This window comes from Methylicorpusculum sp. (assembly GCF_030651835.1).
In the GTDB taxonomy this organism is placed as follows: domain Bacteria; phylum Pseudomonadota; class Gammaproteobacteria; order Methylococcales; family Methylomonadaceae; genus Methylicorpusculum.
The window spans coordinates 1-115,343 of sequence record NZ_JAUSBX010000137.1; the positions used below are offsets into that span (position 1 = coordinate 1).

99 protein-coding genes, 1 tRNA gene and 4 pseudogenes (1 of these 104 running past the window's edge) are annotated in these 115,343 nt (G+C 45.6%); 29 read left to right on the forward strand and 75 right to left on the reverse strand.

Features of this window, described 5'->3' with window-relative positions:
* A pseudogene (locus Q7V32_RS17400) lies at positions 1-191 on the forward strand (IS256 family transposase); the annotation flags it as partial.
* Positions 192-457: 266 nt separating this feature from the next.
* Positions 458-1,186 carry a hypothetical protein gene (locus tag Q7V32_RS17405; RefSeq protein WP_304898254.1) on the forward strand — a complete coding sequence of 243 codons (729 nt, stop codon included), beginning with the start codon at positions 458-460 and terminating at the stop codon, positions 1,184-1,186.
* A gap of 401 nt (positions 1,187-1,587) precedes the next feature.
* Here Q7V32_RS17405 and Q7V32_RS17410 read toward each other — a convergent pair whose 3' ends face one another.
* Positions 1,588-1,800 carry a hypothetical protein gene (locus Q7V32_RS17410; protein WP_304898255.1) on the reverse strand — a complete coding sequence of 71 codons (213 nt, stop codon included), beginning with the start codon at positions 1,798-1,800 and terminating at the stop codon, positions 1,588-1,590.
* Between the two features lie 532 nt (positions 1,801-2,332).
* Between Q7V32_RS17410 and Q7V32_RS17415 the strand changes: the two genes are divergently transcribed.
* The 3 genes from Q7V32_RS17415 (at position 2,333) to Q7V32_RS17425 (ending at position 6,938) form a co-directional block, all read left to right on the forward strand.
* Positions 2,333-5,395 carry a transglycosylase domain-containing protein gene (locus Q7V32_RS17415; RefSeq protein WP_304898256.1) on the forward strand — a complete coding sequence of 1,021 codons (3,063 nt, stop codon included), beginning with the start codon at positions 2,333-2,335 and terminating at the stop codon, positions 5,393-5,395.
* Between the two features lie 11 nt (positions 5,396-5,406).
* Positions 5,407-6,237 carry a class I SAM-dependent methyltransferase gene (locus tag Q7V32_RS17420; protein WP_304898257.1) on the forward strand — a complete coding sequence of 277 codons (831 nt, stop codon included), beginning with the start codon at positions 5,407-5,409 and terminating at the stop codon, positions 6,235-6,237.
* A 236-nt stretch (positions 6,238-6,473) separates the two neighbouring features.
* Complete coding sequence (locus tag Q7V32_RS17425) at positions 6,474-6,938, forward strand: peroxiredoxin (RefSeq protein ID WP_304898258.1); 465 nt, start codon at positions 6,474-6,476, stop codon at positions 6,936-6,938.
* A 63-nt stretch (positions 6,939-7,001) separates the two neighbouring features.
* Here the strand turns inward: Q7V32_RS17425 and Q7V32_RS17430 are convergent, their stop codons facing one another.
* The 5 genes from Q7V32_RS17430 to Q7V32_RS17450 form a co-directional block, all read right to left on the reverse strand.
* Complete coding sequence (locus tag Q7V32_RS17430) at positions 7,002-7,604, reverse strand: TetR/AcrR family transcriptional regulator (protein ID WP_304898259.1); 603 nt, start codon at positions 7,602-7,604, stop codon at positions 7,002-7,004.
* 153 nt (positions 7,605-7,757) lie between these two features.
* Positions 7,758-8,327: a CDP-diacylglycerol--glycerol-3-phosphate 3-phosphatidyltransferase gene (gene pgsA / locus Q7V32_RS17435; protein ID WP_206444716.1), complete on the reverse strand. Its 570-nt coding sequence runs from the start codon at positions 8,325-8,327 to the stop codon at positions 7,758-7,760.
* Positions 8,317-10,158 carry an excinuclease ABC subunit UvrC gene (uvrC, locus tag Q7V32_RS17440; protein ID WP_370691478.1) on the reverse strand — a complete coding sequence of 614 codons (1,842 nt, stop codon included), beginning with the start codon at positions 10,156-10,158 and terminating at the stop codon, positions 8,317-8,319. The genes pgsA and uvrC overlap by 11 nt, the downstream gene beginning before the upstream one ends.
* A gap of 2 nt (positions 10,159-10,160) precedes the next feature.
* The gene (locus Q7V32_RS17445; RefSeq protein ID WP_304898260.1) at positions 10,161-10,799 is read right to left on the reverse strand and encodes a uracil-DNA glycosylase; all 639 of its coding nucleotides are present in this window, start codon (positions 10,797-10,799) and stop codon (positions 10,161-10,163) included.
* A gap of 22 nt (positions 10,800-10,821) precedes the next feature.
* Positions 10,822-12,402 (reverse strand): peptide chain release factor 3, encoded by a 1,581-nt coding sequence (locus tag Q7V32_RS17450; RefSeq protein WP_304898261.1) that lies wholly within the window; start codon positions 12,400-12,402, stop codon positions 10,822-10,824.
* A 101-nt stretch (positions 12,403-12,503) separates the two neighbouring features.
* On the opposite strand from Q7V32_RS17450, the gene Q7V32_RS17455 reads away from it, so the two are divergent.
* The gene (locus Q7V32_RS17455; protein ID WP_304898262.1) at positions 12,504-13,145 is read left to right on the forward strand and encodes a DUF2959 domain-containing protein; all 642 of its coding nucleotides are present in this window, start codon (positions 12,504-12,506) and stop codon (positions 13,143-13,145) included.
* 39 nt (positions 13,146-13,184) lie between these two features.
* On the opposite strand, the gene Q7V32_RS17460 is transcribed toward Q7V32_RS17455, so the two are convergent.
* From Q7V32_RS17460 to Q7V32_RS17540, 17 genes are all read right to left on the reverse strand, one after another.
* Positions 13,185-14,852, reverse strand: a complete 1,668-nt coding sequence (locus Q7V32_RS17460) for an ATP-binding protein (RefSeq protein WP_304898263.1) — start codon at positions 14,850-14,852, stop codon at positions 13,185-13,187.
* Between the two features lie 363 nt (positions 14,853-15,215).
* Positions 15,216-15,443, reverse strand: a complete 228-nt coding sequence (locus tag Q7V32_RS17465; RefSeq protein ID WP_304898264.1) for a FeoC-like transcriptional regulator — start codon at positions 15,441-15,443, stop codon at positions 15,216-15,218.
* Entirely contained in the window at positions 15,424-17,769 is a 2,346-nt protein-coding gene (feoB, locus tag Q7V32_RS17470) for a Fe(2+) transporter permease subunit FeoB (protein ID WP_304898265.1), read from the reverse strand. The genes Q7V32_RS17465 and feoB overlap by 20 nt, the downstream gene beginning before the upstream one ends.
* The gene (locus tag Q7V32_RS17475; protein ID WP_159657916.1) at positions 17,769-18,002 is read right to left on the reverse strand and encodes a FeoA family protein; all 234 of its coding nucleotides are present in this window, start codon (positions 18,000-18,002) and stop codon (positions 17,769-17,771) included. The genes feoB and Q7V32_RS17475 overlap by 1 nt, the downstream gene beginning before the upstream one ends.
* A gap of 176 nt (positions 18,003-18,178) precedes the next feature.
* Positions 18,179-18,418, reverse strand: a complete 240-nt coding sequence (locus Q7V32_RS17480) for a LapA family protein (protein ID WP_304898266.1) — start codon at positions 18,416-18,418, stop codon at positions 18,179-18,181.
* Between the two features lie 33 nt (positions 18,419-18,451).
* Positions 18,452-18,757, reverse strand: coding sequence for an integration host factor subunit beta (locus Q7V32_RS17485; RefSeq protein WP_304898267.1), 306 nt, complete (start codon positions 18,755-18,757; stop codon positions 18,452-18,454).
* Positions 18,758-18,826: 69 nt separating this feature from the next.
* Entirely contained in the window at positions 18,827-20,488 is a 1,662-nt protein-coding gene (gene rpsA, locus Q7V32_RS17490; protein WP_304898268.1) for a 30S ribosomal protein S1, read from the reverse strand.
* 96 nt (positions 20,489-20,584) lie between these two features.
* Complete coding sequence (gene cmk, locus Q7V32_RS17495) at positions 20,585-21,241, reverse strand: (d)CMP kinase (protein WP_304898269.1); 657 nt, start codon at positions 21,239-21,241, stop codon at positions 20,585-20,587.
* Positions 21,238-22,560, reverse strand: a complete 1,323-nt coding sequence (gene aroA, locus Q7V32_RS17500; protein WP_304898270.1) for a 3-phosphoshikimate 1-carboxyvinyltransferase — start codon at positions 22,558-22,560, stop codon at positions 21,238-21,240. Before aroA ends, cmk begins: the two co-directional genes overlap by 4 nt.
* A 1-nt stretch (position 22,561) precedes the next feature.
* Positions 22,562-23,440, reverse strand: a complete 879-nt coding sequence (locus Q7V32_RS17505) for a prephenate dehydrogenase/arogenate dehydrogenase family protein (protein WP_304898271.1) — start codon at positions 23,438-23,440, stop codon at positions 22,562-22,564.
* Positions 23,433-24,542, reverse strand: a complete 1,110-nt coding sequence (hisC, locus tag Q7V32_RS17510) for a histidinol-phosphate transaminase (RefSeq protein WP_304898272.1) — start codon at positions 24,540-24,542, stop codon at positions 23,433-23,435. The genes Q7V32_RS17505 and hisC overlap by 8 nt, the downstream gene beginning before the upstream one ends.
* Before the next feature lie 53 nt (positions 24,543-24,595).
* A complete protein-coding gene (gene pheA / locus Q7V32_RS17515) occupies positions 24,596-25,681 on the reverse strand; it encodes a prephenate dehydratase (protein ID WP_304898273.1) in 1,086 nt (361 codons plus the stop codon).
* Between the two features lie 8 nt (positions 25,682-25,689).
* Complete coding sequence (serC, locus tag Q7V32_RS17520) at positions 25,690-26,772, reverse strand: 3-phosphoserine/phosphohydroxythreonine transaminase (protein WP_304898274.1); 1,083 nt, start codon at positions 26,770-26,772, stop codon at positions 25,690-25,692.
* The gene (gene gyrA, locus Q7V32_RS17525) at positions 26,756-29,350 is read right to left on the reverse strand and encodes a DNA gyrase subunit A (RefSeq protein ID WP_304898275.1); all 2,595 of its coding nucleotides are present in this window, start codon (positions 29,348-29,350) and stop codon (positions 26,756-26,758) included. The genes serC and gyrA overlap by 17 nt, the downstream gene beginning before the upstream one ends.
* A gap of 221 nt (positions 29,351-29,571) precedes the next feature.
* Positions 29,572-30,288, reverse strand: a complete 717-nt coding sequence (locus tag Q7V32_RS17530) for a dienelactone hydrolase family protein (RefSeq protein ID WP_304898276.1) — start codon at positions 30,286-30,288, stop codon at positions 29,572-29,574.
* Positions 30,289-30,297: 9 nt separating this feature from the next.
* On the reverse strand, positions 30,298-30,678 hold the full coding sequence (locus tag Q7V32_RS17535) for a Dabb family protein (protein WP_304898277.1): 381 nt from the start codon (positions 30,676-30,678) through the stop codon (positions 30,298-30,300).
* On the reverse strand, positions 30,675-31,160 hold the full coding sequence (locus Q7V32_RS17540; protein ID WP_304898278.1) for a low molecular weight protein-tyrosine-phosphatase: 486 nt from the start codon (positions 31,158-31,160) through the stop codon (positions 30,675-30,677). Before Q7V32_RS17540 ends, Q7V32_RS17535 begins: the two co-directional genes overlap by 4 nt.
* 296 nt (positions 31,161-31,456) lie before the next feature.
* Here Q7V32_RS17540 and Q7V32_RS17545 point away from each other — a divergent pair, with 296 nt between their 5' ends.
* Together Q7V32_RS17545 and Q7V32_RS17550 are read left to right on the forward strand one after the other, a co-directional pair.
* On the forward strand, positions 31,457-33,199 hold the full coding sequence (locus Q7V32_RS17545; protein ID WP_304898279.1) for a methyl-accepting chemotaxis protein: 1,743 nt from the start codon (positions 31,457-31,459) through the stop codon (positions 33,197-33,199).
* A gap of 1,333 nt (positions 33,200-34,532) precedes the next feature.
* Entirely contained in the window at positions 34,533-36,920 is a 2,388-nt protein-coding gene (locus Q7V32_RS17550) for a tetratricopeptide repeat protein (protein WP_304898280.1), read from the forward strand.
* A 179-nt stretch (positions 36,921-37,099) separates the two neighbouring features.
* On the opposite strand, the gene Q7V32_RS17555 is transcribed toward Q7V32_RS17550, so the two are convergent.
* The 11 genes from Q7V32_RS17555 to Q7V32_RS17605 form a co-directional block, all read right to left on the reverse strand.
* Positions 37,100-39,712 (reverse strand): TonB-dependent receptor domain-containing protein, encoded by a 2,613-nt coding sequence (locus tag Q7V32_RS17555; RefSeq protein ID WP_304898281.1) that lies wholly within the window; start codon positions 39,710-39,712, stop codon positions 37,100-37,102.
* Positions 39,713-39,885: 173 nt separating this feature from the next.
* Positions 39,886-41,715, reverse strand: a complete 1,830-nt coding sequence (locus tag Q7V32_RS17560; RefSeq protein ID WP_304898282.1) for a V-type ATP synthase subunit A — start codon at positions 41,713-41,715, stop codon at positions 39,886-39,888.
* 20 nt (positions 41,716-41,735) lie between these two features.
* Positions 41,736-42,404, reverse strand: a complete 669-nt coding sequence (locus tag Q7V32_RS17565; RefSeq protein WP_304898283.1) for a DUF2764 family protein — start codon at positions 42,402-42,404, stop codon at positions 41,736-41,738.
* Entirely contained in the window at positions 42,404-43,093 is a 690-nt protein-coding gene (locus Q7V32_RS17570) for a hypothetical protein (RefSeq protein WP_304898284.1), read from the reverse strand. The genes Q7V32_RS17565 and Q7V32_RS17570 overlap by 1 nt, the downstream gene beginning before the upstream one ends.
* A gap of 12 nt (positions 43,094-43,105) precedes the next feature.
* Entirely contained in the window at positions 43,106-43,555 is a 450-nt protein-coding gene (locus Q7V32_RS17575; RefSeq protein ID WP_304898285.1) for an ATP synthase subunit C, read from the reverse strand.
* The gene (locus Q7V32_RS17580) at positions 43,555-45,348 is read right to left on the reverse strand and encodes a V-type ATP synthase subunit I (protein WP_304898286.1); all 1,794 of its coding nucleotides are present in this window, start codon (positions 45,346-45,348) and stop codon (positions 43,555-43,557) included. Before Q7V32_RS17580 ends, Q7V32_RS17575 begins: the two co-directional genes overlap by 1 nt.
* Positions 45,348-45,950, reverse strand: coding sequence for a V-type ATP synthase subunit D (locus Q7V32_RS17585; protein ID WP_304898287.1), 603 nt, complete (start codon positions 45,948-45,950; stop codon positions 45,348-45,350). The genes Q7V32_RS17580 and Q7V32_RS17585 overlap by 1 nt, the downstream gene beginning before the upstream one ends.
* Positions 45,928-47,292: a V-type ATP synthase subunit B gene (locus Q7V32_RS17590; protein WP_304898288.1), complete on the reverse strand. Its 1,365-nt coding sequence runs from the start codon at positions 47,290-47,292 to the stop codon at positions 45,928-45,930. The genes Q7V32_RS17585 and Q7V32_RS17590 overlap by 23 nt, the downstream gene beginning before the upstream one ends.
* 97 nt (positions 47,293-47,389) lie before the next feature.
* A complete protein-coding gene (locus Q7V32_RS17595) occupies positions 47,390-48,523 on the reverse strand; it encodes a sensor domain-containing diguanylate cyclase (protein ID WP_304898289.1) in 1,134 nt (377 codons plus the stop codon).
* 1,204 nt (positions 48,524-49,727) lie between these two features.
* Positions 49,728-49,970, reverse strand: a complete 243-nt coding sequence (locus Q7V32_RS17600; RefSeq protein WP_304898290.1) for a phage tail protein — start codon at positions 49,968-49,970, stop codon at positions 49,728-49,730.
* 682 nt (positions 49,971-50,652) lie between these two features.
* A complete protein-coding gene (locus Q7V32_RS17605) occupies positions 50,653-52,707 on the reverse strand; it encodes a triacylglycerol lipase (protein WP_304898291.1) in 2,055 nt (684 codons plus the stop codon).
* 393 nt (positions 52,708-53,100) lie between these two features.
* Between Q7V32_RS17605 and Q7V32_RS17610 the strand changes: the two genes are divergently transcribed.
* From Q7V32_RS17610 to Q7V32_RS17655, 10 genes and pseudogenes are all read left to right on the forward strand, one after another.
* Positions 53,101-55,437, forward strand: a complete 2,337-nt coding sequence (locus Q7V32_RS17610; protein ID WP_304898292.1) for a mechanosensitive ion channel domain-containing protein — start codon at positions 53,101-53,103, stop codon at positions 55,435-55,437.
* A gap of 162 nt (positions 55,438-55,599) precedes the next feature.
* On the forward strand, positions 55,600-57,555 hold the full coding sequence (locus Q7V32_RS17615) for a sigma 54-interacting transcriptional regulator (RefSeq protein ID WP_304898293.1): 1,956 nt from the start codon (positions 55,600-55,602) through the stop codon (positions 57,553-57,555).
* A gap of 176 nt (positions 57,556-57,731) precedes the next feature.
* Positions 57,732-58,100 carry a putative quinol monooxygenase gene (locus Q7V32_RS17620; RefSeq protein WP_304898294.1) on the forward strand — a complete coding sequence of 123 codons (369 nt, stop codon included), beginning with the start codon at positions 57,732-57,734 and terminating at the stop codon, positions 58,098-58,100.
* 67 nt (positions 58,101-58,167) lie between these two features.
* Positions 58,168-58,881: a DUF3313 domain-containing protein gene (locus Q7V32_RS17625; protein ID WP_304898295.1), complete on the forward strand. Its 714-nt coding sequence runs from the start codon at positions 58,168-58,170 to the stop codon at positions 58,879-58,881.
* Positions 58,882-58,899: 18 nt separating this feature from the next.
* Entirely contained in the window at positions 58,900-59,946 is a 1,047-nt protein-coding gene (locus Q7V32_RS17630) for a transporter (protein WP_304898296.1), read from the forward strand.
* Positions 59,947-59,986: 40 nt separating this feature from the next.
* Positions 59,987-60,457: a glycine zipper family protein gene (locus Q7V32_RS17635; protein ID WP_304898297.1), complete on the forward strand. Its 471-nt coding sequence runs from the start codon at positions 59,987-59,989 to the stop codon at positions 60,455-60,457.
* Between the two features lie 29 nt (positions 60,458-60,486).
* Entirely contained in the window at positions 60,487-62,889 is a 2,403-nt protein-coding gene (locus tag Q7V32_RS17640; protein WP_304898298.1) for an arylsulfatase, read from the forward strand.
* Positions 62,890-62,985: 96 nt separating this feature from the next.
* Positions 62,986-63,342 (forward strand): chalcone isomerase family protein, encoded by a 357-nt coding sequence (locus Q7V32_RS17645; protein ID WP_304898299.1) that lies wholly within the window; start codon positions 62,986-62,988, stop codon positions 63,340-63,342.
* A gap of 16 nt (positions 63,343-63,358) precedes the next feature.
* Positions 63,359-63,568: pseudogene (locus tag Q7V32_RS17650) on the forward strand (chalcone isomerase family protein); the annotation flags it as partial.
* Between the two features lie 37 nt (positions 63,569-63,605).
* Entirely contained in the window at positions 63,606-64,406 is an 801-nt protein-coding gene (locus tag Q7V32_RS17655) for a DUF3313 family protein (protein ID WP_304898300.1), read from the forward strand.
* A 670-nt stretch (positions 64,407-65,076) separates the two neighbouring features.
* Here Q7V32_RS17655 and Q7V32_RS17660 read toward each other — a convergent pair.
* From Q7V32_RS17660 to soxC, 3 genes are all read right to left on the reverse strand, one after another.
* Positions 65,077-65,883 (reverse strand): response regulator, encoded by an 807-nt coding sequence (locus tag Q7V32_RS17660; RefSeq protein ID WP_304898301.1) that lies wholly within the window; start codon positions 65,881-65,883, stop codon positions 65,077-65,079.
* 122 nt (positions 65,884-66,005) lie between these two features.
* Positions 66,006-66,536, reverse strand: a complete 531-nt coding sequence (locus tag Q7V32_RS17665) for a c-type cytochrome (RefSeq protein WP_304898302.1) — start codon at positions 66,534-66,536, stop codon at positions 66,006-66,008.
* The gene (gene soxC / locus Q7V32_RS17670; RefSeq protein WP_304898303.1) at positions 66,523-67,776 is read right to left on the reverse strand and encodes a sulfite dehydrogenase; all 1,254 of its coding nucleotides are present in this window, start codon (positions 67,774-67,776) and stop codon (positions 66,523-66,525) included. The genes Q7V32_RS17665 and soxC overlap by 14 nt, the downstream gene beginning before the upstream one ends.
* Before the next feature lie 283 nt (positions 67,777-68,059).
* Here soxC and Q7V32_RS17675 point away from each other — a divergent pair, with 283 nt between their 5' ends.
* From Q7V32_RS17675 to Q7V32_RS17695, 5 genes are all read left to right on the forward strand, one after another.
* Positions 68,060-68,545, forward strand: coding sequence for a hypothetical protein (locus Q7V32_RS17675; protein ID WP_304898304.1), 486 nt, complete (start codon positions 68,060-68,062; stop codon positions 68,543-68,545).
* A 25-nt stretch (positions 68,546-68,570) separates the two neighbouring features.
* Positions 68,571-70,307, forward strand: a complete 1,737-nt coding sequence (locus Q7V32_RS17680; protein WP_304898305.1) for an autotransporter assembly complex family protein — start codon at positions 68,571-68,573, stop codon at positions 70,305-70,307.
* A complete protein-coding gene (locus Q7V32_RS17685; RefSeq protein ID WP_304898306.1) occupies positions 70,304-74,029 on the forward strand; it encodes a translocation/assembly module TamB domain-containing protein in 3,726 nt (1,241 codons plus the stop codon). Before Q7V32_RS17680 ends, Q7V32_RS17685 begins: the two co-directional genes overlap by 4 nt.
* Before the next feature lie 196 nt (positions 74,030-74,225).
* The gene (locus Q7V32_RS17690) at positions 74,226-74,495 is read left to right on the forward strand and encodes a hypothetical protein (RefSeq protein WP_304898307.1); all 270 of its coding nucleotides are present in this window, start codon (positions 74,226-74,228) and stop codon (positions 74,493-74,495) included.
* Between the two features lie 17 nt (positions 74,496-74,512).
* On the forward strand, positions 74,513-75,916 hold the full coding sequence (locus Q7V32_RS17695; RefSeq protein ID WP_304898308.1) for an MBL fold metallo-hydrolase RNA specificity domain-containing protein: 1,404 nt from the start codon (positions 74,513-74,515) through the stop codon (positions 75,914-75,916).
* A 34-nt stretch (positions 75,917-75,950) separates the two neighbouring features.
* On the opposite strand, the gene rimK is transcribed toward Q7V32_RS17695, so the two are convergent.
* The 18 genes and pseudogenes from rimK to nrdR form a co-directional block, all read right to left on the reverse strand.
* A complete protein-coding gene (rimK, locus tag Q7V32_RS17700) occupies positions 75,951-76,856 on the reverse strand; it encodes a 30S ribosomal protein S6--L-glutamate ligase (protein WP_304898309.1) in 906 nt (301 codons plus the stop codon).
* Positions 76,857-77,264: 408 nt separating this feature from the next.
* On the reverse strand, positions 77,265-79,349 hold the full coding sequence (gene pnp, locus Q7V32_RS17705) for a polyribonucleotide nucleotidyltransferase (RefSeq protein ID WP_304898310.1): 2,085 nt from the start codon (positions 79,347-79,349) through the stop codon (positions 77,265-77,267).
* 89 nt (positions 79,350-79,438) lie between these two features.
* Entirely contained in the window at positions 79,439-79,708 is a 270-nt protein-coding gene (gene rpsO, locus Q7V32_RS17710; protein WP_304898311.1) for a 30S ribosomal protein S15, read from the reverse strand.
* 142 nt (positions 79,709-79,850) lie between these two features.
* Entirely contained in the window at positions 79,851-80,750 is a 900-nt protein-coding gene (gene truB / locus Q7V32_RS17715) for a tRNA pseudouridine(55) synthase TruB (RefSeq protein WP_304898312.1), read from the reverse strand.
* Between the two features lie 6 nt (positions 80,751-80,756).
* On the reverse strand, positions 80,757-81,119 hold the full coding sequence (gene rbfA / locus Q7V32_RS17720) for a 30S ribosome-binding factor RbfA (RefSeq protein ID WP_304898313.1): 363 nt from the start codon (positions 81,117-81,119) through the stop codon (positions 80,757-80,759).
* Positions 81,120-81,124: 5 nt separating this feature from the next.
* Positions 81,125-82,912, reverse strand: a pseudogene (gene infB / locus Q7V32_RS17725) (translation initiation factor IF-2); the annotation flags it as partial.
* Between the two features lie 518 nt (positions 82,913-83,430).
* A pseudogene (locus Q7V32_RS20870) lies at positions 83,431-83,743 on the reverse strand (translation initiation factor IF-2 associated domain-containing protein); the annotation flags it as partial.
* Between the two features lie 14 nt (positions 83,744-83,757).
* Positions 83,758-85,248: a transcription termination factor NusA gene (gene nusA, locus Q7V32_RS17730; protein ID WP_304898357.1), complete on the reverse strand. Its 1,491-nt coding sequence runs from the start codon at positions 85,246-85,248 to the stop codon at positions 83,758-83,760.
* A 13-nt stretch (positions 85,249-85,261) separates the two neighbouring features.
* A complete protein-coding gene (gene rimP / locus Q7V32_RS17735) occupies positions 85,262-85,747 on the reverse strand; it encodes a ribosome maturation factor RimP (protein ID WP_304898315.1) in 486 nt (161 codons plus the stop codon).
* Positions 85,748-85,868: 121 nt separating this feature from the next.
* Positions 85,869-85,945: transfer RNA gene (locus Q7V32_RS17740), tRNA-Met, on the reverse strand.
* A 231-nt stretch (positions 85,946-86,176) separates the two neighbouring features.
* Positions 86,177-86,635, reverse strand: a complete 459-nt coding sequence (locus tag Q7V32_RS17745; protein WP_304898316.1) for a phosphatidylglycerophosphatase A — start codon at positions 86,633-86,635, stop codon at positions 86,177-86,179.
* 34 nt (positions 86,636-86,669) lie between these two features.
* Positions 86,670-87,608, reverse strand: a complete 939-nt coding sequence (gene thiL, locus Q7V32_RS17750) for a thiamine-phosphate kinase (RefSeq protein WP_304898317.1) — start codon at positions 87,606-87,608, stop codon at positions 86,670-86,672.
* Positions 87,595-88,053, reverse strand: coding sequence for a transcription antitermination factor NusB (nusB, locus tag Q7V32_RS17755; protein ID WP_304898318.1), 459 nt, complete (start codon positions 88,051-88,053; stop codon positions 87,595-87,597). The genes thiL and nusB overlap by 14 nt, the downstream gene beginning before the upstream one ends.
* A complete protein-coding gene (gene ribE / locus Q7V32_RS17760) occupies positions 88,053-88,532 on the reverse strand; it encodes a 6,7-dimethyl-8-ribityllumazine synthase (RefSeq protein ID WP_304898319.1) in 480 nt (159 codons plus the stop codon). The genes nusB and ribE overlap by 1 nt, the downstream gene beginning before the upstream one ends.
* 210 nt (positions 88,533-88,742) lie before the next feature.
* The gene (ribBA, locus tag Q7V32_RS17765) at positions 88,743-89,855 is read right to left on the reverse strand and encodes a bifunctional 3,4-dihydroxy-2-butanone-4-phosphate synthase/GTP cyclohydrolase II (protein ID WP_304898320.1); all 1,113 of its coding nucleotides are present in this window, start codon (positions 89,853-89,855) and stop codon (positions 88,743-88,745) included.
* Positions 89,856-90,521 carry a riboflavin synthase gene (locus tag Q7V32_RS17770; RefSeq protein ID WP_304898321.1) on the reverse strand — a complete coding sequence of 222 codons (666 nt, stop codon included), beginning with the start codon at positions 90,519-90,521 and terminating at the stop codon, positions 89,856-89,858. It abuts the gene before it with no gap.
* Positions 90,522-90,538: 17 nt separating this feature from the next.
* Entirely contained in the window at positions 90,539-91,600 is a 1,062-nt protein-coding gene (ribD, locus tag Q7V32_RS17775; protein ID WP_304898322.1) for a bifunctional diaminohydroxyphosphoribosylaminopyrimidine deaminase/5-amino-6-(5-phosphoribosylamino)uracil reductase RibD, read from the reverse strand.
* A 33-nt stretch (positions 91,601-91,633) separates the two neighbouring features.
* Positions 91,634-92,086 (reverse strand): transcriptional regulator NrdR, encoded by a 453-nt coding sequence (gene nrdR, locus Q7V32_RS17780; protein WP_304898323.1) that lies wholly within the window; start codon positions 92,084-92,086, stop codon positions 91,634-91,636.
* Between the two features lie 154 nt (positions 92,087-92,240).
* Here nrdR and Q7V32_RS17785 point away from each other — a divergent pair, with 154 nt between their 5' ends.
* Together Q7V32_RS17785 and grxC are read left to right on the forward strand one after the other, a co-directional pair.
* Positions 92,241-92,873 carry a class II aldolase/adducin family protein gene (locus Q7V32_RS17785; protein WP_304898324.1) on the forward strand — a complete coding sequence of 211 codons (633 nt, stop codon included), beginning with the start codon at positions 92,241-92,243 and terminating at the stop codon, positions 92,871-92,873.
* A gap of 53 nt (positions 92,874-92,926) precedes the next feature.
* Positions 92,927-93,184 carry a glutaredoxin 3 gene (gene grxC / locus Q7V32_RS17790; protein ID WP_304898325.1) on the forward strand — a complete coding sequence of 86 codons (258 nt, stop codon included), beginning with the start codon at positions 92,927-92,929 and terminating at the stop codon, positions 93,182-93,184.
* Between the two features lie 4 nt (positions 93,185-93,188).
* On the opposite strand, the gene Q7V32_RS17795 is transcribed toward grxC, so the two are convergent.
* Positions 93,189-93,773: a PilZ domain-containing protein gene (locus tag Q7V32_RS17795; protein ID WP_304898326.1), complete on the reverse strand. Its 585-nt coding sequence runs from the start codon at positions 93,771-93,773 to the stop codon at positions 93,189-93,191.
* Between the two features lie 248 nt (positions 93,774-94,021).
* Between Q7V32_RS17795 and Q7V32_RS17800 the strand changes: the two genes are divergently transcribed.
* Positions 94,022-95,050: a GGDEF domain-containing protein gene (locus tag Q7V32_RS17800; RefSeq protein WP_304898327.1), complete on the forward strand. Its 1,029-nt coding sequence runs from the start codon at positions 94,022-94,024 to the stop codon at positions 95,048-95,050.
* Between the two features lie 26 nt (positions 95,051-95,076).
* Here Q7V32_RS17800 and Q7V32_RS17805 read toward each other — a convergent pair whose 3' ends face one another.
* From Q7V32_RS17805 to Q7V32_RS17850, 10 genes are all read right to left on the reverse strand, one after another.
* Positions 95,077-96,267 (reverse strand): O-succinylhomoserine sulfhydrylase, encoded by a 1,191-nt coding sequence (locus tag Q7V32_RS17805; protein ID WP_304898328.1) that lies wholly within the window; start codon positions 96,265-96,267, stop codon positions 95,077-95,079.
* Between the two features lie 5 nt (positions 96,268-96,272).
* Entirely contained in the window at positions 96,273-97,781 is a 1,509-nt protein-coding gene (purF, locus tag Q7V32_RS17810) for an amidophosphoribosyltransferase (RefSeq protein WP_304898329.1), read from the reverse strand.
* A gap of 25 nt (positions 97,782-97,806) precedes the next feature.
* Positions 97,807-98,301 carry a CvpA family protein gene (locus Q7V32_RS17815; RefSeq protein WP_304898330.1) on the reverse strand — a complete coding sequence of 165 codons (495 nt, stop codon included), beginning with the start codon at positions 98,299-98,301 and terminating at the stop codon, positions 97,807-97,809.
* A 226-nt stretch (positions 98,302-98,527) separates the two neighbouring features.
* Complete coding sequence (locus Q7V32_RS17820; RefSeq protein ID WP_304898331.1) at positions 98,528-99,562, reverse strand: SPOR domain-containing protein; 1,035 nt, start codon at positions 99,560-99,562, stop codon at positions 98,528-98,530.
* 12 nt (positions 99,563-99,574) lie between these two features.
* Complete coding sequence (folC, locus tag Q7V32_RS17825; RefSeq protein WP_304898332.1) at positions 99,575-100,840, reverse strand: bifunctional tetrahydrofolate synthase/dihydrofolate synthase; 1,266 nt, start codon at positions 100,838-100,840, stop codon at positions 99,575-99,577.
* 29 nt (positions 100,841-100,869) lie between these two features.
* The gene (gene accD / locus Q7V32_RS17830; RefSeq protein ID WP_304898333.1) at positions 100,870-101,799 is read right to left on the reverse strand and encodes an acetyl-CoA carboxylase, carboxyltransferase subunit beta; all 930 of its coding nucleotides are present in this window, start codon (positions 101,797-101,799) and stop codon (positions 100,870-100,872) included.
* 35 nt (positions 101,800-101,834) lie between these two features.
* Positions 101,835-102,638, reverse strand: a complete 804-nt coding sequence (trpA, locus tag Q7V32_RS17835) for a tryptophan synthase subunit alpha (protein ID WP_304898334.1) — start codon at positions 102,636-102,638, stop codon at positions 101,835-101,837.
* Positions 102,635-103,837 carry a tryptophan synthase subunit beta gene (gene trpB, locus Q7V32_RS17840; protein WP_304898335.1) on the reverse strand — a complete coding sequence of 401 codons (1,203 nt, stop codon included), beginning with the start codon at positions 103,835-103,837 and terminating at the stop codon, positions 102,635-102,637. The genes trpA and trpB overlap by 4 nt, the downstream gene beginning before the upstream one ends.
* A complete protein-coding gene (locus Q7V32_RS17845; RefSeq protein ID WP_304898336.1) occupies positions 103,834-104,466 on the reverse strand; it encodes a phosphoribosylanthranilate isomerase in 633 nt (210 codons plus the stop codon). The genes trpB and Q7V32_RS17845 overlap by 4 nt, the downstream gene beginning before the upstream one ends.
* A gap of 232 nt (positions 104,467-104,698) precedes the next feature.
* Positions 104,699-105,394, reverse strand: a complete 696-nt coding sequence (locus Q7V32_RS17850; protein ID WP_304898337.1) for a DUF2231 domain-containing protein — start codon at positions 105,392-105,394, stop codon at positions 104,699-104,701.
* A 454-nt stretch (positions 105,395-105,848) separates the two neighbouring features.
* Here Q7V32_RS17850 and Q7V32_RS17855 point away from each other — a divergent pair, with 454 nt between their 5' ends.
* Positions 105,849-107,111 carry a LuxR C-terminal-related transcriptional regulator gene (locus Q7V32_RS17855; protein WP_304898338.1) on the forward strand — a complete coding sequence of 421 codons (1,263 nt, stop codon included), beginning with the start codon at positions 105,849-105,851 and terminating at the stop codon, positions 107,109-107,111.
* Positions 107,112-107,230: 119 nt separating this feature from the next.
* Here Q7V32_RS17855 and bfr read toward each other — a convergent pair whose 3' ends face one another.
* From bfr to rsxA, 9 genes are read right to left on the reverse strand one after another with little or no spacing between them, the layout of a single operon-like run.
* A complete protein-coding gene (gene bfr, locus Q7V32_RS17860) occupies positions 107,231-107,695 on the reverse strand; it encodes a bacterioferritin (protein ID WP_304898339.1) in 465 nt (154 codons plus the stop codon).
* An 11-nt stretch (positions 107,696-107,706) separates the two neighbouring features.
* Entirely contained in the window at positions 107,707-107,940 is a 234-nt protein-coding gene (locus Q7V32_RS17865; protein ID WP_322273116.1) for a (2Fe-2S)-binding protein, read from the reverse strand.
* A complete protein-coding gene (locus Q7V32_RS17870) occupies positions 107,940-108,200 on the reverse strand; it encodes an RnfH family protein (RefSeq protein WP_304898341.1) in 261 nt (86 codons plus the stop codon). The genes Q7V32_RS17865 and Q7V32_RS17870 overlap by 1 nt, the downstream gene beginning before the upstream one ends.
* A gap of 9 nt (positions 108,201-108,209) precedes the next feature.
* The gene (locus Q7V32_RS17875; protein WP_304898342.1) at positions 108,210-108,899 is read right to left on the reverse strand and encodes an electron transport complex subunit E; all 690 of its coding nucleotides are present in this window, start codon (positions 108,897-108,899) and stop codon (positions 108,210-108,212) included.
* Between the two features lie 54 nt (positions 108,900-108,953).
* Entirely contained in the window at positions 108,954-109,574 is a 621-nt protein-coding gene (gene rsxG / locus Q7V32_RS17880; protein ID WP_304898343.1) for an electron transport complex subunit RsxG, read from the reverse strand.
* A gap of 33 nt (positions 109,575-109,607) precedes the next feature.
* The gene (locus tag Q7V32_RS17885) at positions 109,608-110,672 is read right to left on the reverse strand and encodes an RnfABCDGE type electron transport complex subunit D (protein ID WP_304898344.1); all 1,065 of its coding nucleotides are present in this window, start codon (positions 110,670-110,672) and stop codon (positions 109,608-109,610) included.
* 34 nt (positions 110,673-110,706) lie between these two features.
* Positions 110,707-112,191, reverse strand: a complete 1,485-nt coding sequence (gene rsxC / locus Q7V32_RS17890; RefSeq protein ID WP_304898345.1) for an electron transport complex subunit RsxC — start codon at positions 112,189-112,191, stop codon at positions 110,707-110,709.
* A complete protein-coding gene (gene rsxB / locus Q7V32_RS17895) occupies positions 112,188-112,739 on the reverse strand; it encodes an electron transport complex subunit RsxB (RefSeq protein WP_304898346.1) in 552 nt (183 codons plus the stop codon). The genes rsxC and rsxB overlap by 4 nt, the downstream gene beginning before the upstream one ends.
* A gap of 10 nt (positions 112,740-112,749) precedes the next feature.
* Complete coding sequence (rsxA, locus tag Q7V32_RS17900; RefSeq protein ID WP_159654652.1) at positions 112,750-113,331, reverse strand: electron transport complex subunit RsxA; 582 nt, start codon at positions 113,329-113,331, stop codon at positions 112,750-112,752.
* A gap of 320 nt (positions 113,332-113,651) precedes the next feature.
* On the opposite strand from rsxA, the gene nifL reads away from it, so the two are divergent.
* Together nifL and nifA are read left to right on the forward strand one after the other, a co-directional pair.
* Positions 113,652-115,295, forward strand: coding sequence for a nitrogen fixation negative regulator NifL (nifL, locus tag Q7V32_RS17905; RefSeq protein WP_304898347.1), 1,644 nt, complete (start codon positions 113,652-113,654; stop codon positions 115,293-115,295).
* A gap of 3 nt (positions 115,296-115,298) precedes the next feature.
* A protein-coding gene (gene nifA / locus Q7V32_RS17910; protein WP_304898348.1) for a nif-specific transcriptional activator NifA crosses the window boundary here: on the forward strand, positions 115,299-115,343 show its start. Its footprint extends 1,482 nt past the window's final position; 45 of the gene's 1,527 nt are visible here — the first part of the coding sequence; its start codon is at positions 115,299-115,301; its stop codon lies off the right edge, out of view.

Below are 115,343 nucleotides of genomic sequence, written 5' to 3' on the forward strand. Positions count from 1 at the left end.
AAAACTGCGTCTCGCGCAGTACCTTGATGGGATTGGTATTTCAATTAGCGCTGACGGCCGAGAAGAGTTGGCGCAAGATACAAGGTTTTAAACGAATACCGGAAGTGATTGAGGGCATCCGTTTCCATGACGGCATTGCCATTATCACAGAGGCAGAGAAAATGGAAGAAACGCAGCAGATGGCCGCCTAATTCAAATGGGTTATACACCAGATTTGACTATAGCTCATCTGGAATGCGTTTACGCGGTCTAACGGCTCCAGCAATCCATGGCGTTGATGTACTCAACTACTAAAGTATACATAGCCTAATCTAAGCGTATTGACTCAAAAATGTCACCAAATCTTCATCAAACATTAAACGTTTTGTCATAAATAACTTTTAGACTCAATCCGTCTTGATGTTTTTTGACGCAGATTAATTCCCGGTTTATTTCCATCTACTTAGGAGCAAATTCAATGAATACCCGTGCTAAAAAAGTTTTTTCAGCCGCACTAATCAGTGGCGGTCTTATGTTTTCAGGTTTATCAGAAGCGGTTTTGATGGATCGCGGTAACGGCATGATTTATGACACGGTTCTTGATGTCACCTGGTTGCAAGATGCAAATTATGCAAAAACCTCAGGTCAGCATGAAACTGGATTAATGAATTGGGAACAAGCAAACGCTTGGGCCGCTAGTCTGGTTTATGGCGGTGTCAGCGATTGGCGTTTGCCGACTTTGTCAGCAGCTAACAGCTCGGCTTTTGAGTATGAATTTGCTTATGACGGCAGCACTGATTACGGTTATAACATTACCAGTCCGAATTCTGAATTGGCTTATATGTATCACGTCAATCTTTTAAACAGAGGCTTTTATTCAATGTTTGGAGATGAAGCGCAATTGGGCTGGAATGAAACGCCGAATGCCTTTTTTAGAGACGGTGTAACGAACCAGGCTAAGTCAATCGCAAATCTGGAAGCCAACGTATTCTGGACAAACCTGGAATATGCTCCTGACAATGCTTCATTTGCATGGGCTTTTGCAACTGATTTTGGTGTTCAAAGCGATCTTAATAAAAATGGCGAGTATCTGGCGTGGGCAGTACGTTCCGGTGATATAGCGGCAGTTCCTCTGCCTGCTCCGGTCTGGTTTTTGGGCAGCAGTCTTTTGGGTTTGATGGGCTTACGCAGAAAAGGCGCAATCTGATTGTTTGAGGTCTTGGTCAACAAGGCCTTCACGGATTCATCGGGGTAGGGCAGGGACGATTTCAATTGCTCTGGATAAATAGAGGCTCTACGAGGAAATTCAATAGTCAGAACTTTTCGTGGCGATATTCCAAGTCATTGTCCGTCTTTTGTATTTCCGTCAGAAAGTTTTCGCATCGCTGTATTCTCAATAAATCAATGCTATGTCATTGAATCCTAATCACCAACAGCAAACCGCGTTTGCTGTTGGTGAACTTCACGTAAAAATAATAGCAGTTGATTCTCGAAGCGCATTGATTGTCATAAAACTGCAATATTTTAGCTTCATTATTCCTTGAGAAATAGCTGGCGGTCTTGCTGGCTTAACCAAACCAATAAACCCAATATGAGCAGTTGATTGGCTCAACATTTGGTGCTATTGGTGTTTCGTGACCAATGAACATCGTCCGCACCGAAGGTTTCAACGTGCATTATATTTTCGATGCGACGTCTGCTTTTGCTGCCTAATAGCGGTTTGTTAATCCGGAAATAATGCGAATCGCCATGTGCCAACACAACCGGTTTGCCATAGCTGACTGCTTCTGCTTCGGCTTTAGCAAAAGTAAGAAGCACCATGATGCTTGTTATAACGCATTACAACTGAATCATTGTTTCCATCTCCGTGCATGATTTATTTTTTAAAACAAAAGGGAAAGTCGCTAGTCCGGCACTATTTTGTTGTCGTAATTGTTATCGGAACGATATAGAGAGATCGGATAAAGACTAAATTGACAGAGTCCTTAAGCGCATTCCGGACCGACACGATCTTGTTATTGAAGTTATAGTCCTAGTTAAGCCATATTCCTTGACGCTTACAATGAACGGATGGGTGGGGAAAAGAATGTAGATTTATATACAGCACTATTTAACATAATATACATTATAGGCATTTTAGTGAATGCTAAATTGAACTAAAAGGAGGCAGATTAATCTCAAAAAATAAATAAAATCGTGGTCTTTGATCGTGCGTCTTTAAGTTTCTTTATGCCCTAAGCATAATAGCCTATAATTTTCGACTGTTAATTTTCTTACTTTAAGCCGCTCACTCTGTAGACTATGAATTCTAATTCTTTTCAAACATACTTTGTCAGAATCAAAGTTACAAAACATGTTGCGATATAAACGTGTAATAAAAAGATTTTTAGCGTTGAGCTTGTTGACAGTCATGATATTTTTTATCGTTTCTGCGGCTAAATTCGTCAAGGAAGAAACCAAATCCTCAAAGTATCAATCGGAATATCTCTCCAGCATCGCTCAAAAGCTTGATTTTAAGGTGGAGCCTGGGCCTAATTCTAAAATCCGTTATCCTAAATACGGCCCATACGATCAAAGGCTGGGATATACCTTATTACCTGATGCCATATCAAAACTGGAAAAGTCAGGTTACAGCGTTGTTGCTCAAGCAAAATCCTCCGAAATGATGGATCAGCTATTTGATTATGGCCTCTATCCGATTTATCAGGAGAAAACCCAGACCGGCTTGCGTATCACCGATCAAAACGAAAATATCTTATTCAGTGCCAATTATCCTACCTACGGCTATCCGACTTTTGAATCCATACCGTCACTTGTTCTGCAAACTCTGTTATTCATCGAGAATCGTGAATTACTTGACGATACTCACACCAACAAAAATCCTGCGGTTGAATGGGATCGGCTAGGTTTTGCCGGTGTTCAATTAATTGCTAAAAAACTGGGATCGAATATTAACGTTCCAGGAGGTAGTACTTTGGCTACACAACTGGAAAAATACAGGCATTCCCCAGAAGGAATAACTAGGACCTTGTCCGACAAATTTATACAAATGGGTAGCGCATCGCTTAGAGCTTATCTGTTAGGTCCTGACACTCGTGAGATGCGGAAAATAATTGCTCATACCTATTTAAACTCGATGCCTTTGGCGGCAACGCCAAAGCTGGGTGAAATTCATGGTTTAGGTGATGGTTTGTCAGCGTGGTTTGGTGCGGATTTTAATGAAGTCAATACGCTGTTATCAGACCCATCTATAAATCAATCTACCGAAATTACGCCGGCTCAGGCGCAAGCTTTCCGTCAAGTTTTAAGTTTATTATTATCACAAAGAAGACCCTCTTACCTGCTTGGATCGGGATTTGAAGCATTACAAACATTGACTGATAGTTACTTGCGCATAATGGCGACACAAGGTGTTATTTCAGAGGCGTTGCGCGATGCGGCACTACAAGCTCAAGTTGTTATTCCTCCTCGTGAAAACTCCGTTCCGGCCAGATTCATGGTGGAAAAGAAAACACAGTCCGTGCTGCGCTCCCGATTAGCCAGAGCGATTGGTGTGAAATCAATTTATGAACTCGACCGGCTTGATTTAAGCGTTAAGACAACGATTGATTTCGAAACGCAAAAATCAGTTGCCAAAGCCTTGAGACGACTGAGTGAACCCGATGGCGCAAAAGCTGCTGGAGCAGTCGGTTTCAGACTTTTATCCGAAACAAACGATCCCTCCCCTATCATTTATAGTTTGATGTTATTTGAACGTGGGGATAAAGGAAATCTTTTGCGGATTCAGACTGATAACTATGACCAGCCTTTGGATATTAACGAAGGAATCAAATTGGACTTAGGTTCAACCTCAAAATTAAGGACGATGGTCAATTATTTAGAGATCATCAGCTTGATTTATGGCCAATTTAAAGACTTTTCAGCCGAAGAACTCACCAAAGTACCGCTTCATCCGCGTGACTATTTGTCGGCTTGGGTTATCGGTCATCTCAAGACAACTCCGGATATAAGTCTGGAAGCATTATTGAATCAGGCATTAGACAGGCGTTATTCGGCAAGTCCGGGAGAAAGTTTTTTTACCGGCGGAGGTTTGCATCGGTTTAATAATTTCACGCGTGACGAGAATAACAAGATCATGTCGGTCCGTAATGCGCTTAAGGACTCTGTCAATTTAGTCTTTATCCGACTAATGCGGGATATTGTTTATCATCACCTCTATAAACCCGGCGGAATAGCCCGGTGGATGGAAGATCCAAATGACGCCAGAAGACAAGAATATTTAGAACATTTTGCCGATCAGGAAGGTCAGGTTTATTTGCGGCGTTTTTACTCCCGTTATAAAGGTAAAAGCGCGCAAGAGGTGCTTGAAATGCTGGCCAGAAGAGTTAAGCCCAAAGCCTCCAGATTGACCATGCTTTACCAAGCCATTTATCCGGACAGCGACATAGACGCGTTGACCGCTTTTCTGAAAAGCCATTTGCCGGCATCTGCATTGGCAAATGAAAAAATTGATAAGTTGAAGGATAAATATTCACCCGCAACATTCAACCTGCAAGATCAAGGCTATATCACCAAAATACATCCACTGGAACTTTGGCTGGCCAATTATATGGCTAATCATCCGGAAGCTGACCGAGACGATATCATCGAAGCCAGTGCAGAACAAAGGATCGATGTTTATCGCTGGTTGTTTAAGAGTACCCGGAAAAATGCACAAAACCGCCGAATTATGACTCTTCTTGAAGCAAAAGCTTTTGAGGAAATCCACAGGGATTGGCAGCGTGTAGGCTATCCGTTTGGGCGTTTAACTCCCTCTTATGCAACTTCAATAGGCGCCTCGGGTGATCGCCCTGTTGCTTTGGCCGAGTTGATGGGAGTATTGCAAAATAATGGTGTTAAACAACCGTTAATACGCTTTGAAAAGCTTCATTTTGCAGAAGGCACTCCTTATGAGACAACGATGAACCGATTATCTGATCAAGGTATTCGTGTTTTTGCTCCTGAAGTTGCCAAAGTCGCTAAAGAGGCACTGCTGGGTGTAGTCCAAGGCGGAACTGCGACTCGACTAAGAGGTGTTTACACGGATGCCCAAGGAACTCAGCTTGCTGTTGGTGGTAAAACAGGAACCGGCGATCATAGGCGGCAAGTAAGAGGCGAGCGAGGAGTATTGCTGCAATCACAATTCATTAGCCGTGCTGCGACATTTGCATTTTTTATGGGCGATCGTTTCTTCGGCGTTATAACGGCCTATGTGGAAGGTCCTGAAGCTGAAAAATACCGATTTACCAGTTCCTTGCCGGTACAAATTATCAAATCATTGGAGCCAACCCTGGCCCCGCTTATCAGAAAGCCATTCGGCATAGACAAAACAAAGCAAGAAGTAAACCTTGTGGCAACAGATAAAAACCATTCTTGATACCGTCACCCATGGTTAACTTGCCTTATTTTGATGAATTGCTTAAATTGCTGGAACAAGACGGTCTTGTTGAAAAGTCGTTTGGTAAGCACGTGCATTGGGGTTGCTGGGATCAGCCTGATCAGGCAACATTGTCAGTAGATGATTTTATTAAAGCCACAGAAAATTTGACGCATAAGCTATGTGCATCGGCTGAAATAAAAGAAGGCATGACAGTTTTGGATGTGGGTTGTGGTTTTGGCGGCACGCTTGCTCATTTGCAAGAAACAGGCAGTAATCTGAAATTATACGGTCTAAATTTAGATATAAGACAATTGTATCGGGCCAGTAATAATTTGCTGAATACGGCTTCCAGTCCCTATCTTCTTGTCAACGGCAATGCGTGTTCCCTGCCCTTTTCCGATCAATCCATAAATTGTGTTCTGGCGGTTGAATGCATATTCCATTTTCCTGACAGGGCATCATTTTTTCGGGAGGTTTTCAGGGTTTTAAAACCGGGTGGAACGCTGGTAATTTCAGATTTTGTACCTCAAACGTGGCTGGCGCCTTTGACGCAAATAAAATTACCCAGCCCCTTTGGTTTTCATTTTTATGGTCATTGCCAGTTTGATTTCACTATTGATAAATATCGCAATCTGGCGAAAGAAACTGGATTTTCTGCAAAAGATGAGCTCGATATTACCTCAAATACATTGCCGACTTACCGCTTTCTGCGGCGTTTTGCTAAAGATGTAGGTTTTTATAATGTTTCCGCAATAATGGAGACAGCAACCGCTGAAATGGTCAGTCGTATGGGCTGGTTGGATTATTTGATTTTATCCTATCGAAAAGAATCGCAATAGAAGTTGCTTTTTCAGCAATTTCATCTGCTGTTTAATCATTCAGGTCCATTCTGTTTTAACAACTTTACAACGAACGCATTGATAAAGAGTACTTAGTTTTCCAAACTTGACATCAAACTTTTTTTCTTTAACGATCTGCCATTTATGAAAGCCGTTTTTGCACATGATGTTTTTTTTATCATGCGGCTTTTTTTTGAATTCAATAATTTCGGCCATACTCAAGGTACATCATACAAATGGAAGCATTGACACCCGGGCAAATCAGCCCTGATTTTTCACTCAAAGACGCTAAAGGCATCAGCCATCAACTGGCTCAATATAGAGGTAAATGGGTTATCCTTTATTTTTACCCCAAAGACAATACGCCTGGATGTACTGTCGAAGCGTGTCAATTTAGAGATCATGATCTAACGCTAAAAGCTTTGAACGCTGTTGTACTGGGCGTTAGCACCGATACAATCAGCAGCCATGAAAAATTTATAAACAACCAATCACTGCCTTTTACGCTGTTATCCGATTCAGATGGCAAAGTCAGCCAATCTTACGGTGCGTTGTTTAAACTGGGTCCGATTAAATTCAGCAAGCGGCACACCTTTATTATCAATCCGGAAGGCTTGATTACCAGGATATACAGGCAGGTCAAACCCGCCAAACACAGCGAAGAAGTCATTGAGGCAATAAAAACTGCTGGTCGTGATTAATTTCCGTTCGTGGAAATAAACATAGGGGCAGGTGCCATAGCAACTCTAAGTCACCTGCCATACTCATTTTTTATGAATCGCGTGCCAGGCAGCAAGCCAGGCCGGGGATTGATAACTATCCACTGATTTGGTCAAATTTCCTGATACGGCCATGACTAATGTGTGATTTATTATTCCAAAAAATAAGGTATAAACCATCATAGGGTCCATATTTTTGATCTCTTCTGCTTTGATGCCAGCTTGAATTATTTTTATTATTTTTATAAATGGCGCTGTTTCTATAAGAGGCTTTTCGTCAGGTAAAAACTCAGAAAGTTTGATCACGAATAAAAATTCAATGATATCCGGCGCATCTTGAGCCAATCTAAATAATAATCCTACAACTTCCCTCAATTGTTCCGAAGGTTTTTTGTTACATCGACGAATATCGTCGATAGAAATACTTAAACTGTCGATAATGTTGGCGTAAAGAGCGGCCGCTATCGTTTGTTTATTTTTAAAATGCTGGTAAACGCCACTGGTTGTTTTGATACCCGCTTCTTTAGCGATATCAGTCAATGACGTATTAAAAAAACCTTTTTTGGCGAATAATCTTAAAGCAGCCAGGAGTATTTCATCCGGAGTGTCCAGCTTTTTATTGTTATTATTTTCTATTTCTTGTTCCATTTTCGCTTTTTGGCAGCAAAATCAATGTGCTACTTATAAATAAATTGTTAGAAAAAACAATGCTCAGTGTTTAAATCCACTTCACTGTCGAATGGGATTTTGTAACCTAAGCATGTCACCAGATCAGTTAACCTATCTGTCTTTGTAATCAGCTTAAAGCGTATCATTTTGAATGACATTCCAAGCGGCTTTTAAGTAATTGATCATTGACCATAATGTCAGAAAAGCCGCTAAATACAGTAAAAAATATCCGGATGTTTTAACCGGAAAACCAGCTATATCATGGCTGTAGAGAAGAAATGATATGGCGAGCATCTGCGCACTGGTTTTCCATTTACCCAATTCAGAGACTTTCACTTTAGCTCTTTGTCCCAATTCGGCCATCCATTCTCTTAACGAAGCAATGGTAATTTCGCGGCCGATAATAATGGCCGCGGGAATAGCCAGATAAGGCGAGCCATCCTGCTGAACAATCAAAACCAAAACAAATGCGACCATTAATTTATCAGCAACCGGATCTAAAAAAGCACCAAAGCGTGTTTCCAATCCCATTTTTCTGGCCAAATAACCATCCAGCCAATCGGTAAAGCCGGCAACCACAAAAATAAGTGTACTCGCCAGATTAGCGTGTTCCCAGGGTAAATAAAAAAACACCGCCAATAAAGGAATCAAAAAGATTCTTAGCAAGGTTAAATGAGTTGGTAAGTTTAATTTAATTGCCATCTTGTTGATGTAATTGATCGTAAATTTTTTGCGCCAAGTGTTTGCTGATGCCGTCAATACTGCTTAATGCATCGACACTGGCCCTTGTTATACCCTGCAATCCGCCAAATTGTTTTAGTAAGAGTTGACGCCTTTTGGGCCCTAGTCCTGAAATCTCCTCTAACAACGATTCTCTTTTGGCTTTACCGCGTCTTTGCCGATGTCCTGTAATTGCAAAACGATGCGCCTCGTCCCTGATATGCTGAATCAGTAATAAAGCTGACGAACCGGAAGAAAAGTCTATGGGTTGTTCCTGGTCAGTCAGAATTAATTTTTCCATCCCCGCTTTTCTATCGGGTCCCTTGGAAACGCCGACTATCATAACATTGTTTATCGCTAATTCAGCCAAAGCCTTTTTTGCTTCGTTGACCTGTCCTCTGCCCCCATCAATGAATAAAATATCCGGCGCCTCGTATTCGCCTTTTTTGATTCGCGCAAAGCGTCGCGATACCGCTTGATGAATGGCTGCATAATCATCCCCTCCGGTGATACCTTCAATATTGAACCGGCGATAAGCTGATTTAACAGGCCCTTCCTGATCAAAGACAACACAGGAGGCGACTGTCTGGTCGCCTTGCGTATGGCTGATGTCAAAACATTCCAGGCGTTTGGGTATTTCGCTACAACCTAGTTCTTCTTGCAGGCTCGCATATCTTCCGTACAAACCTTGACGATTGGATAATTTGGCGTTGAGTGCGCTTTGGGCATTGGTCATCGCCATCTGCAACCATTTTAACCGTTCCCCTCGAACACTGGAACAGAGGCTGACCGGGCGTTTTGCATGTTGTGTTAAAACGTCCTGTAATAGCTCAATTTCGTCAATCTCATGACTCAGAATCAATTCAGAGGGAATGGGTTTGTCCAGGTAATACTGCGCTATAAAAGCTTGCAGGATTTTTTCAGACGCGGTGTCTTCGAATAGCTTGGGATAAAATAATTTATTACCCAGATGTTGGCCGTTACGTATAAAAAAAACCTGAACAGCCGCCATGCCGGCGCGCGTTGCACAAGCAACAATATCGACATCGCCTCGTTCACCATGAACAAAATGCTTTTCAAGGATGCCTCGAATCCGGGATATTTGATCTCGATACGCCGCAGCCTGCTCAAAATCTAAAGATCTGGCCGCTTTTTCCATTTTTTCAATCAAGCGGTTGATTAATGTTTCACTTTTACCCTCAAGAAATAAAACGGTACCTTCTACATCCAGCCCATAATCTTCCTGATTGATTAACCCCACACAAGGGGCGGTACAGCGCTGAATTTGATGTTGCAGACAAGGCCTGGACCGGTTTTGATAATAAGAGTCTTCACATTGGCGTACCGGAAAGATTTTCTGGATTAATTTTAAGGTTTCCTTAACCGCTCCGGCGCTGGGATAAGGACCGAAGTAAAGCCCCCGCAGCTTTTTTGCGCCTCGATGAAAAGTAACGCGAGGAAATTCATGAAGACTGGAAATATAGATATAAGGGTACGATTTGTCGTCTCTAAGACAAATGTTGTACTTGGGCATATAACGCTTGATGAGTTGGCTTTCCAGCAAAAGCGCTTCACCTTCACTGTGGGTTACGGTGACTTCAATATCCGCAACATGGCTGACCATAGCCTGTTGCTTGGGGGATGCTGTTTGGCATCTAAAATAGCTGGAAACCCGATTTTTCAGGTTTTTAGCCTTGCCAATGTAAAGCACCTCGCCTTTTTGATTGAGCATTTTGTAAATGCCCGGGCGTGGGGTCAGGGTTTTAAGGATTCCCTTAACGTCAAAATCATTAACGGATGCGTCGCCAATCACCGTTACTTGGATAGTTGTGCAATAGTTTGGAAAACATCGGAAAACATAGCTTTTGTTAACCGTTTGGTCTGGACATTATAACGACTGCAATGATAAGAATTAACCAATTGGCGGCCTGTCGGCAAGTTATGCACTTGATTATGCCCAAAACGGGCCGCACTTGCTTTCAATCCGTAAGCTTTAAGCACCGCCTGATGAGCGATCTGTCCCAATGCCAGAATAATAGAGTGATGGGGTAATTCCTTTAATTCGGCCGCAAGGAATTTATTACAGCGGTTAATTTCTTCGCCGGACGGCTTATTTTGCGGGGGTAAACACTTGACTGCATTGGTGATTCTGCAGTTTTTGAGTATTAACCCATCATCAAGATGAGATGATTCAGGCTGATTGCTGTAACCAAATTCATACAATGCTTCGTAGAGCAAAATACCCGCATAATCTCCGGTAAATGGCCGCCCGGTGGCATTGGCTCCATGCATGCCGGGCGCCAAACCAACAATCAATAATCCGGGATTGCTATCCCCGAAAGGCGCCACAGGTCTCGCGTGATAAGCCGGAAACTTGCATTTGACATTGATCAGGAATTGATCCAGCCGTTGACAGTTTTTACAGTCAGGGTCAAACCGGAGAATGGCATTCATGCAAGGTTCGCCGGAAGTGCTATCAGAGTTCACGCGTAGCGCTGAATTTAATATCAGGCCATCGCTCTTCTGTCAGTTGCAAATTAACCCGACTGCTGGCGAGATAGACCAGATAACCTCCGCCATCTTCGGCCAAATTTTCGAAAACTTTTTTCTTAAAATCTTCCAGTTTTGCCGGCTTATCTGAACTGATCCAGCGGACGGTGCTGATGGGTGATGCATCATAAACACATTCGACATTGTATTCGGCTTTAAGACGATAGGCCGTTACATCAAACTGTAAAATTCCGACCGCGCCTAAAATCAAATCATTATTCTTGAGCGGTTTGAATAGCTGGGTAGCGCCCTCTTCAGTGAGTTGTATCAAACCTTTTTGTAAGGCTTTGGCTCTTAGCGGGTCTTTAAGTACGACGCGCCTAAACAACTCGGGAGCAAAATAAGGGATGCCCCCGAATTTGAGTGTTTCACCTTGCGAGAACGTGTCGCCCACTTGAATGGTGCCGTGATTATGCAATCCGATAATATCGCCCGGATAAGCTTCTTCGACGTTTTTTCTCGTATCGGCCTGGAAAGTGATCGCATTGGCAACCTGAACTTGTTTGCCGGTTCGAACATGATAAATTTTCATGCCTTTATCAAACTTGCCCGAACAAATGCGCAGAAATGCAACACGATCTCGATGAGCGGGATCCATGTTAGCTTGCACTTTAAAAACAAAACCGCTGAATTTGTTTTCTTCAGGTTTTACGATGCGCTGTTCAGCCTGACGCGGCCTCGGAGCCGGGGCAAATTCGGCAAAAGCGTCCAATAATTCCAGGATACCGAAATTGTTAATCGCCGAACCAAAAAATACCGGCGTGAGTCTTCCATCCAGATATTGTTCAAGATCAAATTCATGACTGGCGCCTTTGACCAGCTCGATCTCATCACGAAGCTCTTCGGCTTGATCGTCCAGTAACGCATCCAATCGAGGATCATTGAGTCCTTTAATCACTTCAGCCTGGGCAATTTTGCCGCCATGCTGAGCGCTGAATAAATGAATTTCATCTTTATAAAGATGATAGACGCCTTTAAATCGTTTACCCATGCCGATGGGCCATGTCATGGGGGCGCATTTAATGTTAAGGACGCTTTCCACTTCATCCATCAACTCTATCGGTTCTCGCCCTTCTCTATCGAGTTTATTGATAAACGTCAAAATAGGGGTGGTTCTAAGACGGCAAACTTCCATCAATTTGATGGTCCGGTCTTCAACGCCTTTGGCAACATCGATCACCATTAACGCAGAATCGACTGCTGTGAGTGTCCGGTAGGTGTCTTCAGAAAAATCCTCGTGTCCGGGGGTGTCCAGAAGATTCAGAATACAGTTTTTGTGCTCGAACTGCATGACCGAGGTGGTAACGGAAATACCCCGTTCCTTTTCCATTTCCATCCAGTCGGAGGTCGCGTGACGAGCCGCTTTTCGGCCTTTGACAGATCCCGCCAACTGAATAGCGCCACCAAACAGCAACAGTTTTTCCGTAATCGTTGTTTTACCCGCATCGGGGTGAGATATAATTGCAAACGCTCGCCGCCGCTCAAGTTCTGAAAGTGTTTCTGACATGTTTCAATAAAAAAGACTACAAAAAAGCTGGCAATTATAACTTATTATCAATTAGCGTATAGAATCAATGTTATGCGTTATTTACTGAGAAGAGACTCATCATGCGATTGAACATTTTGATTACCCTGGCTTTTTTTGTCCTTGCGGGATGTTCCTCTCTTTATTACAGCGGACTTGAACAAATTGGCATTCCTAAGCGTGATGTCATGGTTCACAGGGTAGAAAAAGCGCGCGACACTCAGCAGGAAACCAAAGAACAATTCAAATCGGCTTTAGCTCAATTTACCGCTATAACTCAGTTTAAAGGCGGAAATTTGCAAGACACTTATGAAAAACTGAATGCCGAATACCAAGCCAGTGCCAACAAAGCTAATGAAGTAAATAAAAGAATCCGTGATATTGAAGACGTCTCCGGCGCTTTGTTTAGGGAATGGGAAGAAGAAATCACTCAATACAGCAGCCCATCGCTTAAAGCCGGCAGTCAGAAAAAATTGACTGCAACAAAAGCGCATTACCATCAATTGATTTCAGCCATGAAAAATGCTGAATCAAAGATTCAACCGGTATTGAATGTATTTAAAGATCAGGTCCTGTTTTTAAAACATAACCTAAATGCTCAGGCCATAGGTTCATTGAAAGGCGAATTAGGCAACATTAAATCGGATGTTTCTTCGTTGATCCTGTCTATGGAAAAATCAATTAATGAAGCCAACGCTTTCATCAAAACCATGGAAGCAAAATGATTGGCTTTTCAGTCCTGCTCGCCTTTTCATTGGGCCGGTTTACTTTCGGGTTTGTGTCCGCCAAAAGTTAACAATTTGATCAACATCCAAATCATCAGGACCTTCTCGCCATCCGGTGTAGTAGTCAACATCATTACTTTTAGGTTCGGGGTTGGGCCGATAGATCTGGACGCGCGTGGGAATAGGCGCGGCTTCACCTAAAACCAGCGCCTCGCCTCTTCCTAACGAAGTCAGAATGTCTGTCAAATCACCTTCAGCCTCAGGAACCAAGCCGCGAATATATGCTTGGTCATCCGGATTTGTCGTTCTTAAACAAATAAAGGTACTGCATTGAGAAAGCATGGTCTCTGAAAGCTCGGTTGGCCGCTGGCTGATGACACCGATTGAAACACCGTATTTACGGCCCTCTTTGGCAATCCTTTCCATCATTTTTTTGGTGCCTTCAAACTGGCCGCCTTTTTCTCGGGGAATATAGGCATGCGCTTCCTCGCATATCAATGTAATAGGAAACTCGCGGCGCTTAGGATTCCAGTAGTTAAACTCATAGGCTAATCGCCCCACTTGAGCTGAAACGGCGGGTCTGACATCGGTAGGGACTGAGCTTAAATCAACGACGGTAATGTTTGCTTTATTTTTTCCTAAACCGATGAACTGCCGGAGTAGTTCTGGCATGGCACCGGAATGGTTGCATTTTTTTGGCTTAAGCAGGAAATCATAGCGCACATCGTTAAAACGGCTTTGCATACGCACCAGAAACTCATCAAACTGACCGAACAAGGCGCCTTTGGTTTTACCGAAATCTTTTCGTTCTTCATTGGCGTTTTTAAACTGCATATACAGCTCGGCCAGTGAAAAATAGATAGGGGTGTCAATTGAAGCGGCGTTAAGTCCGATTTCTTTAGCTTCTTTTCGCTTGAGCTGCTGCAGAATTTCACGCATAAAAGCCATTTGCAGGGAGGCGCCTTTATCATCCCGGTCAATAAATAAATCGATCAGTTCGGCATAGGTCATCATCCAATAAGGCATTTCCATTTCCATGGCATCAACGTAATTAACCATTTCTTTTGGAAAAGCGGACTGAACTTGCCCCGCCTCATCTTTCCAGCAATATTCTCCGTGAAGATCCAGCATGATCAGATGCGCCTTAGGCATGGCTCTGATGGTATGTTGAATCAAACTCGTCACGGTCCAGGATTTACCGGAACCGGATTGGCCAATAATCGCAAAATGACGACCGAATAAGGCTCTTGGATCCAGGCTTAAATGGTAATCCTTGTGATTAGCTAATTGGCCGATATAGAATTCATAAGACCTGAACTTGGAAAAGATGGCATTGATCTCTTTAAGGCCTACGGCATAGACTTTAGCGCCAGGTGTCGGATAATGCCGTACCCCGCGAAGAAATGTACTGTCGCCCTGGATTTCCCCGACCGGAATCAGTGAAATATACCGGTCGGTGTGCCTTACCCCCCCGCTGCTGTCAAAGCGATCCTCTTCCCACATTTTATAAACAAGAGCAAGAACGTTTATATCTAACTGCCGAATGACGACATAAGAGCCTATATTTCCTGCCAATATGCTTTCACCATCAATAGTGATCAGCGGAATATCGGTTGCATGATGCTCGGCAAGTCTGGCTTCCATACCATCGCCACGCACTTCGGATAAATAACCTATCAGAACACTGCTTGAGTCATGTTCAGACATTTGAGTACCTTTAAAAAAACGAAATTTTTCAGCTGAGGTTGGGTTGCACGATTTTCACAATCCAATCATTAACGCCATGGCCTTGACATGTTGGGCTGGCTATCGCTAACCGCAACCTGCAGGGTGCATTTTCTTTGTTTTGTTGCGCCACTGAACAGGTACAAAAAAACATAGCTCAAGCTTAGTCGAGTTTGCTAAATTGCAAAGTTAGCAATCGGAAGGAAGGTGACATTGGATAGCTGTTATGCAAATCAGCTTTGTTGAATTGTGATTGTTTTCTCAGGAAAAGCTAGGCTCAAGTTCCACATCTTTTATTTCCTGGCTTTAGTGGATATTGATAGTGCGCAAAATCAGTTCATTCAATCAGGCGTTATCTACCCACTCGTAAATTTCCGTCAATGCAGGGTCACATTTGCAGCAACTGGTACCGCACGATGTTTCTAAAGGTATTTTTTTAATTTTACCTTTATTGATCCATTTGCCTAGCATCCCGCGGATTGCATCAGCATCCATATGGAAATGATTAATCAAATCAATAAGAGCGACCTTGCGCTGGACTTTAATGTAGTCTCTAAGATCTGACAGTATCACGGTTAACCTCCAGAACAGTTCTTTGATCGCTTTTTCTCCCATAAAGCCATAGGCCAAACAGGATACTGCAAAAAAATAGGATTAAACCCAGTATCCAACTGAGTGAATAAGTCGGATTGCGGCTAAATATTGCAATTTGATAAAAAACAGTGGCGCTCATATAGGCAAGCCCGGTAGTCCAAAAGACTACGAACAAAGTCCAGCCCAGATCGGTTTCCCTGTATATGGCGGCCGTTGCAGCAACACAGGGCGCATAAAGCAATATGAATAATAAATAAGCAAAAGCGCCCGCTTTCCCGTCGAAACTCGTTCTCATCGCTGTAAATGTTCTGGTATCGACTTCCTGCTCTGCAGATGCTCTCTCAAGATCGCTGACATCGCCGATATTCAAACCTAAAGGATCCAATACGTTATCTGCCACGTCTTTTAAATTATTAGGAATTGTCAGTAAAGCGTCCATCAGTGCTTCACTCAGATCAAAACCTACCTCATTATCGGCGTCTGAATTTTCGGCACCCATTTGGCTGTATAAAGCATTAAGTGTGCCGACAACTGCTTCTTTAGCCAAAATTCCAGTAAAAATTCCGACGGTAGCGGGCCAGTTTTCGTTGCTTATGCCCATAGGATGAAAAGCCGGCGTGAGCGCTTTACCGATCTCGCTTAATACCGATTTGTCCGTATTCTCTTTGCCAAAACTGCCGTCAACCCCCAACGCATTGAGGAAGTTAAGTACCAGCACCATAGGCACAATCACTTTACCTGCGTTAATAATGAACGATTTCAATCTATCCCAGGTTCTTAAAAGAACACCGCGCCAAGTGGGCATGTGGTAAGCAGGAAGCTCCATAATAAAAGGCGTTGAAGATCCTTTAAAGAGGGTGTGACGCATAATTAAACCGGTCAGCACAGCGACTATGATGCCGAATAAATACAGACTAAAAACCAGATTCTGGCCTCCTACCGGAAAAAAGGCCGCGGCAAAAAGCGCATAAACAGGCAGTCGTGCACCGCATGACATGAATGGATTCATTAAGTTAGTCAATATACGGTCGCGCTGGCTATCCAGGGTACGTGTGGCCATGATAGCCGGAACATTGCAACCAAATCCCACAATCATCGGCACGAACGACTTTCCTGGTAAACCTATAAACCGCATAAACCGGTCAACAACAAAGGCTGCTCTCGACATATAGCCGGAATCTTCCAGCGCTGATAAAAATAGGAATAAAAAGCCGACAATCGGGATAAAAGTCGTTACAACCTGAACTCCGCCCCCTACGCCATTGGCAAGTAAAACGATAAGCCATTCAGGCCAGTTCAGGCTGTTTAATAAGGCCGTCAGCCCATCAACCAGAAAAGCGCCGGATAATTGGTCAAAAAAATCAACAAATGCGCTGCCTATGTTAATGGTGAACATAAACATAGCGTACATAACCAACAGAAAGATGGGGATGCCCAAAAAGCGATTAAGCACTACCCTATCTATTACATCAGTTGTATGCCGGTTAATTTGGTTTTTTCGGGTAACGCAAAGTTGCGTGACTGTATTGACGAAACCATAGCGAGCATCTGCTGCTAGAATGTCAATTTCATCATCAGTCTCGGTTTCAACCTGTCTTTGTAATTCGACAACGTGTTGTGTCAGATTATTTCCAGCAATCGTTTTGGCTAAAGTGTCATCTTCCAAAAGCCTTATTGCCAGCCATCGCAAATCACAGCCTGCCTGAGAAGCGGCATCACTCAATAGAATGGAAATGTTAGTAATGGCTTGTTCGAGTGCTGGCGCGTACTCAATTTGGACGAAAGGTATCGGTTGGGCAGCAGATGAACGGATAATTTCTTCTTTGAGCTGCACAAGCCCTTTCCCTTGGGCTGCACTGATAGGCACCACAGGACAGCCGATTTGCTCAGATAGTGCATCGATATCTATCGTTAGACCACGCTCTTTAAGAGCGTCCATCATATTTAGTACCAAAATCATCGGTACTTTCATCTCAATCAATTGAGACGTTAAATAAAGATTTCTTTCTATGTTTGAAGCATCAACAATGTTGATAATTAAATCAGCTGAATGAGAGGCTACAAAGTCTCTAGCTACTTTTTCATCCAGCGCGACCTGATCGTCTGCGGCTTCCAATGAATAAGTGCCAGGCAAATCGACTAATTCAATTTGTTTGTTGTCAAAAAAGAACTCACCGGTTTTTTTCTCAACAGTCACGCCGGGCCAATTACCTACATGCTGTCTAGCGCCTGTTAGAGCATTAAATAGTGTTGTCTTTCCGCAATTAGGATTTCCGACAACGCCAACTACAAAATCAGCTTTCATTAGAGTTTCTCAATCAATAAAACCGAAGCTTCGTCTTTACGCAAGGTAAGAGAGAATCCCCGTAATTTAATTTCAATAGGATCACCCATTGGAGCAAACCGCGTTACGCTAAATTCTGTTCCGGGTGTAAGCCCCATTGCCAACAGTTTTTTCCGGTAGGCTTTTGAGGTTTTATCAAATCCAACGACACGGCCTGAATCACCCGTTGTTAGGTTCTTCAAACTTAAAGTCATATTGATATACTCCGGTTAAATACTTGAAAGCTACAAAAGAAAATTATTAATAATAATTCTCATTTGATGGCAATATAACATACATGCGAATGCTGTCAAATTTAACCTTTTTGACGTTACTTTTTTTTGCAGGATTAGGATAAACGTGGGATAAATTGAGAAGAGGAACGATACGCTTACTTATCGGAAAACTTATTCAGTTTGGAGTTTTGAGATTTTAATTTGAAGATTTCATTTGCAGCAACCAAGTATCCGATAATAATGCCGGCAAACAATTCTATGGTGAGAGCTACCACTAAAGGAAGAGAGATACTAAAGAAAAATAAATTGATCTCTATCCATTGGAAGTTAAGTATTGAAAAAATCAACGCAACAGAAAAAATTAATATAAAAACGATGGCAACTATAATTTTCATTTAATTTATTACTGTACCGCGCTGATTTAATGATTAATCGACAATAATGCATTTTTCCCGCGACTCATCAACACGGTCGCGAAGTTCTTTCCCTGGTTTAAAATGGGGTACATATTTCTTTGGCAAAGCAACTGAATCACCCGTTTTTGGGTTTCTTCCCATTCTTGCGTCGCGCTCATGCAAGGAAAAGCTGCCAAATCCCCGTATTTCAATTCTTTCGTTTGAGGCTAGTGAAAGACTCATTTGTTCAATTATGCACTTGACTGCCAATTCAACATCTTTGAGAGCCAAATGAGGTTGTTGCTTGGCAAGCGCTTCAATTAGTTCCGATTTTGTCACATTCTGTCCTGCGAAGATGAATAAAATCAAAGGGTGTGCAATAACTGCACACCCGTATCCTTATTGCGATTATTTTTCCATTTGTTTAAAAATATCACCCAGTGTCGGCGTGCCTGCCGCTTGTTGGGTGTAATCTTTAATGGCCTCGGATTCTTCATCCTGATCTTTGGCTTTAATGGACAGTGAAATAGTTTTGCTTTTCTTATCGATACCGATAAATTTAGCTTCTATTTTTTCACCTTCTTTCAGAAATGTACGCGCATCTTCGACTCTGTCGCGTTGAATTTCTGAGGCTCTCAAGTAACCTTCAACATTGTCGGCCAGCATGATTACCGCGCCTTTAGCATCAACTTCCTTGATAGTACCCAACACCAGGCTACCTTTCTCGTTAGAGGCCAGGAAGTTTTGGAAAGGGTCTTGTTCTAATTGCTTAATGCCCAAAGAAATACGCTCGCGTTCTGCATCGACTGCCAAAATAACAGTCTCTACATCATCGCCTTTTTTGTAATCGCGTGCCGCAGCTTCGGTATCATCTGTCCACGAAATGTCAGACATATGAACTAATCCATCGATACCGCCATCCAGTCCAATAAAAATACCGAAGTCAGTAATTGACTTGATTTTTCCAGTGATCTTGTCGCCTTTGTTATGGGTTGCAGCAAATTCATCCCATGGATTGGTTTTGCATTGCTTCATACCCAGAGAAATACGACGACGCTCTTCATCGATCTCAAGCACCATCACTTCGACTTCATCGCCTAACTGCACAACCTTGGAAGGATTAACGTTCTTGTTGGTCCAATCCATTTCTGAAACGTGAACCAGACCTTCTACGCCTTCTTCAATTTCGATAAAGCAACCGTAATCAGTCAAGTTATTAACTTTTCCGAATACACGGGTGCCGGCAGGATATCTGCGGGCAATGTTTTGCCATGGATCTTCACCCATTTGCTTCATGCCTAAAGAAACCCGGTTTTTCTCTTTATCAAACTTCAGGACTCTAACTTGAATTTCTTGACCAATTTCTACACATTCAGACGGATGGCGAACACGACGCCAAGCCATATCGGTAATGTGTAACAAACCATCAATGCCGCCCAAATCTATAAATGCACCGTAGTCAGTCAGGTTTTTAACAACGCCGGTAACAATTGCGCCTTCGCTAAGCGTTTTCAGCAATTCTTCTCTTTCTGCGCTGTACTCTTTTTCAACCACTGCACGGCGAGACAATACGACGTTATTGCGTTTTTGATCAATCTTTATGACTTTGAATTCCAAGTCACGATTTTCAAGGAATGTAGTGTCACGAATAGGTCGAACGTCAACCAAAGAACCAGGAAGAAACGCCCGCAATGCGCCGACTGAAACTGTAAAGCCGCCACGCACTTTTCCGGTGATACGACCTGTAATGGTCTTATCTTCTGAAAATGCAGATTCCAACTCACCCCAGGCTTTGTTTTTCTTAGCTTTGTCACGAGAAAGAAGAGTAGAACCTAAACCGTCTTCAAACAAATCGAGGGCGACTTCAATTACGTCACCTACTTCAACTTCCAAATCACCATCGGCATTCAAGAACTGCCATTTTGGAATGATACCCTCAGATTTTGCTTGAGTGCTGACAATAACGAATTCATTTTCGATATCGACTACGGTACCCATTAACATCGCACCAGGACGCATTTCGGTCTTGGCTAAACTTTCTTCAAATAAATCAGCAAAGCTTTCGCTCATTATCTTCTTTCCCAAGCTTGTTTTATCAATACAAGCTTATTTTTTTATCAAAGTTAAGAAAAACCGCCTATATTTAGCGGCAACCATTTGTATTACTCAAGGGAACAGTGCAAGCACTTCAGCGATAACTGATTCAATGCTCATACTTGAAGAGTCGATCAATACAGCATCCTCTGCTATTTTCAACGGCGCTGATGCACGTTCGCTATCTCTGCGGTCACGCTCTTCTATCTCACAAGTAATCTGTGCAAGGTTAGCATCAATTCCTTTCTCTTTCAACTGTTTATAGCGTCTTAATGCTCTTTCTTCGGCACTTGCCGTTAAAAAAACCTTAATTGTTGCTTCCGGAAAAACAACCGTTCCCATATCTCTGCCATCTGCAACCAGTCCAGGTAATACCTTAAAATCTCTTTGTTTTTGAAGTAAAACCCGCCTGACTTCGGGCCATGCTGCAACGATGGAGGCTACTTTAGCGGTCGACTCAAGGGGCAATTGCGATGTAATGTTTTCGCCGTTCAAAAAAACAGTTAATTCATCGCCACAATCAAAAGCCAGTTTCATTTCCTCGGCAACAGCTGTCACCGAGGGTTCATCGTTGATATCGACCCCTGCAACTAAAGCTGCTACCGCCAAAGACCGGTATATAGAGCCGCTGTCAAGATAATTCCAATCCAGTTTTCTGGCCACAGCCCGGCTTACAGTGCCTTTGCCCGCCCCACTCGGACCGTCTATCGTTAACACCGGAACTGTCATGACGCTTGCTCACTGATCAGTTTAAGGCCAAGATTTGTTGCTAGGCTGACAAATTCAGGAAAGGAGGTGTTTACGTTCTCACAATCCTCAATGACGATAGGGCCGCTCGCTTTAAGTCCTGCAATAGAAAATGCCATTGCAATTCTATGATCGCCATGAGAAATCACCCTGCCCGCCCCTAGGGTTCCTCCCTGGATGATCATACCGTCAGCGGTTGGTTGAGCATCGATACCGAGAATTTGTAAACCATCCGCCATGACCTGAATACGATCGGATTCTTTGACTCTCAATTCTTCTGCGCCGGATAACCGTGTTTGACCTTGTGCGCAAGCGGCGGCGACAAATAAAACAGGAAACTCATCTATTGCAAGTGGGACCAAGGCCTCGGGTATGTCAATGCCGGTTAAAGGGCTTGAAACCACATGCAGATCAGCCACGGGCTCGCCACCCACAATGCGTTCATTGAGAACTTCAATCTTGGCGCCCATCAATCTGAGTATGTCAATGACACCCGTTCGGGTTGGATTGATGCCGACATGACGCAGGATAATGTCCGAATCCGGCGCGATTGATGCGCCTACCAAGAAAAAAGCCGCAGAAGAAATATCACTGGGCACGTCGATATCATTGGCTGTCAATGATCCTTTTGCACTGATTGAAACTTTAGAGCCTTGTTTTTCGACCGGATATGAAAAACCGGTTAGCATGCGCTCGGTATGATCCCTTGTTGGCGCAGGCTCGGTAACTGAAGTTATACCCTCTGCATACATGCCGGCCAATAGCAGGCATGACTTAACTTGAGCGCTTGCCATGGGCATTTCGTAATCAATGCCTCTGAGTTTTCCAGCCTGACCTTTGATCTTGAGCGGCGCGGTCCCTTTTTCCGTTGTTTCAATCTCAGCGCCCATTTTGGCCAAAGGCTCCGTAACCCGTCTCATGGGCCGCCCTGAAAGCGATTTATCGCCGGTTAATTCGGAATCGAATGCCTGCCCAGCCAGCAACCCGGACAGCAAGCGCATTGAAGTCCCCGAGTTACCCAGATACAAAGGCTTTTGTGGTGCGTTTAAGCCATGCTTACCTACGCCATAGATAGTCAGTTCGCCGTCTTTCGGGCCTTCAATTCTAACGCCCATATCACGGAATGCCTGCAAAGTAGCTAAAGCATCTTCAGCCTGAAGAAATCCTTTGACATGAGTTATGCCTTCAGCCAGTGACCCCAGCATGATGGATCGATGAGATATTGATTTGTCTCCGGGAACTCTTGCACTACCATTAAGACTTCCACCGGGCTGAACTATAAAAGTAACTGTTTTAGACATATTAATTATTATTAAACTGATCAAGAAAGCGTTGCCGGGCGTGCCTGGCATACGTGAAGGTTTCAAGAAGCTGCTGACTGTTATTGGTATCTAACGCCAGCTCCAAAGAATTAAGCTCGTGTTTCAATTGCTCAATTAGGGGCAACAACTGGTTTTTATTGGCCAGACTGATATCCAGCCACATAGTGGGGTCACTTGAAGCGATACGCGTAAAATCTTTAAATCCACCCGCAGCAAATTTAAAAATTTCGACTTGCTCATCCTTACGTCCCAGCATGTGAACCAGAGCGAAAGCAAGCAGATGAGGGAGATGACTGGTAGCCGCCAGCACCGCATCATGATGCTCAACATCCATGATGGATATGACGGCCCCGAGTCTCTCCCAGAATAATCGTACTTTAGCCAGCGAGTCAGGATGAGTATTTGCTGACGGCGTGATGATTAGGCGCTTATTTTTAAACAAATCGGGCAAAGCCGCTTTTACACCGCTTTGCTCGGCGCCCGCGATAGGATGAGCCGGAACAAAATTGGCCGGTACATGACCAAATAGTTCGGCAGCCGCAGCAACGACATTGGTTTTTGTACTACCCACGTCGGTATAGATGGTAGCTTCAGACCAGACCGGCTTCAGCATTGAAAGTACCGATTTGATACTGCCGACCGGCGTTGCAATGACGACGAGATCCGCACGTTCAACGGCTGATTGAATATCAAAAGAATAACGATCAATTACCTTCAGCTGCAATGCCTGTTCAAGGTTTTCCTTGTCATCAATACGGCCAAAACCGATGATTTCCGAACATAAACCTTGTTCTCTGGCTGCTCGTGCGATCGACCCCCCAATGAGTCCGACGCCGATAATGCAAATCCGATTAAACATGCGCCAAAATAGCTTCTAAGGCATCGAGAAAAATCTGATTCTCAGCCTGAGTGCCAATGCTGATTCTCAAATGATGGGGCATTTCGTAATTGGCTACCGGTCTTACGATCACCCCTTTCAATAATAAAGCCTGATAGATCGCTTCACCCGATTGCCGTAAATCAACCGATACAAAATTACCTGCCGAGGGGATCCAGTCCAGCTTCAGCTTCCGAAAACCATCAAGCAATTGCCCCATTCCCTGCTGGTTATTCAATACGGTTTTCTGCAGATGCACGTGATCATTAAGCGCTGCTTCGGCGGCAGCAAGAGCCAGCATGTTATTGTTGAAAGGTTGGCGCACTCGATTTAATAAATCCGCTATCAGGACACTGGAACATCCAAATCCTATCCGCAATCCCGCCAATCCATAAGCCTTGGAAAAAGTCCGGGTAATGATCAGATTAGGATAACGATCAAGCCATTCAAGTGAATTTGCCTGGTGTTCAGGTGCTATGAATTCAAAGTAAGCTTCATCCAATACGCAGATAACCGTTTTAGGCAAGTCGCTGATAAACGACTCCAACTCATTGCCGGCTAAAAGAGTGCCCGTTGGATTGTTGGGATTGGCGATAAAGACGACCCGGGTTTTGTCCGAGATCGCAAGACGTATTGCATCCAGGTCATAGCCGTATTGTTTGGCGGGAACTATTACAGCTTTAGCGCCCACCGCTTGGGTTACGATGGGATAGACCGCAAAGGCATGCCGGGAAAATACGACTTCATGCTCGGGAGAGACAAAAGTTCGAGCAATCAATTCCAGCAATTCATTTGAGCCATTACCTAAAGTGATTTGCCTGGCGTCGATATTAAACTTTGATGACAAGGCCTGTTTAAGATTAAATCCATTGCCATCCGGATAAAGCGCCAAATCTTTCAGTGTTCCTTGAATCGCAGCGATTGCAAGAGGGCTGGGACCTAGCGGGTTTTCGTTGGAGGCAAGTTTAATGATGTTGGTTAGACCCAGTTCACGCTCAAGCTCTTCAATAGGTTTACCGGCCTTGTAGGGGATCAGTTGCTGAACACCGGGTAACGCTAATTCATAAATAGGATCGCAATTCATTTTAGATGGGGTTAATTTCGGGGATTTTAATTAAAAAAGAAAGAAGGCTATTTTTAAATTACCGCTTTAGGGTAAGAGCCTAACAACTTAATCATACTGACACGGCGTTTTAAAGTATCGAGGGCCTTGCTCACGTCATCATCGTCTACGTGCCCATCAATATCAATGAAGAAAACGTAGTCCCACAGGCCCTGACGAGAAGGGCGAGATTCGATATGCAGCATGCCTATGCCGTATTCAGCAAACGGTTCTAGCACCCGGTAAAGCGCCCCTGGCTGATTGCCTGTTGAAATGAGTAATGAAGTTTTATCATTGCCGGTTGATTGCGAGGTTTGATGACCAATGATAATAAACCGGGTCGTATTGTTTGACTCGTCCTCAATGTTTTGTTTGATCACATTCAAACTGTAGCGTTCGGCAGCGGCTATGCTGGCTATGGCGGCTTTGGACTTGTCATTGGAAACCAACTGAGCCGCCTCGCCATTGCTGTTCACCGCGGTAAGTTTGACGCCCGGGATATTGTCATCCAGCCACTGACGGCATTGAGCCAATGATTGTTGATGAGCCAACACCTCTGTGATGCCATTGACGTTTTCACTCAGGCCAAGCAAATTTTGATGAACTCTGAGCTCCACTTCGCCGCAAATATGGACAGCAGTATTAATGAAGCGATCTAACGTATGGTTGACAATCCCTTCTGTTGAGTTTTCAACAGGTACCACACCAAATTGGCAGTGTTCATTCTCAACCAGATTGAAAATTTCACCGATGGTTGATGTGGCAAGCGTATTGACGGCATGACCGAAATGCTTGATCGCGGCCTGCTGGGTAAATGTGCCTTCAGGCCCCAGATAGGCAACATCAAGCGGCTTTTCCAGCGCTAAACACGAGGACATGATTTCGCGAAAAAAACGAACCATGGTCATATCGCTTAACGGCCCTGCATTTAATTCTTTTACGCGTCGTAAAACCAGGGCTTCCCGATCAGGTCTATAAAAACAGCCGTCCTCCCCTTGGGCAATTTTGGTTTTAGCCACTTCAATTGCACACTGAGCCCGTTGATTGATCAAGCTTAAAATTTGCTCGTCAAGCGCATCAATTTGGGCTCTTAATTCTGAAAGAGGAGTAACGGCATTCATAGATTTAATCAGCCATGCGTCTTTTCAAAGGTTTTCATAAAGTCGATCAGCGCATCAACACCTTCATCCGGCATGGCATTGTAAATGCTGGCTCGCATGCCGCCAACAGAACGGTGACCTTTCAATTCGGCCAAACCTTTAGCTTCAGCTTCAGCCAGAAATGTCTTGTCAAGATCCGGATTGCTCAAAATAAAAGGTACGTTCATTCGTGAACGATATGCCGGATCGATAGGATTGCTAAATAAACTTGACTGATCAATTGCCTGATAAAGCCTTGCCGATTTGGCCCTGTTTTTCGATTCAACAGCGGCTATTCCACCTAAGGACTTTAACCATTTCAAGACCAAACCAACCAAGTACCAGTTGTAGCTTGCCGGGGTATTCAACATGGATTTGTCTTTATCCTGCACCGCATAATTAAAAACGTCGGGCAATTTTTTATCGACAGTGCCGATTAAGTCGTCTCTTACAATAACGACAGTCACACCCGCGGGACCCATATTTTTTTGAGTCCCGGCATAGATCAAGCCAAATTGACTGACATCAACAGGACGCGAAAGAATGTTGGATGACATATCCGAAACCAGGGGTAATCCCTTGCTGTCGGGTATAAAAGGGAACTCCACGCCATGAATGGTTTCATTCGAGGTGTAGTGCAGATAAGCCGCATCCGTATCGATAGTCCAGTTGGAAGGATCCGGAATGGTTTTGAAGCCGCCATGTTCCGACGTGGCCGACACAATAACTTCGCAAAAACGGCCTGCATCTTTTATAGCTTTAGTCGACCAGGCTCCGGTATTGACGTAACAGGCTTTGGTGTTGCCTCGCAAAATATTCATCGGTATAAATGAAAACTGCCCGGTAGCACCACCCTGCATGAACAATACTTTATAATTGTCAGGGATCCCCATCAATTCTCTTAAATCAGCTTCCAATTCCGCTGCAATCGCTGAAAAATGTTTGCCACGATGACTCATTTCCATGACTGACATGCCGGTTCCCTGCCAATCGAGCATATCTTCCTGTGCTTGTTTTAAGACAGCTTCAGGAAGAATTGAGGGGCCTGCGCTAAAGTTATAAATTCTCTTCATTTTCTTCTTCTCCTTCTCCGGTATTAAATTCGTCATCTTGGGTTTCATCCTCGGCCAGTCCTTCTATACGATCCACTCCCACTACTTTTTCATTTTTATCAAGACGAATAACCGTAACTCCTTGTGTATTTCTTCCGACAACTGAAATTTCATCAACACGGGTTCGCACCAGTGTTCCTGCGTCCGTAATCAGCATGATTTCATCCTGGTCCGAAACCAAAACAGCACCCACTACATCGCCATTGCGCTCAGACGTCTGGATAGCAATCAGCCCCTGCCCGCCTCGTTTATGACAGGTAAATTCCTCAATTCGAGTTCGTTTGCCGTAGCCGTTCTCACAGATATTAAGCACTGTTCCTTCAGCGGCAACAATCAAAGAGATGACTTTTTGCCCCTCTTGCAAACGAATGCCACGAACACCCGACGCGGTTCGGCCCATTGAGCGCACATCCGTCTCATTGAAACAAACCGCCTTGCCGGTGCTGCTGAACAGCAATACGTTTTGCTTGCCATCGGTTACGGCCACACCAACTAATCGATCGCCTTCATGTAAGTCAATGGCTATTTTACCGTTGGCGCGTTGACGCTCAAACTCATTTAACGGCGTCTTCTTGACGGTTCCTGCCGATGTGGCCATAAAAATAAATTTATCAGCACTGAATTCACGGATCGGCAAAATGGCATTGATAGTTTCGCCCGTTTCCAAAGGTAATAAATTGACAAACGGCTTGCCTCGAGATGCGCGACTGGCCACGGGAAGATTGTAGACTTTGAGCCAATAGACCTTGCCTAAAGATGAGAAGCACAAAATGGTGTCATGCGTATTGGCTACGATGAGCTTGTCAATGAAATCCTTTTCCTTGGTTGCAGTCGCCGACTTGCCTCGGCCACCGCGTCTCTGCGCTTTGTAGTCGGTCAATGGCTGAGACTTGACGTAACCCTCATGAGACATCGTTACGACTACATCTTCTTCGGTAATCAGATCTTCATCGCTCAAATCGAGATGATCCTGCAGAATTTCCGTTCTACGCGCATCGGCATATTCATCCTTGATTGCAACCAGTTCTTCCCTGATGACTTCCATCAGTCTGATGTCGCTGTTCAAAATGGCCAGATACTCATCAATCAACTTTAATAATTCTTTATATTCATTGACTATTTTCTCCTGCTCCAGTCCGGTAAGACGATGCAGGCGCAAATCGAGAATGGCTTGTGCCTGGGCTTCGGATAGCCGGTAAAACCCTTCGGACAAACCAAATTCAGCAGGCAAATCTTCAGGCCTTGAACGATCGGCATCCGCCCTATCCAGCAAGGCAATAACGAGACCGGCTTGCCAGGTTCTGGCTAATAATCCGGCTTTTGCCTCCGCAGGATTATTAGAGTTCTTGATCAGCTCGATCATTTCATCGATATTGGCAAGGGCAATTGCAAGCCCTTCCAACGTATGGGCTCTTTCCCTGGCTTTACGAAGATTAAAAATCGTCCTGCGTGTAACAATTTCGCGGCGATGATCGATGAATGCAACCAGAATCTCTCTGAGACTCATACAGTGGGGCCGGCCATCAAACAACGCGACCATATTGATGCCAAACACCGTTTGCATTTGTGTTTGTTTGTAAAGATTGTTTAACACGACTTCAGCAACTTCACCGCGCCTAAGTTCTACAACCATGCGCATGCCGTCTTTATCGGACTCATCCCTTAATGCAGAGATGCCTTCCAGTTTGCCTTCCTTGACCATTTCAGCAATTTTTTCCAGCAACTTCGCTTTGTTGACCTGATAAGGCAACTCTGAAGTGATGATGGCCTGGCGTCCGCCGTCGCCGATATCTTCAAAATGGCAGCGTGCGCGCAAATAAACTTTGCCACGTCCTGTCATATAGGCACTTCTTATTCCGGCTGCGCCATTAATAAATGCGGCAGTCGGAAAATCAGGGCCTGGAATATACTGCATTAATTCGGTAATCGTAATATCAGGCTGGTCGATTAACGCCAAACAAGCACTGACAACCTCGCCGAGGTTATGAGGAGGAATGTTGGTGGCCATGCCCACCGCGATACCGGCAGAACCATTAATTAATAAGGTTGGAACCCGTGTGGGTAAAACCTGAGGTTCGGATTCGGATTCGTCATAATTGGGGATAAAGTTGACTGTTTCTTTATCCAGATCAGCCAATAATTCATGAGCAATTTTAGACATGCGCACTTCCGTGTAACGCATAGCCGCCGGCGAGTCACCGTCTACCGAGCCGAAGTTACCCTGACCATCAACCAACATGTAACGCATTGAAAAAGGTTGAGCCATTCGAACTATCGTGTCGTAAACAGCCGTATCGCCATGAGGATGGTATTTACCGATAACGTCACCGACCACACGAGCCGATTTTTTATAGGGCTTGTTCCACTCATTGCCCAGTACGCTCATAGCATATAGCACACGGCGATGAACGGGCTTAAGCCCATCTCTGACGTCCGGCAATGCTCGACCTACGATTACACTCATCGCGTAGTCGAGGTAGGACTGCTTCATCTCGTCTTCAAGATTGACAGGAATTATTTCTTTGGCAAAGTCTGACATGATTCCGTTTTATTTATAATAAATGCCTAACCAACCGAGGCTGGCAAGCATAGTTTCCATATTGTTAATAATACAAAAGCATACTGCTGCAATTTTGCTTATTACTAAACGCTTAAAAAGGCGCGCATTGTATCAAATTGTCTTTGCTGAGTCGAAGCATACCTATTCAATTCAGCAGCAGGCGTATCGATGATAAAGCTTGACTGCCATAAACAGGCGGATTAACAAAAAACCTCGTCTAGAAATGACAGCAAACTTTGCCAGGAACGTTTATCCGCATGCTTGTTATATACCGTGCCAAAGTCAGGATTATTGGCAACCGGATTTGTAAAAGCATGCATCGTATGTCCGTAGGTATGAATTTGCCAATCCTCACAAGAATCTGTTAATTCCGACGCCAGAGCAAGCACGTGATCAACCGGCACCATAGGGTCGTCATTACCGTGTAAAACCAATACCTTGGCCATGATTTTTTTTGTTGGCAAGGATGGCGGAATCAGCAAGCCATGAAAACTCACCACGCCTGCGATATTCGCACCACTTCGCACTAAATCCAGCGCACATAATCCACCAAAACAAAAGCCGATCGCGGCAATGCGTTTTTCATCGACCCAGGGCAATAACTTTACGGCACTTAAAGCCGCTAAAATTCGCTTTTGCAATAAAGCCCGATCTTCCATAAACGGCTGCATCAATTTTGCATTTTCTTTCGGTCCAGAACCTGTGACGCCCTTACCGTACATGTCGACAGCAAATCCCACATAACCCAATTCCGCCAGCTTTCTAGCTTTTTCGGCGACAAACTCATCGCGACCGCCCCATGCATGACAGATCAGCACAACCGGTCGCTGCCCTTCTAATGCGTCATCAAATGCAAAATAAGCCTCTAAATGAATGTCACCATCCAAATAACCTACAGTATTCGAAACGATAGTCATATCAATTCCTCAGGGCGTAATAAAATCGTAAGTAACTACTTTTTCTACCAAAGGCTGCAACTTTTCGTGCAGAATTTGCTTGTGTTTAGGATGCGCCAAATAGGCATCCAATGCCTTCTTGTCTTTCAAGGTAACCGTTACCGCGACATCGAAACTTTCATCGGCAATGGGCCGTCCGCTTGGAGCAATGACGCCGGTATGCCGGGCGATGATGCCGGGTAAATCGTTCAAGCGTTTGCTTTCCTCGATATAGCGTGTTTTGGTTTCTTCATTGCCGGGTTCTTTTAACCAGACAATGACGACATGCGTTATGGGCTTGGAAATTTCGGCTAGCGTAATTGCAGAATGAATTAGCAACACCGCTAAAAAAAAACACTTAATTAAAATCATTTATCCTCCAATTGACTTCTAATTGTTTGCAGAAAACCAAGCGAGGCTTCTTCAACCAAATCGAGTACTTTTTCAAAACCAAATCGGCCTCCGTAGTAAGGATCAGGCACTTCCTTGACATTTAAATGAGGCGCAAAATCCAAAAAATAATGAATTTTATTTTTGTGATGTTCAGGACAAGCCCCTTTTAAAAGTGAGTAATTATCGCTGTCCATAGCCAATATGTAGTCAAACCTTTCAAAATCAGAGAGCACGACTTTTCTGGCTCTAAGGTGATTTAATTCAATGCCTCGCTCTTTTGCAGATTTTTGTGATCTCAGATCAGGTTCTTCGCCCTCATGGTATGCATGTGTTCCAGCCGAATCGATGTCAAAAACATGACTCAAATTCTGATCGTTAACCAGTTTTGTAAAAACCCCTTCAGCTGTAGGTGACCGGCAAATATTGCCCATGCAAACAAATAACACTTTTACTCGGCTCATGATAAAAATAATTTTGAAGTTGAAAAACTCAGGAAACTTAACTCACTGTATGACTATTATGCCCATTAATGCGGGTTATATCTATCGTAGTCATTGATCGATTCAGAGAAATAAGGTTGATATTTTCTTATTTCCTTCAAAAAAAATGACGACCTTAAATTATCAGCTATCCTTTTATTAAAATTTGAGGCGTCCCAATAAACAAAGGGACTCTGAACTAATCTTATAACCAAAATTGCCAATCCTTAAAACCAATTTAGATTGAATTAAAGGATGAACCGGAGAAACATATGATCATGAATTGGCATTCAGTTGGCGTTAAAGTGGTGGCCATTACCACAACAGCGTTGGCGATAATCGCAACAGTTTTGTTGTTTATTTATGGCATATCAGAAAAAGAAAAACTCATTAATAATGAAATTCAAAACGCTAGAAATTTGCTTTTAATGTCGGAGTCCGTTCGAGAAAATACCAACATTAAGTGGGAAAAGGGGATTTTTTCAACCGAACTGGTTAAACAGATCGCTCAAAACAGTACCGGAAAAGATAAAAAGGACAAAGTGTTGGCAACAGTTCCGGTGATGAATGCTTGGGACGTCGTTCAATCCAAAGCCAAAGAAGGAAAATTTCGATTTAAGGCTCCCCGTGTTGGGGCCAGAAATTCAACTAATGAAGCTGACAGCATTGAACAGGACGCCTTAATCTTTTTTCAAAATAATCCGGATAGTAAAGAATTCGTTCATATCGATGAAGATAACGAAGAATTACGTTTTTTTAGACCGGTAAAACTCAGCAAGCAATGTGAAGTCTGTCATGGCGACCCTGCAACTTCTGAAGCGGTTTGGGGAAATGTTCAAGGGGTTGATATCCTTGATTACCCTATGGAAAATAAACGGGCAGGCGATTTGCACGGAGCATTCGAAATTATAAGTCCTTTAAGCCAAATCAATGCGCAATTAAAACGTGAACTTATGATTGCTGTGGGATTCAGCTTGGCTGCGCTGATTGTTGTGGGACTTCTAGGCGCTTTGACAATTAATTTTGTTATTATTACCCCTCTGACCGATTTGGCATTAAAACTTCAAGATATCGCTGGTGGCGAGGGCAACCTAAGAGCTAGACTGAACGCTACGGGTAAATCCGAATTTGCCTGGGTAGCTGGCAGTTTCAACAGTTTCGTCAAAAAAATAGCCAAAACGGTTGAGCGTATCAGCACTACAAGCGATCAACTGGCCCAGGCTTCCGTTCGTTTATCCAGCATTACGGAAGAAACAGAAAGAGGCGTAGACAAACAGCAGTCTGAAACGACCCAAGTGGCCACGGCTATGGAAGAAATGACTGCTACTGTTCAGGAAGTGGCAAGGAATGCGGTAAGAGCTTCCGAGGCAGCTTCAAAGGCTGATGCTGAAGCATTGTCCGGAAAAAATGTAGTCACAGCTTCAGTTGACGGCATAAACCGACTGGCTTCTGAAGTTGAAAATGCGGCTCAAGTTATTCATGAGTTGCAGTCTGACAGCAACAGTATCGGTGAAGTCTTGGGCGTTATTCAAGGTATTGCTGAACAAACCAATCTTCTAGCCTTAAACGCTGCCATTGAAGCGGCAAGAGCCGGTGAACAAGGCAGAGGGTTTGCTGTTGTGGCGGATGAAGTCAGGACACTGGCCAGCAGAACACAAAATTCGACCTTAGAAATTCAAAAGACTATAGAACGCTTACAAGCCCGAGCTGAACAAGCGGTCAAAGTGATGGAAAACGGCAAAAAACAAGCCACAAACAGCGTCGAACAGGCCGCGTCTGCCGGAGAAGCCATCTCAAGCATTAGTCAGAAGATCGATACCATCAACGATATGAATAACCTGATTGCAAATGCTGCCGCACAGCAAAGTCTGGTTGCAGAAGAAATTAATCGTAATATCAGCAATATCAGCGCCGTGTCGCACGACACTTCTATTGGTGCCAGAAATACGACAACGGCTTGCAGAGAATTACAAGCCCTTGCCAACCAGCTTAGAGAGGCAGTTAGACAGTTTAAAATTTAAAAAGGTAAAATTCGGTATTACTCTCCATCTCTTAAATCAAAAAAGGCTTTGAATGATTCAAAGCCTTTTTTGTTTCGCCCTATGACAAAAGTTATTTGACATAGATTTAATGAGGTTATGGTAATAATTCGTGTAAAAATGAACAAAAGCAACCAAACTGATTCCTTTAGACCCCCGCTTCTTCCTAAAACTGAGCCAGCTCACCAAAAACCAATAGCCTGTGCAAGTAGTCAAAATTGAACTGTTCAAAGAGGGTTTCAGATGATTAGGATTGCAAAAAATAGCAAAGTTATGCCAAAGATAATGACATTTAACATTTAAGTGGCGGCGGAAATTTAAAGGGCTGATTATTAGCTGTTTTTCTTCGGTACAAGCCGCTGATAACAAAAAACCGAATATTCTGGTTATTTGTGGTGACGATATCGGCCTGTTCAATGTCAGCGCCCATAACCAATGCATGATGGGCTACAAAGCACCTAATATCGACAGCATTTTCGCGCCGGTTTGACCAAAGGCCGCAGCCGTGGCCTTTACCAACCGAAAGCGCTGGGCGCTGAGCAAGACAGAGCTTACCCTAATAAGTGGTTTATCGAGGTTAAAGGACAAACCATTCGGTCCGACCAAAAGCTCGCACACTGGTTTGACGTGAATCAATGGGTCTATCTTACGTGAGGAGCCGTTTACGGTCCCGTACGCACGGTTCTGTGGGCAGACGGAGGCTTGCCTCCTCTGAACCGATGAACAAAGTATCAATCGACATTTCTTCGAACGCTTCGGGCCGGACTCAAGCTCATCCTCGACGGCCTCAGCAAACGCGCACAGAGAAACGTCTCGATAAACTCAACGAGCGCATCGGCCGACTCAAGGAAAAAAGCAAGGGTACGGGAGTTGTACAAAAGACTTACGTTTGACTTAAACTCATCGGCTTTACAAGCGTGTAGTGCCTTAAGACTTTTTTGATTTCTAATTAATTGAAATTTAAGAGTTTTTAAATTAGGTTGTTAAAGATGGGTTAAGGCTCGCTGTTCGATCGGCTCTCGTAGGACTGCTCACATCACTGAATAGCCATTACTCTTGTTCAAAAGCAACAGGGGCCCAGCCCAGCCATGTCTTCCCATAAATTACTTGCGATAAGCGAATGCAATTGTTAATGAGACGATTTATTTTCGGATTCGGGGCTTACAACGTTAGGTTGGCTTTGTTTATACTGTTTCCGACGCCATGCCGGGGATTCGTGCTCACGCCTTTTACGTCAGATCAACTGCCGGCATGATTTCAGTTTTCTTTGTGACCTCATGCCGATGGCGCTTCACCTATAAATTTCTCACTCGATATGCCTAAATTATCATCTGCGGTTGCCGGCCATAGCAAATTTCGCCTCGGTTTAGCGCTCATCTTTATCCTGCTTGGATTATCGGTGGCAGGTTTTTATTATTGGGCTGCTAATATCCCGTTAATGGAGAAGCCTGCTACCTTTCCGACTAAAAAGTCTGAATCCCTTCAACCTGCTACACCTGCAAACCATGTCGGTGCGACTGAATGTCAGCAATGTCATCAAGCTGAATTCGATGCATGGCAAGGTTCGCATCACGCAATGGCCATGCAGGAAGCCAACGAACGAACTGTACTTGGCGACTTTAATAATTCGACATTCAACTACTACGGTATTGAATCGACTTTCTTCAAGCGGGATGGCGAATTTATGGTGCGCACCGATGGTCCTGACGGTAAATTGACCGATTATCCGATCAAATACACGTTTGGCGTTATGCCGCTGCAGCAATACCTGATTGCATTTCCAGGAGGCCGTTATCAGGCGCTTGGTGTTGTCTGGGATAGCAGGCCTAAAGCCGAAGGTGGCCAACGTTGGTTTCATCTTTATCCTGATGAAAATATTGACTATAAAGATCAGTTACACTGGACCGGTCGTTATCAGAACTGGAACATGCAATGTGCGGAATGCCACTCGACTAATCTCAAGAAAGGTTACGATGCGGCAACGGATAGCTACCTAACTACTTTCAACGAAATCAACGTAGCCTGTGAGGCTTGCCATGGACCGGCCTCGCAGCATGTGGTTTGGGCGAAACAGGATCAACCTCCTTATAGCACTGATACCGATAAAGGCTTGTCAGTAAAACTAGAAAGCCACTGGCAGAACGACTGGATCTTTGCCGGTAGCGATGCAAAATTTGCGCATCGCGTGAAACCCGTTAATGAGTCTGCGATGAATACCTGCTGGGCCTGTCATGCCCGTCGGTTAACTTTGGTTGAGAGCAGTACGCCCGGTTTGCCGCTGGAAGACAGTCATCGTCCGGCGTTGTTGACGCAACCCACTTATTACGCTGATGGACAGCAGCGGGACGAAGACTACACTTGGGGGTCCTTCCGCCAAAGCAAGATGTTTCAAAACGGCGTGACCTGTATGGATTGCCACGAACCACATGCGCTTAAACTCCGAGCAGAAGGTAACGCCTTGTGTATTCGTTGCCACAATGCTGAAACCTTTGATACAGAAAAGCATCATTTTCATCGGCCTAATTCCAAAGGTGAGCAATGTATGGAGTGCCACGCACCGGAACAAAATTACATGGTTATCGATGGCCGGCACGATCACAGTTTCCGTTTACCGCGTCCTGATTTGTCACAATCATTAGGCAGCCCCAATGCTTGTAACCAATGTCATCGCGACCGCAAGCCAGAATGGGCTGCAGCTACCTTGGATAGCTGGTACGGCAAGACATGGCGCGAACGTCCCCATTACGGTCACGTACTGCACAATGGCGTGACGCAAGGGTTCAAAGCTTTGCCGGCATTGATCCAGTTAGCTCAAGATATAGGCAAACCGGCCATTGTTCGGGCAACAGCCATCAATCTGAGCGAGCCAATGATGAATCAGGATTTGTTAATCACAGTCCGGCAGTGGTTAAAAGATAGCGATCCGTCTGTTCGCATAGCGGCTTTGGGTTTAATTGAAGCCGTCGATCCGGTCAATCGGATTCTGGCAGCCGCGCCGTTACTAAACAATCCGATACGTGGTGTGCGTATCGAAGCATTCCGTATCTTGGCAGATGTGCCGAACGATCAGTTTCCTGCAGATAACCTCAAATACCGAGCTCTCGCTGAACAGGAATATCGCGCTTATTTGGCGTTGAATGCCGATTGGCCATCGGAAAATGTCAATCTCGGTAATCTTGAGTGGCGACAAGGCCGGCTCGATGCAGCTATTGCCGCATACCAACGAGCACTGAGGCTCGATCCGCAGTTTGCCGGTGCTTATGTCAATCTTGCCGATGTCTACCGGCAATTAGGACGAGACAGTGAAGGAGAAAAATACTTGCGACAAGGTTTGTCCGTGTTACCGAAGGCAGCGGATTTACATCACGCATTAGGTTTAACTTTAATCCGCAAGGCCAATCAAACTGACGCTTTAAATGAACTGGCTGAAGCTTATAAACTTGCTCCGGACAATGGTCGATACGCTTACGTCTATGCCATTGGACTGAATTCAGTAGGTAAGTCCAAACAGGCTATTGCCGTACTCAAAGACGCTGAAACCCATCATCCGTTTAACATGGAAATCCTGAATGCCCTGATTTCGATGCATCTGGAAATGAACGATGGAAAAATGGCGCTGGTATACGCTAAAAAAGCTGCGGAGGCGATGCCTGCCAATATGCCAATAAAACGGTTAGTAGATGAATTGTCGGCTCCCAGATAAACCATTCGAAGCTATAAAACCAAGACAAAGTTTTTCCTGCTTAATATCTCGACATCGAACTTGAAGACTAGAACTTATGAGTAAATTCAAGGACCGAAAATGTTCATGGCGACCCTGTTTGGAAATTTGATGCGTACATTCTGATTCCGATTATTCGCTTTAAAACACGTCTTTCCTCTTCAGAATGCAGCTTTCAAACTGATTCGGAAGCTTATCGGTTCAACCGGATGAAAGTGAACATCATCGATGCCGGCAGCGTCTTCGCCGGGTAGCCGGGATGGGTAGTAGTAGTCAATGGCGCTGTCTTTTCTATCCAGAAGATTAAACATCTCCGCCTGTACAGTCCAGTTCTTGTTGAATGCGTAGCCAAGCATTGCAGACAAGAGAATAGTTGAATCTGAACGGACGCTGTTATCTTCGATCAATGACCGCGGACCAAAGTAGCGCAGACGCGGACCTCCAAAAAAGCCGCCATAGAGGTCATGAAACGTAGCGCCGGAGGCAATGACCGTTTCCACTGACCCAGGAATATGATTACCTTCCGGCGCATCATCGCGAAACCTTGACTTGGAAAAACTGAAATCCGCATCGAACGTCAACCAATCTGTCGGTGAGTAGTAATTAGCCCACTCCACGCCGTAGCGTCGACTGGGACGACTGGCTTCGGTAGTGCCGGCATCGCCCACGAACAAAAGTTCGGAATCAATATCCAGCCACCACACCGCCAGAGTGCTTTGCAAGCCCTTGACCCAGGTAGTGCGGAGACCGGTTTCTGCGCCATACGTGCGGGCCAGAGGGGCTGCCGGTTTGATAGGATTTCCTTCGGCATCGACCGATTTACCGCTAGCGGGGTCAACACGTGTGTTCACGCCGCGGGCATCGTTACTATGAAACCCGAGGCCGCCATTGAGGTAAAGCTCTGTTTGAGCCCAAGGTCCGAAGACGATGCCGAGCTTGGGGCTGACCAAACCGTCGGTAGTGTTGCCGTTGTTTTCCGGGATAGTGCTATTGTCCACATTAAAGCGAAAGCCATCGAAGCGTACGCCAAGAGTGGTGCGCAGCCAGTCATTCCAGCGCGTTTTGTTTTCCGCGTAGGGACTGACACTCGTTACCCAGACATCATCTTCGCGCACGGTTTCATAGCGAACTTTGGCTTGAGTTAACAGCAGGCCATTTTGGATAGTGTCGTTACGGATTTGCAACCCTAGGATAGTTTCGGAATCAGCCATGCCGAGGTGATGAAAAAAACTATGACTTGCTTTGAGACCCGAGGTCCAACGTTGATCAGGTTGCGCAAATTGGTCTCCCTTAACCGGATCATTCAGGAAGTAGGTGAAGTTCGAATACAAAGCCATTTCGCTATAAAGACCATATGCCATCAACTGGGTCGCGCCGGCGTCATCCTGGCGGTGCCATTCGGCCGTCAGACTGAAACGCTGACTGCTACCGCCATCGGTCGGGTCAATGGTCCCGTACCGGCCAATCACACCGGAATCGACGGCACGCTGAGGAATCTGATCGGTTGAATTCCAATCGGCCTTATAAGCCATTGCTGTGACGCTCCAACCGCAATCTTCAAGTTCTTTACTGTAACGGAGCACGCCATTAAATTTAAGATAATCATTGCTCACCGTCCACGGGCCGCCGTTATTGACGACTTCGCCGGCGTAAAGCAGGCGGCTGTTCTCATCCAGTTTAGTCGATCCTGCCGCCAAACCCCGATAGTAATCGAAACTGCCGCCGGTAAATTTAACGAAGTTGTTGGGCAGATCGTTGAAGTATTTGATATTGGCCGCGCCGACACTGGAAAAGTCGCCGTTTTCGGCAGAGTAATTACCTTTTTGATAGGTAAGAGTCTTGATCAATTCGGGAATGAGAAAGTTGGTATCCGTCCAGCCTTGTCCGTGCGCATTGGACACCTGATTGATCGGCACGCCATCGATCTGGGTCAGAAAATCGGTACCGTGATCGAGATTAAAGCCTCGCAAATAATACTGGTTCGCTTTGCCTTCGCCACTGTGTTGAGAAGCAATGAGGCCAGACACCGTTTCGAGTATTTCACCGGGACGGCTGATGGGCCGATATTCCAACTGCGCCTGCCCCACATTGCCTTGCGAGGCGCTATCGGCATAACCAACCATTGAATCGGCGCGTTCAGTTACGATCATTTCTGATAGTGCCACCGGTTCCCCATCGGTAACTTGGGCGGTGGATTTGGCGATTTCAGCGTTCCCGGACGATTCAGCATAAGCGCTGTTGCCCACAGAATAGGCGAAAGCCAGAAAAACCAGACGCGCGGCCAGGATGCCCGCACTGTGAAGTAATAAGGTCGCCAACATGAAGCCAAGCGCGAATGACAGCAGACTGGCCGATGTAGGCATTTCCTGGCCGTGCGCATAGCCATGAAAAAAGGCGAAAAAAACCACGATGAGTATGCTGATTACTGCTTGAGAGCGGATGCGGCGGACGACCAGAAAACCGAAAACCGCCACGGACAGCAGAATCATTGATTCCACACCCGGCACGGACACTCCCATCATGCCGACCAACCCACCGGCACTCATCACCCCGACGAAGGCAAGGGGAAGCTGCCATACCGCCCGTCCGCCCAATTGCGCAGCCCAAACGCCGACGGCGAGCATAGTTAAAAGATGATCCCAGCCGTGCAAAGGATGATTAAAGCCGTTAGTCCAGCCACTCAGTGTCAGATTGCCGGTATGAGCGTAGACGAATGAGGGAGCTAGAGACAACAGCCCTAATAAGAACAGCGGAGTCTTTTGATTGATGCGCATAATTCCTAGATCATCACAATGTTGCATCCAGTGCTAGACTGGCGAGCCAAGCCGTAACCTATCCATGGGGGCTTGACAGCAGCATCCCTGCTGCCGACATCCTCAAAAAGCTTCCCCCAGCCCATTTTTCCCTTCAAATTGAGAATTGCTGGCAACATTGGGTTTAGTTGCTTTTATTTATTCACGTATTCATTGGCGAGCAGCTCAATTTTTGCCATCAGCTGATCATATTCTTTTGATTGCCAGGGAGCATAGTTGAGATTTTTAAATAACCCGGTCAAGCGCGTAAAATAGCTTCTCACTTGTTCCTGATCAGAAAAATGATAGGGATATGAAATCAGCGTATAAATCAAGTTGAACACGGCTTTTTGCCGGTCTAAAGGCACAGACACATCAACTTTGTCAAACGCGTCCTGCTGCAAATACACCATATCGAAAAACAAGGACTGTTGGTAAAGAATGAAGTCTTCGAGAGTAATGCCTTCCTCTCCAGCTACCTGAATCATCTGGTAAATGGCATCCCCTCGTCTAAGCAAAGCCAACACTTCAGTGACACGCTCAGTCCAGCCGGTATCAAGATGTTCGTCATACCAGACTTTAAGTTGTTCCGAATAACGGGACCAGGACAGTAAGGGATCAACCGCAGGATAAAACCGCTTGTAAGCGCGGTCGGCACTCAATCCTAAAAAGGTCTTAACGGTACTCAGTGTAGACTGGGTCACCGGTTCCTCAAAATTACCCCCGGCAGGTGAAACGGTTCCTATTAAGGTCATGCTGCCTGTGGTTCCATCATGTAATCTAATCACCCCGGCACGCTCATAGACACTTTTTATTGCCGAATCCAGATATGCAGGAAAGGCTTCCTCGCCGGGAATTTCTTCTAAACGACTGGATGTTTCGCGCATCGCTTGAGCCCAACGAGAGGTTGAATCGGCCAGCAATAAAACTTTCAGCCCCATTTGCCGGTAATACTCACCGAGCGTGATCCCCGTATAGATGGAGGCTTCTCGCGCGGCAACAGGCATGGATGAGGTATTACAGATGATGATGGTTCTATCCATTAACGATCCGCCCGTTTTAGGATCGGTCATCATTGGAAATTCGGTGATGGTTTCTACGACTTCGCCCGCTCTTTCACCACAGGCGACCACGATCACGATATCCACTTCGGAATTTCTTGAAATCAGTGATTGCAGTACTGTTTTTCCAGCGCCGAAAGGTCCCGGAATACAGCCGGTTCCGCCTAAGGCAATGGGGAAGAACGTGTCAATCAGTCTCAGGTGAGTAATCAGAGGCTCTACTGGATAGATACGGGTAGCAAGATTTGTCTTCAACATGTGTTGAGGCAAGGGTCTTCGTACCGGCCATCGCTGTATTAATGTCACTAATCGCTCTTTGCCGTTCGCTGATTTTATTTTAGCTACCGGCTCATCAACAGTCACATTACCTTCTTGAATCCAGGTTACTGTAACTTCACCGACACAATCAAAGGGAACCATGATCTTGTGGCAAAAACGCCGTTCCTGAACACTGCCTAGAACTGAGCCTGCTTTAAGCTGTGTGCCGACTTTTACAGTAGGCGTAAACGCCCATTTGGCATTATGATCCAAAGCAGAATATTCAACACCTCTAGGCAAAAAATAGCCAAATTCAGCAGCGAGAAGATCCAGTCTGTTTTGCAAACCATCGTAGACTTGTCCCAACAATCCCGGCCCCAATTCCACCGATAGCAATTCACCACTTTGTATTACCGGATCACCGACACCGACACCGATGGTACTTTCATACACCTGGGCATCGGCTCTATTTCCGTTGATTCTAAGCACTTCTGCTTTTAAATGTTCTTGATGTGTCTTTGCTGTTCGAGAGGGCAGGATATAAATGACTTCATTTTTGGTTAGCGGCTTATTGCTGTCAGGCAGTATTTCAATTGAAACAATATCATCCTGAACAGCAATAACTCGCGCTGTAATCGATGCTTTATCCGAGGTTGGATTTTCCATTGAAAGTTAATTGTTGTGTGTTAAAAATCGATAAGTCCGGCGTCAACCAACTCATCAAACCGAAGTTTGGCTTCGTCTCTGTCATAACTTGACCACCGACTGATCAAATCCCAACGCAAAACATAGATGGCAACAGCAACGAAATCAAAGTAATGATCATTTCCGAGTCTGGCATAGTATTGCCAGACCAAATTCAACATGAACTTTTCCAATTCCATTGAATCACCGGCTTCAAATAACTTATTGGCTTCAGGTAACCAGGGAATCAAATGGCTCATTCCAAAGTCTTTTTCATGCCAATTTTTTTTAATCAACTCCGGCCATTTGCCAAATCCGTAAAACACGTCTGCAGTTGTTGGATTTATCCCGGCCTGACGTTTTCGCAGTGCGGATAAAATGGTGCGCAATTCCAATCGCCAGCCGACAATGTGCTGAAGCAGAGGATGTTTGATTAAGGCAAGCAGTTGAGTATTGGCTTTAACTGAGGATTGATCCGTTTCATCGGCTGATTTTCCCCAACGCAATATGGATTCAATTCTGCCTAACTCAGTCGCATCGTCCTCTGATAACAAAGCCAAACGCTTATCCAGCTGAATTCTTGATACCGGCGTTTGTTTGGCGGTTATGAAGCTTTTAGGATGCAACGGCAAGCTGCTGAGCAACAGTATGTATTTGAACCGGTCATGCATTATTTAACGATCCCTTGCAATAATGCCCTGAACCTCGGCTGTAAATGCTCGAGTAATAAAGCGGAAACGGCCTCATCAGTTAAATCAATAACAATGTCCTGATCGTCAAGTTTGACCTGAATTCCCGCACTGAACTGATCGGAAATCTTAAAATTGACACCTTCTCGCAAAAGATCAGCGGCTATCGCAGCGGTTAATCTGGATAAAATACCTTGATTCAATTCTTCCGGATTCTTTTTTAATGCGTCAACGCCTACGACATCTTCAGGTAATTGAAACGTAATGCGGCTGTTTGAATCCATTCCGGTTTTTTCTCTAACTCTGACAGCCAAAGCCATTATCAACTGTTCGATGAAGGCTTCTTTCCCCATCTGTTCACCCACAACACCTTTTAATTCCTTACTGAAACTGCCCAGCAACGTGTCTCTTAGTTTTATTAACGCATCGCGCCCCGCCAGTCTTAATGCGTCATTTCCGGCCGATTTGATGGTTTCGGCTTCAGCATGCGCTTTTGACAGTATTGCTTGTGCTTCAGATTTGGCCTCTTCAAGCATCCAGTCGACCCTTTTTTGAGCATCGACAATAATTGTTTCGGCTTTTTCCTGGCCGGCATTTACGGCTTCATCCTTTAAACGTTTAATCAGCTCTTCAACTCCGGAAGAGGCAACATGGGTTTTTTCTGCTTTCATGAAAACAATCCCTTACGATTGAGCAATACCGCCGCTGATAACCAACGCAAATATAAATGCAAAAACAGCAAACCCTTCAACAATAGCCGCCGGCGCAATGGATAAACCAAAAATTTCCGGTTTGGCTTTTGACGCATGGATAGCCGAAGCGCAACACTGACCTTGATAAATGGCACTGTACATAAGTGCCAGTCCGGCTAAAACGCCGATCGCAAAAATACCGGGAGCAACATCGGCGCTAATAGGTCTGTTAAGGGTAAACATCACTACGATTCCGTAAATGACCTGTGAAGAAGGCATTGCAGACACGCCAATATAGCGGCCATAACCACTTTCAGTGTCCAGCATTGCTCCGATAGCCGCTTGCCCTGCTACCGCGCAACCAATTATGCTGCCAATTGCTCCCAAAGCCATGGGTGCATATAGACCAATCCAACCGAGAATTATCAATAGCTCAGCCATTAGTGGCCTCCCTTTTTGGCAAACGCTTTGAAAGGATAACCTTCATCAGACACACTCCAATTATAAAATTCAATAAAATTCAGACGTAAACCATGAACCACGCCACTCATAAGACATAACACCAAATTCAATCCATGCCCAAATAAAAGGATAATGATGCTGAATAACAAGCCCAATCCAGGCATGGCATGATAGACCTGAACAGCTAACTGGTTAAATGTTAACGCGAGTGAGGCACTGGCTAAACCTAACGCAAATAAGCGCATATAACTCAATACATCGCCAAATAACTGGGTGATTCTTACCGTATTTTTTAGACCATCCAGCAAGCGTCCACCGAAATTTTTCCAGGAATCAAAAGGTTTTTCACTGCTGAATAATATCAACATGACGAAACCCGCTCCCATCACCCCATAACAGGTATCAATTAACGATTGATTGTCGTAACGAGACAAAAACCAGGAGCCAAAGCCCGCACAAACTATTAATACCCATCCAACTGAGCCAAAAGCCGATGATGACTGTTTGTGTTGATAAGCCAGAATCAAATTGGCCATACTGATATGAATGACGCCAACACCCATAGACAAAGCCATCATTTGATCAAAATCATTGATATCGAAAATTTTAATCCCACCCAAAAAACTCTCGCTGGGGGGACTGTAGCCCATATAGCCGCCTGTTAAAACACCCCAAAATAAAGCCACACTAACTGTAGTTGCAGCCAAAAAACGTAAGCGCTTTTTCTTTTCTGTTTGTCCCAATGTTTTCCACTTTAATAACAGGATCAAACCAAACACAGCAGCATAACCGGCATCGGACAAAATCATGGCAAAAAACAGGGTGAATGATATGAATACGGCTACTGAAGGGTCCCAGCCTTGATAGGCCGGTGTCTGGTAAAAATTGACAACCTCCTCCCCTCCTGCCAGTTCAGCCCGATTTTCCAGCAGCGTTGGTGGTTTATCAACAGAAGAGGGTTCTTCAATCAAGATAGCCAATTGACGTTGATCGGCAAAAGCTTTTAAGCGTTCTAAATCTTTTTCTGGCAGCCATCCCTGTATCGCAAAAACGCCGCTTTCATACAAGGCCATTCTTTCTGCAAGAGCCAGTTCACTGCTGTCAGTCGCTTCATTGAGATGCAATATCATCACCGCTATCCAGCGAGTCAATGATTCACGCTCAGCTTGCCTATCTTCCAGAGCCAGTGTGATTTCATTCAACTGATGCCGTAACTGCGACAAAGAAATACTACCGGTATGCGTTCTTGCAACCGGCATAGCTGAATTTTGGGGTTCAGTTTCAGCAACTACAACAACATAGGCAAATTGATTATTTTGATAAACGCATTGCCAAATAAGATTGTCAGCAATCTCAGTGATCAATCTTTTCGGAACGATGTAAAACCAGAGTTTGAGACCGGCAACTTCTTCGGGATCAGGCAACTGAAAATCACCCCAGGGTTCAATTTCCTCGATTCGCTTTTTAAGCGCGTCCCGCTGATCAGAAAGCGATCTTATACTTGACTTGACTTTGAGGACTTCCTGGGTGGTGACATCCAAATCAAACTGATCCGATGAATGCATCTGATGCCGTTTATTGGGGCACTGATTCAGGTATTTAAGTGCTTCGATAACCTGCTCAGCTTGATAACATTCGGTGCTTTCAGTCGACAACGCTGTTTGCATTGGAATTAGATGCAGAACACCCATCTTTTGCAGATCAATGAGCGTTTGAGTTTTTGCATCACTCAAACCGCACAAGGTCACTTTTTTTAATTTGACAATTGCCATTAAAGTTCTCTGAGCTGTCGATTTTGCTTGGTAATTTTAGCTCTTACCACGCCCGCGCGCTCGGTATCCGATAAAAATATCCGTATTTTTCGTATATTTTGACTGGCCTTGGGTATCAAAACTTTATCGAAAAGATTTACTTTTTGCGTCAATCTTTTAACTGCTTTTTCCATGATTTCCATGCGCTGACGCTGGACAGTCAACGCCACTTTGAGTCTTAGGGTGGCCGCCAATTCCTTGACCAGATGATCTACCCAATGCGGATAGGTATAATTCGAATAAGGCCGGATCAGTAGTACAACGTCAGTAATAACGGGAAGCTGAATGCCGACTATATTTTCTTCCCCAATAGTAACTTTAGCTATTTTAACCAATCCAGACAAATCCAGATCACGGTTCGAAAGCATGGGCAGGTTTTCAATAACAAAGCGTTCACAGACAGCAATATTCCGTTCTGTTTCAGCCATTTCAGCCACTATTCTGTTTCTTTCGATAATCAGTTGCTGACGCTTTAAATCCAGCGAAGGCAAATATTGCCGGTAAACCGATAACTTATGGGTTTCTTTATGTAAAGAAGCCTTACTCAGTAATAGCTTGCTCATACCGGTCTTTAGGGAAATATTTATCTATCAAGGCTTGTTTCATGAGCAGTTCGGTTTCATCAAAACACTCAGCAAGCGTTTGCCAGCTTAAGTCCAGGGCAGCTTCCAAGGTCATCGAAACTTGAATATCCATAAACCGCGTTCGAAATAATTGACCGAATTTTAGGAGTTTGTTATCAAATGGCGATAAATCAAAGGCCATGGCCAATTTTTGTTCGGCTTCATTGGCCGCAGAATAAAAACGAATCATGGTGTTCATTATCTGAGCATGATCTTCGCGGGTTACTTTACCGATAACATGTTGCTTTAGCCGTGATAATGATCCAAATGGATCCAGCATGCCATCGTGAAGATAAAACTGGCCTTCGGTGATATAACCCGTATTATCCGGGACAGGATGAGTTACATCATTCCCCGGCATAGTCGTAACGGCCAAAATGGTGACCGAGCCCGCGCCTTTATAGTCACAGGCTTTTTCATATCGGCGGGCCAATTGCGAATATAAATCGCCCATATAGCCGCGATTGGACGGCACATGCTCCATTGAAATGCCAATTTCCTTCATCGCATCGGCATAGGCGGTCATATCGGTCATCAGAACCAATACCCGCTTTCCCTCCTCGACCGCAAAGCGTTCTGCAACCGCCAAAGCAAGATCGGGAACCATCAAACGTTCGACGATGGGGTCTGAGGCTAAATTACAAAACATCACGGTTCTGGCAAAAACACCGGCTGTTTCGAACTGGTTTCTAAAATAATGAAAGTCATCAAAAATCAGACCTAATCCAGCGAAAACGACGATATCAGCATCCGCCTGAATACCAATCCGTGCCAGAAAGGCATTGAACGGCTCACCCGCTATTGAAAAAATAGGAATCTTTTGGCTTTCCACCAAACAATTGAATAGATCAATCATCGGCACATCGGTTCGGATCATTCTTGATGCCAATACTCTTTTTAGAGGATTTACCGAGGCACTGATAATGGACACTTTGGGATCGGGTTGTAAATCGGACCCTCCATCCATGGGATTGCCAACACCGTTGAAAATGCGGCCTAAGATGTTTTCAGAATAAGTGACTTCCAGACCATGCCCTAAAAACCGAACCGATGCATCGGTTGAAATGCCCCGTGTACCCGAAAACACTTGTAGCGAGATTTTGCGATCATCGATTTTTATGACTTGAGCCAGAGAGACCGTGCCGTTTGTGTCTTCAACTTTGGCCAAATCCCCAAAACGTGTTCTTATTTCGGAGTTTTCATTCGTAGGACTGACCCTGACAGTAATGATATTTCCGACTATTGAGACTATGTTGCAATATTTGACCATTTGCTCAATCATGTTTTATCTCGATACATCATATTAATAGTGATGGATATTCTAATATCATGGGACAGAATTCAAGACTGAAAATCAAGTAAGGTTACAAACCATTCAGTCAAGCACGTTTCCAGTGTACTTCAGATAGATCAGAGACACATTCTGATATTTCAACCTTGTTGCGGCCATTATGTTTAGCTTTATACAGGGCACTATCAGCTGACTCGATCAGTTTAGCAGCAAGGACAGGGCCTGTTAATAATTTAGATTCGGAGGGAATACACGATGAAGCCCCTATGGATATAGTCAAGGAAATGGATTGACCGTCAAAGACAATGACTAATCCCTCAATGGTGGCCCGAATACGTTCGGCTATGCTTTTAAGCGTTTTATCATCAATATGTGAGAGCAGCGCAACAAATTCCTCACCTCCATACCGTGCCAATACATCATTATTTCTGAGCAGGTTTTTGATAGTACTCGCGACAAGTTTCAGAACATAGTCACCCGCTTGATGACCATAAGTGTCATTGACCTGTTTAAAATGATCGATATCTAAGAAAAGGCACGAAAGCGCCTCGTTGCTTCGTTGACAGCGATCCAGCTCTTCGCTCATCCGTTGCTCTAAAAATCGCCGGTTATTGACCCGGGTCAGCGTATCGATATAACTGGTGCGCCGCATGGTTTCATAATTCAGATTGTTTTCCAGACAAATACTGACCACCGAGACCATATGCTCAAGAAAATCAGTCGCCATATTGTCTATAAAACGGTCAGACTGATAGCTGCCAAAGTTCAGCGCACCCATGACAGTACCTCGGCGGCATAGCGGGATAATGGCAACACAAACAGGCTTTTCATCGACTTTGGAAAAAAAATCGCCACACTTATCCGGTCGAAATTGCCCTATAAAGGGTCTCATTGCTAAACTGAACGTATGGTTTAACAACTCTTTATCCTGTAACAAAATCAAATCTTTAATATTGTCGGGTTCCAAACCTTCTTCAGCCAGGCTTTCAGCTAATTCTCCATCGGTATCAATGATGCTGAAAGTCAGCACATCAATATTAAAAAAGACTTTTCCCTCATGCAAAACCAGCAAAATCATCTCAGCCAGCGAACTGGCATTGATCAGTTGCCGTTCAAAGTCTTGTAATTTTTTAAATGACCGGCTGTTTTGGTTGACTCTTCCGAGCACGCCATCCAGGTGGCTTTCCAGTACCGATAAATTTGTAATTAAGTCTTCTTGCAAAGTGTTTTCTCAAAAGGCCTTGCTACATGTGACATAAGAGTAGCACTTAACCGGAAAAATACGACGAACCATTAGGTTCAGTTTTAATCGGATATTCGTATTCGGATAATGAAATACCGTGTACCTGGCAATCGGGCCGACAATGTTTTGAGACAATCGTAACCAGCCATTACCGGCCGTTGAGGCTCCCGACGAAATTTTCGATACCTAAGTTCAACGAATGATAGCTTTTAGGCAAGCAATCTTGCGTCCTCTTTGGCTAGACCCGGCCATTTTCCGTCACTGAATACCCCTAAATAACTGACTGCAAACTAGCTCATTGTCGCCAATGATTATTTGCTTAAAAGCCAGATACAACTAAAACCACTTAAAAAATAACGGCTTTGCTGATCCGAAATATTGCGCTGACTAAGCTATGATTCGAACGCCTGACTGAAGAGATGCGGTAACAGTCAATATGACAGCCTCTAATTTCACCTATTGGCTCAGTTTGGATGATATACGGAAGGTAAAAATCCTTGCAGTTCAATAATTTAGTTTTGCAGCCCTAGTTTCGTGGTAGTTATACTGTTAACAGCTTAAAAACTTGTTAGGCATATCCAATATTTTCTTCAAACTTCGAGAGGCAATATGAAGACATCCGAGCGCGCTTGTCAAATTTGGTCCGTTCTTGCATGGGTTGCGCGAAATAGGCAGACACTCACCTACGCAGATCTCGGGAAATTGATTGGAGTCCCACCAGCAGGTCTAGGTAACTTATTGGAACCGATTCAGTCATATTGCATTCTAGAAAAACTTCCGCCGTTGACCGTTCTGGTCGTCAAGACTGACAATGGACTACCTGGATCCGGATTCACCGGGGCAACCGCAAATGAGTTTGGAAGTGCACTCGCCGCGGTCTATGGAAAAGATTGGCTCGCACATGGAAACCCCCAATCCGAAAAGTTGGACGCAGCTGTGAAATCACTGCCTTCAAACGGAACCATTGCTTGAATTCATTAGTTCAAAAATTACTCCACCAATCGCTTGGAGGTGGGCAAAGCGAACCACAATCTAACCTTATTCGTCAGGCCGTATTGGTGCTGCGGGGTTGCTTGCCCCGCCTCAGCCAACGTTCAACAGCATTGCCCAACGGCGACAGAAGTCGGGGCGTATACCAGCGATAAACGACACGGCCGGCTCAAGCCGGACGCGCACTTGGAAGCTACGGCCTCGAAGGGAAGAGACCCTCCACACAGATGCAATAGACCAGACCCGGCGCCGGTTCCTTCCCAACGAGGTTGGGAAGCGCAAACGTACGTTGGCCGTCGCCACCATATGTCGTGCCGAGAAGGGTATAAACCATCACATGCTGCTCGATAGGGAGCATTGCTCCATTGCAGATCAACCATCCTTTCGGAGCATAATTGAATGCAAAGAGTTGAATTTGCCCGACGAATGTTTCCATTTCGACATCTCCTAAGTTGATGACAAGAAGGCCGTCTGTGCACGTACCCAGAAGCGGGTACACCGTAGCCGATCCTCGGCCTCTACTGGCAGGACCAAGACGTCTGCGGCCTAACCAGTTATTATCCAGGTCGATATTGTTACGCCGTAACTGAGTCTTCTGCAAGTTCAATTTCAAAAAATATCATAAACGCTTGAGCACTGAACGGGATAACACTCATTTTCGCCATGCTAAACAGGTCGGGATAATTCCATATCCACTTTATTGAATGACTGAAAATCGATATGAACTGACATTTGGAAGACCAGGTGAATAGACTGGTTTGGGTCGGTTGAACTCGCTGGCGAATAGCCGCTTTCAGGAATCGGAATTCAATGACAGCTTTCCGGTAATGGATCTGAAGAGAAGACAGCCACCCGGAGACCCAATCCCGCCATACACCTTTCTCCAAAGCGGCCGCATGCCTAATTATCGTTTTTTTGGTTTCGCTTCTACGAAGCAGCCTTTCGTGGTCTCCGGTACTCGGCCAATTGCGGTCAAAAAGGTTTCTTGATGCAATGACCGCAATGTGAGCTACTCTAGCCAGTGATTTCAATCCTTTTTCCTAAAATTTTAGGTTTTTTTGTGTTTAATCCCACTAATTGGCACACTGTTAATGTGTAGTGAAATCCGCGTAAATATTCTATCTGGTCATAAAATCCGGCGTGATCAAATGCTCCATTAGAATACGACGTATTTCCTCAATAGCCTCGGGTTGGTCTTGGCAGGAATGCCCCCAGCGAATGATTTTTTCCGAAATTACATCGTCGATATGCGCGCTTCGGTAAGCAACCACACCATCATCGCCTTCTTCTATCGGACCATCGCCGTCTACCGCAATGATGGAGTGCGCGCGTACAATCGGTGATATTGGAATGGAAGCTAATGTTTTCAAGGCGGGATTGTTGGGATTCATATTGTCAGCAGCGGTCGGCGGTCTGCGCAGCAACCGATTCAGCTTTTCGTCTCCACTGGAAACCGCGGCCTGCTCGATTCCGTTGAGCACGGTTGATGGCAGCTTGACCAGTCTGGAAACCAGGCTCGTAACCCAATCATGGGCCGCTGCCATTGCACCATGCTGCGGGGTGGAAATGAAGACCAGGCGTTTGACAAACGGCAAAGGTTCGAAAAACAGAGACTCCTTTAACAATTGCCGGGTTTCGGGGCTGACCGAGATTTCCTCAAACGGTTTGTCGCTAATCAAATCCCAAAATTGTGTTCCGCTGTCGATTGCGGTCGTTTTGGTCAATAAGCCGCCTTGGCTATGGCCGATCACAACCATGCGTTGGATTGCCTCATCCGTTCCCTGTGGGTCGAATTCCCTGACCGCCTTTTGTAATGCGGTTCTCAGTCGGCCAGCGGAATAAGGTATGGGATTGGCCGAATCGTACATGAATGCCCAGATCTGAAATTGTTCTCGGATGAGCGGATCGCCTTCCAGTTCATTGACCAATTCAGCCCAACGTGCCGGACTTGAAGCCGTGCCATGCACCAAGACGATGGGAATCTTCCCTGGACGATAAGGATGCAAGGTGAGCAAGCCATCTTGGGCTCGGTCTTTGGGGATGATGCCGCCGAATAATCCGCTGCTGAAGAAATTGGCAATTTCCAGTTCGTATAATGGATTGTTTTGTAATTGTTGTGCCAGTGCGGCAGTCAGATCGTACTCAAGGGATTGCGGCTGGCCGTTGACCGTAATTTCCATGGTCTGATCCGCGGCATAAACCTGAATGCGTGCACTGAGATCGCCCTTGGCAAGGTGGCGGCGTGCATCGCCCAATTGCAATAATGCCGTAACCGGAACCTTGATGCGCGGACCGATGCGGTTGGAGCCGACCGCTTTACCATCAATTTTCTGTTGGGCGATGCTGGCGGCCAACGAGGCGCCCAAACCAGGTATGCGATAGCGATTGCGTAAACCGCGCACCTCCATGGAAGCCGTCGAAATAAAATGCTCCAGGCTATAACCGCCCCACGTTAGGCCCGATTCGTCAATCATGACTGTCAATTTGCCGAAAGGCAGTTTGTATTCACCTGGTTTTAAATAGACTTCAATTTCGCCCTGATCATCGTCGTCCGGATTCGCCAGACCTTGGGCAATACCTTGGTTATAAAGCTCGTAAGCAAGGCGGTAACGGGGATCGGAATACTTGAGTCGGATACCTTCGGTACTGCCCGGAAACAATAGCGACCACGCGTACACGGAGGATGCCAGGAAATAGGCATGGTCGTTGGTTTGTTGAGCATGCAGCATGGATAGTTCGGCCAGAGCAAACAGTTTGTCTTCATCCTGACTGGGTTTTAAACTGGCATGCAGTTCCGCCAGAACGGTTTCCGGCTCGATTTCAAAGCGGTTCAGCAAGCCGTTTCGCCGCAGCACCATTTTTGCCGATTCCGATGCCTCTCCAGCTGAGAGAGCACTCATGATGTTTAATTGATAGCCAGTCTGAATGTCTACCGGATTAGTGCCAACCGGGGTGGCGCAGCCCTGCAGCGACAATGCGATCGCAACGTATGCCGCCGTATGAATCAAAAAAACCATAAATGGCTCTTTATAACAGGATGAAAAAGTTGTCGTCATGAGTTTTGTTATCAGTATGGATTTTGATTGGCGGAAAATACATGCATCCAAATGCATGATCGTTTCTAAATTTACCAGCAAAAAAAATGCCACACGATTGGCGAATCGATCAGTCATGCTATTTATCCGGCCCTCATTATTACTGGCATCCCGCGCCGGCTAAGATTCGATCGGATTAATAATTAGGAGCGGAAAATGCGATTTATGTGCCTCGAATCGATAACTGGTTGCCTCGGGCGCGTGGGTTTTGTGTAATCTCCGATATCTCGTAGGTTTGACCTTGGTCCATGGAGTTTTTCGCTTCATGCCTAACTCCAAAGCAGGCGGCATCAATCAATAGATGCTGGCGCAATTCATGCTTTACTAAAACTTATCGTTAGCGTGTGATTGCATCTAACGCTGGCTAGCCGATCATTCAACACATATTCACGCCTCAAATTCATCCGGATAGACAAGTCTACGGCAGAGGCAACTCCTTTGGTAACCCCTCAAGATTGAGACTCTAAAAAGATGCGAACAAGAAAAATTGTCAACAGTATCGGCTGCTTGCTAATCCTGTTGCTACAGAACGAAACCTTGGTGGCTAAAACTGATCCCAATGCGCTGACAAATAGATCGATTGACACCGCCTCTTTGCTGGAACGCCAACGTGCATTGAATAACAAACATAGGGAAGTGCTTACGCAATTGGCGACACTGGCCAAAGGTGAAGCCAATATACTGGCCGGTGCAGAACACAGCGAGGCCAATGAATTCAAGCGCCAGTTAAACCTGCTGGCGAATGCCTATGAAACGCACCTGGACGCACTCAGTAAGTTAAAAGCCATCCAGGACGCACGACAAGATTTTCAACCGAATGCTCAAGCGTGGGCCGGTTTTTCCGATCCACCACCCTATTCATTGGCTTTTATCCAGGACCAATGGCAACAAGTCCGCTTGAAAGATAGAGAAATCGAATCCGCGCGAATTGAATTAGCCATGCTGGAAGCCATGGTCGAATCCCATCGGCAAGCGTTTCAACTATCCTCGCAAAACTCCCGCAAAACCGACGAAAGGTTGGAATCGTCGTCCAACCCAGACAGCGAGCGAAACCGCTGGCTGAAAGCCTTCAACGATATATGCAAGCAACAACAGGAAGCGCGCTTGGCCTCGCTGGCTACCGAGCGGGAAGCTCGTCAGGAAAATCTGTCGTATCTACTGGAACAACGGGTACTTTTGCAACGCAAAGCCCGTCTTTCCAGTAGAACCTCACCGCTGTTGCTTGCGGAAAAAAACTTACAAATCAAGCAGCTGGAAGTGTCGCGACAAAAACTGGATGATGAAACCGCCCAAACGCTTGAGCAGTATCAAAAAGCTCAGCAGCGTGTCCAGCAGATGCGTGAGCAATTGCTTCTTGCTCCGAAACACATGGCAAGCGACATATCCGACCGGATCAACGGTATTGGCTCGAGTCCGTTGCAGCAGGCGCTGGATACCGCCATGATCGAGATGGATGCGCTGGCATCCAATCTAAAAGTGCTACGCTTACTGGCACAGGCAACCGAGGTAAACCGACAAGTTTGGGAATTACAGTACAGCGCTGATCACGCCAAAGATCTGCAAATCGTTGATGCCGTCATTCAGGATATAGACATTGGCTTGCAACGCTTGACGCCATGGCGTGAATATCTCGGTTCAGATCTGGCTACCGTGCGTAGTCGGCTCGATGCCCTGGAAAAACGCCTTAGTGAATGGCAAGGTGAGTACGGCAATCGTGATCAGGAGCTACGTAAACTGCAAGCCTATCATCGGCAGGAAACCTTGTTGAAACGGGGTGTTGCTGAAGCCGATCAGTTGGAAGCGCGGTTGCGTAGCTTGTCGGATTTGCTGCAATGGCGGCACGACGAAGCGGATGCGATGCAACGTTTGCGGCTGTCTGCCAACCAAGCCATTGAAATGGCTGAAAGTTTGAGTGAATTCGAGTTGCTGACCATAGACGACACCATTATCGCCGATGGACGGGAAATCAGTGGTAAACGCCGGGTGACAGTCGGCAAGATCGTGCATATGCTGGCGATACTCAGCATCGGCTTCTGGTTCATCGGCCGCTTAGCGCGGTATAGCCGCGAAAAAGTGGTTAGCTGGCAATCGGCGCAGGCCAGTAGCGCATTGCTAGGTTTACGCCTGTTTAGTTTGACCGCTGTGATTGCCATTCTGGTGTTTGCTCTGGTCAGCGTGCATATTCCGCTGACCGTGTTTACCTTATTGGGAGGAACTCTGGCGATTGGGGTGGGTTTTGGCGCACAAAACCTGCTCAACAACTTCATCAGCGGCCTGATCTTGTTGATGGAGCGCTCGATCAAAATGGGCGACATCGTCGAAGTCGAAGGCATCCTCAGCCGCGTGAGTCATATCGGTAGCCGCTGTTGCCAGGTTCAACGTTTTGACGGCATTGATATGCTGATCCCCAACAGCAGTTTTCTGGAAAAAACCGTCACTAATTGGACATTATCGGACCATTGCTTGCGTCTGAGCGTGCTGGTCGGCGTTGCCTACGGAACGCCTTCTACTCAAGCCATGGCCTTGGTCAAACGCGCGGCAAGCGAGCACCCGCAAGTCATGACAATGCCCGAGCCGGAAGTTTACTTACAGGATTTCGCTGCCGACGCATTGAGCTTGAAACTGGATTTTTGGATCGACTTGCAGATTCAGCCCAATCGTTACCGGATAATGAGCGATGTTCGTTTGCGTATCGAACAACTGTTCGCGGAGGCAAATATTGTTATTCCTTTTCAACGCCGCGATATTCATCTCGATGTCGTAAAGCCGCTTAAAGTTGAAATGGTCAAGGCGAATTCGGCCGGATAAAACAAAGTCTCAAATGCTTGAGTCGGCAAACGACTAAAGGGAAATTTTAGAGTTTCTGCTATCAATTATGCCTGACACGACATATCGGAGTCGTTATGATAAACCGTTCATCATACGGTGCCGCTATTGAGTAACGTCTTTTAGATTTGTCAGGTCAATTTCATGGAAACTTTTACTAAAAATACGCTACTGACCGAGCTGGAAAATCGTCTGCGGTTTGAATCGCTGCTGACCGAAATTTCCGCTCATTTTGTCAATTTACCGACTGAAGAAATTGACGGCGTCATCAATGACAATCTAAGGAGCATTGCCGAAACGCTTGATCTTGATCGGGTCACGCTCGGTGAGGTAACGCCCGATGGCAAGGATGGCTTTGTTACCCACTGCTATCACAAGCCCTGCCTTCCTCCCAACGTAATCCAATCGGTCATGACTGAAGTGCCTCTAATCATGAAAACCCTGCTTGCAGGTGAGACAGTCATCGTTTGCAACGTGGAGGATTTGGATCCCGTCGACCGGGACAATTTTCTGCGCTGGGGAACGCGGGCCGATCTGATTTTTCCATTGATGACTGGCGGACATGTCCGTGGTGGCCTGGCATTTACATCAAGTTATGCAAGAGAGTGGCCCGATGCAATTGTCCGTAGGCTACGCTTGATAGCCGATGTGTTCGCCAATGTATTGGCCCGCAAGCGCGCCGATCAGGCCCTGAAAGAGAGCGAAGCGAAACTGCGCTTGGCGGCGGATGCCGCCCAGGTTGGCTTGTGGGTTTGGGATATCAAGGCCGACAACATTTGGGCGACTGACCGGGCACGCGATATTTATGGTGTATCAAACGATGAATCTGTCACCTTGCAACGTTTTCTGGACACGCTGGTGCCCGATGACTTGCCGCGCATCAAAGCAGCTATTCAACGAATACTGACGGAAGGTGGCGAATATCGGGAGGAATATCAGGTTCGCCGCCGTGATGGCCAAATTCGCTGGATTAACGCCGTCGGATATTGCGAACAGGACGTGGCAGGACAGCCGCAACGGATGATGGGAGCGGGATTCGACATTACCGAGCGCAAGCTGGCGACAGATCAGCTACGGCAGGCGATGGAAGAAATTCGCAGTTTGAAGGATAGACTGCAGCAGGAAAATGTCTATCTGCGCCACGAAGCGGGAGAACATCAAGGCTTAAGCCGTATTGTGAGTCGTAGTGCACTGATGCAACAAGCGCTGACCTTGGTTGAACAAGTGGCGCCGACGCAAGCGACCGTCCTCATTACCGGAGAAACCGGGACCGGAAAAGAGCTGTTGGCAACCGCCATTCATGAACTCAGTCCGCGCAGAGAAAGAACCATGATCCGAGTGAATTGCGCCGCCATTCCGACAGCGCTGATTGAGAGTGAACTGTTCGGACGGGAAAAGGGTGCTTATACCGGCGCCGTCGCTCGGCAACTTGGCCGTTTTGAACTGGCCAATGGTTCAACTTTCTTTCTCGATGAAATTGGCGAGTTACCTCTGGAAATGCAAGCCAAATTGCTCAGGGTGCTACAGGAAAAAGAGATTGAGCGCTTGGGTAATCCACGCCCCATCAAAGTGGATGTGCGTATCATCGCAGCCACTAATCGGGATTTACGTCAGGAAGTCGCCGCAGGCCGGTTTCGCGAAGATCTCTATTACCGTCTCAATGTGTTTCCCGTTCATTTGCCGCCATTACGCGAACGGCTGGAGGATTTGCCGCACATGATTGAATCATTTGTGCGGGAATTCGCTGAAACCATAGGAAAGCCCATTGAAACCATTGCCAAAGCAAGTATCAACGCTTTAATGCATTATCCATGGCCGGGCAATATTCGTGAGTTACGTAACGTCATAGAACGTGCTGTGATACTGGCTCACGGCCCTTCGCTTAGAATTGACTTGCCTGGTGTCACTGCCGCGACGTCTAATGCCGATGATTTCGGCATGGCTTCCCTGGCGGATAACGAACGCCAGCATATCACTCGTGTTCTGGAAGCAACCGGTTGGCGAATTCGTGGTTCGGCTGGCGCTGCGTCGATTCTCGGCGTGAAACCAACCACCCTGGAAAGCCGTATGGCTAAGCTGGGCATTACTCGTCCGACTTGAATTGAGTCCGCTATATCGGATGCGCCTCCGGTATTTCGTAGGATCACCCTGTTTTATCGTCTTCTCGCATTCTTGAGTTTTCAGTCCGTCTGATCATAACTTTTTGAATTACCGAGTCTTAACCATTTCCATCCGATGGTCTTCATGCGTGGCATGCAATCTGCAAAGCTTCATGCATGATTGAGTTCTATCTATCCATCCGCTTAGGTCGGCATGACAGGCGCTCGCTTTTAGACGCATTTGATTTTGTTGCGGCATGGGCGCGCGCAGAGCGTGGCTGTCTTGGCGTAGACCTATATTTTGCAGCCTCGGATTCCTGTCGTCTTTGTTATGTCGAGAGGTGGAAATCGGAAGATGAACTTCGATCTATGCTCCGATCGCGCCATTTCAGCCACCTGATTGCCTTGACTGAATTAGCATATGAATTTGTTGGCTGCGAATTCAAAGTCATTCACGAAATTCGTGGCCTTGAATTTGCCGCCGAAGTGCTAGGGGAGACCGCATTGCCTCAACTCGTTGAGCATGACGTGCGAAAAAATCTGTAATGGATGTCAGAAGCACATTACCAACCTATTGACCCAGAATAAGCGAATAGAAACAAGGAAAATCATTATGGCAAACCGAATTATTAACCAAATCCCTTATGCCTCCATGACGGCGTCTGTATTGGTTGCATTGCTGCTGACAGCCTGTACGGTTACCCAAAAAGCGCCTCTCGAACAATCCGAGATTCGTTGCGGACTACTGGCTAACGAATGCCACAAGCTTCAACCCGGCGGTAAGGATCAAGCCAGTTTTCGGTACATCAATCCTGCCGCGCAGTGGCGTCAATACAGCAAGGTGCTGATCGAGCCCGTCACTTTCTGGGGAGGCGAATCCACCTCAGTGTCCGCCGCCGATCAACAAGCGCTGCTGAATTATTTTTCCCAGCAACTTCGCGAGCAACTGGGCAAGAAATTCCAGATCGTTGAGCAACCCGGCCCAGGCGTCATGAAAATAACGGTGGCGATGACCGACGCCGAAGCGGCAACACCAGTACTGCGGAGTATTTCCATGTTTGTGCCGCAAGCGCACATGCTGAGTAATTTGAAATATCTGGCGACGGGAACTTTCCCGTTTGTTGGTGGCGCCCAAGGCGAAGCCAAAATTACCGACTCTGTGTCCGGCGCCTTGCTGTCGGCTGCGGCGGACAAACGTATTGGCGGCGGTAGCACAATGACCGGCATGCAATGGCAATGGGGTGATGCCGAACATGCCATCGATCAATGGTGTGAAATGCTCACGGAACGACTAACCTCGTGGACCGCCGGCACCGGCAAACCTTAAACCGGTTGAATAGCCATCATGAACGATAGTACAACACACTTGCGTCGAACGGCTCTGGCCGTGATGACACTCGGTTGGTCCATGTCCGGTATGGCTGGCGTGAGCCATTTTCTAGCCGGTATGATGAATATCCGGGATTTTCTGATGCCGGAAAAAGAAGGCGTCTATGCCGCGTTGTATCTGGGCAATTATTCGATGTCCGAGTTAACCGACCAGCACGGTAATGCCATCGACAGCGCTACGTTCCGGGCCAGCAAAAGTCTGGGACCGGGTATTCCGGCGGGTGCATCGATTACCGCCAATATTGACGCTAATGTCGATATGTATCTGCTTGCGCCTACGTTTGTCTGGAATACCGGTTATCAAATCCTAGGCGCCGATTTCGCCATGCTGATTTCGATACCGTTCGCCAACACCACGGTGGGTGCGTCGCTGGATACCATGACCAATATCAATCTGGCGAATCGGGCCGCATCGTTCAACAAGCAACTAGCGGTTGACGACAGCGCCTTCGATATATCGGATATTTTCGTGCAACCGTTGATGCTGGGCTGGCATGGCAAGCACTATGATGTATCCTCCGCCTATGGCTTTTACGCACCCACCGGCAAGTATGATGTCGATGATGTAGCCAACACCGGTCTGGGATTTTGGGGGCATCAATTCCAGCTGGCGGGAGCCTTCTATCCGTTTGAACATAAAGGCACTGCCCTGATGCTGGCCGGTACTTACGAAGTCAATCATGAAACCCAAGGCAAAGCGTTTACCCAGGGCGGGCACTTTACCTTGAACTGGGGCGTGAGCCAGTTTCTGCCGATTACGGATAACCTGCTGTTGGAAGTCGGCCCGGCCGGCTACAGCCAATGGCAGGTGCAGGACAATCATGGCGCCGATCAACCCAGTTTTTTGAATTCGCCCAATCAGGTGCATGCAGTGGGTGGACAAATTGGCCTGGCGATACCCAAGGCCGACACCCAATTTACCTTTCATTACTTGACCGAATACGAGGCTGAATCCCTTTTTCGCGGCGATTACGCCGGCTTTACCGCCGCTATCAAATTCTAGCCCCGATCATGTCAAGGTCCTCCAATGCAGAGAAAACACCATGAACAACCGATTCAATCTTATAAACGCCACGTCATTTGTCGCCGCATTCGGTTTCCTCGTCATATTGCCAGCCCAGGCTCAATTGATGATTTATCCCATGAAAGGCCAGAGCAATGAACAATTGTCTAAGGATCGATACGAATGCCATTTATGGGCGGTGCAACAATCCGGTTTCGACCCAACGGTTGCACAGACCACCCAGCAAGCTCCGCAATCCCAACAAGGTGGCCAAGTGCTTCGTGGCGGCGCTCGCGGCGCGGCGATGGGAGCCGCTGTCGGCGCCATCGCCGGTGATGCCGGCAAAGGCGCGGCTATTGGCGCAACAGCCGGTGGCATTCGCGGCGGTTTTAAACGTCTGGATCAAAACCATGCCACCGCAGCGCAAGCATCTCAAGCCGCTCCTGGGCAGGATGCCTATGATCACGCTATCAAGGCTTGCTTGGGTGGACGCAGTTATTCGGTGAACTAATCGACTGTCACGAACTACACATTATCATTATGAAAACGAAAGCAAATATTCTTCTGGCCTTAGGCGTTTTCGGCGCGATCATCGGCTCGGTGCAGGCTAAGCCTACGGCGGCAAAAACCGGCGATACCCTGGATCGTAGCGTGCTGCCCGTTGCCGAACCCAAGTCCAAAGCCCTGAAAGAAATCGACGTGCGTAAAGCCAAAGCTCCCGTGCGCTTTGAAGTCAAGGCACCCAAGGGCGCGCCGAATGTGGTGATCGTGCTGATCGACGACATGGGCTTTGGCCAACCCAGTACCTTCGGTGGTGGTGTGGCCATGCCGACTCTGGATCATCTGGCCAATACCGGCTTGCGCTATAACAATATGCACGTCACCGCCCTGTGTTCGCCGACCCGCGCAGCCTTGCTCACCGGGCGCAACCATCACACCAATAATACCGGCGCGGTGCAGGATATTGCCACCGCCTTTCCCGGCAATACCGGCATTCGCCCCAATAGTGTCGCACCGTTGGCCGAGATGCTGCGGCTGAATGGCTACAATACCGCCGCGTTTGGCAAATGGCATCTGACACCGCTGTGGGAAACCACCGCTTCCGGGCCGTTCGAGCGCTGGCCGACCGGCTCGGGTTTTGAAAAGTTTTACGGCTTTCTGGGCGGCGAAACCAATCATTGGTCGCCGTATATTTTTGACGGCACCGCGCGCGTCGAACTTCCGCACGACCCCGCCTACAACTTCATGACCGATATGACGGACCGTTCCATCGCCTGGGTACGCGCACAACAGTCATTGACGCCGGACAAACCATTCTTCGTGTACTTCGCACCAGGCGCCACGCATGCGCCACACCATGCCCCGCAAGCCTGGATTGATAAATACAAAGGCCAGTTCGATGCCGGCTGGGATAAATACCGGGAAGAAACTCTAGCCCGACAAATCCGCCTGGGCGTGGTACCGCCTGATACCAAGCTCGCGCCTAAACCGCCTGCAATCGCGAACTGGGAAACCTTAAGTGACGAGGAAAAACGCCTGTATGCGCGGCAGATGGAGGTCTTCGCAGGCTTTGCCGAATTTACCGATCACGAGGTTGGCCGGCTCGCCACCGCGCTGGAAGAACTGGGCGAGATGGACAACACAGTGTTCATTTATATCGCCGGCGATAACGGTGCCAGCGCCGAAGGCGGCATGGCCGGCATGTTCAACGAAATGCTGGCCTTTAATGGCATGCCCGCCAACGTGGCCGAACAGATGCCGTTCATCGATAAGTGGGGCGGCCCGGAATCTTACCCGCATTTCGCCGCAGGTTGGGCGGTGGCCGGTAACGCCCCGTTTGCCTGGTCTAAGCAGGTAGCAGCCGATTACGGCGGCACCAAGAACGGTATGGTGGTGCACTGGCCAAAAGGCATTCGCGCCAACGGCGAGCTGCGTTCGCAGTGGCATCATGTGGTCGACATTGCCCCGACCGTGCTGGAAATCGCCGGTCTACCGGCGCCGAAAACGGTCAATGGCACGCCGCAAAAGCCGTTTGAAGGCACCAGTCTGGCTTACACCTTTAACGATGCCAAAGCCGCCAATCGACATCACACCCAGTATTTCGAAATATTGGGTAATCGTGCGCTGTATCACGACGGCTGGCTGGCACGAACCATACACCGAGCCCCTTGGGAGAGACAGCCACGAGCACCCTTCGCCGAGGATAAATGGGAGTTGTTCGATACTCGTAGCGATTTCAGTCTAGCCAATGACTTGGCGGCGCGACAGCCTGCCAAACTGAAAACCATGCAGGCGCTGTTTCTGCAGGAGGCGGTGAAATACAACGTATTGCCACTGGATGATCGCACGCTGGAACGCTTCGTACCCGCGTTAGCTGGGCGCCCGGACCTGATGGCGGGGCGGCATTCGCTAACCTTGTATGAGGGCATGACCGGCATCATGGAAAACGCCTTTATTGATGTTAAAAACCGGTCACTGACTGTAACAGCCGAGGTCGAAATTCCGCAAAATGGAGCCAATGGGGTGATTCTTGCCCAGGGTGGTCGCTTTGGCGGCTGGGCACTGTATATGAAAGAGGGTAAGCCGGCTTATTCCTATAATCTGGCTGGCATGCAGCGCACCACTATCGCGGCAGCGCAGCCTTTGGCCGCAGGTAAAGCCAGCATCGTGCTGAACTTTGCTTATGACGGCGGTGGCCCCGGCAAGGGCGGTATGGCTACGCTGACGGTGAACGGTGAAAAAGCCGCAGAGGGCCGCATCGAACGCACCACGCCGTTCGTCTTCTCATTGGACGAAGGCGCCGATGTGGGCAGGGATGAAGATACCCCGGTCAGCGAAGAGTACAAACAAGGCGACAATCGCTTTAATGGCAAGATCGTCAAAGTGACGGTAGAGACTAAAGCCAATCCGCCTGTTCAAGCAGCTGTTGTTAGCAAGCAGTAGCTGGCACTTTGCAATACCGGATTTTTAACTCGTAAGAACAGCAAAGAATCCACACACCATGAAACACAACTTTTCCACTTTATTTTAAGAGAATCTATGAAAATCACTATGACGAAGGCTCTGAGCCTTACAGCCGTATTGCTGATATTGGCCGTTGTAATATTGGATAGCACTGCGTTGGCCGGCGAACTGGCCGGGGCTAAACTACCCGACACGCTCAAGGCCGGCGATAAAACCTTGCGGTTAAACGGGTTAGGCCTGAGGAAAAAGGCCATTATCAAAGTTTATGTGGGCGGACTCTACCTCGAATCGCCTTCAAAGGATGCCGCTGCGATCCTGGCGTCCGATCAAAGTAAGGCGATTACCCTGTTTTTCTTACGCGACCTGACTAAGGCGCAACTCGCGGAGGCTTTCGGCTTTCCAGGAAAGTTTCGAGGAGAATGCGGCGGATAAGGCAGGACAGAAAGCAGCTTTCGACAAAATGCTTAGGCTGCTTCCCTATGTGAAGGAAGGTCAAACGCTGACTTTCACCTACCTGCCGGAAAAAGGCACCATGCTACAAGCCGGAAATAAGGAATTGGGCGCCTTCGAAGGTAAGGGCTTCGCAGACGCAGTCTTCTCGATCTGGCTGGGCCCTAAGCCGCCTTCAGAGGACCTAAAGCAAGGGTTATTGGGTTAATGAGTACTGTCGAATTTTTTAAGTTTGGAGGAAACAAGTGAGAACTTATCATCAAAAAAAAATTGTAACTATAGCGGCTTGGGCGCTGCCATTTTGCATTGTAGGCTTACTGTCGTCAGGTTGTTCCACTGTCAATCAAGGCAGCAACGTCCTCAAGGAAGAAATGGTCCAGCCTGCGGCGGATGCCGGTTTTATCGAACATCCGGAACGGCAGTCCAGACCGGCGGATTTGCCTTTCCAAAAAGTGTGGATCAAGCCGGGATTCGACATGAAAGCTTACCAGAATCTGGTGGTGGCGCCGGTCAACACCCAATACGTGCTGGAGCTGGACTGGATGCATAAACTCAGCTCGGCCAACGTGCTGGGCGACGTCAAAAAGGATACCGCCGAGCTGGCCGAATATTTCCACCATCAAGTGGTAAAACACTTTAAAGAAGATCCGTTGCACCGTTTTCAGATCATTGAACACCCACAGCAAAATCTGACTTCCGCACTACGCTTGGAATTGGCCTTGATCGAAGTCAATCCGTCGCAATCCATGCTGCATGCGCTGAGCTGGGCCGGCCCTCCGGGTACGGGCACTGCGGTGGGCCTGGTCAACAAGCGCGCCGCCGCTTTTGAAGGACGCTTGCGCGACCTGAAAACCGGTGAAGTGGTAGCCACCTTTGCCGATCGCGACAGCCAGGATGCCGGCCCCATCGACCTGACCCGGCTGACTTGGTACGGACCGGCCAAAGGCATCATGGAACGCTGGGCGCAACAGTTTGTGCAAATTGCCAACCGTAAACCAGGTGAGGTGATTGTCGACCCCACTGCGTTTACCTTGCGCCCTTTTTAATCTAGCTAGCTATTTCTTTCGCGCCAATTTGGACTGGATCTAAAGCATGAAGTGGCTTAAGTATAGTTTTTTTAGGCGTTATTATTGATCCTGACGGCCATAGTAGGCGTGAGTCTTTGACTATGGCTTGACAGGGCATGGCATGGTTCTTCTTATTCCACATCCTCAGTCACAAAGATCATGTCTGTCAGCCTCCTCATGTTCTTTCTGAAACGCAGGTCCGAATCGCCTGCGACAGGCGGATGGCTACAAGATTATCAGGTCTTGTAATTACCCTTAGTAAATAGTTTGAATGTCCGTTTCATGCCTAATTCCTGTCACAACTTTTGTTTGAATCTATGTCAGCTCAGGGTCGATTTTGATCCTTCAATACTGAAAGAGCGGGTCTCGGCTATAAGTCGCCCTTAACCTCATCAAATTCAATGACCACGAATGTGCCTGTTCCTGACTTCAGCTTTAACTAAAAAACCAGCTTCATGACAAAATCCTCAAAACTCCACCTTGTTCTGCTTATATTCCAGACGGTAAGGTCCCAGAGGTATGGTTTTCATAGGTTTGTTCGGCGACTACTTTCTCGGTTGTTCCAGTCAAGTTTATTCAGATCATGTTGCCATTTAACAAAGCCAAACTTTTTTTTATGATCTGAAAGAAGTGTTATTTTACCAAAAAACTAATGCTGCTCCAGCAATCTAAACAACATTTCCCGGATATTCATCGGCTCAAAAGGCTTGTCGCAAATGGCCGAGACACCGGCCTGCTGAACCCTGCTCAACCTTTTTTCGTTGGCTTCACTGGTGACCATCAAAATGGGCACAAAACGATTATCCAGGGTATCCCTGATTGATTTAATCAACGCTTCGCCATCCATTTCGGGCATATTGTAATCAGTGACGATCAAATCAAAAGATTCATTGTTATCGGAAAATATCTGCAATGCTTCCTTTCCATTTCTTGCAGTCGATACATTATTAATGCCCATATTGTTTAAAATTCGCGTGATGTGTTTAAGCGACATGATGCTGTCATCTACAACCAGTACTCGAATATTTTCTATGTCGTATGAATCAAGATGTATCTCTTCAGGCTCGACCAGTTCAATAGTCGCGCGTAAAGCCCGCTTTAAATCCGAATGACTGAAGGGTTTTGGCAAGATGGCTACTACACCGGATTGCCTGATGGGTTCCAGCGCCGTTAAATTGGTTTCGCTGGAAATGAGCATGCAGACTGTGTTCTCAAATTGAGGCGAACTTTTTATCGATGAAAAAAGCTCGGTTGCCGTCATGTCAGGAAGATACATGCTGCTGATGATCAAATCGGGTTGATAATTTTCAAGCAGTGCTATCGCTTGTTCACCGGATGAGACGCCTTGAATATTAACGACACCCTCTTCATGAAGATGATTAAGTATGATTTTTAACTGGGTAACCGAAGGTTCTATCAGAACAATCGACAAGTCAGATATTGAGAGATAAGTCATAAAGGTACTTGATCAATGAATTAATAAAATCGCAACAAAACAGCTTCTAACACAATTAATGCGGTGTAATTGATTAACGGGTAAGCCCACGTTCTTTCCAAGCAAAAATCAGGTTGGCTGAATTAATGACTTTGCCCTTCATATACATCAATAAAGCCCTTATTGTTTGGCATGATAATCCGCGGAAGGGTTTTCGCACTTATTTCATCCTCACTTTTGATAATCCGGTTAATGTAAAGAAGATAAGCGGTTACCGCATATAACTGATTATTAGTTAAAGAACCGGGCGCCGATAAAGGCATGGAACGCCTTATAAAATCAAACAAAGTCGTTGCGTAAGGCCAGTAAGTTCCAATGGTTTTATCGGGTGGATTATCAGTTAAGCCGTGCATTGCACCGGCTAATTCTTCTGCGCTGCCCCCTTCCCCTTTGAGTCCATGACAGGTTTCACAATGCTGACTGTAAATTGCCTCTCCCTGCGTTGCATTGCCTTGACCTTCCGGCAACCCCTCTCCATCAGGAAATACGTCATAGCTCCATTGTTTAATTAAATCACTAGAAGCTATTTGTCCCCGGTCAGGACTGCTCTGAGCAATTCCAGTCAGAGACCAGCAAATTATAAAAAAGAATAGCAGAGTTTTACGCATAGACATGACTGACACTCCCATCATCCGCAATCGCCCAACTGACAATGGCATTATAGTGAAAATAGCCCTGCTGTCCTTTTGCCTGGATAAGCTCATACCGCTCAGGCTGCTGATTACCTCGGTCATCAATTGCACGGCTTTTTAATACCGCCTTTTTTCCATCCCACTGCCAAGGAATGCGAAAACGGGTGAAACATTTAGATAAAACCGGTTCCTGCAATTGCGCATCCGCCCAACTTTTTCCCCCATCTGCCGATACTTCGACTTTAACGATTTTGCCATGACCACTCCAGGCCAGACCGGTAATCTGATACAAGCCGGGGTTATCAAGTTGCTGTCCATAGGATGGACGGGTAATCAGGGACTTGACACCCATTACAAAACTGAATTGCTCTGCCATGCCGTTGGGTAACAATTCGGTGTATTTCGCTGTTTCATTTCTTGCCATGACCGGTCTGTTAGTCAAACGTAACCGACGCAGCCATTTGACATTCAACACACCTTCCCATCCCGGCACCAATAAACGAACCGGATAACCATTCTCCGGCCTGATTCGCTCACCGTTTTGATAAAAAGCCAAGAGGCAATCATCCAGCACTTTTTCCAACGGCAAACTGATATTCATCATGGAGGCATCGGCGCCTTCGGCTATTACCCATTTTGCTCTGCCTTTGATACCGGCTTCGTTGAACAGCATCTTGACAGGAATGCCGGTCCATTCGCTGCATGAGGCCATGCCATGAAAATAGCCCGCTTCAGTTTGCATGGGTTCACTGTGCCAACCTGCATTGCTGTTACCGCCACATTCAATAAAACAATAACGGCTGGTCATTGGATAACGTAATAAATCCTCAATTCTGAAAACCAATGCCCGATTGACCAAGCCATGAATCAATAAATGGTGATATTGGGGGTCAATATCCGGCACGCCGTTATGGTGCCGTTCAAAATGTAAGCCATTAGGCGTTATCATCCCTTCCAAAGCATGTAGAGGTGTCCAAGAAACCCCATTTCCCGGAGCTGCGGCATTGCCCATCGTCCAGCGTATGACTTTGTTTTCGTAATTGGAAGGCTTGCCGTAATTTGATAATGCCCGTCCTGGTCTTGTCATGGCATCGCTGCGCACTTCTTCGGCCATCACTGAGGGAGCTAACCATGCGATACTGGAAAAAGTGAGTCCTTTTTTAAGAAACAAACGTCTATCCAACAGTCCACCACCGGCGATGGGTTTCAATTCATCATGCATAAGCCTGGCATCCTCTCAAGTTTGTTGAACTTTTAGCGGTAAAGCGGCTAATGGTCCGTCTTACCGCTAAAAGAGTGTGAACATTATGTCCAGTAGATTCGATAGCTGTTCCGATTGATTACCTTAAAAGCCCTCTTCTCGCTATAGGAAAAATTACACTATCGTTAAACATCAAATACCTATAAAAGAAATTTAAGTTTTAACTTAACAAGTGTTATTGGTAACATAAATTAATAAGTCACTACTGAGTATTTTTGTCTTGTGTTGGCGCAGAACCAGTTCGATGCATTTTTCTGACGAACTCTCGCGATTAACCATCCCTCCAAAGCTCGAGTGCTTCAACCTCTATTTTTATCAAGGTCATACCATGCCAGCAAAAGCAGCTTTCAAATTAATCGGACTTTTATTCGTCCTAAACGTTTTAACAGGATGCCCGGCTAATAAACCAACTCAAGGAGACCTGATGATGAATCAAGGGCCTCATCTTATCGATGTGGGTACAAAATGGAATGAAGGCAATAAGTTGGTTCAATTTGGCAACGATATGATTGCCCAAGGCCGTGATAATGTAAACGAAGGCAACAAACTGATCAGTAAAGGCAACATCCAAATCACTGAAGGCAACAAGTTAATTGAGCAAGGGAAAAAGTTGATCAGCGAAAGCGAAAATGATTACCGTCAGCGAGTCAATTCAGTTCCCCCCCTCGAACCGGCAATCCCGCCTGTTCAGCCCGCCGATTCAACAGAGGTTTTTCCTCTAGAAGATTAAGTCTGAAACCTATTTCCCTCATTTGATGCAGAGAAAATCTCTACTCATTCTCGTCCTGTTATTTGTAATGATTCATACGGGTAAGGCTGAAGATAAACTTCCCGAGATAAAAATCATTGGACTTAAGGGCAGCCAGTACACGAACGTCAACGCTTTCTTGAGATTGGCAAAAGAACCTTGCTCGGCGCCTGAATGGCGGATTAATACTTTGTTTAAACAAGCGGATGACGATATTCGTAGTGCTTTAAAAGCCTTGGGTTATTACCAGCCGGTTATTACTAAAACGCTAGCATTTACTTCCGATTGCTGGACAGCTGAATTTACGATTGATCGAGGTTTACCGGTAAAACTCACATCAATCGAAGTCAGAGTAACCGGCTCCGCCGAAACCGATCCTGCCTTTCAAAGCTTATTGGAAAAAAATCCGTTGGAAACAGGTAAAACTGTCCATCATGGCCGTTATGAAAATTTAAAAAGTAGTCTGCAATCTTTGGCATTGGAGCGTGGCTATTTAAACAACCGTTTTGATAAAAGCCGACTGCTGATTGATCTTGAAAATCATCAAGCTGCCGTGGAAATCAGCTTTGAATCCGGTCCGCGATTTTATTTTGGGGATATTAAGATCGAACAGGATTTTTTAAACCCGGACTTGGTCGCGCGATTTGTTAACCTGGAAGAAGATGAATTCTATTCCAGTAAAAAACTGGCTCAAATTCATAACAGCTTCTCCAGCAACGAGTATTTCAGCAGCATAGAGATCCAGCCGTTAATCGATCAAGCGACCGACGATTTCAGAGTACCGGTTGTCATTCAGTTACACCCCAGAAAAAAACATACCTATGAGGTAGGTGTGGGCTATGACACTAATTACGGGCCCTTATTCAGTGCGGGATATGTTAATCGCCGCATTAACTTTCGAGGTCACTCTATTTCTGCCGCCCTGGATATCTCTCCGGTTTTATCAACCGTGGAGGGACGTTACAGCATTCCTTTGCAGAACCCGACTACCGACAGTTTTAATCTGGGACTGGGTTTCAAACACGAGGAACCGGATACTTTTACGTCAGACCTTTTCAAGCTGTCTGCACAGCGCTTGAAATTTCACCAAAACAGATGGAAAAGCATCTTGTCTCTGGATTTAATCTATGAGGATTATGTCTCTGCCGATACTGAAAACAGCTCATTTTTGCTGGTGCCCGGGGGGCGCGTTCAATATACCGAATCCAATTCGGAAGTCAGGCCGACTGAGGGCTACCATCTCAATCTGGGTATTTCAGGTGCTCATGAAACTCTGCTTTCGGATGTCAGTTTTGTTCAGGCAAGTGCGCTGTTTAAATGGCTAACGGCTGTGCCTTGGGAGGGCCGCCTGATAACTCGTGGCGAATTAGGCGGCACACTGGTCAGCGATTTTGGCCGTTTACCCGCTTCATTTCGCTATTTTGCGGGGGGCGCTCAGACCATACGAGGTTATGAATATAAGGAATTAGGTCCTAAAAATAATAACAACGAGGTCATCGGCGGCCCTATGTTAGGCGTTTTGAGTGTTGAATATGAAAAATTTATCGGCGATAAATGGGGCGTCGCTGCGTTTATAGATAGCGGCAATGCCTTCGATACCAGTGACTTCAGCATAAATACCGGTGTCGGTTTAGGCGTTCGCTGGATTTCGCCGGTGGGCCCGGTTCGAATTGACTTTGCCCTACCCCTTGATGAATCCGGATCATCATTTCAAATTCATTTTGCGGCAGGTTCAGTCTTATGAAGCGTTTAGCCAAGGGATTAGTCTGCTTTATCGCTCTCTGTTTATTGATTCTTGTTTGTGCAGTGTTCACATTGATTGGAACTGAACCGGGCACCCGCTGGCTGTTAAAAAACAGCTTATTGACATCAAACTTTAACCTGGCAGTGGATAATGTCAATGGGACGTTGCTGGGAAATCTGGATATAACCGGAGTGTTCTATCAATCAGGAAATGATTCGATTAACATCGGGCGGTTGCAACTGGACTGGCAACCCGTTGATCTATTGGCGGGAAAGCTTCATATTGATTCAATCAAAGCAACAGACCTTGCTATTTCAGGTTTTGAGGGTGGATCAGAGTCTCAAGAAGATGAATCGCTGAAAATTCCGGTCATACCTATAGAAATCAATCTGGAACAGTTTCTGATTGATCAACTGACTTATAAAACAGCTGATGCCGAGACCGTCATCAATCGTCTGGAAATAGGCGCTACGTTAATTAACCAGCAAATTACCGTTGCTTATCTAAAAGTTGCCACACCTCAGTTCGAAACCGGTGGTCACGCGGTAATTGAGCTGGCCGAGCATTTTCCATTACAAACTGAATTGAACTGGCTTTTAAAACTGGAGAATACCCCTCCTATTAATGGCGGAGTTAGAATCGATGGCAACCTTGAGTCATTAAACCTGTCGGGCGATGTCAGCGGGCCTTTATCGTTAAAACATAACGCTCAGATTGACTTGTCCGGAACCACACCGATTTTTGATGTCGCCCTGGTATGGCAGAAACTTCAATGGCCATTGACGGAAACACCTCCCTCAATTCAATCCGGCGAAGGACGGCTGAACATCACAGGAACCAGCCAAGCTTATACTATCGAACTAAAATCGCCGATACAGATTGAAAACTCACTTATTACTATTGATCTAAAAGGCTTTGGCGGCATTGATACGCTGACTTTGGAAAGCTTGCGTATAAAACCCGAAACAGGCGAAGTCGTCTTTACCGGCGATATAGGTTGGGGACAATCTGTACCGGTGTTTCAACTTAAAGGTCAATGGAATACGCTTCAATGGCCGTTATCAGGCCCGCCCCAATTGCAGATTATATCCGGCCAAACTACTTTTAGCGGCACATCAAATGCCTATCAAATCAGCCTAAATACCCAATTAAAAAACGATCAGTTGCCGCCATTCAAGCTGCAACTGACCGGCTCCGGCAACGCAGAATCGCTGGATATTGCCGAGCTTTCCCTGACGCCAAAATCCGGATCATTAAATATAAAGGGGCACTTGTCCTGGGCCGATCATTTCAGCTATGCGCTGGATGTATTAGTCAAAGCTATCAATCCGGCAGAGTTTATCGCGGAAGTTCCAGGTTCTCTTAATTTAGACGCCGCCACAACAGGCAGCCTTGTCGACGGAAAGTTCAGTGGCGACTTCTTGCTAAAAAAGCTGAGCGGCACATTGCATAATAATCCTATAGAAGGCTCTGGAAAACTAGCCATCAAAGATGAACAACTGACTATCGAAAAGTTGCACTTACAATCCGGTAGAAACAAGCTGGAAGCCGATGGCTTTTTGACACAAGCCAAAATGCAGCTTGAAGCTACTCTTAACGCCCCTGCGCTTTCTTCACTCTGGCCTGGACTTAGCGGCAGTTTAATGGGAAATACCTCTTTGACAGGAAATTACCAAACGCCGCAAATCAAACTGAATCTGTCCGGAGCGGATTTGAATTACGATGCTTACTCATTAAAAGCTATCAGCGTAAAACTGGACTATCCCGGAATTGCTCAAAAACCGATAACGCTTGATTTAGTGGCGAATAATTTGCTGATGAACGATCAACACATCCAAAGGCTTGACTTGAAGGGTAACGGCTTATTAAATCGTCATCAATTTAATCTCGATGTAGTTTCGAATCTATCTAATGTCACGACCCGAATTTATGGTTCCTGGGCTAACGACCGATGGACCGGAACCATTGAGCAGTTGGATGTGCATCACCCAAAGATGGATGTCTGGCGGCTCGACCGAGCCATTAATTTGAACTTGAGCCAGATCGGGCAAGGCGGTTTTCTGCGGATGAGTGAGGGCTGCTTAATCCGATCAGAAGCCGCTGTGTGTTTTCAGGCAGAGGGGGATTTGAAAAAAAGCCTAACGCTGCAGGCGCGTATTGAAAAACTGGATCTCAGCATCTTGAAACTTTGGTTGCCGGAAGAACTGGATACCCAAGGCTTGCTCAATGTAAAACTTAACTCGACAATTAAAGGCGAAAATATCAACGCCAACCTGAACGCGGAAATACTCGGCGCGGGCGTTAAATTTAATTTGCCGGATAAACCGCCCATTGACTTCAGGTTAACATCCACAACCCTAACAGCGACTTATCAGCAAAAGCAAGTCAATGCCGATCTTGTCATGCTGCTGGAAGGACAGGATTTTATCAAGGCGCACATTTCAGGACCTGACCACGCCCTTGACGGCCACATTGAAGCTGTCATCCGAGATTTAACGTTGTTGGATGTTTTGATTCCGAACATAGAAAAAGTAAAAGGGCAATTCAATGCCGATGTCACTTTTTCAGGCCCAGTCGATCGCCCCTCTATCAAAGGACTGATTCGCTTAAGCGATGCCGGAATGGATATTCCCGCAGCCGGTATCCAAATCAAAAATATCCAGCTGGCGTTGACCCCGGACGATGTCCAACAAGGGCGATTAAAAATAGCGGGGCAATTGGAATCAGGATCGGGAAACTTAGTAATATCCGGGTTTATGTTGCCCAATGCCGAACAGGGGTTTCCTGCAGACATTCAGATCGGCGGCAAAAATTTTCAAATTACCCGAGTACCAGAAGCGGCAATATCGGTATCACCCCAACTTAATATCTTACATAAAGATAACCAAGTTGAAATAAAAGGCAATGTGACCATTGACGAAGCAATTCTTAAAATTAATGAATTGCCTGAACAAGCCGTAAAACCTAGCGAGGATGAAATTATTTTGGGGCAAACAGAAATTGCCGCTGTGCAGTCCAGCCCCATCCATTTAAAAACCGATATTTCATTATTGTTGGGAGATAAAGTAACATTTGATGGTTTTGGCCTGTCAACTCAACTCAGCGGTCGGTTGCGCTACACCGACCTGTCTAATCAGCAACGCATGCAAGGCCGGGTCGCGATGAATGAGGCAAAATACAAAGCCTATGGGCAGGACTTGACGGTCAGCAAAGGTGAATTTTTATTCAACGGACCTCTGGATAATCCCTGGTTAAATATCGAAGCCACCCGCAAAGCGACCAGTGAAGACATTACTGCTATTCTCAAGGTCACTGGGCCGCTAAAGTCTCCTCAAACAAAAGTCAGCAGTCAGCCCGCATTACCCGAATCAGAAGCATTGGCTTATCTTATTACCGGACGGTCCCTGGAATCAGCCGGCGGAAGTCAGTCCGAGGCTTTGGCAAAAGCAGCATTGAGCTATGGCGCCGGGCAGCTATCCTGGCTCAATGCCAAACTGGGCATTGATGAGCTTGAGTTCGAGGAAAAAGAACGATTGGAAGATTCAGCCGTGCGCTTGGGTAAATTCATCAGCCCTGATTTTTATATTGGCTTGTCGCTGGGTTTCTTTTCCAATAACTATGCGGTACTGCTGAAAAGGCAATTAACCAAACATTTCAGCTTGCAGACAAGAGCCGGTGAAACGCAAAGAATTGATCTTAAATATCATATAGATACGGATTAAAGACAAACCTTTTCGATTAAAAGGTTACTGGCTGGCGGAAATGTAATTTGCCTAGTTAGGGTAGAGAGGACTATCATCAGAAATAATAACCCAAACAGATAGACCACTAATTTAGACTTTAATTTTAACTTCAAATAGCTTAGGTGATTTAACAGCCTAAAACCTTTTATTATTAAAACAACATGAGGTGATAACGATGGATTTATTGAAAGAGTTAGAACAAATTTCAGAAAAAATCAAAACTCAACGCGATGAAATCATGGTGCAAATGCACTTGGCCGGACTTGATGCAAAATCCGAGTGGGATAAAGCGGAAGAAAAATGGCATGAACTGAAAATTAAAGCTGAGGAAATCAAGGATGAAACCAAAGAAACGACCGACGAATTGGTTTCCAAAACAAAAGTGATTGCTGATGAACTCAACACGGCTTATCAACGGATCGTAGAACGCCTCAAAGCTGATTAAGCCAAAAGAGGCTACTCATGACTCATCTAACATTTTGGGGCGGCACGGAGCAGGTAACCGGTTCCTGTTATCTGCTGGAAACAGACCATCACCGTATTTTGCTGGATTGTGGTTTATTTCAGGGAAGTAAGGAAACAGAACGGCTCAACGCCGAAGACTTTCCGTTTGATCCGGCAACAATCGATGCTGTCGTTTTGTCCCATGCGCATCTTGATCACTCCGGACGCTTACCCAAACTGGTTAAAGAAGGTTTCAACGGTGATCTGTTTTTGACGGAAGGCAGTTATCATTTGCTGGAATTGATGCTGAAAGATGCTGCATTTCTAGAGCTGAGAGATACAGAATGGGAAAATAAAAAACGCGAGAGAGCCGGAAAAAAACTATTAGATCCTCTTTTTACGCTTGAAGATGTTGAAGCTTTGCTGGCATTGAGAAAACCTTTTCCCTACAGAACAGTTATTGATGTATTACCCGGCATAAAGCTGCAGTTTCTAGACGCTGGGCATATTTTAGGCTCATCAATCGTAAAGCTTGAACTACAAGATGGCGATAAAAACAAAACGCTGGTTTTTTCGGGGGATCTTGGCAATTCCGCCTCCCCCGTTTTACCTGATCCGGAAACGGTTAAACACGCTGATCTGCTATTGCTGGAATCAACCTATGGAGACAGGGATCATAAAGCATTAGACCCTACTCTGGATGAGTTGAGAGTGATACTCAAGTTAGCGGCCAATAGCGGGGGTAATGTTATTATTCCCTCGTTTGCTGTCGGTCGAACTCAAGATTTGCTCTACTGGTTAGGTAAACTTTACCGCGAAGGTTCGTTACCGCAACAGCAGGTTTTTCTGGACAGTCCGATGGCGATCAACGCCAGTGAAATTTATTTTGATTATAAGCACCTGTTTAACGAGGACGATCCTGAATTTAATCGAATATCACAAAAAGGCTGGCAAGCCTGGCTACCCTGTTTAGCCTATTCGGAAACTGCTGGAGACTCAATGGCGATCAACCGGATTGTTGGCGGAGCAGTGATTATTGCAGGAAGCGGAATGTGCACGGGTGGACGTATACGTCACCACTTGAAGTACAACTTGTGGAGACGCAATGCGCACATCGTTTTCGTCGGTTTTCAAGCCCAAGGAACTTTAGGCAGGCGTTTGATTGACGGCCAGAAAGATTTAAAAATACTGGGCAGCAAAATCCATGTAGAAGCTACAATCCACACATTAGGGGGGCTTAGCGCTCACGCCGATCAAAGCCAATTACTCGCCTGGGCTAATCACTTTGAAGAAACCAAACCACAGTTGTTTTTGGTTCACGGTGAAACAAGCGCCTCTCACTCCTTACAGACCTGCTTTAACCGCTTGGGTTGGCCTGCCAACTTACCCAAAATCGGTCAAAGGATAGAGATAGAGCAATAATAGCCGGCGTTAAGGCATTCCAAACTGGCCTGTTTTAACCTTTTCCTTTGGTACGGGTCGATTTATTGACTGAATCCTTTTCAATAAAATCAATAATCATACCCGCTATATCTTTTTCAGTTGACTTTTCAATGCCTTGCAAGCCCGGTGATGAATTGACTTCCATGATGACCGGGCCATGATTGGAGCGCAGTAAATCCACACCGGCAACATTTAAGCCCAGGGTTCTTGCTGCACGAACGGCAATGGAGCGCTCCTCAGGCGATATTCTGATTAAAGAGGACGATCCGCCGCGGTGCAAATTGGATCTAAACTCACCTTCTTTAGCTTGTCTTTTCATGGAGGCAACCACCTTGTCACCGATAACTAAGCAACGTATATCGGCACCATCAGCTTCTTTGATAAATTCCTGAACTAAAATATTGGCCTTTAAACCCATAAATGCTTCGATAACACTTTCAGCCGCTTTTTGTGTTTCCGCCATAACCACGCCGATACCTTGCGTACCTTCCAAAAGTTTTATAACTAACGGCGCTCCGCCTACCATTTTAATTAAATCTTCTACATCATCGGGCTTATGAGCAAAACCGGTGACGGGCAAACCGATACCTTTTCGTGATAACAACTGCAATGAACGCAACTTATCTCTTGAACGGGATATAGCGACCGATTCATTTAACGTGTAAGTACCCATCATTTCAAACTGCCTCAGCACAGCAGTTCCATAAAAAGTAATTGAAGCTCCGATTCTCGGTATGACGGCATCAAATCCACTCAAAATGGTACCTTTATAATGAATACCGGGTCTGTTGGACGTGATTTCCATGTAACAACGTAGAGCATCAATGACATGAATCTCATGCCCTCTGGCTTGAGCGGCTTCAATCAGTCTACGAGTGGAATAAAGCTTTGAGTTTCTTGAAAGTAATGCAATTTTCATTTGGTACTAAAGGTCCTGGTCATCAATCACAACCACAAAATAATTATTAAATTAGGGACTAAAAAAGAAAGTTAATAAAGAAGCGACGCAAAAACCTACGGCTTATATTTCGAATTACGCAACACTCAGAAGAGTTCATGAAACGATAGTTCAATCAGTCAAAGTATTAAGCAAAAAATAAGAGTGAATCGACTTTTGGCGCGTATTATAGATTAAATTGTCTTTAACTATCGTTAATCTTATTAAGAAAGTGTGTTGTGAAAAAGTTACGATAAAATCCGCCGGACTTAGTCAGATATCGAGGAATTACCTGCCTTGAAAACGCCTACACACAATTCAAATGAGAAAGAAAAGAGCAAAAAAAAGGGCCTGTTAAGGCCCTTTTAATAACTCACTTATTCGAAATCATTATTCACTGATGTCGACTGCTTTCATGCTGAGTCTGACCCTGCCCTGGCGATCAATTTCTAAAACTTTAACCCGGACAACATCGCCTTCATTCAGTTTATCGCTGACTTTATCAACATGTTCATCAGAAATTTGCGAAATATGAACCAAACCGTCTTTGCCGGGCAGAATGGTTACAAATGCGCCAAAGTCCATCAAGCGGGCAACTTTACCTTCGTAAGTTTTACCTACCTCAACCTCAGCGGTGATTTCTTCTATCAACCGGCGTGCTTCTTCACCCGCCTGTTTGTCAACCGAGGCAATTTTTACGATACCGTCATCGGTCAAATCGATGCTGGCTCCGGTTTGTTCAGTCAAGCTTCTTATCGTCGCACCGCCCTTACCAATGACTTCGCGAATCTTGCTGGGGTCAATTCTGATAGTAATAATACGAGGCGCGAAATCTGACATCTGTTTTCTGGTTTCAGAAAGCGCTTTATTCATTTCACCCAAAATATGAATACGACCAATTTTGGCTTGATCCAAAGCGGTTTTCATGATTTCCGCTGTGATGCCATCTATCTTGATATCCATTTGTAAGGCGGTTATACCGTCTTCTGTTCCTGCGACTTTGAAATCCATATCACCCAAGTGATCTTCATCACCCATGATGTCAGACAAAACAGCAAAATTGTCGCCTTCTTTGATTAGCCCCATAGCAATTCCGGCTACAGGTGCTTTAGTAGGAACGCCGGCATCCATCAATGCCAAACTGCTTCCGCACACTGATGCCATGGAACTGGAACCATTCGATTCGGTAATTTCCGAAACGATGCGAATGACATAAGGGAATTCATCCATATTAGGTAATATGGCTTGAACACCACGCTTAGCCAAGCGGCCATGGCCAATCTCACGACGCTTGGGTGATCCGACGAAACCGGTTTCACCTACACAATAGGGAGGGAAATTGTAATGCAGCATGAAGCTTTCTTTATACTCCCCAGCCAATGCATCGATAATTTGTGAGTCACGTTCTGTTCCCAGTGTGGCTACCACCAAGGCTTGGGTTTCACCTCGAGTAAACAAGGCAGAGCCGTGAGCACGAGGTAAAACACCGGTCCTGACTGAAATAGGTCTGACGCTATCCAGATTACGGCCATCGATACGCTTGTGTTCGTTGATAATCGAACTGCGGACAATTTTCTTTTCCAGCTTTTCGATAATTGCACGAATGTCTTTTTCAGAATATTGTTCGCCTTCCGTCAGCTTGGTGACTACAGCGCTTCTGATTTCTTTCAATTGCTCTTGTCTGGTCAGTTTTTCTGCAACTTGATATGACGCTCTGATATCCGCTTCAATTGAATCGGACACTAATTTTTCCAGTTCAATATTTGCGACAGGAGCCTGCCAGTTAATCAATGGTTTATTGACTGTTTGCGCAAACTCTTTAATGCCGGTGATAGCTTGTTGCATTTGTTCATGACCAAAGAGAACAGCGCCAAGCATAATTTCTTCGGTTAAGCTTTGGGCCTCTGATTCAACCATCAACACAGCATGCTCGGTACCGGCAACGACTAAGGACAGTTGCGATCCTTTAATAGCCGTTACTGATGGGTTCAGTAAATATTGACCATCCTGATAGCCCACTGTAGCCGCAGCAACCGGACCATTGAACGGCAAGCCGGAGATGGCTAATGCGGCAGATGAGCCCAGTAATGCAGGAATTTCGGGGTCAATCTCTGGGTTTAGAGACATAACCGTAGCAACGATTTGAACCTCGTTGGTGTACTCGTCAGGAAAAAGCGGCCTGATAGGTCTATCGATTAAGCGTGAAGTAAGCGTTTCTTTCTCGCTAGGGCGTCCTTCACGTTTGAAAAAACCACCTGGAATTTTTCCTGCGGCATAAGTTTTTTCTTGATAGTTCACAGTTAATGGAAAAAAATCTCCGCCAACGTTTGCATCTTTTTTTCCAACGACTGTGACCAGAAGGGTAGTCCCTCCCATGTTAATAATTACTGCACCGTCGGCCTGGCGGGCTATTTCACCGGTTTCAAGTGTGACGAGCTGGTCGCCGTACTGAAATTCTTTCCTAACAAGAGTCACTATAAGGTTCCTTTATGTTAAAGGTTATAAATTAAGTCATTTTGTAACCGCAAAGAACGGCACCTACGTGCCGTTCTAAGTCTGATCATTTATTTACGCAAACCTAAGCGATCTATTAATGAACGATAGCGATTCAGATCTGTATTCTTCAAGTAGTCCAACAATTTACGACGCTGATTAACGAGGCGTAATAAGCCGCGACGAGAATGATTGTCTTTTTTGTGTTCTGCAAAGTGAGGCGTCAAATGAACAATCCGCGCAGTCAGCAATGCGACTTGGACTTCAGTAGAACCTGTATCGGTTTCTGATAAACGATATTCTTCAACGATTGCTTTTTTGTGTTCAGCAGTAAATGGCATTGATAATCCCTATAGATTAACGAAATAAAAAAAGTCATTTTTCATGACTGAGGGTCACATTGTTTCCACAATAGGGTGTAGAAACAGATGTTATTTTGGGTCTGCTTTAATCAGAACCCCTTGTTCACTGAATAGGTTCTATTCAGTTTAAGTTAAATATTTTTTTAGGCGCTAGTTTACCATCCAAAGATAATTCACCCAACCCCAAAAAGTTCTGCATAGTGTAGATGCGAACCTTGCCTGATTGATGTTGATCAAAATCCACAGATCTTCCGTGTTTTAAGTGTTCGGCTTGTTCTTCGCTCACTTGAACGGAAGCCATGAATTCAAGAGGCTTGTCCATTGGAATAAGTGCAAGTTTCAAGCTGTCCACTGGCATGTCCAGCAACTGTTCTATCGTCAAGGCATCCTCAATTCTGAAGCAACCGGCTTCCAAACGGCGCAATTCATTAACAGTTCCGCCACAGCCCAGGTAATGACCTATATCTTCCGCCAGCGTTCTTATGTAAGTTCCTTTCGAACACCAGACATCCAGGCTTAGCGTGTCGACCGTGGTATCAAGCAAATCCATTTTAAAAATAGTGATGTGCCTGGCTTTACGTTCAACGGTGACACCTTGTCTTGCCAACTCATACAGTTTTTTCCCCTGATGTTTCAACGCGGAGTACATCGGTGGGACTTGCTCTATTTCTCCGGTGAAATGGAGCAAACACTGCCTGATTAATTGCTCATTAAGTTCCGGCACAACGGCTGTTTGAATCACAGCGCCTTCCCGGTCTCCCGTTTCGGTCACAACACCTAACTGAATGACAACCCGGTAGCATTTATTATCATCCAGCATAAATGAAGACACTTTTGTGGCTTCGCCAAAACACAGCGGCAGAAGTCCTGTCGCCAATGGATCAAGACTGCCTGTATGTCCCGCTTTATTCGCATCAAAAAGCCTTTTGACTTCCTGAAGGGCTTTATTGGATGAAACGCCGCTGCGTTTATCAAGCAATATGATGCCGTGAATTGCCTGCCCTGATTTTCGTCTAGCCATTAACGATCAATCTTGCTTGCTGTCAGGCAAATCACTAAGCAGTTCGGCGACGCGCATGCCGTTTTCAAATGACGTGTCGTAATAAAATCTGAGCTCCGGCACTATGCGCAGTCGCATGCGTTTTGCGAGCTCACTTCTTATAAATGGCGCCGAATCATTGAGATACTTCATGCTTTGCTTTCTTTCGTCACCTTCCTTATTCAGGATGGTGACGTAAATTTTAGCAACAGCCAGATCCTTGTTGGTTTCAACATCATTAATCGTCACAAAACCCAAACGAATCCTGTCGAGCTCTCTTTGAAGAATCAAAGCCAGTTCTTTTTGTATCTGTGATGAAACGCGAGCGTTACGACCAAATTCTCTAGCCATTCTCGTTATAATTCCCGTTTGACTTCAACACGTTCAAATACTTCAATCTGGTCTCCGGCTTTAACATCGTTGTAATTTTTTACGCCGATACCACATTCCATGCCCATTTTTACCTCGCTGACATCATCTTTGAAACGGCGCAGCGACTCTAACTGACCTTCGTAGATGACCACATTGTCACGTAAGACACGAATAGGAAGATTACGCTTAACAATGCCTTCAATAACCATACAGCCTGCGATAGCGCCAAATTTCGGGGAACGGAATACATCGCGCACTTCTGCCAAGCCAACGATATTTTCTTTGATCTCCGGTGCCAGCATGCCATTGATTGAGCTTTTTACTTCATCAATCGCATGGTAGATCACGCTGTAGTAATGCAGATCGATATCTTTTTCTTCAATCAGCTTGCGCGAAGTAGCGTCGGCACGCACATTGAAACCAATCAGAATTGCACCGGATGCAAGGGCCAAGTTAGCGTCGCCTTCGTTGATCCCACCAACACCACCGAAAATAACCTTAACTTCAACTTCTTCAGTTGACAAGTTAACCAACGATTCTCTTAATGCTTCCAAACTGCCCTGCACATCGGTTTTAATCACCAGATTAAGTGAAGCGATCTCGCCGGTAGCCATGCGAGAAAATACCTGATCGAGCTTGGCGGCCTGTTGAGCTGCCATTCTGCTGGTTTTACTTCTATCTTCACGGTGTTCTGCCAATTCTCTGGCAGCACGCTCATTTTGAACCACTAAAAACTCATCGCCTGAGTTGGGTGTTCCTGATAGTCCTAAAATTTCAACCGGCGTACTGGGGCCGGCTTCTTTAAGGTTTTTTCCATTTTCGTTAAACATGGCTCTGACACGGCCATATTCGTAACCGCAAAGGACAAACTGACCTTTCTGTAAAGTGCCTTTTTGTACCAGAACGGTAGCAACTGCTCCGCGTCCTTTATCAAGCCGTGATTCAATCACAATACCCGAAGCAGAGCCTTCAACAGGAGAGGTTAACTCTAAAATTTCAGTCTGGAGAATCAATGCCTCGATCAGATCATCTATCCCTTCACCGGTTTTAGCAGAAACCTTAATGAACTGGACATCACCACCCCACTCTTCCGGTATGACATTTATGACGGACATTTCCTGCATGACTTTTTCAGGATTGGCCTGCGGCTTGTCAATTTTATTGACCGCTACAATGATAGGCACATTGGCTGCCCTGGCATGCTCAACCGCTTCCTTGGTTTGCGGCATAACGCCATCATCGGCTGCGACCACAACAATAACAACGTCCGTCAGTTCTGCACCGCGAGCCCGCATAGCCGTAAACGCCGCGTGACCGGGGGTATCCAGAAAAGTCACTGAGCCATGGTCAGTCACAACCTGATACGCACCTATGTGCTGGGTAATACCGCCCGCTTCGCCAGCAGCAACACGAGTTTCACGAATATAATCGAGCAACGAGGTTTTACCGTGATCGACATGGCCCATAATGGTGACAATCGGCGCTCTGGGCAATTCCCTGCGATTTTCTTCTTTCAATTCAGCAAGGATTTCAGCTTCAAGATCATCATCGCTTTGCAGGATGGCTTTATGACCCATTTCTTCAACCAACAATACGGCGGTATCCTGATCAATTGCCTGATTAATGGTCGCCATAATACCCAGCTTCATCAATTGTTTAATTAATTCAGCCGCCTTTACACTCATTTTTTGAGCTAAATCAGAAACAATAATATGTTCCGGAATAGTCACATCTCTGATTACCGGTAAAACCGGTTTTTCGAATTGATGCTTTGCATCCGATTGGTTTCCGCGGTCTTTCTGTTTCGATTTCTTTTTACCTGTGCGTCTACCTTCGCTATCTATTTCCTGAATAACCGGTTTACGTTTTTTCTGGCTTTCTACTTTAGCCGCTGCCAATTGCCTGACTTTTTCAGCGTTACGCTCTACCGCTTCTTCATGCCGTTTTTGACGGTCAACAGTTTTCTTACGTTCTTCTTCGGCTTTTTTGTTTTTCTCTTTTTGTTCTTTGCTTATTTCAATAATAGGAACAACGTCCTCGGTTACGGGAATAATCTCTTCGTCATATTCCTCTTTAGCTACTGGCTCAATGGCCCCTGAAACTTCGGATTGAACTAGCGTTTCAGGCGAAGCAACCACAGGATGTGATAAATGAACCGTTTTATCCTCAGCCGAAACATCAATCGTAACACTTGGCTTGACTGATTTCGTAGCAATCTCAGGGGACGCCTCTAATAAACCCGGCTTTTCGGCCTCAGTCTCTTTATGTTCATCGACACTGGCTGTGTCAGTGCGCTTGATGTAGGTTTTCTTTTTACGCACTTCGACGCTGATCGTTTTTGCAGCGCTACCCGGTCCGGTATTTTGCTTGATTTCGCTGACCTTACGCCTTTTGAGCGTAACTCGAGTGGGTGTGCTTTCAATTTCGCTAATGGACTTGCCATGTCGTTTACGTAGATGAATCAATAATTTGACTTTTTCATCTTCTTGAATGACATCATCAGGGGCACTCGCAGACAAACCTGCTTCCTTCAGTTGCTCTAATAATTTTTCAAGAGGTATGCCTACTACCTCAGCTAACTGCCGTACTGTTTTATCGCTCATATCTTACCCTCGTCCTATACGCCTTGATCTCCAGCAAACCAAGGCTCTCGTGCCTTCATAATTAGTTTTGCCGCTCGTTCTTCATTTACATCAGAGAATTCCAGTAGATCATCAACCGACTGATCCGCCAGATCTTCCATGGTCAAAATTCCGTGACTGGCCATTTCATAAGCCAAATCTTTATCCATGCCTTCCATTTCAAGCAAATCACTTGCTGGTTCGGCAGCCTCAATTTTCTCCTCTGAAGCAATTGCGCTAATTAAAAGTGCATCTTTGGCCCGATTTTTAAGCTCTTCAACCAATTCCTTGTCAAATTCCTCAATTTCAAGCATTTCATTGACCGGTACATAGGCAATTTCCTCGATTGAATTAAAACCCACTTCAACCAGGATGGAAGCGACCTCGTCATCCACACCCAATTCATCGATAAACAATTTCTTGGTTATTTCTGCCTCAGCCCCGCTGGAAGCTTCTGCTTTGGATGCATCGATAACATTCAATTCCCATCCGGTCAGCTCTGTGGCTAAGCGGACGTTTTGTCCACCTCGGCCAATGGCCTGAGACAGGTTATCTGATTTTACCGCCAAGTCCATACAGTGCTTGTCTTCATCGATAATAATGGATTCAATTTCAGCCGGCGCCATTGCGTTAATCACAAATTGGGCTTCGCTGTCATTCCACAGGATGATATCAATTCTCTCACCGGCTAATTCATTGGAGACCGCTTGAACTCTGGATCCTCTCATGCCTACGCAGGCACCGACCGGATCCAGACGCGGATCATTGGCTTTGACGGCAATTTTTGCTCGTGAACCAGGATCGCGAGCCGCGCCCTTGATTTCAATCATGCCTTCGCCGACTTCAGGTACTTCTAATCTGAATAAAGCTATCAACAATTCAGCAGCCGCACGACTGACAAATAACTGGGGACCCCTTTGTTCGGAGCGTACTGATTTTAAATACCCTCTTACCCGGTCGCCAATACGAACCGATTCACGGGGAATCATGTCTTCTTTAGAAATATAAGCTTCTACGTGCCCGCCCAGATCGAGATAAACACTGCCTTTTTCAATACGCTTGACGATGCCTGTAATCAGCTCGCCCACTCTGTCTTTATAAGCTTCAACGATCTTTTGACGCTCAGCTTCTCTCACTTTATGGATAATGACCTGCTTGGCCGTTTGAGCGGCAATGCGGCCAAACTCTATCGAGTCAATTTGTTCTTCGATGACATCGCCTACTTCGGCATCGCTTTTTATGTTCCTGGCATCATCCAGTAACATTTGGGTGTGGGGAAATTCCAGGTCATTTTCAAACCGTGAATCCGCCTCTACCACTTCCCAGCATCTGAAAGTGTCGTAGTCACCTGTTTTGCGATTAATACTGACCCGAGATCTAATGTTGTGACTGTAGCGCTTGGAAGTTGCAGCCTCCAGTGCCGATTCTACGGCTTGAAAAACTGTTTCTTTATCGATTTCCTTTTCATTGGAAAATACATCAACCATTAATAAAATTTCTTTATTTGCCACTGCGCACTCCTTTATTTTTTAAATACTCAGGTGCCAGACGCGCTTTACTCATCGCTTCAAATGGAACCTCAAAAATCTGATCATCTTCCTGAAGAAAGATGTTTTGGCCCTCAACTTTTATGATGAGGCCGGTTATTTTTTTTCGTTTTTGAATAGGGCTGAACAGGTTAACCTGAGCCAGGCTGCCTATAAAACGTTCAAATTGTTCCACTTTAAAAAAGGGCCTGTCTTCACCCGGCGAAGAAACTTCCAGTTGATAGTTTCCTTGTATGGGGTCCTCGACATCCAGCATGCCACTGACTTGGTGGCTGACACGGGAACAGTCTTCAACCAGAATACCCTGATCACTGTCGATATAAATTCTCAACAGGCCATGGCGAGGATGAGGATTGTATTCAATCCCAACGCATTCATAGCCTAGACCTTCCACAATTGGCTCAATTAAATTAACCAAATGCTCAGGAGCCTGTTTCATATTGCTGCCTCATTTTCTCTCGCACATAAAAAAAGAGCCAAAGGCTCTTCCTTAAAAATCATTAAGGGCTCAAGCAAAAGCCCCAAAAAGCAAAAAGCCCCATAAGGGGCCTTTTAATATCTGGTAGCGGGGGCAGGATTTGAACCTACGACCTTCGGGTTATGAGCCCGACGAGCTACCAAGCTGCTCCACCCCGCGATTGATTTGTGCATTATAAGCGCTTTTTCAGATTAAGCAACTCATTTATTTTATATTGGCAAATCCCCGGTTGATGGCAAATAAGGGTAGGCGTAAGCTTTGCGAGGATATCGGCAGAAGAATGCTGCCGTCAAGCACTCACGGATGGGTCTAAGGCGTTTCTCGCAAGGCTTACACCTACATTCACAGCCACATTAAAAATTCAAACTGGGACGGCTAATTTTATGCCGATTAAATAACGGCTTCAGCATTAAAAATGAACAGCATTATCAAGCAAGATATACCGCCCGCAATGATGTCATCCAACATAATGCCAAGGCCGCCATCAACTTTCTTATCAGCCCAACTGATCGGCCAAGGTTTGAAGATGTCAAACCAGCGAAAAAGCACAAACCCAACGAAAACTGCCGCCCAAGACGGAGGTATAAACAACAGCGTAATTAAAAAACCGCCAATTTCATCCCATACGATCCCACCAAAATCGTGCTCACCCAATTTCTTTGCCGCATAATCGCAAAAATAGATTCCGGCCAGATTAATTAAAATCACCAGAAAGCCATAAAGCCAGGGATCTAAAGCTGCCAGCGCCCAATAGATAGGAATAGCGGCGAGTGTACCCATTGTGCCGGGCGCTTTTTTGAAAAGCCCCGAACCGAAACCAAAGGCAAGAAACAATAGGGGATCTCGCATTATTTCTGATCGCGATAACTTATTCCGTCCGACTTCATTTAGAAAAATGCTCAAAACCTTTTACCTTTAGTGTATCAATCAAGCCATGACGTGAAATTCTTATTCCGGGTTCCGACTCGATGATGCCGATTTGCGTGCAGGCAAAATTCAGAAGCCCCGCTTTTTCAGGTGCAACGGTAAAACAAAGCTCATAATCATCACCTGCACACAAAGGAAATGACCAGTCGCCCGTTTCGTTCAGGTATTGATGAACGCCGGCAGATAATGGAATTTGGTCGAAATCAAGGCGCGCACCAACCGAACTCAGCTCCAGAATATGACCCAAATCGGCCGACAAGCCATCGGAAATATCTATGCAGCTACTGGCAACAGTGCGCAACGCAATACCCTCCTGCACTCTAGGGAGAGGACAATTAAACCGTTGCAAAGCTTTTTCGCAGTCTATTTGAGACTGATGTTGGGCCATTTTGAGGCCCAAGCCGGCATCCCCAAGACTTCCAGTCATAAAGATCAAATCACCGGGTCGAGCTCCAGAGCGAAGCAAGGCTTCTCCTGCTGGAATTAATCCCATCGCTTGAACTGTCAAGGTCAGCGGTCCGGTGGTGGTATCGCCACCAATCAGGTCAACTTTAAATTGCTCAGCGAGCGCCTGAAAACCAGTTGAAAACTCCGATAGCCAATTTTCATCGACTTCCGGCATCGTCAAGGCCAGGCTTACAGCCACCGGTTCCGCTCCCATCGCGGCCAAATCGCTTAAATTGACTGCCAGCAATTTGAACCCTAATTGCCTGGGATCTGTCCCTCGCAAAAAGTGAACATTTTCCACCATCGTGTCTGTGGTCACCGCCAACTGGTAGCCATCAGGCACCTTTAGCAGCGCGCAGTCATCACCAATGCCCAAATGCGTCGATGAGCGATAGTTTGGTTTGCCGGCAAAAAAACGACTGATTAACCCGAATTCAGTCAGCGCCACTGGTTTTTTTTGCTCCGCTATTTTTGATTTTTATCTCTGCCGTGCGTTGTTGTTGAGCCACTTTATCCAGAATACCGTTTACATAACGATGACTGCCTTCTGCGCCAAAGCATTTGGCTAAGTTGATGCTCTCATTGATTACAACTTTATAGGGCATATCAAGACGCAGAAGCAACTCATAAACACCAATTCTCAGAATGGCTCGCTCAACAGGATCTATTTTTTCAATGGGCCTGTCGACAAACGGCGCCAGTGCTTCATCGATTTTATCCAGTTGCGCCGGAACACCATGAAAGAGCTCATGAAAATAGCTCTTTTGGGCATCCTTAAGCCGGTCATCTTCGTGAAACTGCAGCTCAATCTGACTGAGATTCTGACCGGTCATCTGCCACTGATACAAAGCCTGCACAGCTGATTTTCGAGCATTGGTTCGAGCCTGACTCATTAAGCGTTTTCCAGATTTTTGAATAAACTGACCATTTCCAATGCGGACATAGCCGCTTCAGCCCCTTTATTGCCGGCTTTTGTTCCTGCTCTTTCTATGGCTTGCTCAATCGTATCGACGGTTAATACACCAAAACTGACGGGGATATCGTATTGCAACGACACAGTCGCCAAACCTTTCACGCATTCACCCGCAACGTATTCGAAATGCGGCGTGCCGCCGCGGATCACTGCACCGAGCGCAATGATTGCATCATATTTTTTGGTGGCGGCTGCTCGCTGCACCACCATGGGTAGTTCGAATGCGCCGGGAGCCTTGATCAGACAAAGATCAGCTTTGTCGGCACCATGCCGAACCAACGTATCAATAGCCCCCATTTCCAATTGCTCTACAATGAAGCTGTTGAATCTTGATGCAACGATACAGAATTTTCCACCTTTAGCAGACAACTGCCCTTCGAAGGTTTTTATAGCCGACATGGATACTCTCTAAGTTTTAAATTTAAAAAATTGTCTAAAGCAGACAAGCATTAGCGTGAGAAAGGGTATTTGCTCCCCTTCCGATTTTATTGTGTGTAGGTGGTTGATTAAAAGGGCTTCTGCAACACGGATGCATTTATGCGTCCTTTGAAATCAAACACCTACTCCCTAAATTCAAAGCTAGTTAGCAGATACGATAACCCGATTTATTTAGCTGTCCTGATCGGCATAATCGGTCACTTCCAGATTGAAACCGGACAATCCCAGATACTTTTTTTGTGTCCCTATCACTTTTAACTTTCTGACACCCAGATCCGCTAAAATGCGTGAGCCGGTTCCTGTCATGCGCCAATTATCCGTGCCGGCCATAGCGGGTTGCGGAGCGATGCCATTATCCTGCATTTGATATTGATGAATATGTTCGACCAGGGATTTATTGTCTTCATTTTGGCGAATCACAACAATGACACCTTTCCCTGCCGCAGCCACAATCCGCATGGCTTCCCGCAAGGACACACTATTTTCATTACGCTTTGATGAGAATAAATCATCCAGTAAATTGCGCGCATGAACTCTGACCAGAACCGGTTCATCTCCGGCGACTTTACCCATAACCAAGGCCAGATGTAACTTATTGTCATTCCTGTCCTGATAGGCATAAAGACGGAAGTCGCCAAATTCAGTTGGAAAATTACATTCACTGATGCGCTCAAGCGTATTTTCGTTTTGTATACGGTAGTGAATTAAATCGGCAATGGTGCCGATTTTTAATTGATGTTGGGCGGCAAATTTCTCAAGATCAGGGCGCCTTGCCATGCTGCCGTCATCGTTTAAAATCTCAACAATAACGGAAGCCGGTTCCACGCCTGCAAGCCTTGCCAGATCGCAGCCCGCCTCAGTGTGTCCAGCCCGGTTCAACACTCCGCCGGATTGGGCCATTAACGGAAAAATATGCCCCGGCTGAACCAAGTCTTCGGCTTTTGCATCGGTTGCCACGGCACATTGAACCGTTCTGGCCCGGTCAGCCGCAGAAATACCCGTTGTCACACCGGTAGCCGCTTCAATAGAGACGGTAAAATTAGTCGAATGGGCCGTTTTATTTTCATTGACCATCAGCGGCAGTCGCAATTGTTTGCAACGCTCGGCAGTTAACGTCAGACATATCAAACCTCTGCCGTAACGCGCCATAAAATTGATGTCTTCAGATCTGACAAACGAGGCCGCCATGACCAAATCGCCTTCATTTTCCCGATCCTCATCGTCCATGACAATGACCATTTTGCCTTGGCGCAGGTCCTCTATGATTTCTTCAATGGTATTCATTTATTTATTAAAAAATCCGCTGTTCATTAGCAATTGTTCAGTAACACCGCCCGTGTATTCTGAGGACTCGGTACTGCTGCTCTGGAGTAAGCGCTCCATGTAACGAGCCAGAAGATCCACTTCCAGATTGACTTTTGTGCCAATATGGCTGGTGCCCAGTGTTGTTTCCTTTAGTGTATGAGGCACAATATTAATGCCAAATACGGCTCCCTCAACTTCATTAACCGTCAAACTGATACCATCGATACAGATAGATCCTTTTTCGGCAATATATTTGGCAATGGTCTCGGGCGCCTTAATACGAAAGCGCCAGGAACGTCCATCTGATTTTTTATCAAGAATCGTACCTATACCGTCGACATGTCCGCTGACAATATGACCACCCATCCGGGTCGATGGCGTTAATGCCAGCTCAAGATTGACAGGCATGCCTGTTTTTGCTTCTTTTAACGTTGTGCGTGACAGTGTTTCATTGGAAACATCGGCAATAAAGTAATCCGTACCCAGTTCTACAGCCGTCAGACAAACGCCGTTAACCGCAATACTATCGCCTAATTGAACGGTCGTCATCGGCAACTTGCCCGTTTGAATTTTAAGGCGAAAATCACCCTCTTTAGGCGTGATGGCCGACACCTGACCGATTGCCAAAATAATACCTGTAAACATGGCTTCTTTAATAAGACTTAAATTAATTGGGTCAAACTGAGCCTGAGATCCGGGCCGACAGGCCTCGCATCAATCAGTTTGAGTTGTTTTCTGTCGGCCATGCCGGTCAACTCGGGCAGCGAAAATAAACCCCGGCCTTTGTCACCTAAAACACACATGGCCTGGTAGACGATCCATTCATCCACGCAGTTCTCATTCAATAAGGCGCCGTTTAAAATTGCCCCTGCCTCGATCAACAACTCGTTGATTTGCAGGCCTCCTAAAAACTTTAGTGCCGCAGATATATCAACAACCGCACCTCGCTGGCCGATTTTGACAACTTCGCAGCCGGCCTGTTCAAGTAAACGTGCTTTTTTATCGTCATCACAACAGGTTAAAACAAGGGTGCGTCCGGGTTGTTTCAACATGTTCACGTTGACAGGCATTCTTAACCGAGAATCCAGAATCACTCTTAACGGCTGCACAAGCGATTTATCAATACGGGCATTCAATTGCGGATCATCAGCCAGAACGGTGTTGATTCCGGTCATGATAGCCGAGCTTCTGGCTCTAAGTTTATGCACATCAGACCGGGCCTGTGGCGAGGTAATCCATTTGCTTTCGCCGTTGGCCAGCGCAGTTCGACCATCCAGACTCATCGCCAATTTACTGCGAACATAAGGCAAACCGGTCTTCATTCGCTTGATGAAACCTGGATTAAGTTTTTGGGCTTCTTCCTCTAAAACGTGACAACGAACTTCAATACCCGCCGCTCTTAACTTAGAGATACCTCGTCCGGATACCAGCGGATTGGGGTCTTGCATAGCGACAACAACACGAGCAACTTTTGCGTTAATCAAAGCCTCAGCGCAGGGCGGTGTCTTGCCGTGGTGGCTACAGGGCTCCAGGGTTACATAAGCTGTGGCGCCGGATACGTCACCCGCATTTTTTAGTGCCTCTACTTCAGCATGTCCTTCACCGGCTTTTTGGTGCCATCCTTCACCTAAAATCTGACCCTCTTTAACAAAAACACAACCGACACGCGGATTAGGGTCAGTTGTATACAAGCCTTTTTGGGCCAATTTGATAGCTCGTGCCATGAGCTTGGTATCAATATCCAGCAACAGGCTTTCTCACTTTTTTTGTAGATGATTGATCATGTCCGTGAATTCACTGACATCCTGAAAACTGCGATAGACAGAAGCAAAACGAACAAATGCAACATGATCCAGTTCGCTTAATTCCCGCATGACCTTTTCACCCAATTCATTGGCTGTCACTTCACGCTCGCCCTTTGCCATTAGCTCTTTTTTGATTCTGCTGATGGCCGCCTCAATTGCGTCGCTGCCTACCGGTCTTTTTTCCAGAGCTCTCAACATGCCGGAGCGCAGTTTGTTTTCATCAAAAGGTTCTCTTGCCCCACCCCGTTTAACAATTCTTGGCAAGCTTAATTCGACAAACTCATAAGTAGTGAATCGTTCTTTACAAACAATGCATTCTCGCCGTCTTCGCACCTGGTCGCCTTCATTAGAAAGCCTTGAGTCAACGACCCGGGTGTCTTGTGTCCCACAAAATGGACATCGCATAATCAACTACCAATAGTAAAGCTGCTTGTGGTTAAGTCGTTCAAAACGGGCTATTTTATCTTAATTAACCTTAAAGTTCTGAAAATTGTTCAACCTTTCACTGTATTGGTTAAACTACATCATTTTTTGAGAGTGATCATCCTTACTTGGCACCATGAACGAACCAGAAGGCGTTATAAAATTTGAGCTCCATCATGCTCAAACCCCCTTACCTGCCGGAATCGATGTGCGGCCTATCAATGCCTGGCGCACCCTTTTTCACCGGCTAGGACTAATCGGTCAAAATCCTGAAAGATACGACGGATACGGATTTGGAAATATCAGCTTCAAATCAGACAATACAACATCTCAATTCATTATTAGCGGCACCCAGACAGGGCATCTTGAAGAATTGGAAATTGATCATTACTGCATGGTAACCGGCACTGAAATAATAAAGAACCGTATATACTCTAACGGCTTATCAAAACCTTCATCAGAAGCACTGACACACGCCTGTGTCTATCAGCAAGATTCTGATATTAAAGCTGTAATCCATGTGCATAGCCCGGAACTGTGGTTAAAATCCAAAGAGTTAGGACTACCTTATACGCCGGATTCAGTTTTGTATGGATCGCCGGAAATGGTCATGGCGGTTAAACATTTATTTACCAGCGGACAACTGAACACATGCTCAATATTCAGCATGTATGGCCATCAAGACGGTATTATTGCGTTTGGCCCGTCTCTTGAAGCTGCGGCCTGGGCTTTGGTAAAGTGCTGGGTTAAATCAAAGTGCATTGAATAAATAAACGCTTATCCCTAAAATGAAAAGTCGTTTTTATTATGGAATTAAATGATATGCCGGACATTCAAATTTACACATCAACCATCTGCCCTTATTGCATTATGGCCAAACGATTACTGGATAAAAAAGGCGTTGGCTATAACGAAATCAATGTCGACGAAAAGCCTGAATTACGACTGGAAATGATGCAGCGAAGCAAACGGAGAACAGTGCCTCAGATTTATATCGATAACTTTCACGTAGGAGGATACGATGATCTGTATGCATTGGAAAGAGAGAAAAAGCTGGATAATCTACTGAAGATTGAATGATGGTTTATTCACTGGACAAATATCTTAAACCCATAAACTGACCTTGCCCGGTCATTTCTGATTTTACCCAACACACCTTGGCTAGGGCTCTTATATTCAGCGCTTCAGAAAACAATTTAACAACCGCGCCGGGAATCAAGCTCTCGTCTCCCTGTATTAAATAAATCATCAGTCCATCAACTGAAATATTTTTACCTTCGAACTCTATGCGTTTGTTTTTCAATAGCATATACCCGCTAAACTGTTGTTGTTTGCGGTAATACTGCCTTTTTAACCATATTTTTTCAGCATTATAAATAACATCTTTAAATTCTAAACCCATTAAGGTTTTGCCGTTTTCTTGACGCAGCCAGATTATTTCAGCTTCACCCGTCAGCATTAAATCTTTGACAAAGATTTCCGCGCTTGCTGTTTCTGCCAGGCACGCCTCAAAATCTGCAATGCTTGTTAGTAGCAAGCCCGGCAGTACTTCAATGGAAATGCCTTTGACCGACACATCATGGCTAATAAACTCCAACGCCTCTCCTCCAAAATACAGCTGCCCTGAAGAGGTAAAGTTTTTTCTATATTCTTTTCGATCTTGAAACATTATTGAGTTACCAGTTTCTGAAAGATTCTTGATTGAGATAAAGATAGCTTAATCTCATTTATTGGCTAGAATTTCCTTTACTAAAAGCAACTAAAATCTGTTAAGAAACTAACTGCTTTTTTTTAGCACTTATCCTTGCAGAATTAATTTTGTTTAATCGAAAGAAATTGATTGAAAAAAGATCTGAACGTATCAATCAAAGAATGACCTGTTTTAATTTATTTTCAACTACAGACTATTCAAATTTAATGTCCATTATTTCCAGTTATAACAATACATTCGAAGAAAACAGTCATTATTTAAGGCAGATCATACAGTTGATGTCCAGCCATAGAATATCTGCTGATCCCATCAATTATTCTGTCTGGTATGAATATGTAACCGGCAGTAATAAACTTTTAAATCAGGCGATAGATGACTGGCGGGATAAAAATGAACCGTTTGATCAGGCTTTTGCACTTGAATTGTATAAAAAATTTGTTTGCAGCAGCTCTATAGAAGCATTTGAAAAAATAAACAACGAATTCATCAGCTTGATGAATAATACAGCCCAAACCGTCGAAGCTTCCAGCTTAAAAGCTTCTGCCGCAACGATTAGTTTTCAGGAAAAATCGAAGCTGCTGGAAAACATTAACAGCCGAGATGATCTTAAACAATTACTGGCAGAAATTGTTATTGAAACAAACGGCATGACGGTAACCAGTCAAGATTTACAATCAAAACTCGACAAAGCAAAAAAAGAAATAGAGGAATTACGTATTGAATTGGTACAGGTTAAAGAAAGCGCATCCTGCGACGCATTAACTGGACTTTTAAACAGAGGTTTTTTTGACACAACCTTAGAGCATTTGGTTAAAAAGAATAAATACAGCAAGATGTGCCTAACACTGCTCGATCTGGATCATTTTAAGAAAGTTAACGACACCTATGGTCATCTGGTCGGTGATAAAGTTCTTAAATTTACCGCCAAATTAATCAAACAACACACAGAAGATGCTCATTTCGCAGCCCGATTCGGGGGAGAAGAAATGGCGATCATCATGCCTGATACGCACATTCAAAAAGCCTTAACTGTAGCCGAAAATATAAGAGCGACTTTGGAAAAAAGCCGGTTGAAACGAAAAGATAACAGCGAATCTATCGGGGTAATAACGGTATCGATTGGTATCGCCTCTTTAAAGCCTGACGATACCGTGGAAAGCCTTATCACCCGTGCTGATGAAGCCCTTTATAAAGCCAAAGACAACGGCAGAAATCAGGTGGTTCTTGAATCATGAATCTTGCTGGAATGGGTCACAGACAATTAGCTTGTCAGGCCTAGTAACAAATCATTCTTGATATCTTCGATATTTTCCAAGCCAACGGAAATTCTTACCAGACTGTCCCTGATTCCGGCCGCCTGTCTTGCTTCTGGTGACAAACGCCCGTGAGTTGTAGTAGCCGGATGCGTTATTGTCGATTTGACATCGCCCAAATTAGCCGTTATCGAAATTAGTTGCGTTGAGTCAATCAATGACCAGGCTTTTGCTTGCCCGCCTTTTAATTCAAAACTGACAATTCCGCCGAAGTGCTTTTGCTGCTGCTTAGCCAATTCATGTTGGGCATGGTGCGGAAGACCGGGGTAATGCACTTTTTCAACACTTTCCTGCTGTTCGAGCCATTTAGCTAATTCAAAAGCACTATCACAATGCGCTTTCATTCGGATCGACAAGGTTTCTAGTCCACTCAGAAAAACCCAGGCATTAAAAGGACTCATCGTCGCACCGCCCGTGCGCAGATAAGGATAGATGCTCTTTTCAATAATCTCATCGCTGGCAACTATTGCGCCCCCGACACAACGTCCATGTCCGTCAATGTACTTAGTGGCCGAATGCACGATAATATCAGCCCCCATGTCCAGAGGCTTTTGAAGGGCGGGCGTACAAAAACAGTTATCGACGACCAATAAACAGTTATTCCTGTGTGCTATATCAGCAATTTTTGAAATATCGGCGATTTCAATCAAAGGATTGGACGGGGTTTCCAGAAATAAAAACCGGGTATTCGGCTTTATAGCGGCTTCCCATGCCGATAAATCGGTCAAATCGACAAAGTCGGTTGTGACGCCGAACTTGCCAAAATAATTTTGAAACATCAAAACGGTATTGCCAAAAACACTTCTGGATACTACCGCATGATCACCGGCTTTTAATAAACCCATACCTACCGCCATAATGGCGGCCATTCCAGATGCAAATGCCAAACAGCGCTCACCGTTTTCCATCAGTGCCAATCGTTGCTGAAAGGCATTAACAGTAGGATTGGTGAACCGTGAATAAATATTTCCCGGTTGTTGACCGGTAAATCTTAACGCCGCTTCCTGAGCACTTTTAAAAACGTAACTTGACGTGGTAAATATGGGAATACTGTGCTCATCTTCTTGAGTCCGGTTATGCCCTGCCCTTATCGCCAATGTTTCGTCTAGGTATTTTTTTGTTTCCATATCCTTTGTCATATCGTTCAATCTGAATTCTGCATACCAATAATGAAATTTTCTGAATTTCGCATATTTTGCGCGCTATCATTACGCAGCTTTTCAATATTTTCTAAATAGGCGTCATCAATATCACCGGTGATATATTCATTACTAAAGCAAGATGTATCAAAATGCTTGATATTACGATTTCCTCGTCTAACTGCTTCAATTAAATCGTCAAGATCCTGATAAATGACTTTATCTGCGCCAATCGCCTGGCAAATTTCATCTTCAGTGCGGTTATGTGCGATCAATTCATGGGCGGCCGGCATATCGATCCCATAAACGTTCGGATATCTGACCGGAGGGGCCGCCGATGCAAAATAAACTTTTTTAGCGCCTGCATCCCTGGCCATCAGAATAATCTGTTCGGAGGTGGTCCCCCTGACAATCGAATCATCGACCAATAATACGTTTTTACCTTCAAATTCGAGATCAATAGCGTTCAATTTCTGACGAACCGATTTTTTACGCATTTGCTGACCGGGCATAATAAACGTTCGGCCTATGTACCGGTTTTTAATGAATCCTTCGCGAAACTTTACGCCCAGGCGGTTGGCTAATTGCAATGCTGCTGTCCGGCTGGTGTCGGGGATGGGAATGACAACATCAATATCATGGTCTGGCCATTCACGGATGATTTTATCGGCCAGTTTTTCACCCATTCTAAGACGCGCTTTATAGACCTGAATATCGTCAATAATCGAATCCGGCCGGGCAAAGTACACATATTCAAAAATACACGGACAATGATCCACCAAAGCAGAGCACTGTTTGGTATGTAAAACACCGGATTCCTCAATAAACACGGCTTCACCGGGCTCAATATCCCTGATCATGTCAAAGCCCAGAACATCCAGAGCCACGTTTTCCGAAGCGATCATAAATTCCGAACCGTTCTCAGTTTTACGCTCGCCAAAAACGATAGGCCTTATACCGTGTGGGTCGCGAAACCCCAGAATACCGACACCTGCGATCATAACTACCACAGCATAAGCACCCCGGCAGCGTTCGTGAACTTTGGTTACCGCCGTAAACACATCTTCTACACTGAGTTTCAGTTTTTTCAACTCTTGTAGTTCATGAGCAAATACATTTAACAATACCTCCGAATCCGAATCGGTATTGATATGACGCTGATCTTCTACAAATAATGCCTGTTTCAACTCTTCGGTATTGGTCAGATTACCGTTGTGAGCCAGGGTCAAACCAAAAGGCGAATTAACATAAAAAGGTTGCGCTTCAGCTGAACTTGTACATCCGGCCGTAGGATAACGGACATGGCCAATGCCCATATTTCCTTTTAGCTTCAGCATATGACTGTTACTGAATACATCTCTGACCAAGCCATTGTCTTTGCGCAGATGCAGGCGGCCATTTTCGCAGGTTACAATTCCTGCAGCATCCTGGCCTCTGTGTTGAAGCACAGTCAAAGCATCATACAATTCCTGACTGACATAACGATGAGAAACAATACCGGCGATACCACACATCTTAGAGCCTTAATTATTGGAACGGTTAATGATAATTCACATAGCCGGCCAAACCGGAAGGAATATGCTCCCTGATCCAGATGGCCAATGTTTGAAATGGAGGAATTAAAATGGATTCTTTCCACCAGGGGTCTTCCGGTAAAGAGGTTAAACCCGCCAGCATAATACATAAAGAGACAACAACAAGACCGCGTCCAGCACCAAAAATCATACCTGCAAAACGATCAGAGATCGTGAGTCCGGTTTTGTTTATCAATTCGGTCAATAGCAATTCAATAATACCGCCCACTAACAAGGTCGTGAAAAAAAGGATACCGAATGCCATGCCAATTCTTGCGATCGGCAGTTCAATAGTAGGTTGAAGCCAAACTGACAAATCGCTGCTAAAAATCAGCCCTATGCAAATCCCTATGACCCACATTGAAAGAGCCAGCGCTTCTTTCAAAATCCCACGTAATAAACCAATAACCAGTGAAATAACAATCAAACCAATAATGGTGTAATCAACCCAGATCATCATTGCCTGTTACCTTGATAAAGCGGACGTTTTTTTGATATAGAGCACTGATAGTATTTTGTTTTTGTAAAAATTCAGCTTAGGTTGAGTTGCATTCTTTACGAAACCCAATAATTAACGCAATGGCCTTGAAATGTTGGATTATCCTGCTCAACACTTAACTGTTTTTAATTATTTTTTAGCGCCGTGATATCCAATACATCATTAGTTTTTAAATAGACAATCAGCGCTACTCGGCTTTTAGCAGAGTCGAAGAGTTTGTGGCCTTGTCGAGTTTAGCTTTCATTTCTTCTGCTTTTTTCTTGTTCAATTCAGGCCCGGCCCTTAACCGGTAAGATTTTCCTTTTGACGTAGTAATTTCATCAAAATTGACTGAAAAACCCTTGCTGCGCAATTTATCTCTTAAAGCAATTGCATTTTCCTGCTTGGAGAAAGTCCCCAACTGAACGAACCACCGCACGGATGCCGGAGGACTTTCTGTCACAGATTTTTCAGCTTTCGCGGGTAATGCTTTCTCCCCTTGCTGAGCAGGCGATTTAAGCGTCTCTGCTGCTGCAGGCTTACCTCCTCCGGTCAAAATACTCTTCAGTTTGTGTTGCTGATCAAGTTTTGACTTGATAGTGACAGCCCTGTTTTTGTCTGACTCAGGGCCGACTCTTAATCGATACGCTTTACCTGCTGGAGTTCTTATTTCATCCAGTATGACAGGAAACCCATCAGCTTTTAACTTGTTATACAGGGAAGATGCATTTTCCTGCTTACTAAAACTACCCAGCTGGATATACCAACCGGCTGCATCTGCATTAGAAGACGGGGCTACCGGCGTTAAAGCTTCAACCGAAGTTAGCGGTACATTTTCAGGAGAGCCGATTTGAGATGATGTTTTACTATCGGGTTGAACCGTCTGAGATTGAGGCACGGCTCCGGCTCCCACATCGCCAACCTCAGAATAATTCTGGCGAAAATCGGCAGTGTATTGTCCCGCGTCTTCGACATATTCTTCATTCAAGGGCAAGTACTGATCCTCGCCATCCTGAACAATGGCCTCCTCAGCTTTTGGCTCTCCTACTGCCTCGGTCGGAGGCGGAGGCAATTGTTGAGCGGTCTCTTCAAATGTCTGAACCGGTGGTTCCGGGATTGTCAGCTCATTAACAATTTGCCCGCTTTCGTCAACCGGATTATCGAATAACATAGGGATAAAGATTGCCGCTAACGCAGTTATCACGGCGACACCAATAAGCCTTTGTTTTAATTCCTGATCCATTATTAATAACCTCTATTCTAAACTGGCTAAGTATTCCGATACTAAAAAGAAAGAACCAAATATCAACACCAAATCACCCTCTTCTGCTGCCTGATTAACTGCTAAAAAGGCTGACTTTGCATCGGCAAACCCGGTATGAACGAGTTGCACCGAGCAACTCGAAAAAGTCTCTTGCAACATAAAATCAGGCGCGCTTCTGACATTGTTTATTAAAGGCGCACAAAACCAATCAAACACCAGGGGTTTGATGATATTGATAATTCCGGCAATATCCTTGTCTTTCATTACGGAAAAAACAGCACGCACACGCATATGACTGAAATTTTCCTTAAGAAAATCAGCCAGGGTTTCGACAGCTTGCGGGTTATGAGCCACATCCAGCAAGACCGGTATTTTACCTTCGATGTATTGAAATCGTCCGGGTAATTGAACCTGGGATATACCTTTGCTTAAAGCATCATGATCAACCGGAAGAGTATTCTGCATGGCAGTGATTGCAGCAATCACTGTGGCGGCGTTTCTGTATTGATGTTCCCCTTTTAAATTAGGGGAAGGCAAATTGCTGATCAAAACTTGCTCGCCAATCCAGTTCCATCCGTCCGGGTGTTTTTCGAAATGAAAATCCTGATTGATGTAGCTGACTTTTGCCCCCGTTTCTTCGGCACAGATTCTAAGTGATAAGGGAGGAACAGGATCACCTACAATGGCAGGGACATTCCTTCTAAAAATGCCAGCCTTTTCTCTGCCAATAGATTCACGTGTATCACCTAGCCACTCAGTATGATCAATGCCGATGCTGGTAATAATGGCCAAATCAGTATCAATAATATTAACGGCATCCAGTCGACCGCCTAATCCGACTTCCAGTAATTGCACATCCAGATCGAATTGAGCAAAGATATCCAATGCCGCCAAGGTACTGAACTCAAAGTAGCTTAAAGAGACATCGGATCGAACGGCGTCAATTCTCTCAAAAGCACTGCAAATCAGGTCATCCGATACAGGACTTCCGTTTATTTTGATTCTTTCGTTGTATTTGAGAATATGAGGCGAGGTGTAAGTGCCGACTTTATAACCTTGAGCAAGATAAATCGACTCCAAAAACGCGACAACCGAACCTTTGCCGTTAGTACCGGCGATCGTTAACGTTACCGGTTTATTGTACTTTGGCTGTAAGGCACTGAAAACCTGTCCTACACGTTGCAAACCCAAATCAATAACGCGCGGATGAAGGCTCTCCTGCCATTGCAGCCAGTCCTTCAAAGAATTAAATGGCATGTTTATGAACTAATCAGGCGGGTATTACACTACACCGTCTGCTCATCAACAGCCGATTCATTAACTGTGCTTGGAATCGGGTTGTAACCGGTTGATTCAAGTTTTGACGCCATTAAAATAGACAAAATATCGGCTAGCTTGTCTCTCATTTCACGTCGATCAATAATCATATCAATAGCCCCATGATCCTGGAGAAATTCACTTCTCTGAAATCCGTCGGGTAATTTTTCACGCACTGTTTGTTCAATCACGCGGGGACCGGCAAATCCGATCAGCGCATTAGGTTCGGCAACATTGATATCGCCCAGCATGGCCAAACTTGCCGAAACTCCACCCATAGTGGGGTCAGTCATAAAGGATATAAAGGGTATTCCCGCCTCAGATAGACGTGTTAAAGCAGCGCTGGTTTTTACCATTTGAAAAAGTGAAAACAACGACTCCTGCATCCTCGCACCGCCACTGGCAGTAAAAACAATAAAGGGGATATTGAGTTCCAGGCTTTTATTTACACCTCTTACAAAGCGCTCGCCAACGACAGAACCCATTGACCCACCCATAAAGCCAAAGTCAAAAGCGGCGGCTACAATATCCTTGCCTTTTAATTTTCCTTTAACAACGACTAGGGCATCGTTTTCCTTCGTCTGTTTTTGTGCCTGAGTAATTCGGTCTTTATATTTTTTACTATCTTTAAATTTGAGCGGATCAGTAGGCTTTATTCCAGCCCCTATTTCTTCCTGATCATTCTTATCCAGAAAGAGTTCAAGGCGGGTTCTTGCAGAAATACGCATATGGTGTTCACATTTTGGGCAAACACTTGAGTTTCTTTCCAGTTCCGTATTGTAAAGAATCGCGCTGCAGTTAGGACACTTGGTCCAAAGACCTTCGGGGACTGTACCCTTTTTTTTGCTCGAACCTTCTGTTCTTATCGTTGAAGGGACTAATTTTTCAAACCAACTCATTATGTGGAACTCCGGGTGTAGATATAGCTTAAAGCTTAGCTGTCCATCGCTTGGCGCATTGACTTTAATAGTTCAACGATTTCGGTTTTTGCCTGGGTAGGATCATCTAAATGAGCTTCAATTTTACTGATCAGCGCACTTCCGACCACCACACCATCACCAATGCTCGATACTGTTTTAGCCGTTTGCGCATCTTTTACGCCAAAGCCTATGCCAACCGGCAATCCGGTATTTGCCCGGATAACATCCAGTTTTTCCTTAACATTGGCCGTATCAAGATGACCTGCGCCGGTGACGCCTTTTAAAGAAACATAATAAAGATATCCGCTTCCCGCTTCACTCATAAGCCTAATGCGTTCTTCCGAGCTGTTGGGAGCCAATAAAAAAATAGGATCAATATCCCGGCTTTTTAGCAGGCCGACACATTCGACTGCCTCTTCCGGCGGTAAATCGACGGTTAAAACACCATCCACCCCGACGCGTTGTGCAGCATTAGCAAAATCTTCATAACCCATCGCTTCAATGGGATTCAAATAGCCCATCAGTACCACAGGTGTTTGCTCATCCTTTCTTCTGAATTCGGCAACCAGCATTAATACTTTTCTCAGGCTCATATGATGAGCCAATGCCCGTTCACTCGCTTTTTGAATGACCGGACCGTCAGCCATGGGATCTGAAAAAGGCACCCCCAATTCAATAATATCGACTCCGGCTTCAACCATGGCATGCATCATGGGCACAGTAAAACCGGGCTCCGGATCCCCGGCTGTTATAAACGGTATCAAAGCTTTACGACCAGTTTTAGCCAGCTCTTCAAATTTAACAGTTAAACGACTCACAATTCTATCCCCTCGCGTTGAGCCAGCGTGAGTATGTCTTTATCACCCCGTCCTGACACGTTGATGATGATGGTTTGATCTTTATCCATAGTCGGAGCAAGTTTTGCTGCATAAGCAATAGCATGGCTTGTTTCCAGCGCAGGAATGATGCCTTCCAATTCAGTTAATGTATGGAAACCAACCAAAGCCTCTTCGTCGGTAATATTGACGTATTGAGCACGCCCTGTATCTTTTAACCAGGCATGTTCCGGGCCTACGCCAGGGTAATCGAGACCGGCGGAAATTGAATGGGTTTCGATGATTTCACCATCGTCGTCTTCTATCAAATAGGTTCTGTTTCCATGAAGAACGCCGGGACGGCCTGCGCATAACGGAGCCGAATGACGGCCTGTTTCTACGCCATCACCGGCAGCTTCGACACCATACATTTTAACTGACGTGTCATCAATGAACGGATAAAACAGACCGATTGCATTAGATCCGCCGCCGACACACGCAACCAACGCATCCGGTAGCCTACCGGTCATTTCCAGACACTGTTCTTTCGATTCGCGGCCAATGATCGCTTGAAAATCACGTACCATGGCAGGATAAGGATGAGGTCCCGCTACTGTTCCAATAATATAAAAAGTGTTATCGACATTGGTTACCCAATCTCTCAGTGCCTCGTTTAATGCATCTTTCAGCGTCTTGGAGCCTGATTCAACCGGCACGACAGTCGCGCCTAACAGCTTCATGCGGTAAACATTTAACGATTGCCGGGCAACATCAACCGATCCCATGTAAACCACGCATTCAAGCCCCAGCCTTGCGGCAACGGTAGCCGTTGCAACACCATGCTGTCCTGCCCCTGTTTCAGCAATGATTCTGGTTTTACCCATGCGTTTTGCCAATAGTGCCTGACCAATGGTGTTATTTACTTTATGAGCACCGGTGTGATTTAAGTCTTCACGTTTTAAGTAGATTTGAGCCCCGCCAAGTTCCCTGCTCCATCTTTGGGCATGATATAGCGGAGAAGGACGTCCTACATAATGCCGCAGGTCATCGTCAAGTTCCGCCAAAAACTCGGGGTCTTTGATAAAATATTGATAAGCCGTATTTAATTCCTGGATTGGCTCCATCAATGTTTCTGCTACAAACATTCCACCGTAAGGTCCGAAGTGTCCGCGTTCATCCGGCATGTTATATTTTTCGGTCATCGTAATAATCTATCAGCCTCATTAATCTCGCTTAAAAACGCCGCCATTTTAGCGGTATCTTTTATACCTTTTTTTAATTCAACACCGCTACTGACATCCAGAGCATAAGGTCTTACCTGCTGAATTGCCTGTCTTGCATTGCCGGCATCCAATCCTCCGGCAAGAATTAAAGGCAAATCGCATTGTTTAGGGATCAAATCCCAATCAAAGCAGTTGCCTGTTCCACCTTTAGCGCCTGGATCATACGCATCCAGAAGTAATCCGGATGCATCAAAATAATCTTTACTCAATTGTTCAAGGCATGAGTCATTGCGCATTCTCACGGCTTTAATATAAGGCTTTCCGTATATCCGGCACGCCTCAGCGGTTTCATCACCATGAAACTGAAGGCAATCTATAGCGACATGTTTCAATACTTCCCTGATAGAAGCTTCATCGGCATCAACAAACAAGCCGACAACCGAAACAAAAGCCGGTAATCCCGCAACAATTTTTATTGCAGCATCAATATTCACATGACGCGAGCTTGGCGGATAAAATACCAAACCGATTGCATCAACACCCATAAAGGCGGCAGATCTTGCATTGTCGGCACGGGTAAAACCGCAAATTTTAACTCGAGTACGCATATCTGTAACAGGCCGCCGCCCTAAGGTTAAGGGGGCGTAGCATACCATACAGTCCTCTTTTAAGCGAAGGCTTAATCACCTGTTTCAATGACAAAAGGCAGTTAGCAAAAAATTGGATTTCTAGAAACTCACCCTTGTATTCAGTCTCTTCAAATCAAGCTGGCTGCCCAATCAATCCAAGATTAAAAAGATTGTTTAAATAAACACAGTTCATTTTTGTTAGATGAATAGTTTAATCATCGTGACTATGAGAATGTGAATGCTGATGATTTTGCTCACTGTCCACTGCATGAGAATGGCCTTGTTCATGAGGCTCTAATTGGACAGTTTCTTCAGAAGGATTCTTTTTAACAGCAACACCATGCTGATAAACCATTAATCCGCCTAGATCTGCCGCAAACATGACTAAAACCACAAGAATGGCCGAAAATGTCATGAATAGACCATTCGCAGCCCCTCTTGGATTGTCACCCGTTGATAATCGACCGACAAAACGCCAAATACTTAACAAAACTGAAAGCACTAAAATGGCAATTCCAATATGCTCATGATTCTCCATGATTTCGTGCACAGCATCTCCATGAGCAACTGTTTCAGCCGCTTGAAGTCCTGCTGCCACAGCAAACCCGGCGGTCAGCGCGCCCAAATAAAGCAAACCGCTAGCGACATCCCGCCATTGTGATTTTTTAAATAGACCACCCAGGCAATCCAGCAAAAAAAATCCTGTGATAAACGCAATAGGAAAATGCACCAAAATCGGGTGAATATTTTCTAATTGAGTCAAGCCAGGGAAAATAGTTGCCAACATATCCGAAGGCTCTTTGCCGGCCAAACCTTCAAAAAAAGCCAGTAGTTCGGCGACATAGTTCGAAAATCCCTCTCCATGGTCTCCGCCGCCATGAATTTGAAATGACAAAAAATTATTCACGTCTATCCTATCCTGTGTTTTAAAAAAGCCAATTTACTAGAATTTCCACGTTTTGCAAACTCACAGGTATTAATCAAGCAATTCTCAATTTGAATGGGAAAAAAGGCTGGGGGAAGCTTTTTGAGCATGTCGACAGCAGGATGCTGCTGTCAAGCCCCCACGGAAGAGTTCACAGCCTTCCTCGAAAGGCTTTTACCAGCTCATAAAAATGCTGAAAATATCAATCTGGGAATTGCCGGTATTAATCCCGGCAATTCCCATGGGTTTAAATTTATTTCATTTCAATATGGAGCAAGACTTTTTAAATGCACTACTCTATTGGTGTCTAATACTTTTGTTCAGGTATTATTTTCGTCTTGAATGATGTAGCTTATGGTTTTAAAAAAAGAACTGAGCTAAGGCGTTAATTAAATCAGTTAATTCCAGGAAAAGTCTTAACAGAGTCCAAATTCAGATGAAAAACAATTATACGGAACGACGCACTTCAAATGGGGACAGAAGAAAAAAACCTCTTTTTACAAAGGAATCGCAGCGTTTATTTCAAATTATGGTCGTTTCCGAAGATCATACCCCGGCTGAACAACTCACTTTAAAATTGAAGAAAAAAGGCTATCAGACTTTTATTTGCAGCGGCCAATCAGACTCTAACTGTTTCAATGAAAAACATCCGGACGTCATTGTCATATGTTGTGACAATGAATGTGAGAAGATCAAAAATCAATTAAAAACCGCCGATGATCTGCAAAAAACACCCATTATTTTGTTGAAGGATGAAAAATCTAAAATGGAAATGCAGGAAGAACTTTGGACTAATAATGCTGTGTTTGAAAGCCTGGAAGACCAACTCCGGTCGATTCTGATTAATAAATCAAATCCAGGTATTGCCGGTCAGAGTAACGAAAGAAGAAAATGTGATCGACGTTGGTCCTCCGTTTTTCAGCAAACTTCTGAAGAAACCCAACATCAACCGGACGTTCCTGAGGCCAACCTAGACCTGCCCCTGGTTTCTATTTCGTCTCAATTCAGTTTTAAATCAATTCATGACTTATTCAATCTGGTCCTGGTATCTCTGCATCCGTCCCTTTATCAGAATTGGCTGACCGAGCTCAGTTGGGATACATTCATTAGCGCCTCATCACTTCGTTTTGATAGGCCCGAGTTAATGCCCATAATGCTTAACCATGCGCAGCCAAATTTACTTTTACTGGACATGCAAGGCCAGGAATCAAGTTTAGAAATTTGGTTAAATGCCATAAGAATGGCCGATTCTGCAGTTGATATCATTTTGATCGTCAATGACGATTTCGATGATTTGATGGCAGTTATGGATAAACTTGAAATTTCCGGAATTCTAAGCGTAAAGGATAACGCCTGCACGGTAACTCGAGCGATTCGCTCTGTGATTGAAGGCGAGCGCTGGTTACCGGATTTTTTTAAAACAAAAAGAATGAATGCATTAAGAGCTGGCAATCAGACGGTTCATACCCCTGACAAATCGCAGTTGACTCAACATTCTTTTGATGAAGCGACTCTACTGACTGCATATGAAAATACGATTACCCAGTTAGTCATGTTGGGCTTGACTGTTGAGCAAATAGCAGAGGAGTTAAATGCAGAAACTCAAACAATCTCACGGCATGTTATGTTCCTTTCAAATAAATTAAGATTTACCAATAATCAAAAGAGATTAAAGCATTTGAGGCGAAAACTGCATTGACATAATGCGGAGTGTCTTGAGGCAGCCTCCCCCTGAAGGGGTTTACGGCGGTCCTCGACAAATTCGAACGATTTTTCAGAATGTCATCCCGATCTGAATCGAGATGACTCATTTCACTTTTACATTTGTGACTGCAAATAATTTTGCAAGCCGATTTTCTCAATCAACTCCAACTGAGTTTCCAGCCAGTCAACGTGTTCTTCCTCGCTTTCCAGAATGTGTTCGAACAGTTCGCGGGTTACATAATCGTTAACGGTTTCGCAATAAGCGATGGCGTCCTTTAACAAAGGCAAGGCTATGTGTTCAAGCTTAAGGTCGCACTTAAGCATTTCGTGTGGATTCTCGCCGATCATTAGCTTGCCGAGATTTTGCAAATTCGGTAAACCCTCTAAAAATAAAATACGCTCGATAAGCTTATCGGCATGTTTCATTTCATCAATGGACTCGTGATATTCTTTTTCATTCAGTTTTTGAAAGCCCCAGTTTTTATACATGCGGGCATGCAGAAAATATTGATTGATCGCTGTCAATTCATTTTCCAGTGCTTTGTTTAGAAAATCGATAACTTTTTTATCACCTTGCATAGCGTCACTCCTTAGATAGTGCACGTAACCAAAATTTCATTGGCCGCATTTATTAACCGGCAGTTTCTTTTCCTGTCCAACATCTCGCCAACCTCAGAATTGCATTTGCCGCAATCGCCACCGATACCGAAACATTGGAACAATTGTTTACGAGAACATAAACCGCTGTCTATAGCAGCCTCCAATTGCCCATCCGTTATTGCCTTACACACACAGATATACATAGTTTCCCCCCGGCTCGACATTATAGTCTTCGACGCTTGACCAGTTTAGGGTCGGCGGTAATCTGGCGGTATATTTCCACACGATCCCCGTCGGTCACAACGGTATCCAGCTTGACGATTTTTCCAAATATACCCACTTTTTGAGTATCCAGATTGATATCGGGATAGTGTTTTAAAACACCGGACAACTCAATTGCCTGTTCGATTGTGCTGCCATCCGGCACCTCCAATCGTAACCAAAGCTGACGATCGGCTTCTGCATAACATACACCCACATTCATGATTGTCTCCTACAGTTCCGGAATAGCCTCGTTGACGTCTACTTGAGATAATTTGGCAGCCCTTTTGTTATCAACCAATCGTTTGGCAACGATGATGAAAGCCAGCATGATAAATCCACCCGGCGGCAAAGCCGTCAGCAAAAATCCTTTGTAGTTTGGAATGAGGGTCAGTTCCAGAAAAGAAAACGAATCACCCAATAACAACGATGCGTTTGCAAACAAGGTACCGGAAGATACGATTTCGCGCGCCGCACCAAGCACTACAAGAACAAAGGTAAAACCGGCCCCCATCACCAAGCCGTCCCACAATGACAAAGCCAAGGAATTTTTCGATGCAAACGATTCGGCCCGGCCTAATATGGCGCAATTCGTAACGATTAAAGCAATAAACAAACCCAATACTTTATGCATTTCATGCATCCAGGCATTCATGCACAAATCAACCAGCGTCACTAAACTGGCTATCAGCAAAACGAAAACAGGGATCCGAACTTCAGCAGGAACCAGATGCCGGTTCAACGAAATGATACCGTTTGACATGACCAGAACAACTAAGGTCGCCAAACCCATACCCAAGCCGTTGGTTGCTGTGCCAGTTACGGCCAACAAAGGGCAAAGCGCCAGATTCTGGACAAGCACGATATTGTTCCCCCAAAGTCCGTCAGAAGCGAGTCTTTTATAAGGTTCCGATAGCAACATACTGACTCCGGTAAAGTAAGATTAACGATAAAAATAAGACAGTTCGCCTGTTTATCAATTGAATAATTCGGATTTATGTTTATCGAAAAACAACAACCCCTTGTAAATCGTGTTGACAACCGCGCGCGGCGTAATCGTCGCGCCGCTGAATTGATCAAAAATGCCCCCATTCTTTTTGACAGCCCATTCTTTAACGGTCAAATTATGAATCGATCTTCCGTTAAAATTCAAAATCCAGTCGGATTTACTGACTTCAATCTTATCGCCCAATCCCGGTGTTTCAGCATGAGCAATGACACGAACGCCCAAAACCTCACCGTTGCGGTTCAAGCCCATGATCATTTTAATATCGCCGGAATAACCGTCGGGTGCTGTTAATTGGAATGCTGCCGCCGTGATTTCACCTTGTTTTCGCGCCAAATAAACCAGGGTTTCTCCGGTACCCAAATCGCTATCCGCCGGAACAGCCACGGCATCTTTAACTAAATCGTTATCAAAAAGTTCGGCCGGAACAACTTGAACCAATGAAGCTTTTAAATCTTCTTCCTGCCGCAGCTTAATGACATCACGGGTATTAAGATCGGCAACACCCAGCAAGGCGCTGGCAATCAGAGCATAAGCAGCTAGCAGTATTGTCTGATAAGTGACGCGGGCTTTCAGTTGTTTCAGATTCATCGACACTCTCTTTGATAAATTAAGGCAGCCGGCTCAAAGCTCTAAAGGCCGCCCCTGACGATCCCGGCCGTAAATTCTGGGCTTTACGTAATGATCGATTAACGGTGTCAACGCATTCATCAGTAAAATCGCAAAAGCCGCCCCTTCCGGATAGCCACCCCAGGTTCTTATCGTGAAAATCAACAAGCCACAGGCCGAACCAAAAATCAACTGACCTAGCGGTGTATTTGGCGAAGTGACGTAATCGGTCGCGATAAAAAAGGCGGTGCACATTAATGCGCCTGAACTGAGATGCACACTTGGACTTAGATAGATTTCCGGATTCAGGGCATTAAAGACAGCTGAAATCAAAGCGACCGAGACAATGATCGATAAAGGGATATGCCAAGTAATGATCTTTTTAAACAGTAACCAGCCCCCACCCAAAATCAAAAGAATGGCCGAGGTTTCGGATAAACTGCCGCGCATGAAGCCCAGCCAGGCATTATTCGAGTTGTAGATATCTGCCAGACTGGCCGATAACGGGTGCTTTTGCGACAATTCGGTTTTCACATAGCCCAGCACGGTGGCGCCGGTAGTACTATCGACGTTGTCCAGTCCCATGAAGGTAATGTGCAACCCGGTTTTAAAATCAGGTGCAGTTTCAGATAACCAGGGCGCAACGTTGACCCAGGTGGTTAGCTCCAAGGGAAAAGAAATCAGCAAGGCTACTCTGGCCAGCATGGCCGGATTAAACAAATTTTGCCCCAAGCCGCCATAGACCTGCTTGCCCAATATGATCGCCAAACCGGCACCGGTTACACCCACCCACCAGGGGGCCCAAGGCGGCAAACTCATTGCCAGCAGCCAGGCGGTTAACAGAGCGGAACTGTCTTTTAGTGCGGGCAGCGCCGGTTTATCGGCCAATTTCAGACAGACATATTCAAAAACCAGCGCAGAAAACAGGGTGATCAAAAATAAATTAATAGCCGGCCAGCCAAACAAATAAAGTCCGAACAGAGTGGCAGGAATCAGCGCGTAAATAACCTGCCGCATTATCCCGCCAATACTCAAATTTTCCCGGGTATGGGGTCCTGTCGTGGGTCTTAAGTTCAGCATGAGTGAGGTCCCGTTATCAGCAGTGTAGCCCTATTCATAGTACCTGCTCCGCCTGGTCTGCCGAGTATTTCGCGACTTTGGCCGCTAATTCCCGGGCTGCTTCCTCGGCTTTTTGCTTTTCAATCCGTTCGATACGTTTGTTGCGTTCTTCAATCAGTTTTTTAGTTTGTTCGCTTTTGTGCTGTGCTTGTTGCCTGGCTGCCAATTCACCGGCCGCATATTTAAAATAATGCACCAAAGGTATGTTGGATGGGCAAACATAAGAACAGGAACCGCAACTGATGCAATCTTTTAAACCGATGTCAACAGCCGACTCCAGTTGATTGCTGCGAATTCTATTGGCCATGTCAACCGGCAGCAAACCGGCCGGGCAAGCACTGATGCATCGGGCGCAGCGAATACAGGCCTGCTCACTGCCGCGGGTAATTTCATCCTGGGTCAAGGCCAGTATGCCGCTGGTAGCTTTGACGACGGGCAGTTCAGCAATCGGCAACGCATCGCCCATCATTGGGCCGCCCATCACCAGGCGCGCCATGCGAGGCCTATCAACCCGGCAAAAATCCAGTAATTCAGAGATCAGGGTACCGATAGGCACCCAAATATTTCCGGGGGATCCGGCAGCGCCCCCGGCTATAGTGACAACGCGGTCCACTAACGGACGGTTATGCCTTATTGCTTTATGAATCGCATAAGCCGTCGCTACGTTATGCATCAAAACACCGACATCGGTGGCCCGTCCATCGGCCGGAACCTCTTTTCCGGTCAAATAGCGAATCAGCTGCCGGTCCCATCCCATAGGATAATGAGTCGGGACCTGCCTCACTTCTATTTGCCGAAAGTCAGCTGCCGCTTTTTTCATCGCACGGAAAGCCGCCGGCTTATTATCTTCTATACCCACGATGGCTTGCGGGGTTTCCATGCCGTGCAGCATGATGCGAATGCCATCGATAATGCCATCGGCTGACTCCTGCATCAGTCGGTCATCACACGTCAAATAAGGTTCGCACTCGCCGCCGTTGATCAACAAGGTGCTGATTTTATTTTTCCGGCCGAGATTCAGTTTAACAGCGGCCGGAAACGTGGCGCCACCCATGCCGACAACACCGGCAGCGCCCACTCTCAAGCTGATCTCTTCGGCACTCAAGCCAAAAGGGTCAGTGGGCGGCTTCAGTAATTGCCAGACATCCTTACCATCAGTTTCCATGAAGACGGTACGAATCGGCAAGGCAGAGGGATGGGGAGCTGGATAATCAGCAATATCACTGATAATACCGGAACTCGGTGCGTGTACAGGCGCTGAAATCATGCCCTGACTGTGCGCCAACAACTGGCCCTTGTAGACATAATCACCGACCCTGACCACTGGCTCAGCGGGTTTGCCGACATGCTGTTGTAACGGAATGTACAGTTTTTTAGGTAAAGGGAAATCAGACGATATAGAAAGATCGGTGGTTGCCGTTTTCCTGGGGTCAGGATGAACGCCGCCACGAATTCTAAAGCTTTGCATTAAGCTGATCATGCCGGCGCCCCGACGGGTTCAGGTAATGGCTTTTGCCAGCGCCAGTTACGCAGGGTAACTTCCGGCTTGTGCATCTGCAAACATTCTGTAGGGCAAACAGCTATGCATTTTTGGCATCCGGTACACGCATCAGCCACTACCGCATGAATCTGTTTGGCTGCGCCAACGATCGCATCCGTTGGACACACTTTAAAACAGCGCGTGCAACCTGTGCAGGTATCTTCGCTGACTTTGGCGATCAAAAATTCCGGTTCTTCAAAATTGCTCAAATCAATGGAAACACCGAGCAGCGCCGCAAATTGTTCCGCCAAGGCACTGCCTCCCGGCGGACAAACAGTGATAGGTGCTTCACCATTTGCGATGGCTTGCGCCGCGGGACGGCAACCCGGAAACCCGCATTGCCCGCACTGTGAACCCGGCATTAAGGCTTCCAGTTCCTCTACGATGGGATTGCTTTCGACTTTGAGATATTTAGCGGCAATTGCCAATAACCAGCCCAATACCAAACCCAAAGTTGCCAAACTTGCAATCGCCGATAAAACGTACATATAGACCTCGCTATTTTGGAGAAAGACCGGCAAAACCCATAAAGGCCAGAGACAGAATGCCTGCGGTAATAAAAGCAATCGGAGTTCCTGCGAATAAAACCGGTACAGCCATTAATGCCAGTCGTTCTCTAAGACCCGCAAATATAACCATGACCAGCGTAAAACCCAGCGCAGAACCAAACCCGTACAAAACGCTTTCCATAAACCCAGATTCTTGTTGGATATTAAGCAAGGCCACTCCCAATACAGCGCAATTAGTCGTAATCAAGGGCAGAAAAATACCTAACACCTGATAAAGAACCGGACTGGTTTTATGAATCACCAATTCAGTAAACTGGACGACTGCAGCAATGACCAAAATAAAACTCAACACCCTTAAAAAGCCGATGTCCAACGGAATCAAGACACCGTGTTCCAGCAACCAGCCGGAGAGTGCCGCCAAGGTCAACACGAAAGTGGTCGCCAAACCCATGCCCAGAGCAGAGTCCAGTTTATTGGAAACGCCCATAAACGGGCACAATCCCAAAAACTTGACCAGAACCACGTTATTCACTAACGCAGTTCCAACAATCAGCATTAAATATTCGCCCATCTTCCTGCCTTGACTCGTTATCTTTACCAAGTGGGACAGCATCAACCATGCCAATCACGATTTGGCCTCTGTACACGCTTAGCAATGCCGAAAACCAACAGAATCCGGGCTGTTTCACTGTGTGAAAAAAAACACAATGACTTAAACGGGAACAGCTATTGTCGTAAACGCTACAAAACCGGATGGCCGAATCGTTTGAATTTCGTAGCAATTTCTACATAAGGTTCTTGATGTTGAAGGGGCAAGCGGTCTTTAAATGAATTTGGCGTTTAAATTGCTTAATCCTTCATAATATTAAGGAAATAGAGAGTCTGATCGATATGAATAGTACGTTTCCGGATTATGAACATTCCTCTCTCGATATCGAACAGATGATGGCCTTGCTGGCTCCGTCTGCTTCGGTCAACCAACAGCTGCACAAGCTTATCGAATCATTGGGGCAGCAAGGTAAAATGCTGCCTTTTTTTATGCTGGTGCAAGTCGTCGAACAAGTGCCTATCGCGATATCAATCACTGATAAGAAAGCCAATATCCTTTATATCAACAAGGCTTTTACCGAAGTCACCGGCTATAAATCAAAGGAAATCTTAGGTCAAAACGAATCGGCATTATCCGATAGATCAACACCTAGAACCGTCTATTACGATTTATGGCATACCATTTCACGCAAAAAGATCTGGCGCGGCCATTTGGTCAATCGAACTAAAACCGGGCAACGCTATCTGGCTGAATTATCCATTGCGCCAATGCAGGACGAAGAGGGTCATATCACGCACTATATTGGGATGCACAGGGACATTACCAAGACGTACCATGCCGAACAGAAGGTCAATAATCAGAAAAGATTGATCGAATCGGTGATCAATGCGTCCCCTGTCGCGATGGTTGTGCTGGATAAAGAAGACCGGGTGGTCATGGATAATCAGGTCTATAAAATGTTGATCAGTGACCTGGGACTCCAGGAACCGGTACAGTTTTTTTTGAATCTGTTGCGGCAGGATATGGGCGATCTCTGGCAATACGCATCCAACACCGAACACGGTTTCGTCAACCGGGAACTGAGGATGGAAGGCATGGGCCGCCGAGGAACTCGCTGGTATGCCTGTTCAGGCAACTGGTTCACCGAAAATGATACCTGTGCCGATGCCTTTTTCTCAGGCCAGACCAAGGATTATCTGTTACTGAGTTTAAGTGACATTACCCAACAGCGGAGACAGCAGGAAGAACTCCAGTTACAAACATTACGCACCCTGCTGGCCGAAGAAGAACAACTGCGAAGCATCAGGGAGACCTTGCTGGGTGCAATGCACCATATTAGCCAGCCGTTAAATCAGATAAGCGCGGCTATCAATATCATGAGTCAACGCAATGAAAGCCAAAATAATCCGATCAAGAATCTTCTTCAGCAAGTCAGCCGAATGGGTGATGAAACGCTGGCCACCTTGCAACGATGCGTACCTGAGATACCCGAAACGGCCGTGATACCGGTCAATTTGAATCAGTTGCTGCACGAAGTCACGCAAATGAGCAGCATAAAACTGTTGGCCAACGGCATCATTATTGACTGGAGGCCCAGTCCTATTTTACCCTCCGTATTGGGATCGGAAAACAAATTGCGGATGTTGTTCAAGCAGTTGATAGACAACGCCATAGAAGCGATGAACCGTTACGGCAGCAAAGAGCGCTTAATCAAAATAACGACGGCCGTTGAGCGCAATTGGGTTTATGTTTTACTCGATGATAAAGGGCCCGGCATACCCTCGAATCAGCGTATCAAAGTTTTTGAACCGTTTTATACCACGCACCCTATGGGTGCAATCCAGGCAGGCATGGGTTTGGTTATGGCAAAAGAAATCGTCAACCAACACAATGGAACCATAGAGATTGATTCGGCTTACGACGAAGGCTGCCGTTTCAAGATTGGGTTTCCCGTGCACCAAAAAAAATCAACGGTTAAACGATAAATCATGTCAGAGCGTCTATTGTTGGTCGAGTCCGAACTGGATACCTTG

Coding starts and splice junctions, on each gene's coding strand:
- Q7V32_RS17405 (WP_304898254.1), top strand. CDS start 458: ATGAATACCCGTGCTAAAAAAGTTTTTTCAGCCGCACTAATCAGTGGC.
- Q7V32_RS17410 (WP_304898255.1), bottom strand. CDS start 1,800: ATGGTGCTTCTTACTTTTGCTAAAGCCGAAGCAGAAGCAGTCAGCTAT.
- Q7V32_RS17415 (WP_304898256.1), top strand. CDS start 2,333: ATGTTGCGATATAAACGTGTAATAAAAAGATTTTTAGCGTTGAGCTTG.
- Q7V32_RS17420 (WP_304898257.1), top strand. CDS start 5,407: ATGGTTAACTTGCCTTATTTTGATGAATTGCTTAAATTGCTGGAACAA.
- Q7V32_RS17425 (WP_304898258.1), top strand. CDS start 6,474: ATGGAAGCATTGACACCCGGGCAAATCAGCCCTGATTTTTCACTCAAA.
- Q7V32_RS17430 (WP_304898259.1), bottom strand. CDS start 7,604: ATGGAACAAGAAATAGAAAATAATAACAATAAAAAGCTGGACACTCCG.
- pgsA (WP_206444716.1), bottom strand. CDS start 8,327: ATGGCAATTAAATTAAACTTACCAACTCATTTAACCTTGCTAAGAATC.
- Q7V32_RS17445 (WP_304898260.1), bottom strand. CDS start 10,799: ATGAATGCCATTCTCCGGTTTGACCCTGACTGTAAAAACTGTCAACGG.
- Q7V32_RS17450 (WP_304898261.1), bottom strand. CDS start 12,402: ATGTCAGAAACACTTTCAGAACTTGAGCGGCGGCGAGCGTTTGCAATT.
- Q7V32_RS17455 (WP_304898262.1), top strand. CDS start 12,504: ATGCGATTGAACATTTTGATTACCCTGGCTTTTTTTGTCCTTGCGGGA.
- Q7V32_RS17460 (WP_304898263.1), bottom strand. CDS start 14,852: ATGTCTGAACATGACTCAAGCAGTGTTCTGATAGGTTATTTATCCGAA.
- feoB (WP_304898265.1), bottom strand. CDS start 17,769: ATGAAAGCTGATTTTGTAGTTGGCGTTGTCGGAAATCCTAATTGCGGA.
- Q7V32_RS17475 (WP_159657916.1), bottom strand. CDS start 18,002: ATGACTTTAAGTTTGAAGAACCTAACAACGGGTGATTCAGGCCGTGTC.
- Q7V32_RS17480 (WP_304898266.1), bottom strand. CDS start 18,418: ATGAAAATTATAGTTGCCATCGTTTTTATATTAATTTTTTCTGTTGCG.
- rpsA (WP_304898268.1), bottom strand. CDS start 20,488: ATGAGCGAAAGCTTTGCTGATTTATTTGAAGAAAGTTTAGCCAAGACC.
- cmk (WP_304898269.1), bottom strand. CDS start 21,241: ATGACAGTTCCGGTGTTAACGATAGACGGTCCGAGTGGGGCGGGCAAA.
- aroA (WP_304898270.1), bottom strand. CDS start 22,560: ATGTCTAAAACAGTTACTTTTATAGTTCAGCCCGGTGGAAGTCTTAAT.
- Q7V32_RS17505 (WP_304898271.1), bottom strand. CDS start 23,440: ATGTTTAATCGGATTTGCATTATCGGCGTCGGACTCATTGGGGGGTCG.
- hisC (WP_304898272.1), bottom strand. CDS start 24,542: ATGAATTGCGATCCTATTTATGAATTAGCGTTACCCGGTGTTCAGCAA.
- pheA (WP_304898273.1), bottom strand. CDS start 25,681: ATGAATGCCGTTACTCCTCTTTCAGAATTAAGAGCCCAAATTGATGCG.
- serC (WP_304898274.1), bottom strand. CDS start 26,772: ATGAAGAGAATTTATAACTTTAGCGCAGGCCCCTCAATTCTTCCTGAA.
- gyrA (WP_304898275.1), bottom strand. CDS start 29,350: ATGTCAGACTTTGCCAAAGAAATAATTCCTGTCAATCTTGAAGACGAG.
- Q7V32_RS17530 (WP_304898276.1), bottom strand. CDS start 30,288: ATGACTATCGTTTCGAATACTGTAGGTTATTTGGATGGTGACATTCAT.
- Q7V32_RS17535 (WP_304898277.1), bottom strand. CDS start 30,678: ATGATTTTAATTAAGTGTTTTTTTTTAGCGGTGTTGCTAATTCATTCT.
- Q7V32_RS17540 (WP_304898278.1), bottom strand. CDS start 31,160: ATGAGCCGAGTAAAAGTGTTATTTGTTTGCATGGGCAATATTTGCCGG.
- Q7V32_RS17545 (WP_304898279.1), top strand. CDS start 31,457: ATGAATTGGCATTCAGTTGGCGTTAAAGTGGTGGCCATTACCACAACA.
- Q7V32_RS17550 (WP_304898280.1), top strand. CDS start 34,533: ATGCCTAAATTATCATCTGCGGTTGCCGGCCATAGCAAATTTCGCCTC.
- Q7V32_RS17555 (WP_304898281.1), bottom strand. CDS start 39,712: ATGCGCATCAATCAAAAGACTCCGCTGTTCTTATTAGGGCTGTTGTCT.
- Q7V32_RS17560 (WP_304898282.1), bottom strand. CDS start 41,715: ATGGAAAATCCAACCTCGGATAAAGCATCGATTACAGCGCGAGTTATT.
- Q7V32_RS17565 (WP_304898283.1), bottom strand. CDS start 42,404: ATGCATGACCGGTTCAAATACATACTGTTGCTCAGCAGCTTGCCGTTG.
- Q7V32_RS17570 (WP_304898284.1), bottom strand. CDS start 43,093: ATGAAAGCAGAAAAAACCCATGTTGCCTCTTCCGGAGTTGAAGAGCTG.
- Q7V32_RS17575 (WP_304898285.1), bottom strand. CDS start 43,555: ATGGCTGAGCTATTGATAATTCTCGGTTGGATTGGTCTATATGCACCC.
- Q7V32_RS17580 (WP_304898286.1), bottom strand. CDS start 45,348: ATGGCAATTGTCAAATTAAAAAAAGTGACCTTGTGCGGTTTGAGTGAT.
- Q7V32_RS17585 (WP_304898287.1), bottom strand. CDS start 45,950: ATGAGCAAGCTATTACTGAGTAAGGCTTCTTTACATAAAGAAACCCAT.
- Q7V32_RS17590 (WP_304898288.1), bottom strand. CDS start 47,292: ATGATTGAGCAAATGGTCAAATATTGCAACATAGTCTCAATAGTCGGA.
- Q7V32_RS17600 (WP_304898290.1), bottom strand. CDS start 49,970: ATGGAAACATTCGTCGGGCAAATTCAACTCTTTGCATTCAATTATGCT.
- Q7V32_RS17605 (WP_304898291.1), bottom strand. CDS start 52,707: ATGACTGATCGATTCGCCAATCGTGTGGCATTTTTTTTGCTGGTAAAT.
- Q7V32_RS17610 (WP_304898292.1), top strand. CDS start 53,101: ATGCGAACAAGAAAAATTGTCAACAGTATCGGCTGCTTGCTAATCCTG.
- Q7V32_RS17615 (WP_304898293.1), top strand. CDS start 55,600: ATGGAAACTTTTACTAAAAATACGCTACTGACCGAGCTGGAAAATCGT.
- Q7V32_RS17620 (WP_304898294.1), top strand. CDS start 57,732: ATGATTGAGTTCTATCTATCCATCCGCTTAGGTCGGCATGACAGGCGC.
- Q7V32_RS17625 (WP_304898295.1), top strand. CDS start 58,168: ATGGCAAACCGAATTATTAACCAAATCCCTTATGCCTCCATGACGGCG.
- Q7V32_RS17630 (WP_304898296.1), top strand. CDS start 58,900: ATGAACGATAGTACAACACACTTGCGTCGAACGGCTCTGGCCGTGATG.
- Q7V32_RS17635 (WP_304898297.1), top strand. CDS start 59,987: ATGAACAACCGATTCAATCTTATAAACGCCACGTCATTTGTCGCCGCA.
- Q7V32_RS17640 (WP_304898298.1), top strand. CDS start 60,487: ATGAAAACGAAAGCAAATATTCTTCTGGCCTTAGGCGTTTTCGGCGCG.
- Q7V32_RS17645 (WP_304898299.1), top strand. CDS start 62,986: ATGAAAATCACTATGACGAAGGCTCTGAGCCTTACAGCCGTATTGCTG.
- Q7V32_RS17660 (WP_304898301.1), bottom strand. CDS start 65,883: ATGACTTATCTCTCAATATCTGACTTGTCGATTGTTCTGATAGAACCT.
- Q7V32_RS17665 (WP_304898302.1), bottom strand. CDS start 66,536: ATGTCTATGCGTAAAACTCTGCTATTCTTTTTTATAATTTGCTGGTCT.
- soxC (WP_304898303.1), bottom strand. CDS start 67,776: ATGCATGATGAATTGAAACCCATCGCCGGTGGTGGACTGTTGGATAGA.
- Q7V32_RS17675 (WP_304898304.1), top strand. CDS start 68,060: ATGCATTTTTCTGACGAACTCTCGCGATTAACCATCCCTCCAAAGCTC.
- Q7V32_RS17680 (WP_304898305.1), top strand. CDS start 68,571: ATGCAGAGAAAATCTCTACTCATTCTCGTCCTGTTATTTGTAATGATT.
- Q7V32_RS17685 (WP_304898306.1), top strand. CDS start 70,304: ATGAAGCGTTTAGCCAAGGGATTAGTCTGCTTTATCGCTCTCTGTTTA.
- Q7V32_RS17690 (WP_304898307.1), top strand. CDS start 74,226: ATGGATTTATTGAAAGAGTTAGAACAAATTTCAGAAAAAATCAAAACT.
- Q7V32_RS17695 (WP_304898308.1), top strand. CDS start 74,513: ATGACTCATCTAACATTTTGGGGCGGCACGGAGCAGGTAACCGGTTCC.
- rimK (WP_304898309.1), bottom strand. CDS start 76,856: ATGAAAATTGCATTACTTTCAAGAAACTCAAAGCTTTATTCCACTCGT.
- rpsO (WP_304898311.1), bottom strand. CDS start 79,708: ATGCCATTTACTGCTGAACACAAAAAAGCAATCGTTGAAGAATATCGT.
- truB (WP_304898312.1), bottom strand. CDS start 80,750: ATGGCTAGACGAAAATCAGGGCAGGCAATTCACGGCATCATATTGCTT.
- rbfA (WP_304898313.1), bottom strand. CDS start 81,119: ATGGCTAGAGAATTTGGTCGTAACGCTCGCGTTTCATCACAGATACAA.
- nusA (WP_304898357.1), bottom strand. CDS start 85,248: ATGGTTGATGTATTTTCCAATGAAAAGGAAATCGATAAAGAAACAGTT.
- rimP (WP_304898315.1), bottom strand. CDS start 85,747: ATGAAACAGGCTCCTGAGCATTTGGTTAATTTAATTGAGCCAATTGTG.
- Q7V32_RS17745 (WP_304898316.1), bottom strand. CDS start 86,635: ATGCGAGATCCCCTATTGTTTCTTGCCTTTGGTTTCGGTTCGGGGCTT.
- nusB (WP_304898318.1), bottom strand. CDS start 88,053: ATGAGTCAGGCTCGAACCAATGCTCGAAAATCAGCTGTGCAGGCTTTG.
- ribE (WP_304898319.1), bottom strand. CDS start 88,532: ATGTCGGCTATAAAAACCTTCGAAGGGCAGTTGTCTGCTAAAGGTGGA.
- ribBA (WP_304898320.1), bottom strand. CDS start 89,855: ATGAATACCATTGAAGAAATCATAGAGGACCTGCGCCAAGGCAAAATG.
- Q7V32_RS17770 (WP_304898321.1), bottom strand. CDS start 90,521: ATGTTTACAGGTATTATTTTGGCAATCGGTCAGGTGTCGGCCATCACG.
- ribD (WP_304898322.1), bottom strand. CDS start 91,600: ATGGCACGAGCTATCAAATTGGCCCAAAAAGGCTTGTATACAACTGAC.
- nrdR (WP_304898323.1), bottom strand. CDS start 92,086: ATGCGATGTCCATTTTGTGGGACACAAGACACCCGGGTCGTTGACTCA.
- Q7V32_RS17785 (WP_304898324.1), top strand. CDS start 92,241: ATGAACGAACCAGAAGGCGTTATAAAATTTGAGCTCCATCATGCTCAA.
- grxC (WP_304898325.1), top strand. CDS start 92,927: ATGCCGGACATTCAAATTTACACATCAACCATCTGCCCTTATTGCATT.
- Q7V32_RS17795 (WP_304898326.1), bottom strand. CDS start 93,773: ATGTTTCAAGATCGAAAAGAATATAGAAAAAACTTTACCTCTTCAGGG.
- Q7V32_RS17800 (WP_304898327.1), top strand. CDS start 94,022: ATGTCCATTATTTCCAGTTATAACAATACATTCGAAGAAAACAGTCAT.
- Q7V32_RS17805 (WP_304898328.1), bottom strand. CDS start 96,267: ATGACAAAGGATATGGAAACAAAAAAATACCTAGACGAAACATTGGCG.
- purF (WP_304898329.1), bottom strand. CDS start 97,781: ATGTGTGGTATCGCCGGTATTGTTTCTCATCGTTATGTCAGTCAGGAA.
- Q7V32_RS17815 (WP_304898330.1), bottom strand. CDS start 98,301: ATGATGATCTGGGTTGATTACACCATTATTGGTTTGATTGTTATTTCA.
- Q7V32_RS17820 (WP_304898331.1), bottom strand. CDS start 99,562: ATGGATCAGGAATTAAAACAAAGGCTTATTGGTGTCGCCGTGATAACT.
- folC (WP_304898332.1), bottom strand. CDS start 100,840: ATGCCATTTAATTCTTTGAAGGACTGGCTGCAATGGCAGGAGAGCCTT.
- accD (WP_304898333.1), bottom strand. CDS start 101,799: ATGAGTTGGTTTGAAAAATTAGTCCCTTCAACGATAAGAACAGAAGGT.
- trpB (WP_304898335.1), bottom strand. CDS start 103,837: ATGACCGAAAAATATAACATGCCGGATGAACGCGGACACTTCGGACCT.
- Q7V32_RS17845 (WP_304898336.1), bottom strand. CDS start 104,466: ATGCGTACTCGAGTTAAAATTTGCGGTTTTACCCGTGCCGACAATGCA.
- Q7V32_RS17855 (WP_304898338.1), top strand. CDS start 105,849: ATGAAAAACAATTATACGGAACGACGCACTTCAAATGGGGACAGAAGA.
- bfr (WP_304898339.1), bottom strand. CDS start 107,695: ATGCAAGGTGATAAAAAAGTTATCGATTTTCTAAACAAAGCACTGGAA.
- Q7V32_RS17865 (WP_322273116.1), bottom strand. CDS start 107,940: ATGTCGAGCCGGGGGGAAACTATGTATATCTGTGTGTGTAAGGCAATA.
- Q7V32_RS17870 (WP_304898341.1), bottom strand. CDS start 108,200: ATGAATGTGGGTGTATGTTATGCAGAAGCCGATCGTCAGCTTTGGTTA.
- Q7V32_RS17875 (WP_304898342.1), bottom strand. CDS start 108,899: ATGTTGCTATCGGAACCTTATAAAAGACTCGCTTCTGACGGACTTTGG.
- rsxG (WP_304898343.1), bottom strand. CDS start 109,574: ATGAATCTGAAACAACTGAAAGCCCGCGTCACTTATCAGACAATACTG.
- Q7V32_RS17885 (WP_304898344.1), bottom strand. CDS start 110,672: ATGCTGAACTTAAGACCCACGACAGGACCCCATACCCGGGAAAATTTG.
- rsxC (WP_304898345.1), bottom strand. CDS start 112,191: ATGATCAGCTTAATGCAAAGCTTTAGAATTCGTGGCGGCGTTCATCCT.
- rsxB (WP_304898346.1), bottom strand. CDS start 112,739: ATGTACGTTTTATCGGCGATTGCAAGTTTGGCAACTTTGGGTTTGGTA.
- rsxA (WP_159654652.1), bottom strand. CDS start 113,331: ATGGGCGAATATTTAATGCTGATTGTTGGAACTGCGTTAGTGAATAAC.
- nifL (WP_304898347.1), top strand. CDS start 113,652: ATGAATAGTACGTTTCCGGATTATGAACATTCCTCTCTCGATATCGAA.